The sequence below is a fragment of the Pseudomonas sp. TH08 genome (assembly GCF_016651275.1).
In the GTDB taxonomy this organism is placed as follows: Bacteria; Pseudomonadota; Gammaproteobacteria; order Pseudomonadales; family Pseudomonadaceae; genus Aquipseudomonas.
The window spans coordinates 238,187-353,529 of the sequence record NZ_JAEKEE010000003.1 but is presented as its reverse complement, the minus strand read 5'-3'; the positions used below and the strand labels follow the sequence as shown (position 1 = coordinate 353,529).

The window sequence follows — 115,343 nt, the reverse complement described above, 5'->3', positions numbered from 1 at the left end:
CTTCACCGGTCGCCGCATCCACCGCCACTTCAACGAAATGCGCACCGAAAGTCGACTGCTGATACTGCTTGGCGAGGTCGGCGAATTCGATGCTGTCCTCGGCCTCGACGGCGCCATTTTTTGCCGCATCACGCAGCGGCAGAGTCTTGCCGCCGGCGCGCACCTGACCCTCGGCGAATTCGACTTCACCGCCGGTCATGCCCAGTTTCGTTGCCACGGCCTCACGCAGTTTCATGCACGCGGCGTACACCCCGGCGGTCGAGCAGTTGGCGCCGAATTGGCCACCGGAACCGGAGGACACCGGGAAGCTCGAATCGCCCAGATGTACCGTCACATCCTTCAGTTCAACGCCCATCATCTCGGCGGCTGTCTGCGCGATGATCGTATAACTGCCGGTGCCGATATCGGTCATGTCGGTTTCCACCGTAACCTTGCCGTCGCGCTCCAGTCGCACCCGCGCGCCGGACTTGATCAGCAGGTTGTTGCGAATGGCCGCTGCCACGCCCATGCCGATCAACCAACGCCCTTCGCGGCGCATACCCGGTTGTGCATTGCGCTGGCTCCAGCCGAACTTGTCGGCACCGGTTTGCAGGCATTCAATCAAGCGTCGTTGGGAAAACGGCCGCTCGGTTTTTACCGGGTCGACCTGGGTGTCGTTGAGGATACGGAACTGAATCGGATCGAGTTTCAACTGCTCGGCCATTTCATCCATGGCGATCTCCAGCACCATCAACCCCGGGGTCTCGCCGGGTGCGCGCATGGAATTGCCTTCCGGCAGGTCGAGCGGTGCGAGGCGCATGCTGACCTGCCGATTCGCGGCGGCGTACAGCAATTGGCTGGGCTGCGCGGCGACCTCGACTTTGCCATCGGCGAGATTGCCCGACCAGCCCTCATGCGCGATTGCCGTGAGTTTGCCGTCCGCCGTCGCGCCCATACGGATGCGCTGAATGGTGGCGGGGCGATGCGTGGTGTTGTTGGCCATTTGTGGACGGGCGAGGGCGACCTTTACCGGTCTGCCGGCCATGCGTGCGCCCAGGGCGGCGAGAATGGCATCCGCGCGCACAAACAGTTTGCCGCCGAACCCCCCGCCGATGTAGGGCGAAATCAGCCGGACATTTTCCTTGGGTAAACCGAGGGTGGTGGCGATGTCGTCGACGCTCCAGGCGATCATCTGATTCGACGTCCACAGCGTCAGTTGATCGCCTTTCCACGCCGCCAGCGTGGCGTGCGGCTCCATCATCGCGTGGGACTGATCCGGCGTCGTGTAGGTCTGATCAAACTGCACTGGCGCGGCGGCGAAAGCCTTGGAGAAGTCGCCGTGACTGACGTCGGGCAGTTCTTCTTTCGGCTCGACGCCCTGGTCGCGCACGCTGGCCAGATCGAATTGACCTTTGGCGGCAATGTAATCGACCTTGACCATTTGCGCAGCGGCGCGGGCCTGTTCGAATGTCTCGGCAACTACCAGCGCGACAGCCTGGTGGTAATGCTGGATGTCTGGCCCGGCCAACAAATGCGCAGCGTTGTATTTGCCTTTGCCGAGCTTGCCAGCATTGGCCGCCGTGACGATGGCCAGCACACCGGGCGCGGCTTTGGCCTGCTCAACGTCAAGGTTGTTGATGCGGCCTTTGGCAATCGCTGAGCCGACCATGAAACCGTAAGCCTGATTGGCCAAGGCTTCGTGCTGTTCGTAAGCGTAGGGCGCCTGCCCGCTGGTCTTCAGCGGGCCTTCGATGCGGTCGGTGGGTTTGCCGATGACCTTCAATTGGTCGATCGGGTTGGTAGTGGCGGGCGTATCGAATTTCATGCCTGCTCCCTCGCTTGCGCCAACACCGAACCGAGCGTGCGCTCGACCAGGGTCAGTTTGAATTGGTTGTCGTGGGTGGGCGTAGCGCCATCGAGCAGACGTTCGCTGACGGCTTTCGCGCCGTCGGGCAGCAGCGCTTCAGCGGCTTCGACCCGCCACGGTTTTGGTGCGATGCCGCCGACGGCGACGCGGCCGGTGCCGTCCTTTTGCACAATCAAACCGACCGAGACCAGCGCGAACGCATAAGACGAGCGATCGCGCACCTTGTGATAAATGTGCGTGCCACCGAGCGGTGCGGGCAAGGTCACGGCGGTGATGAATTCGCCGGGGGTGAGGCTGGTTTCGACATTCGGCGTGGTGCCCGGCAATTGATGAAAATCGACCATGGCGATGCGGCGAGTGCTGCCGTCAGGTTTCACCGTTTCTATCTGTGCATCGAGCGCACGCATGGCGATGGCCATGTCGCTGGGGTGAGTGGCGATGCACGCGTCACTGACGCCGATGATTCCCAGTTGCCGGCTGACCCCGCCAATCGCTGCGCAACCGCTGCCGGGTTTGCGTTTGTTGCAGGCCTGGTTGACGTCATAAAAGTACGGGCAGCGTGTGCGTTGCAGCAGGTTGCCGGCGGTGCTCGCCATATTGCGCAACTGGCCGGAAGCGCCGGCCAGCAAGGCGCGCGAAAGCAGGGCGTAGTCTTTTCGGACGCGGCTGTCGGCGGCCAGATCGGTATTGCGCACCAACGCGCCGATGCGCAAGCCACCCTCGGCTGTGGCTTCGATCTGATCCAGCCCCAAGTGGTTGACGTCAATCAGTTGCAGCGGAGTTTCGATGTCGAGCTTCATCAAATCGAGCAGGTTAGTGCCGCCGGCAATGAACTTCGCACCGTCTATTTGAGCGGCTAGCGCGGCGGCTGCGGCAGGCGAGTCGGCGCGGTGGTAATTGAACGGTCTCATGCCGGCACCTCCGCGACTTCGCTGATGGCTTCGATGATGTTCGAGTAGGCACCGCACCGGCAGATATTGCCGCTCATGCGTTCCTGAAACTCAGCGGCGATCAGTTGTGGCGGCTCAGTCAGACTGGCGCTGACATGACTGGGAATGCCGTCGCGGATTTCCTTGATGACAGCGACCGCCGAACAGATCTGCCCGGGCGTGCAATAACCGCACTGATAGCCATCGTGTTTGATGAACGCGGCTTGCATCGGGTGCAAGCTGTCGGGCATGCCGAGGCCTTCGATGGTGGTGATCGCGCTGCCTTCGTGCATCACCGCCAGGGTCAGGCAGGCGTTGATCCGCCGACCGTCGGCGATCACCGTGCAAGCGCCGCACTGGCCGTGGTCACAGCCTTTTTTAGTGCCCGTCAGGTGCAGGTTTTCGCGCAAAGCGTCGAGCAGAGTGGTGCGATTGTCGACCTCTAACGCCCGTGGTTTACCGTTGACGTTGATGGTTACTTTGCTCATGGCCGGTTGCTCCAGATTGGCCGCATAGGCCTTGAGGCTGATGAACGGTGGCATCGCGAACGCCGTCGCGGTGACGGCGCCGAGGATCAAAAATTTGCGTCGGGAAATCGTCATGGTTCGATTCCTGTTCTCTCTTCATCAGGGCAGCAGGGTTGTGAATGGGCCGCTGAGGCACGCCGGCATGCTTGCCAGTCTCGTTCTACGAGTGACTGCTGGAGAAAGGAAAAGGTTTTTGCGGATTTTCGCTATAAAGTTATGCGCACAGCTCATCAATCAACTTGTCCTCTGTAGGAGTTGCCGAAGGCTGCGATCCTCTGATTGTAAAAAACAAGATCAAAAAATCGCAGCCTTCGGCAGCGCCTACGCGGGTTGGGGTCAGTGTCCGCCAACCACCATATGGGTGAACGGCGCCACATACGCCTGCAAGGTCACCAACCCGCCGACCAGTATTGCCAGCACAATCGAGTGGAAGAACACATAGCGCAAAATTTCGCCTTCATGCCCATACCAGCGGGTTGCGGTGGAGGCGACCACAATCGATTGCGCATCGACCATTTTGCCCATCACCCCGCCTGAACTGTTCGCCGCCGCCATGAGGATCGGGCTGATCCCGAGCTGCTCCGATGTCACTCGTTGCAAGCCGCCGAACAGCACGTTCGAGGCGGTATCCGAACCCGTCAACGCCACGCCCAGCCAACCGAGCAAGGTGCCGAACATCGGATAGAAAATCCCCGTCGCCGCAAACGCCAGACCCATGGTCGCGTCCAGCCCCGAGTAGCGCGTGAGGAACCCCAGCGCCAACATCGCCGCAATGGTGATCAGCGAAAAGCGCACCACCCACAGGGTGCGCAGGTATTGCTTGATCAGTTGCGGGATCGAATAGCCCATCAGCAATCCGCCGACAATCGCCGCCAGCAGAATTCCGCTGCCGGTGGCGGTGAACCAGGTGAATTTGTACACCGCTTCCTCGGCTTTCGGCGCGGGCACCACAGGCGGGACTTTCTCGACTTGCAGGTGCAGTGTGGTGAAGGTCACGGCCGGGGCGAAAATACGGTTGGCCTCGTTGAGCGGTTTGCCTTGCGGATCGAGTTTGGCCGAATGCGTGACCGGATCGATGGCCGGGCGCACGTCGAAAATATTCTTGAAGCCTTGGGTGCCCCAGGCAAACACAAACACGGTGAGGATGATCCACGGCATCCACGCACGCATCACTGCCGGACGCGCCTGATCGCTGAACGCAGCGCTGGCGGTGACTTTTGCTTCCTCGACTTTAGAGTTGTCGACGCGCCCCGACAGCGCCGCCGAGGTGTGAATCGTCGCCGGTTTCCACACCTTCAAAAACAGCGTCAGGCACGCCATGGAAATCAGCGCGGCAATCACATCCACCAGCATCGGCCCGTGGTAATTCGACACGAGGAATTGCGGCACGGCGAAGCTGACCCCGGCCACCAGAATCGCCGGCCATATCTCCAGCATCTTGCGCCACCCGGCGAAGGCCCAGATCAACCAGAACGGCACCAGCACGGAGAAGAACGGCAGTTGCCGACCGACCATCATCGACAGCTCCATTTCATCCAGACCGGTGACTTTGGCCAGGGTGATGATTGGCGTGCCGAGCGCACCGAAGGCCACCGGTGAGGTGTTGGCGATCAAGGCCAGGCCAGACGCGGCCAGCGGTGAGAATCCCAGGCCGATCAAAATCGCCCCGGTCACCGCCACAGGCGTGCCGAAGCCTGCCGCACCTTCGAAGAACGCCCCGAAGCAGAAGGCGATCAACAGCAACTGCAAGCGTCGATCGTCGGTGATCCGCGCCAGTGAATCCTGCAGCACTTTGAACGAGCCGTTTTCGGTGGTCAGGCGATGCAGGAAGATGATGTTGAGCACGATCCAGCCGATCGGCAACAAGCCGTTGGCCGCGCCGAACAGCGCCGCCGAACCGGCCATGCTCGCCGGCATGCCGAAGGCGAAAATTGAGATCAGCAGCGCCGAACCGAGGGCGAGCAGGGCGGCCAGATGCGCCTTGACGTGGAAGAACGCCAACGCCGCGAGCATCACCACCACTGGTACGGCGGCCATGAGCGTGGAGATCACCGGGTTGCCGAACGGGTCGTAGATTTGTTGCCAGACCATGTGCCACCTCTGCTTTTTATTCTTGAGGGCGCAGGTCCGTTGCGTGGGTGTCGTCAAGAAGCAGTATAGGTGGCATTACGCCGCTGTTCGGTCAGGCCGATTAAGGCGATAAACGGTCATCGATGGCCACTGAATCAAAGCGCTTTTGCCCGGTCGTATGGGCGGCTGCGCGCACCGCGTCCTGAAGGCGAGGGCAGCGCAGACCGATTCCGTCGTCAAGACCTTGGTTTTAGGGAAGTGTTGAATGAAGCGCGCTACAACGATGCTGCTGACCGTAACCGCCGCCGTATTGCTCGGTGGCTGTGTGGCGGATTTTGATGATGACCACCGTCATGGCCGGCACTACGATCGCGACCACGGACGCAATTACGACCATGACCGCCGTTGGGATGACCGCGATGACGACCGCCGCGACGGCCGTCGTTACCGTGATCGCGATGATGATTGATTGAACCGAAGAGGGCGCCCCGCAATGGGACGCCCGTTGTTGTTAAAAATGAGCGCTCGCCCGGACGCTGGATCGCGCAGGCACTGAGGCCTCGATGTCCAGCAAATGGGTGGCGAGTATGTCGCTCAGAAAGCGGAACTGATCGTTGATGCCGACCACTTCATTGTTGAAATGATTGCTGGCGGCGGGCATCAGCAAATCTTCGAAATCTTCGTTGAACACCAGTGCCTGGGTTTTGTGCGACACCGCGTGCTGGTCGTAAAAATTGTTGCCGAACACCGGGAAACTCACGGAGAGTGCGATGGTGTGAATCATGCTGTGAACTCCTCGTTGCGTTTCGGATGGGGCAATCGTGCCTTTGGAGGGCGGCGTGCGGAAGGCAATCGTCGCGATGGTGTATATCGACAGCATTGATGGTTGGGATGATGGCCTCTTCGCGAGCAGGCTCGCTCCCACAGGGAAGCGCATTTCAAATGTGGGAGCGAGCCTGCTCGCGAAAGCGTCATTCGGGCCGCAACCGGACAAACGGCCCATCACCGGCGCCTATACTCAAATCTGCCTATCTCCTGACTTGAAGGAAACCGCCACCGTGACCCTGCGTGCGCTGGCCCTTGCCGCATTGTTTCTGCTGGCCGGCTGCGCCTCTTCGGTGCGGGCCCCTGCGCCAGCGTCGGCAGTGGTGGTGTCGCCCGCAACCTGGCAGCAGATCGACCGCGAAATCGTCAGCGCCTCGCAGCAGTCCACCGAGCAGGTCAAGCTGTTCGCCCGTGGCTCGATGGAACATTGGCGCATTCGTGTCTATGAGCAAACTGAAGAAAATTTCATCCCGTGGTTCAGCAGCTACTGGACCCAGGAATGGCTGTCGATGAAGGTCAGTTGGTACACCATGAGCGCCAGCGGCGAACAGGACGCATCGGCCAAACGTCTGGCGGCGTATCTGCTTGAGCAATATCAGGAAAGGGTGCTGGCGCCGGTGGCGGTGGAGATCGATCCCGACGCCATCCTTGGCCAGGCCACAGCGTTTTATGCGCAACTGATGGCGCAGCAGATGCCGATCATCGCCCAGCGTCACAGCGTGCCGATTGCGCAGCTCAATGCCCGGTTGCAGAAGGTCCCGGCCATTTCCCTCGGTCCACCACCCGCGCGCGATGCATCGTTGTTTCAGGTCATCAGCACCGAACCGCTGAACACGCTGCCGGCGTATGCCGCGCTGATCGACAAGATCCACACCGACGGCGGCGCCAAGGGCATCGCCTCGACGGACGCCGGCATGGCACCTGTAGCGAAAAGAGCCAGCCAGCGAATGGAGGCGGAAATGGCCCCGCGCGGTGCTGCCAGCGCCGTTGCCGCCGCCGCAGGCAAGCTGGTCGGCGGGCTGATCTCGGTGGGCGTGGTGGGCATCCGCGCGATCCTCCAGGCCAATGACCGCCCCGACAGCGAGGCGCTGATTCGCAGCAGCCTGGGCAATACCTTCGACAAAGCCTGGCTGAAACTGGTGCAGAGCCCGACCACCGGGGTCATGGCTGGCACGCTGCACATGGCCGGGAAAGTAGAAAGCAGCCTTGGCGGGGGCGCAGAACCGTCGGTCGGACGGGGCGTGGAGAATGTCGAATGGCGCCCGCCGGATTCGACTACTCAGCAGATCGAACCCACCGTACAAGGAGAATAATCATGGCTTACATCGATATTTTTGTTGCACCGGTTCCGACCGCCAATCGTGAGCAGTACAAAAAACACTGTGAGATCGCCGCGAAACTGTTCAAGGAATACGGTGCAACGGATGTCGTTCAGTGCTGGGGCGATGACGTGCCGGAGGGCAAAGTCACGTCATTCCCGATGGCGGTAAAACTCAAGGACGGCGAGACGGTTTCGTCCGGCTGGCTGATCTGGCCAGACAAAGCCACCCGCGACGCCGGCATGGCGAAAATGATGGAAGACCCGCGCATGCAACCGGACGTCAACCCGATGGGGTTTGATGGCCAGCGCATGATCTTTGGCGGGTTCAAGAACATCCTTGAATCCTGAACCACGCACACATCCCTGTAGGAGTGAGCCTGCTCGCGATGGCGTCTGCAGGTTCAAAACCTCATAGTCAGACCCACCGCCATCGCGAGCAGGCTCACTCCTACAGGGAATGTTGTCACTCGGAGGAGGGGGTAACCCGGCAGCTCTTGCGGTTGCGGATTTCTTTGTCCGTCGGGCGTTCGCGGACGAATTCGAAGCGCGGCTCACCCTCGCTGTAATGCACCAGCCAGCCCCACTCCAACTCGGCTTCATTCTGCCCGGGGTTCGGCGGTCTGGCCCACCACGGCTCTTTGCTGAGGATCTCGCGCATGGCAGCCTCCGGTTGATGGCAATCCTTGAACTATAGCTTCCTGCCACGAGTCGTCAGATCAGGCTGTGTAGAATCGGGGCCGACGACGATGAGCGAAGGAGCAGGGCCATGATCGATGAAGCGCGCAGGGATGAACCGTGCAAACGGCTGTTTTTTGCGTTGGATTGCCCTCCGGCGCAACGCAAGGCAATTGCTCAGTGGCGTGCTGATCTGGGCTTGCGAACCGGTAAACCAGTGCCGGCGGACAATTTTCATCTGACACTGCTGTTTCTCGGTGCGGTGCCGTTGGCGCAAATCAATGAGGTCTGCGAGGCCGCCGGCCAAGTGCGTACACCGGGTCAGGCCTTACGGATTTCGCTGGATCGTTTGCAGGTCTGGCATCGCTCCGGGGTGCTGTCGTTGGCACCGGAGCAGGCACCACAAGCGTTGCTGCGGCTGGTTTATGCGCTGGAGCAAGCGATGTTGCCGTTCGGCTTTGAAGAGTCGGCACGTGAGTTTCGCCCGCATCTGACATTGGCTCGGGACTACCGAGCCCCGGAGCCGGAATCCGCTACACCCGCAGAGTTTTTCCTGCGCGCTGAACGGTTTGCCCTGTTCGAATCGCACAAGGGCCGCTACCGGGTTTTGCAGGATTGGCCGCTGGCTTGAGCCCACAAAAAAAGGCGCCCGAGGGCGCCTGAAGTTCACCTGAGCCGAGGGAGCCAGGTGAGGCCGTTCAGTTGCAGGATGCAGCGGTGGTAAGGCGCTGCGCGAACGGGAAATCATAAATTTTTTCAGACACAACACCGACCTGTTGTAGGAGTGAGCCTGCTCGCGATGAGGCCAGCACATTCAACATCACGAGCGCCTGACACACCGCTATCGCGAGCAGGCTCACTCCTGCATTTGGATCGGCAGTGAATTCATTTACCGAGTTTCACCCGGGTCCAGCCGCGCGTCATGATCCGCTGAGTGGCAATCGGCTGATCCGGCACTGCATACAGCGTCGCCATCACCGCTTGCGACGGGTACGAGCCCGGGTCGTTGCGGATCGCTTCATCCACCAATGGCGTCGCCGCCGAGTTGGCGTTGCTGTAGCCGTTGCTGTTGGTGATCTCGGCGATGATGTCCGGGCGCATCAGGAAATCCATGAACAGGTAAGCGTTGTCGACGTTGGCGGCATCGCGCGGGATGGCGACCATGTCGTAAAAGCTGCCGGCGCCTTCCTTGGGAATGCTGTAGTCGATCTTCACGTCGTTACCCGATTCCACAGCGCGGGCCTTGGCCTGCAGCACGTCGCCGGAGTAGCCGACCGCCACACAGATATTGCCGTTGGCGAGATCCGAGATGTACTTCGAGGAATGGAAGTACGCCACGTTCGGGCGGATTTTCATGAACAGCGCTTCGGCTTCCTTGATGTGCGCCGGGTCCTTGTCGCTCACCGGATAGCCCAGATAGTGCAGGGCGGCCGGGATCATTTCGGTCGGCGAATCGAGGAAACTGATGCCGCACGCTTTCAGCTTCTCGGCGTTTTCCGGTTTGAACAGCAAGTCCCAGGAATTGGTCGGGGCATTGGCGCCGAGCACTTCCTTGACCTTGGCCGGGTTAAAACCGATGCCGATCGAGCCCCACATGTACGGGAACGCGTGAGCGTTATCCGGATCACTGGCGGCGGCGTTTTTCAGCAGCACCGGGTTGAGATTCTTCCAGTTCGGCAGCTTCGATTTGTCCAGCGTCTGATAGACGCCGGCCTTGATCTGCTTGGCCAGGAAACTGTTCGACGGCACGACCAGGTCGTAGCCGGATTTGCCCGCCAGCAAACGCGCCTCAAGGGTTTCGTTGCTGTCGAAGACATCGTAGGTCACGCGGATGCCGGTCTCGTCTTCGAACTTCTTGACGGTGTCCGGGGCGATGTAATCGGACCAGTTATAAACACGCAGCACTTTGTCGTTGGCTTGGGCGCCCATGACCATTGCGCCCATTAAGGACAGTGTCAGCAGAGTCCTGCCAAACATTTTCATCGGTACAACTCCATTCTTCTTATTCAAAAACACAACACAAAAATCTTGCTATACACAGCACCATTGTGGCGAGGGAGCTTGCTCCCGCTGGGCTGCGCAGCGGCCCCAAAGATCTTGTGAGCGCTGCGCACTCAAGCGGGAGCAAGCTCCCTCGCCACAAAAGCGGTAACTCTCTATGCGGTGGCGGCACGCTGAGGCTGCCACGACTCGTTTGCCGTCTGATCCATCGCTTCCTGAATCGCACGTTTGCGGTTGGCTTCTGCCCGGCGGCCGAAGTACCAGACCAGGAAGGTCACCAGCGACACCGCCAGCAGAATCAGGCTCGCGACCGCGTTGATCTCAGGCTTCACGCCCAGACGCACCGCCGAGAACACTTCCATCGGCAAAGTCGTAGACCCCGGACCAGACACGAAGCTCGCCAACACCAGGTCATCCAGCGACAAGGCGAACGACATCATCCCGCCCGCCGCCAGCGACGGCGCGATCATCGGAATGGTGATCAGGAAAAACACCTTGAACGGCTTCGCACCGAGATCCATTGCCGCTTCTTCAATCGACAGGTCCAGCTCACGCAGGCGGGCGGAGACTACCACCGCCACATAGGCGGCACAAAACGTGGTGTGGGCGATCCAGATGGTGACAATGCCACGTTCCTGCGGCCAGCCGATCAGTTGCGCCATCGCCACGAACAGCAGCAACAGCGACAGACCGGTAATCACTTCCGGCATCACCAACGGCGCCGTCACCAAGCCACCAAACAGCGTGCGACCCTTGAAGCGTGTAACGCGGGTCAGCACGAATGCCGCCAGCGTACCCAGTGCCACCGCCGCAATTGCCGTGTAGCAGGCGATTTCCAGCGAGCGCACCACCGAGCCCATCAGTTGCGTGTTGTCGAGCAAACCGACGTACCACTTCACCGACCAGCCGCCCCACACCGTCACCAGTTTCGAGGCGTTGAACGAGTAGATCACCAGAATCAGCATCGGCAGATAAATGAACATCAAACCGAAGATCAGCATGAACTTGGAAAAACCGAAGCGTTTCATCCCCGTGCCTCCATCTCTTTGGCCTGGCTGCGGTTGAACAGCAGAATCGGCACAATCAGGATCAACAGCATCACTACCGCCAGCGCGGACGCTACCGGCCAGTCGCGGTTATTGAAGAACTCTTGCCACAGCACGCGACCGATCATCAGCGTTTCCGGGCCACCCAGCAGTTCCGGAATCACGAACTCACCCACCACCGGGATGAACACCAGCATGCAGCCGGCGATAATGCCGTTCTTGGCCAGCGGCACGGTGATTTTCCAGAAGTTGTTGAAGTTGCTCGAACCCAGATCCGACGCGGCTTCCAGCAGGCTGCCGTCGTGCTTCACGAGGTTGGCATAGAGCGGCAACACCATGAACGGCAGGTAGGCATACACCACACCGATATACACGGCGGTGTTGGTGTTGAGGATCTCGATCGGGTGATCGGTCAGCCCCGTCCACATCAGAAACGCGTTGAGCAGACCGTTGTTGCTGAGGATGCCCATCCACGCGTAAACGCGGATCAGGATCGCGGTCCAGGTTGGCATCATGATCAACAGCAGCAGGACGTTTTGCGTTTCCTTGCCGGTCTTGGTGATCGCGTAGGCCATCGGAAAACCGATCACCAGGCACATCAGCGTGCTCAGTGCAGCGACCTTCAGCGAACCGAGGTAGGCCGACAGGTACAACTCGTCTTCGCCCAGCATGGTGTAGTTGCCGATGTTCAGCAGCAGCTGGAATTTCTGTTCGGCGTAGGTGTAAATCTCCGTGTACGGCGGGATCGACAGCGCGGCTTCCGAGAAACTGATCTTCATCACCAGGAAAAACGGCAGCATGAAGAACAGGAACAGCCAGATGAACGGAATGCCGATCACCAGTTTTCGCCCGCTGGGCACCAAGCGCAGGAATTGCTGATTGAAAGTTTTCATGAGCGCAGTACCACGCCGCTGTCGTCTTCCCACCAGACGTAGACCTTGTCGTCCCAGGTCGGCCGTGCGCCACGGCGTTCGGCGTTGGCCATGAACGACTGGACGATCTTGCCGCCCGGCAATTCGACGTAGAACACCGAGTGGCCACCGAGGTAGGCGATGTCATGCACCTTGCCTTCGGACCAGTTGTAGCGGTGCTCGGGTTTAACTGTGCTGACGAGCATTTTTTCCGGACGAATCGCGTAGGTGATCGACTTGTCCTGCACCGAAGTGCTGACGCCGTGGCCGACGTAAATCTTCTGTTGCAAGTCCGGGCTGTGAATAATCGCGTGACCTTCGAGGTCCTCCACCACGGTGCCATCGAAGGCGTTCACGTTGCCGATGAACTCGCAGACCATGCGGCTGACGGGCGCTTCATAGATGTCGATCGGGCTGCCGATTTGCGCGATCCAGCCCAGGTGCATGATCGCAATGCGCTCGGCCATGGTCATGGCCTCTTCCTGGTCGTGGGTCACCATCACGCAGGTCACGCCGACGCGCTCGATGATTTGCACCAACTCCAGTTGCATCTGCGAACGCAGCTTTTTATCCAGGGCACCCATTGGCTCGTCGAGCAGCAACAGCTTCGGACGTTTGGCCAGCGAGCGGGCGAGGGCGACGCGCTGACGCTGGCCGCCAGAGAGTTGATGCGGCTTGCGTTTGGCGTATTGGGTCATGTGCACCAGACGCAGCATCTCATCGACACGGGCGTCGATTTCGCTGGCCGGCAAACGATCCTGTTTCAAGCCGAAGGCGATGTTCTGCGCGACGGTCATGTGTGGGAACAGCGCGTAGGACTGGAACATCATGTTGATCGGCCGCTCGTACGGCGGCATGTCGGTGATGTCCACGCCGTCGAGCAGAATCCGCCCTTCAGTCGGCCGTTCGAAACCGGCGAGCATGCGTAGCAGGGTCGATTTCCCCGACCCGGAGCCGCCGAGCAGGGCGAAGATTTCACCCTGATGGATCTCCAGGGACACATCGTCCACTGCCGTGGTTTCGTCGAACTTCTTGGTGACACGATCGACTTTCACCAACACCTTTTTCGGTTGCTGATGACCTTCAAGTGCCTTCCTGTAAGTGCTGGAGGCGTTTGCCATGTGAAACTCCCAACAGGTTTCAGTCGCGCGGCCAATGTGGCCGGGCTTAAGTGGATTGCAAGCCTGTAAACGCAATGTCAGTCGTTACACATCCCTCTGTAGGAGTGAGCCTGCTCGCGATGAGGCCGTCTCAGTCGACATCTTTGTTGACTGGTCTATTGCTATCGCGAGCAGGCTCACTCCTACAGGGGAATTGCGCATGCCTGACTGACCTTGCACTGCCGAGGGCTTGTTCGGCGCCGCCGTCCTGGCTGCCTGGGTCGTACTTGTTGTTATTACGGGTGTTGTTTTTCACGGATGACGGATGCGCAAAGGCACACCCGGCATTCGTGGGGGCAGTAAATCGTTACGTATTTCTGGGTTGGGTCAGCGCTGGTTGCGGCGCGCCGCCCGTTGCCGGCAAGCCTCGCCGAACGCCTGGAAAATCTTCAGGTAATTCGGGTTGTCGAGAACTTGCCATTCCGGGTGCCATTGCACGCCGAGGGCGAAGGTCGGGCTGTGCTCGACCGAGACCGCCTCGATCAAACCGTCCGGCGCCAGCGCTTCGGCGCGCAGGCCGGGAGCGAGGCGATCGATGCCCTGACTGTGGATCGAGTTGACCTGGAACTCGCCCGGCAATTCCAGCGCTTCGAACACACCGCCACCCAGCACGGTCACCGCATGGGCCGGTGCGTATTGCACGGCCACGTCCGGGCTGTCGGCTTCACGGTGATCGAGCATGCCCGGCAGCTCATGCACCTTTTGGTGCAGGCTGCCGCCGAACGCCACGTTCATTTCCTGGAAGCCACGGCAAATGCCGAGCACTGGAACGCCCGCCGCGATGGCTGCACGTAATAAAGGAAGGGTGGTGGCATCCCGCGCCGGATCGTGATCCGTGCCGGGGGCGCTGGCCGGGCCTTGATAGTGGAAGGGTTCCACGTTCGATGGCGAGCCGGTCAGCAACAGACCGTCGAGTTGACCGAGCAGGTCTTCGATTTCAGTCAGGTTGCCAAGGGAAGGAATGACCACTGGCAGCCCATTAGCGCCAACGCTGACAGCACGTAAGTACTTGTCGCCGCTGATGTGATAGGGGTGCAGGCCAATCTGTTTGACGCACGCAGTAACGCCGATCAATGGCTTGAATGCCATTTTTATTCACCTCGAAGTTTGACACTTGAACGAGCTTTTCCGGAGCTTAGCCTCGTTGATTTTAATTAACAACTGCCATGTAAAAAATTCTAAACGCCGTTCATCATATCTTCATGATTCTCGGGGCTCTGGCGCCTGTATTGGCACGCAAGTGTTAAAAAAAGCCCTAAAAATAAACCCTGAGCGGCCATCTGTTCGCTATTGACTTCACTTTGCCGTTCGGGTTGACTGGCTGCGTGAAAGGGCAGTGAACATAATAATTAACAGCTAAATAGGTGCATCATGTCGGTCCCTCTGCGTACCGTTCAACTCAACGAAGCAAACGCATTCCTTAAGAAATATCCTGAGGTTTTGTACGTCGACCTTCTGATTGCGGATATGAACGGTGTGGTGCGCGGCAAGCGCATCGAACGCACCAGTCTTCATAAGGTTTACGAGAAAGGCATCAACCTGCCGGCCTCGCTTTTCGCTCTCGACATCAACGGCTCCACGGTGGAAAGCACCGGCCTGGGTCTGGACATTGGCGACGCTGACCGAATCTGCTACCCAATCCCCGGCACCCTGAGCATCGAGCCGTGGCAAAAGCGCCCAACTGCACAACTGTTAATGACCATGCACGAGATCGAAGGCCAGCCGTTCTTCGCTGACCCGCGTGAAGTGTTGGCTAACGTTGTGCGCAAATTCGACGACCTCGGCCTGACCATTTGCGCCGCGTTCGAACTCGAGTTCTACCTGATCGACCAGGACAACGTTAATGGTCGTCCGCAGTCGCCGCGTTCGCCGGTTTCCGGCAAGCGTCCGGTGTCGACTCAGGTTTATTTGATCGACGATCTCGACGAATACGTCGATTGCCTGCAAGACATCCTCGAAGGTGCGAAAGAGCAGGGCATCCCGGCTGACGCCATCGTCAAGGAAAGCGCCCCGGCGCAGTTCGAAGTCAACCTGCATCACGTTTCCGACCCGATCAAGGCGTGCGACTACGCCGTCCTGCTCAAGCGTCTGGTGAAGAACATCGCCTACGACCACGAAATGGACACCACCTTCATGGCCAAGCCGTATCCGGGCCAGGCGGGCAACGGTCTGCACGTGCACATTTCGATTCTGGACAAAGAAGGCAACAACATCTTCGCCAGCGAGGATCCCGAGCAGAACGCCGCACTGCGTCACGCGATCGGCGGTGTGCTGGAGACCCTGCCTGCGCAAATGGCGTTCCTGTGCCCGAACGTCAACTCGTACCGCCGCTTCGGCGCGCAGTTCTACGTACCCAACTCGCCGAGCTGGGGCATCGACAACCGCACCGTGGCTGTTCGTGTACCGACCGGTTCGGCGGATGCCGTACGCATCGAGCATCGTGTCGCTGGTGCCGACGCCAACCCGTACTTGCTGATGGCTTCAGTACTGGCCGGTATTCACCACGGTCTGACCAATCAGATCGAACCGGGCGCCCCGGTGGAAGGCAACAGCTACGAGCAGAACGAACAGAGCCTGCCGAACAACCTGCGCGATGCATTGCGCGAGTTGGATGACAGCGAAGTCATGGCCCGCTACATCGATCCGATGTACATCGACGTGTTCGTCGCGTGCAAGGAAAGTGAGCTGGCCGAGTTCGAAAACTCGATCTCTGATCTTGAGTACAACTGGTATCTGCATACCGTCTAAAGACCACCGCAAACCCTGTAGGAGTGAGCCTGCTCGCGATAGCGTCATCACATTCAAACGTGATGATGACTGATTCACCGCGATCGCGAGCAGGCTCACTCCTACAGGGGATCGGGTTATCAGATTTTGATTGACGGGTATTCGCTCGTCATCCATTCCCCCTTGTCGAGCCACAACAATGACAACGACCCGCAACGACTGGGAACAACGCTTCCAGTCCCTGTCCATCGAAGCCCGCGCGTTCATTAACGGTGAATATCGCCCGGCTATCAGTGGCGACACTTTCGAATGCCTGAGCCCCGTCGACGGCCGTTTCCTCGCCTCCGTGGCCAGTACCGATGAAGCCGACGCCAACCTCGCCGTTGAAGTCGCGCGCCAGTCTTTCGAGTCCGGCATCTGGGCGAAAAAAGCCCCGGCCGAGCGCAAACGCATCCTGATTCGCTTCGCCGATCTGATCCTGCAGAACCAGGAAGAACTGGCGCTGCTGGAAACCCTCGACATGGGTAAACCAATCAGCGATTCGATGAGCATCGACATCCCGGCGACCGCCAACGCGATCCGCTGGAGCGCCGAAGCCATCGACAAGATTTACGATGAAGTCGCCGCGACCCCGCACGACCAACTCGGCCTGATCACTCGCGAACCCTCCGGCGTCGTAGCGGCCATCGTGCCGTGGAACTTCCCGCTGATCATGGCCAGCTGGAAATTCGCCCCGGCGCTGGCAGCGGGCAACTCGTTCATTCTCAAACCTTCGGAAAAATCGCCGCTGACCGCGATCCGCATCGCCCAATTGGCGCTGGATGCCGGCATTCCGAAAGGCGTGTTCAACGTGCTGCCAGGCTTCGGCCACACCGTTGGCAAAGCGTTGGCGTTGCACATGGACGTCGACGTGCTGGCCTTCACCGGTTCCACGGCGATTGCCAAGCAACTGATGATTTATGCCGGCCAAAGCAACATGAAACGCGTCTGGCTCGAAGCAGGGGGCAAGAGCCCGAACGTGGTGTTTGCCGACGCACCGGATTTGCGTGCGGCAGCACAAGCAGCGGCCGGCGCCATTGCGTTCAACCAGGGCGAAGTGTGCACCGCCGGTTCGCGTCTGCTGGTCGAGCGTTCGATCCGCGAGCAATTTATTCCGCTGCTGGTGGAAGCGCTGCAAGCGTGGAAACCCGGCCACTCGCTGGATCCGGCCACCACGGTCGGCGCCGTCGTCGATCAGCGTCAACTCGACAACGTGCTGCGCTACATCAGCATCGGTCGCGAGCAGGGCGCCGAATTGATTGCCGGTGGCCAACGCACCCTTGAAGAAACCGGGGGCCTGTACGTGCAGCCGGCGCTGTTCGACGGTGTGACCAACGCCATGACCATCGCCCAGGAAGAAATCTTCGGCCCGGTACTGTCGCTGATCACCTTCGACACGGCTGAAGAAGCGCTGCAAATCGCCAACGACAGCATCTTCGGCCTCGCCGCTGGTGTCTGGACCAGCAACCTCAGCAAGGCGCACACCTTCGCCCGTGGTCTGCGCGCCGGCAGCGTGTGGGTCAACCAGTACGACGGCGGCGACATGACTGCGCCGTTCGGTGGCTTCAAACAGTCGGGCAACGGTCGCGACAAATCGCTGCACGCGTTCGACAAGTACACCGAGTTGAAAGCGACCTGGATCAAGCTCTGATTTTCTACAGCGGTGGTCGCTTTTGATGAGCGACCTTCGGAGAACAATAAAATGAAACAGCAACACGTAAACAGCTACTACGCCGCCACCCGCAACGAAGTCATCGACTTCCCGGTGCTCGAAGAATCGGTCGAGTGCGACGTCTGCATCATCGGCGCCGGTTACACCGGCCTGTCCTCGGCACTGTTCCTGACTGAAGCCGGCTATAAAGTGACGGTGCTGGAAGCAGCGAAAGTCGGCTACGGCGCCAGCGGTCGCAACGGCGGTCAACTGGTCAACTCGTACAGCCGCGACGTCGATGTGATCGAAGAACGCTACGGCGACAAGACCGCAGAAATCCTCGGCAGCATGATCTTCGAAGGCGCTGACATCATCCGTTCGCGCATCAAGGAATACGACATCAAGTGCGACTATCGCCCGGGCGGCATTTTCGCTGCGATGAACAAGAAACAACTCAACGGCCTGGCCGAGCAGAAGCGCAGCTGGGAACGTTATGGCAACCGCAATCTGAAGATGCTCGACGCAGCCGACATTCGTCGCGAAGTCGGCTCCGATGCTTACGTGGGCGGCCTGCTCGACCTGCAGGGCGGCCACGTTCATCCGCTGAATCTGGCACTGGGTGAAGCAGCAGCCATCGTGCGTCTGGGCGGCAAGATCTACGAGCAATCCGCTGCGGTGGAAATCAAATACGGCGAGCCAAACGTCGTGCGCACGGCCAAAGGCCTGGTCCGTGCCAAGTACCTGCTGATCGCTGGCAACGCCTATCTGCCGCAAGGTCTGGACAACCGCGTGACCGCGAAAAGCATGCCGTGCGGCTCGCAAATCGTCGTCACCGAACCGTTGACCGAAAAGCAGGCACGCAGCCTGATCACCAACAACTACTGCGTCGAAGACTGCAATTACCTGCTGGATTACTACCGCCTGACCGCCGACAACCGTTTGCTCTACGGCGGCGGTGTGGTCTACGGCGCGCGGGAACCGGATGACATCGAACAACTGATCCGCCCGAAGATCCTCAAGACCTTCCCGCAGCTAAAGGACGTCAAAATCGACTACCGCTGGACCGGCAACTTCCTGCTGACCATGTCGCGCATGCCGCAATTCGGCCGCATCGAGAAAAACGCCTACTACATGCAAGGCTACAGCGGCCACGGCGTGACCTGCTCGCACCTCGCTGGCAAGTTGATCTCGGAAATGATCCGCGGCGACGCCGAGCGCTTCGACGCTTTCGCCACGCTGCCGCACATGCCAATGCTCGGCGGCCGCACCTTCTCCGCGCCGCTAACAGCCTTGGGCGCCGTGTACTACTCGCTACGCGACCGCTTCGGCATCTAAGTTACCTCCCCGGCGGCGGCCCCCAAGACCCCGCCGGTTTTTATTCTGATACACCAAAGATCAAAATGTAGGAGTGAGCCTGCTCGCGATGAGGCCAGCCTAGCCACCACCCCTCCCACAGAAACACCACAAACCCTGTGGGAGTCTGGCTTGCCAGCGATAGCGGTTCATCATTCAAAAATCATGTTGAATGTGCCACCGAATCGCGAGCAGGCTCGCTCCCACAATGACTGTATGACCAAGACAAGAAGGACTTTTGCCGCACCGTCCATCGAACCTGCTGAGCAACACCAGCAAACGTGATTTAATAGCCGCCTTTCACGGTTCCGGGACACGGGAGCAACGTGATCCGCGCCCTCGGCGCGTCACCCGCCACCCACCCCCATCGCCCTTAAGTCGTTCTTACATAAGGCTGTCATGGATACGGGTTCTCGACTCAAACTAGTACGCGAAAGCTACAAACTCTCCCAGCGCGAGCTGGCCCGACGTAGCGGCGTGACCAATGCCACCATCTCCCTGATCGAACAGAATCGCGTCAGCCCTTCCGTCAGCTCATTGAAAAAGCTGCTCGAAGGCATCCCGATGTCCCTGGCCGACTTCTTCACCTTCGACCAGCCCCCGCGCGAACACCAATACGTATTCCGCGCCAACGAACAGCCAGATCTTGGCCGCCATGGCCTGCGCCTGCTGCTGATCGGCGCCTCGGTGCCAAGCCGCCAGATGCGCTTGCTGCGCGAGCAATACGCGCCGGGCGCGAGTTCCGGGGAAGAGCCGATTGTGCATGCCGAGGGCGAGGAGTGTGGGCTTGTCACTCGCGGAACGGTTGAGTTGACCGTGGATGGCTCGGTGAGCGTGTTGAATGCGGGGGATGGGTATTACTTCCCGACGACGTTGCCGCACAAGTTCCGGAATATCGGGGCGGATGAGGCGGAGATTATCAGTGCGAATACGCCGGCGAATTTTTGATAAATGCAAGACAAACGTTGCGATAGCTGATGCTTCACTCGAAAAAAAACCGCAGAAATGCGGTTTTTTTGTTTGTTGGATTCGTAGCCACATTTTTAGGCTATGCCTTGGGTGATGCTTTTGTGCCATCATTCGGGCGCTCTGTCGCAGTGCCATAAATGAGCATTAAATAGATAAATGGCGGTATTTCTGCGAGTTTATACACAGCAGCGAAAATAGATGTGTAGCGTAATTTATTGAGTGGCGTGCCCCATAAGCGCCGTTAATATTCGATTTTTTCTACTGATGAATGATTTCTTGAGGAGCATATGAAAGCAAAATTTATCAAAGATTTTGTGCCTTTGGACATGGCAGTTTATTCAGAATCGAAAGATGCTGTTGAGGACTGGTTGGTTAATGAAATCGATTTTTGGAAGGAAATATTATCTTGCTCCTATCCTGAACGTATTTTCACGGAGTCTGAAGTCCCAGAAGAGGTGAAGTATCTGCGTGTTTTGGGAGAAATAAAAGATGGTGTTAAAAAAGCAATGGCAGTCTCAAGAGGTTTGGAGACCAAATTAAAGAAGCGAATGTGAGTCGAAGGCTTCCGTGCTTTGATGAGGCCTTGTCAGAAGACTTCAAGACTACGGTAGTGAGCGAGGAGTCGTTCCGCGTGGCTCTTTTTGTTTATAGATCTTCTGTTAGTGCATCTTCTACAGCTTTGGAGGGTTTTTATAAACATTGGCAAACTACTATGGCTGATGAGATTAAGTCTTTCAAAGATTCTACGTTTGCAGAGTTGAACAATTATCAAAGTTCTGTAATTGGTCGATCGGATGATTATTTAAAGGCTATTCAGGCTGATGGTAGTGCGAAGATAGATCTGATCCGTGTGGAGGCTGAAAAAGCGAAGGCTTTTGCTATTGAAGAAATCAATAACTTTGCAAGCAAAGTCACTGATAGCGTGATTTCAAATGAGCCAGTAAAATTCTGGGACGACAAAAGAAAGCATCATAGATTTCGAGCTTCGATGTTTTCGGTTTTTGCGATTTTGTTGATAGCTGCGGTAGTTTATACCTTGAGTGTGTTACTTCACATGACGTACTCGTCGGAAAAAGTTCAAAAGGTTGAGTTTTTGGATTTGACGGTGCCTGATCATTATCTAGTTGCGCTTGCCCTCCTTTTAGGATCTGTCGGTGTGTGGGTGTTGCGAGTGGTTCTTAAACTTATGATGACGAATTTGAACTTGGAAAGCGAGGCGCATGCGAAATTAACAGCGATCAAGACCTACGTTGTACTTAGTAAGTCTAAGTTAAGTGATGAGACTGTTAATGGGTTTCATAAGTCTCTACTGCAGTCAGGGGGGCTGACTTTTCGGTTGAAGGTACGTCTCCGGAACTCGTGAAGATCGTTGAGTTGATCCTACAAAAGCGTGAAAAGACGTAAAGAGCTAAATTTTCCATAGGCCAAATGGCAAGCATTTTGCCATAAAATATGAATGGCTTTTTGTCATGGCGATTTATATTGCTGTGAAAATTATGTAGTTCAAAAGGAACCCGCACACGTGCGGGTTCTTTATTTTCAAGTTCGTTAAGTGATTGCGGGTGTGTTAAACCCCCGCTGTTCAATTACCCGAAATACATCACTCACATCCTGCACGATGATTCTGGCGATGTTGGTCACGGTGTTGATGTCGTGTTCGGCGTAGTCGGGGAGGCTGGTGCAGGCCATGAGGTCGAGGTATTTGAGGACGGCGTTGAGGCGTTCGGCTAGGCAGGCGTGGAGGTCACGAATTGGGGAGTCGGCGTCGATCAGGAGGACAGGGTGGTCGGTGGCGGGGTGGGACATGTAGGCGTAGTGGTGGAGCGGTTTCTTTTCGGTCATTGCGATGTTCCTTTTCTCTGAAGATGAAGGGCCACCGCTCTGCTGCGAAACAAATGGGTGGCGGCTGTGAGCGGGTTCGCAGACCGGAGAAAAGAACCAAAAAGTCCGGCAGACCCGAAGATCTCCCGCGCACAGTCGCCATAAAACGTAATGCTGGTGAATACTGCCAGAATTGTCGTTTGACGGTGTTGGTTCGTTCTCTTCAGGGCTGCGAAACCCTCGCTGACTGCGGTCAGCGACAGTCACTCTAGGCCGCAATGTCGGCATCCACAATCGACCTGTAGGACGCAAACCCATCCTTGTGGCGAGGGGATTTATCCCCGCTCGGCGACGCAGTCGTCGCAATCCGTGGCGTGCGGCGTATCTGGAGAAATGAACTCGCCGGGATGGGGCCGCTTCGCAGCCCAGCGGGGATGAATCCCCTCGCCACAAGGGGTGTTTTCCTACGCGTTTTTCAGACTTCAAATTCGGTCGAATCTCAAATCATGGCTTTGCATGTTGGTACAGGGGCCACTGCGCAGCCCAGCGGGAGCAAGCTCCCTCGCCACAATGGATGTGTTGATGCACGAAAAAGGGACACCCAGCGGTGTCCCTTTTTATGTGCGCTAAACAGCCGTTACTTCGCCTTCCAATGCCCACCGCCACTTTCACAATCGATCTTCGCCTGCCCCAGATTCTCCGCGCCGTAGTAATACGTGGTCACTTGTGCCCCATCCGGGATGTTCAACGCTTTGGCGTTTTTATCCTTGCTGGTGGAGTGCGGGTTGGCCAGGGATTCCTGGGTAAGGGTGGCGAGGCAAGTGGCTTGATAGTGGTCGTCGCACTGCTGGACCTTTTTCTTGACGGCGTTGACCATGTCCTTGCTTTCGTTGCTGCACGACCAATCGATGGAATTGACGGGCATGCCCTCGTATTCGTAGCAACTGTGGCCGGAGACGGTGGGCACGGCGGCGCTGGAGGAGCGGGTCTCGACGTCGCAGCCCTCGGCCATGACACAGGTAGGGATGACGCAGAAGGTGGCGAGCAGAAGCAGGAATCGAATGTTCATCGGTATTTCCTCTTCAATGGCGCCGGTTCTGATCAATGATTGGGCGCTTATGGTTTCGAGAGGGCGCCGGGGAAGGAGGTTCCATCAGGTTTTTCATTTGCGCTGTTCGCGTAGACTGCGAAACAATCGGAAACATCTAGCGCCCAAGGATAGGAATTCGCCCATGATCGAAATCGGCAGCCGCAACAACGCCCCCACGCCGCAGCACAAAAGCCACGATGTCTATCTGTTCAGCATCGACCTGTCGCAACCCGCGACGCCGTTCTGTTTCGAGCAGTCGATTGGCGGTGGGCATGCCGAGCAGGGCGGGGCGCGCTGGCTGGCGCTGGATGAGCTGGACGCCTGGCCCGGCCAATGTCGGGAGCACCTGAAAAAAGCTGATTGTGCCTGGGTCGTCGAGTTGCTTGATGCCAATCCTGATATCGATCAGGCGACGCTGGTGTCGATGATTCTCAAGCGGCACGCCGAGCCGGGTACGTCCGGCGGGCGCTTGAAGGCGATTGGTGGCTGGCTCAAGCGCAATATTCACGTCGGCGGCCGCTACGGCCTTTAACCCTCGGAGACTCCCATGACTCAGACACTCGAACGCGCCATTGCCATCGCTGCCACGGCCCATGCGGGGCAGGTCGACAAGGGCGGCGCGCCGTACATTTTGCATCCGCTGAAAGTGATGATGCGCATGTCCTCGCTGGAGCAACGCATCGTCGCCGTGCTGCACGATGTGGTCGAGGACTGTGACATCAGCCTTGAGGATCTGCGCCAGGAAGGTTTCAGCGAGCAAGTGCTGACGGCGATTGCAGCCGTCACCAAAGTGCCTGGCGAATCCTATGAGGACTTCGTCGAACGTGCCGGCCAGGACCCGATCGGTCGGGTGGTGAAACTGGCGGATCTGGAAGAGAACAGCGACCTGTCGCGAATCGCCTCGCCGAGCTGGGAAGACCTCGAGCGGGTCGAAAAATACCGCCGCGCGATCGGACGGTTGCGCGGTTAGGCCAATTGAATAGCCAGGAAGGCGAATATGAAATCCATTCTGTGTCTGTTGATCGCCGCCGGGTTTGGCGCTGTGTTGCAATCCCTCGGTGTGCCGCATGGCTTGCTGTTGGGCTCGATCCTGGTCACCGCTTTGGTCGTCACCCGATCAGGTTTTGCCCCCGCGACACCTTATGGTTTGGGCTACATCCAGGTCACGCTGGGCATCGCCACCGGGCTGATGTTCGAAGCGTGGGACAGTGCAGTGGCATCGGCAATGTTGCCCAGCCTTGGCGTGTTGCTGCTGTGTTTGATCGTGCAGATTGCGCTCGCTGCTTGGTGGCTGACACGCGGGGCCGGGTGGAATCGCACCGATGCGTTGTTGGCGGTTTATCCGGGGGCGCTGGCGGCGGTGTTCGATTTGCTGGAGTCGGAAAAGGCCTCGAGCAAGGTCATCATCGTGCACTTGATGCGGCTGTTGCTGATCACGGTGCTAGTGAGTTTTTGATTCCGGGGCAGGCTTCCACCGCAGTGATTGAAGGCGATGCATTGACCACGGGTATGGCGCTGACCGTGCTTTCAGTGATCGGCTTGAGCGTGCTGCTCGGACGGTTACTGTTGGTGATCGGCGTGCCGGCGCCGTTCATGTTGACGGCGATCATCCTCACCGCCGTGTTCGTCAAATCGGGTTGGTTACACGGCTTTCACATGCCGGACTGGAGCCTGAATCTGGCAGCGCTGATTCTCGGCGTGCGAATCGGCTCGCGGTTTCAGGGTTTGGGCTTCAAGGAACTGGGACAGCATGGCCGTACCGCACTGGTGTCGGTCGGATTGATGATTGTGGTCGCGGCGGGATTTGCCGAAGTGGCGGCGCGATTCCTCGGGAGTGATCCGTTATCGTTATGGCTGGCGTACATGCCGGGGGCGATCGAGACGATTGCGATTGTCGCGTTCGCCGGTGGGCTGAACGTGGTGTTTATCCTGACTCATCACCTGGCGCGGATGGTGCTGCTGCACTTCGCGCCGGCGTTGCTGGTGCAGGTGCGGCGGGTGCGGGAGGAAAGCTGATTTTGCTGTGTGTCAGTTGTTTGTGGGTACCGCGAGGGTGGCGTCCCTTTGAACACTGAGTGCGGTTGTTGTGGCGAGGGAGCTTGCTCCCGCTGGGCTGCGCAGCAGCCCCAAACACGACGGCTGCGCCGCCGAGCGGGAGCAAGCTCCCTCGCCACAGGTCTACACGATGCTTTAAATAATGTGTGCGGCGAAACCTTCCTGCCCCGGGGCAATTGCATCCTTGAGCGTCAACGCCGGAATCTCGTAATCCCCCGCATTCTGTTGCCGATACGCAATCGGTCGCGTACTCCATAGCTCATCGAGACGCCCCCAGCTCTTCGCAGGTCGCGGCAAATTTCACCTCGTCCATGCGGCTAGTGCGATAGCTCACGAAGGGCGGCACCACATCGAATCCGGGGTAGTAAAGAATGCCGTGGTTGATCGGAAACAGCAGGTCATCAATCGGCCCATTGATCCCGCGCGGGCTATAGTGCGAATCCCAGCCGCCGGCCGTGACCATCAGCATCGCGCGTTTGCCTTTCATTTTCCCTTCGCCGTAGCGCTCACCCCAGCGGGAGTCGGAATGCTCGCCGACGCCGTAGGCAAACCCGCAGGCGTAGACGCGTTCGACCCAGCCCTTGAGGATCGCCGGCATCGAGAACCACCACAGTGGAAATTGCAGGATCAGTGCATCGGCCCACAGCAGTTTTTCCTGCTCGCGGGCGATGTCGGCGGCTTGCGTGCCTTGGGCGTAGGCAAGTTTCGAGTCACGGGAGGCATCGAACGGGCGACTGCGGTCACGTTCAGGGCTGTCGTCGGCGTCGAGGCTGGCTTTCCAGTTCATCGCGTAGAGGTCGGAGACCTGCACGGTGTGGCCGGCGGCTTGCAGGCGCTGGACGCTGAAGTCGCGCAGCGAGCCGTTGAGGGAAGTCGGTTCCGGGTGCGCGTAGACGAGTAGTACGTTCATGTTGAAGCTCCGTTGGCTGAGTAACAGCAGGATCGGCGTTCAACAGGTATATTGGAAATGAATGTCTGATATGTCTGGTATAGCCATGAATAATTTGAGACGGCTGGATATCAATCTGCTGATGACCCTGGACGTGTTGCTGGCAGAACACAATGTAACCCGCGCCGCAGAGCGGTTGAATCTGTCGCAGCCATCGGTGAGCGTGCACCTGGCGAAGTTGCGCGACATCTTTGCCGATCCGCTGTTGCTGCCCGGACCCCGTGGCATGCGCCCGACGGCTCGGGCCGATGAATTGCGGGAGCCTTTGCGCGAGGCACTCGAAGCGCTGGAGCGAGCGGTCGCGCCGGCCAGTGCGTTCGACCCGGCGCAGGCGACACACACCTGGAAAGTGGCGGCCACCGACTACGGGGAATCGACCATTCTCCTGCCGGCCCTGAGCGGATTGCGCGAACAAGCGCCGGGCACGCGCCTGGCGGTGATCGACCTGACACCGCCGCAACTGGTCAGGCAAGCGGAGCAGGGGGCATTCGATCTGGCATTGCATATCAGCGAGGACGCACCGCTGGAGTTGCACCGCCGCGCACTGTTCACCGAGCGCTATGTGTTGGCCGGGCGCGTCGGGCATCCGGGTTTGGTGGGCAAGCCAAGCCGCGAGCAGTTTTGTGCGCTGGAGCACGTCATGGTGTCGCGCGAAGGGGGAGGTTTTTTCGGAGTGACCGACAAGGCATTGGCCGACGTCGGCTTGTCGCGGAAAGTGGTGCTGTCGGTGCCGCACTTTCTGATGGTCATGTCGGTGCTGGCGAGCACCGATCTGGTGGCGATGCTGCCGTCACGGCTGGTGCGCGGTCACCCGGCACTGCAAGTGGTCGAGGCGCCGGTGGCGGTGCCGGGATACGAAATGGCGATGTTCTGGGGCGAACGCTCGCACCGCGATCCGGCCCATAAGTGGCTCCGCCAGCATCTGCCGGCGTCGGTCTGAAGCGTGTCAGGCGTGGCCGAGCGCAACGGCGAACGACACGACGATCATGCACGCAAACGCGAAATTGAGATTCATGAGGTGTTCATCCTGAGCCTTTTAGAAGTGGGGCCATTCTGAACAGGCGCGAAGCAAAGAAAAAATTCGCCTTGTTGATTCCAATGATCGAAACAATTGATAGCCGCCGGTTTGTGTTCGCTTGAGGGTTTCGCTAGTCTCGGCGAACCTGCAACTACAAGCATAAACAGGCAGAATCATGCACGATCATTCCGCTTCCGAACTCCCATCCCTACGCCGGCAAAAAATCCTCCTGATCCTCGAACGCGACGGCAAAGTCATGGCCTCCGAGCTGAGTCAGCACTTCGCCGTCTCTGAAGACACCATCCGCCGCGATCTCGCTGAACTGGACAACGCCGGCCTTGTGCAGCGTGTACATGGCGGTGCGCTGCCGCGTCCAAAAGATTCCGGGAAGGATTACTACACGCGGCTGGATGAAACGGATGAGGTGAAAATCCGTCTGGCGCAATTGGCGGCGCAGCAGGTTGAGGATGGACAGATTGTTTTGTTCGATTCCGGCTCGACGACGTTGCAGGTCGCGCGATCGTTGCGGGCGGATATCAGCATTACGGCGGTGACAGCGTCGCCGATGACGGCGATTGCGTTGTCGGAATTCGAGGGCGTGAAGGTGATTCTGGCGGGCGGGACATTGAATCCACGGACAATGTCGGCGGGTGGTCATGAGGCCTTGCGCTTGCTCGCAGGGATCAAGGCTGATCTGGCGATTACCGGCGTGTGCGCGATTCATCCGGAGGTGGGGATCACCTCGTTGCATTTCGATGAAGTGCCGGTGAAACAGGCGATGCTCGACGGCGCGACGCGGGTGATTGCGGTGACCACGGCGGACAAGCTCGGGGCGGTAGAGCCGTTTGTGGTGGCGGGGTGTGAGCGGTTGCACATGTTGATCACTGAACGGCATCTGGCGTCGGGCAGTGTTGAGGATTACCGGCGATTGGGGATCGAGGTGGAGCAGTTGCCGGACTGAGATTTTTGCTGATGCTGCCGGCCTCTTCGCGAGCAGGCTCGCTCCCACATTGGAATGCGTTTCAAATGTGGGAGCGAGCCTGCTCGCGAAAGGGCCAGTGCGATCAACGCAGTTTTTCAAGCATCTGGTAATACCACATCCCCGCCGCCAGCATCGGATTGCCCAGTAAATCCCCCATCGGCACGCGGATGTGTTGGCACTGTGCAAACGTATCGAACTGCTCCAGTTGCCCGGTGATTGCCCGGCTCATGATTTCGCCCATGATGTGCGTGGTGGCGATGCCGTGGCCGGAGTAGCCCTGGCAATACCAGACGTTGTCCGAGAGCTTGCCCAGTTGCGGAATGCGGTTGATGACGATGCCCATCGCGCAGCTCCACTGGTAGTCGATCTGCACACCTTTGAGCGCCGGGAAGGTCTGTTCGATGCACGGGCGCAGTTCGCCGGCGATATCGCGTGAGTCCTTGCCGCTGTAATTGGCGCCGCCGCCGAACAGCAGGCGGCCGTCGGCGGTGAGGCGGTAGTAATCGAGGACGAAACGGCAGTCGTACACCGCCAGATCTTCGGGGTTGATCTGCCGCGCCAGATCACCGAGCGGCGCGGTGGTGACGATGCCGCCCATGGCCGGAAAAATCTTGCCCTTGAGCTGGCCCGGTTCGAGCTTGTGGTAGACATCGCCGGCGAGCATCACTTGCTTGGCGTCGATCTGACCGTGAGCAGTCCTTACGCCTGGCGTATCGCCGTGAATGATCTCCAGAACTTCGCTGTTTTCGAAGATCAGTGCCCCCAGGCTTTCCGCCGCCCGCGCCTCGCCGATGCACAGGTTGAGCGGGTGCAGGTGCATGTTGCGGGTGTTCTTGATCGCGCCGTGGTAGAGCTCGCTTTGCAGCAGGTCACGGACCTGGCTGCGGTCGAGCATGCTGACTTCATCACCCAGTCCACGGCGCACGGCTTCTTCGTAATCGTTGCGCAAATCGGGCATGTGGCTCGGCTTGTAGGCCGCGTGCAAATGACCGTGTTTGAGGTCGCACTGAATGGCGTATTTCGCCACGCGTTGCTTGATGATTTCGTGCCCGCGCCAGCGCAGGTGCCAGATGAAATCGTCGACGTCATCGCCGAGTTTGCCGCGCATTTGTTTGCGCATCGCACCGTCGCCGGAAAGGCTGCCAGTGACTTGGCCGCCGTTGCGCCCGGTGGCACCCCAGCCGATTTTGTTGCTCTCGACGATGGCGACTTTCAGGCCTTTTTCGGCGAGTTCGACGGCAGTGGCGACGCCGGTGAAACCGCCGCCGATGACGACCACGTCAACCGAGTGCCGACCTTGCAGGGTCGGGTAGTCGGTGTCCTGGTTGAGGGTGGCGGTGTAGTAGGAATTGCAGCGTTCGGTCATGTCAGTGTCCACACAAATTTCGAATCGGTACGCGGTCCTTTGTAGGAGTGAGCCTGCTCGCGATAGCGGTGTGTCAATCAACCAAAATGTTGACTGACATGGCCTCATCGCGAGCAGGCTCACTCCTACAAAAGCGGTGGTTGTGCTTCAGGCTTCGGTCAGGTACCAACGCCAATCCTGCTCACCCACCTCGGCCATGAACTGCCGGTACTCGGCGCGTTTCACCGCCAGATATACCCCGAGAAATTCCTGGCCCAACGCATCACGTGCCCACGCGGAATTTTCCAGCGCTTGCAACGACGTCAGCCAGTCGGTCGGCAACAATTGCTTGGCTTGCGCGTAACCATTGCCCTCGACCGGCGCGCCCGGATCAAGATGTTCGCGAATGCCGCGATGGATCCCGGCCAGAATCGCTGCCGCCGCTAGATAAGGGTTGGCGTCGGCGCCGCAAATACGGTGTTCGATGTGCCGTGTGTTGGCCAGACCACCCGGTACGCGCAGGCTGACGGTGCGGTTGTCGACGCCCCAGGTCGGCGCCAGCGGTGCGTAGCTGTTGGCCTGGAACCGGCGGTAGGAGTTGGCGTTCGGGCAGAACAGCAACAGCGTATCGAGCAGCGAGGCGAGCATGCCGCCAATCGCCGTGCGCAGCAGCGGGGTGCCGGCGGGATCCTCGGAGGCAAACAGATTGCGACCCTCGCTGTCGGCGAGGCTGACATGCATGTGCATGCCGGTGCCGGCGAGATCATCGAACGGCTTGGCCATGAATGTCGCCTGCATGCCGTGTTTGTGTGCCACGGCTTTGACCAGACGCTTGTAGCGCACGGCCTGATCCATTGCCTCCAGCGCATCGCCGTGCTCGAGGGTGATTTCCACCTGGCCCGGTGCGTATTCCGAGATCGCCGTGCGCGCCGGAATACCGTGCAGCTTGCAGGCGCTGTAGAGGTCGGCGAGGAACGGTTCTATCTGTTCCAGCTCGCGCAAACCATAGACTTGCGTGTGTCGCGGTCGACCGCCGTCAGCGTCCAGCGCCGGTTGCGGGCGACCGTTGTGATCGCGTTTGGCGTCGAGCAGATAGAACTCCAGTTCGCACGCCATGATCGGGTAGTAGCCCTCGGCTTTCAGGCTATCGATGACCTTGATCAGCAGGTGGCGCGGGTCGGCAATACTGGCCGGCATGCCCTCGGTCGGGTGCATGCTGACCTGCACCGCAGCGGTTGGAATCTGCCGCCATGGCAAACGCACCAGACTGCCTTCCAGCGGATAGGCGCGGCAGTCGATGTCACCGACGTCCCAGACCAGGCCGGAGTTTTCGACGTCTTCGCCTTGTACGGTCAGGCCGAGGATGGTGCTCGGCAGCGGGCGCCCGCTTTGGTACACGGCGAGCAGTTCTTCGCGGTGCAACAGCTTGCCGCGTGGCACGCCGTTGGCGTCGAGAATGAACAGTTCGATCATGTCGATATCGGGGTTTTGTTCGAGGAACAGGCGTGCGTCTTCAATGGCTGCGAATTTCATGGCAAACACTCATGGGGGCGCCGCACAGGCGCGCAGATTCGGGCCGGACACGTTTAGGGTGTCCTGGCAGGGATATCAAAAGTGATCAGTCAGAAGTGACAACGAACCTGTGGCGAGGGAGTTCGCTCGCGCGCGACTGCACAGCAGTCCGATCTCTCAGGGCCGCTTGGTGCCCCGGCGGGAGCAAGCTCCCTCGCCACATTGCTTGTTTGCTGACTGAAAGAAATCAGCAGGCGATATCCGGCGGGCGTGCGGAGTGACGCAGCTTGGAACGGCGCAGGGCCATGGGGAGATTGACGATACGATTCATGCGCGGCCCCCGTAGCAGAGGGCGCACACAGCGGAGACGTTCAACGATTTTAATTGTTGTGGTGACGTGCTCATAACGCGTGTTTCCGTTGGCGGAAAACGTCGGTGGCGGGGCAGGCTCGCCGACCGGTGTGCCCCGGATAGTAAGGGGGAATCCGCGGGCGTGTAAACGGAAGTTTCGGTGGCCGGGTTTCAGCGCATCAAGTGAAAGCCCAGCCCGCCGAGGGCGCAAACGATCAACACGGCAATCACGCCGCGTTTGAAAACGAACAGGGCCAAGGCTGCTGCCACCGCCAATACGATCGAGAAAATATCCGCTGCCCCGGACAACCCGTTCGGCCAGAACACGTGATAGGCGAAGAAACACGCCAGGTTGAGAATCACCCCGACCACTGCTGCCGTGATTGCGGTCAATGGCGCGGTGAACTTCAATGCGTTGTGCGTCGATTCCACCAACGGCCCGCCGGCAAGGATCAACAGAAACGAGGGCAGGAAGGTAAACCACGTCACCAGCGTCGCCGCCAGTGCACCAGCGGCAAAGGCCTGTTCCGGAGCGAATATCGGTTGCACGTAGGCGCCAACGAAACCGACAAACGCCACCACCATGATCAGCGGTCCCGGCGTGGTTTCGCCCAGCGCCAGGCCATCGATCATCTGCGTCGGCGTCAGCCAGCCGTAATGCCCGACCGCGCCCTGATAGACATACGGTAGCACCGCGTAAGCGCCGCCAAAGGTCAGCAACGCGGCTTTGGTAAAGAACCAGGCCATTTGCGTGAAGGTGCCATCCCAGCCGAACAGGGCTGTCAGCAACGCCATGGGCAAACACCACAGTGCTGCGCCGATCAACAGCAGTCGCCACAGCTTTGGCAGGCTGAATCGAGCGTGTTCGGGTGTCGGCGTATCGTCATCGATCAGCGCCGGACCGAAAGATTTTTCACTGTTGCGCTGCGCACCCTTATCGAAACGCTGCGGGGCCATTCGCCCACCGAGATAACCGATCAACGCCGCGCCGAGCACGATTATCGGGAACGGCACATTGAACGCAAAGATCGCCACGAACGAAGCCCCGGCAATCGCCCATAACCAGGCATTTTTCAAGACTCGCGAGCCGATGCGATGCGCAGCGTGCAGCACAATGGCGGTGACCGCCGGTTTGATCCCGTAAAACACCCCGGCCACGGCCGGCACGTCACCGAAGGCCATATACAGCCACGACAGCGCAATCAGAATGAACAGCGAAGGCAACACAAACAGCGTTCCCGCGATCACACCGCCCCAAGTGCGATGCAGCAACCAGCCGATGTACGTCGCCAGTTGCTGGGCCTCGGGGCCGGGCAGCAACATGCAGTAGTTGAGGGCGTGGAGAAAACGTCGTTCGGAGATCCAGCGTCGGCGCTCGACCAGTTCCTGGTGCATGATCGCGATCTGCCCGGCCGGGCCGCCGAAGCCGATGCAGCCGAGCTTGAGCCAGAAGGGCCAGGCCTGGCGCAGGGTGACGGGTTCGGGGCGGGGCAGATCTTTGGGTGCTGTGCTCAAGTGCGGTTCCTGAGTCGGGTTCTGGCGGAGTCGCTATCTAATCAGGATTTTGTTCAAGAGTGGTGTCAGGCTTGCCCCTCACCCCAGCCCTGTGGGAGCTGGCTTGCCAGCGATGGCGGCCTGACATTCAACACCGCCTATTCGGCCAGCGCTTCGATCCCGAAGAGCTTGCGTGCTTCGGCGAAGCACTTTTCGGCAATCGCCGAGCGCGGTTCCGTCTTGCGCATCACCAGACCCAATGGCGCAAGCACGCTGGCGTCCGGCAAATTCATGAATGACAGATGTTCGATCGGCTCCTCCAGGCCGCTGTCCAGCGGCATGATCGAGCAGCAGAAGCCCTGGTGAATCGCCTGCAACAGCTGATAGGTCGAATCGCTCTCCATGATCGGCTGTGGACTCAGCCCGCGGCTGCGAAAACTCAAGTCGATGGATTTGCGGTAATGCATGCCGGTGGTGATCATGCCCAGCGGCAGTTCGGCGGCGTCTTCCCAGCTCATTTGCGTGCCTTCGAAATGGAAGTGACGGTTGTCATAGAGCAAACCGACGCGGGTTTCGCCAATCTCGAAAAACTCGAAATAGTTCGGGTTGACGTGATCGAGATAGCACACGCCCAAGTCCAGTTGGTTGTTGCCGAGACTGGCGATGATTTCATCGGAACTGAGTGACGACAGGCTGAATTTCAGCTCCGGATACGACCGCGACAAACCCTGAATGTAATTGACCGGGTTGAAGCTGCTCAGTGGCACCAACCCCAGACGCAAGCTACCGACCAATTGCCCGCGACACGCCGCTGCTTCGGCGAACAGGCCATCGTGCGCTGCCAGCAAGGTGCGGGCCCAGGCCAATACGCGTTCGCCTGCTTGCGTGAAGCCTTCAAAGCGCTGACCGCGGTTGACCAGCACCAGATCCAGCTCATCTTCCAGATTGCGCAAACGCATCGACAGGGTCGGCTGCGTGATGTGGCAGCGTGCGGCGGCCTGGCCGAAGTGGCGGGTTTCGTCCAGCGCGATCAGGAACTTGAGTTGTTTGATGTCCAAGACGGCACCTGCTCGAAGGGGGGTTGATTGAATTGACGCAGAGGCGCACAGCGCACAAAAAGCGCAGGGTGCGACGATCTCATTTCAGCGATTGTGCGTCCAATCGGATGTGTTTAAAGGCTGTCTATCAGTCCCTGCCTTGATGGCTTTCAGTGTGGCAAACCCGTCTGATAGAGGCGCTCGATAGTGTGGTTGGCGAGAGTGATTAGACACTCATAAGAAGAGGCACTTAGGCTTGTTGGCAATTGAATCGATTGTTGCCGGAGAATCCCCTTGAGCGTCAAATCGGATGCGCTGTTTGTCCCCCTGAACATTGCTGTGCTGACGGTCAGTGATACGCGCGATTACGCCAGCGATACCTCCGGCCAATTATTGGTCAGTCGTCTGCTGGAGGCGGGTCACACGCTGAGCGCGCGCAATTTGCTCAAGGACGATCTGTACAAGATCCGTGCTCAGGTGGCGAACTGGATTGCCGATGAAAGCGTTCAGGTCGTGCTGATTACCGGCGGCACCGGCTTCACCGGGCGCGACAGCACCCCCGAAGCGGTGGTCTGCCTGCTCGACAAACAGGTTGATGGTTTCGGTGAGTTATTCCGCGCGATCTCGATCCTCGACATCGGTACTTCCACCGTACAGAGCCGTGCATTGGCCGGGTTGTCCAACGGCACGCTGGTGTGCTGCCTGCCGGGCTCGACCGGCGCCTGCCGCACGGCGTGGGAAGGTATTCTGGCCGAGCAACTCGACAACCGTCACCGCCCGTGCAACTTCGTCCCACACCTTAAATCGGTACACGCCTGCGGCACCCGCGGATGAGCTGGGCAGCGTTGATGCCGGTTGAGGATGCGCTGGAGCAATTACTGGCCATGGCCAATGAGCAGTGTCTGGCGGACAGTGAAATCCTCGCGCTGGATGACGCGTGCGGGCGGGTGCTGGCGAGTGATCTGGTAGCGACACTCGATCTGCCGCCGTGGCCGAACAGCGCCATGGACGGATACGCCCTGAACCTTGCGGATCTGCATCGCCAGCCTTTGGCGGTGTCGCAACGCGTCTACGCGGGGCTCGCGCCGGATGCCTTGTTGCCGGGCAGTTGTGCACGGATCTTTACGGGAGCACCTGTGCCGCCCGGTGCCAATTGCGTGGAAATGCAGGAAAACGTCGAGGTACTGGAAGACGGTCGCGTGCGGTTTTTGCAGCCGCTGAAAATTGGCCAGAACATCCGCGCGCAAGGTCAGGAGAACCGTGCCGGTGACATTTTGCTGCGCGTCGGCAAGCGTCTCGGACCGTTCGAGCTGGCAGTGGCGGCAGGGCAGGGGTTGGCGCAACTGCACGTTGTGCGTCGGCCTCGGGTGGCGTTGTTGTCGACCGGTGACGAACTGGTCGAACCGGGCCTGCCGCTGCGTCCTGGCAGCATCTATAACAGTAACCGTGTGTTGCTCGCGCACTGGTTGCGTGAACTGGGTTGCGAGGTGATCGACGCTGGTATCTTGCCGGATCGCCCGGCGCAAACCCGGCTCAAGCTTGAGCAGTTGCAAGTCAGCGCTGACCTGATTCTGACCACGGGCGGGGTGTCCGCAGGCGATGCTGATTGCCTCGGTCAGGTACTGCGTGACAACGGTAAAGCGCTGTTGTGGAAATTGGCGATCAAGCCCGGCAAGCCGCTGACGGTTGGCCATATCGGCGCAGTGCCGGTGATCGGTCTGCCGGGTAATCCGACTGCCGCGCTCGTGACCTTTGGCTTGCTTGCCAGACCGTATCTGTTGAGGATTCAAGGTGTCGAAGACGTGATGCCGCTGAGCTTCACGGTGAAGGCCGGGTTTGCCTGGACGAAATCGGCCAGCCGCCGTGAATACCTGCGGGCGCGTCTGGAAGCGGGGGTTGCGGTGCTCTACCCGAATCAGAGTTCCGGCGTACTGCTCGGCGCGACCTGGGCCGATGGCCTGGTGGAAATCACCGAGAACAGCACGCACCAGGTCGGCGACCCGCTGCGCTTCATACCCTTCAACGAACTCTTCTAAAGCAAAGATCAAAAGATCGCAGCCTTCGGCAGCTCCTACACAGGAATGCGTTTACCTGTAGGAGCTGCCGAAGGCTGCGATCTTTTTGCGATACCCACAAAAATCCCACAGGGAGTCGGATGATTGGGGGAAGTGTTCAGCTCAGGACGTAATCCGCCGGCAGCAGCATCGGCGGAAGCTTTGTTTCGCCCAGTTCGCTGAGAATATCGCGCTCGATGGTGCGTACCAGTGCATCGGTCGGCAAATCGTTTTCATCGCGGCCAAACGGATCTTCCAGCTCATCGGCAATCGCATCCAGGCCAAAAAATGTGTAGCTGACAATGGCGGTGAACAGCGGCGTCAACCAGCCCAGCGGCTCGGCCATGGCGAACGGCAGCAGGATGCAAAACAGATAAATCGTGCGGTGCAGCAACAGGGTGTAGGGGAAGGGCAGCGGCGTGGTCTTGATCCGCTCGCACACTGCTTGTGCCTGGGTGAGGCTGGTCAGGTGGTTGGCCAACAGCATGTAGCGCCATTCGCTCAGATCGCCGCGTTCATGCAAATCGGAACATTGCTGGCCAACCTGCTGCAGGATCCGTGCGCTGTAATCCGGTGTTTGCGCATCCGGTATCGGCATGACCCAGGCGCTGCTGGCCTCGGCTTCGCTTTCTCTGCGCAAGCGTGCGTTGAGCGCGTGGGCGAATCCACACAGGTTGAGCAATAACGGTTTGCGCTGAACGGACTCGCGAATGACGTGGGTTTCGCGAATCACCGAGCGAATGTGCACGATCACTTCGCCCCAGGCTTTGCGCGCTTCGTACCAGCGGTCGTAGCAGGCGTTGTTGCGAAAGCTCATAAAGATCGACAACGACAAGCCCAGCAGCGTAAACGGCGTGGCATTGACCTTGGTGAAATTGCTCGGGTGGAGGATTTCGATCAGCACGATGGCCGAAGCCAGCAGCGTGACCATCAGCGTGCGCAGGGCGATGCGTTTGGCAATCGAACCCTTGAGGGTGAAGAGAATGGCGAACTGATTGACCTTGGGTCTGACGATCATGCTGTGCGATCCCGGTTAAGCATGGAGGGCGGATCAGCCGCCGGTCATGTTCATGAAGCGCACGACCTGGACATCGTCGTTCACCTCGAAATTGTGCCGATACGGCTTGAGTTTCATCGCTTCAATGATGGCTTTCTCCAGCCGTTGCGGCTGTCCCGGATGGGCGCGAAGTACCGCTTTCAAGTCCACCGAATGTTCGTTACCCAGACACAGTAGCAAACGCCCCTCGACGGTCAGCCGCACCCGATTGCAGGTGCCGCAAAAGTTGTGGCTGTGCGGCGAGATAAAGCCCAGGCGAATCCGCGGAGCTTCGGCCAGCCGCCAGTAACGCGACGGCCCCTGAGTCGATTCCGCCGAGTCGATCAGCGTATAGCGTTCGGCAATCTTCTCGCGCACTTGGGTGCTGGAGAAAAACGATTCTGCGCGGCTGTGCTCGCTGATGATGCCCAGCGGCATTTCCTCGATGAAGGAGATGTCGAGCTGACGGTCGATGGCGAAACGCACCAGATCATTGATCTCGTGATCGTTGCGGCCCTGCATCACCACGCAGTTGAGTTTAGTGCGGGTAAAACCGGCCTCGCGTGCAGCATCGATGCCGTTGATCGCTTGCGCCAGGTCGCCGGTGCGGGTCAGTTGTTTGAAGCGCTCGGGGTCGAGGCTGTCGAGGCTGATGTTCAGCCTCTTGACCCCGGCGTCGAACAACGGCGCGGCGAGTTTGCCGAGCTGCGAGCCGTTAGTGGTCAGGCACAGTTCACGCAGGCCGGGCAGGGCGGCGATCTGCTTGCAGAGCTTGACCACGCCGGGGCGAATCAACGGCTCGCCACCGGTCAGGCGGATCTTGCGCGTGCCAAGGGCGACGAAGCTCTGCGCCAGTTGATAGAGCTCTTCCAGCGTCAGCACCTGCTGGCGCGGCAGAAACTGCATGTCTTCCGCCATGCAATAGACGCAACGGAAGTCGCAGCGGTCGGTCACCGACCTGTCCGGACAGTCGACGCTGCGGTCGTAACCATCGCTGATGACGCGCTTTGACATGACAGCCTCGCAGGAGTGGAAACCACTGTGAAGGGTTTGGGTCAGCGCAGGTTATGGGCGACTTTTACTCGAGTCCAATCACTGTTAGTGACCGGATGATTGATGCCGTTGATGATCAACTGTTTTTCCTCGAAATTTACCGCGTTTGATTCGTAAGGCTCAGTAAATAAAGAGTTTTTAGGCGTGTTAGATGCTTTCGACAACGTGCTGATAAATGGTGATGTACGCGGCGGGGATGAGAACCCACTAAACCCCTTTGGGACAGGATGATGAGTATTGCACCGAACATTGTAGGAGTGAGCCTGCTCGCGATAGCGGTGGATCAGTCAATGGAGATGCTGACTGGACCGGCCTCATCGCGAGCAGGCTCACTCCTACAGGGTTTTGTGTTGAGCAGGGACAGTGGTGTCTTTGAGATTTATTGCGCGCCGAACATCGCCGTCCAGTAGATCCCCGCATCGCTTTTCGGGTCGGTGGCATAGGCTGCGCCGAGTTCCTTGTACTGCGGGTTCATCAGATTGGCGCAATGGCCGGGGCTGGCGATCCAGCCGTCGACCACCTTGCGAACGGTGTCCTGGCCGGCAGCGATGTTTTCGCCGACCAGTTGCCCGCTGTAACCGGCCAACTCGGCGCGGTCGCCCGGCGTGCGGCCGTCGCGATCCTTGTGATCAAAGTAGTTTTTGTTGGCCATGTCGCGGCTGTGATCCTGGGCTACGCCGCCCAGCATGGCGTTCCAGGCCAAGGGCGCTGCCGCTGCAAACGCTTGATCACCGCATTGCCGAGGCTGGCTGCGCGCGGCGTTGAGCTGTTCGAGCAGTTTTTGACCTTCGCCTTGCGCATCGCCGAGTTTGGCCGACAGCAGCGGTCGCGCCAGCACGATGCGCCAGTCGCGATCAGCGCGGCTGACGCCGACATCGACGAACTGCGGATCCAGCACCACCTGACAGAAACTCTCCTGAATGGCCGTCATCGCCGACGCCGCATCGCGCGGGCCGTTGAGCGTGATCGCCTGCACGTTGACCATCGGATAGCTGGCGCGCGCCATCGCTTGTTGCAGGTCGACGGCGCCACTGGCGGGCAGGATCAACCGTGGATCGGCGGACAGCGGCGGCAATTCGCTGGAGGCCTGCGTGCCGCAACGCTGCGGTTGGCTGCGGTAGCTGTTGATCGACTCGACCAGTTGCGATTCATCGGTGGCCATGGCCGAGGCGGCGCAAGCCAGGCCTGCGGACAGCGCGGCAACGCGCAAAATGGATGGCATGAAGCGCATGGAAATCTCCCTTGGGCTGAATGCGCCCATGATGCGCGAAACGCCCCCGGTGGGTGCAATGTCTTTTTCTTCATTCGGCGCTTTTTTCTGCGGAACGATGCGCCGGAATTTGCCGTCTACACTCTGCGAAGAGCCCGCAAACCGGGCGTCTCCCCCACGTAACACGTTGCCCGATTCGGGCCCTGCCGGAAGAACTGACATGGGTTTTAAATGGTTGGCTGGTTGTCTCGTATTAACCCTCTTGGCGGGTGCTGCACTGGCCACCGACCAAGCCCCGATCAAGGCCAAGGCCGAAGAGAAAGCCCAGGTGCTGGAAGAAAAAGCCGCCGACAAAGTCAGCGCGGCTCCGGCGCCAAAATCCGAAGCGATCACGCCGACCGAAGCGCAAGCGGTGGACCCGGCCGGCGCCGCGCCGCTGGATGATCCGCTCACGTGCCTGGCACGCAGTATCTATTGGGAAGCCAAGGGCAAGGACACTCCGGAAATGGAAGCGGTGGCCAATGTGGTGATGAACCGCCTCGGCCACGACGGGTTTCCCGGCACGGTCTGCGAGGTGGTCAAGCAGGGTTCGGAAACCAAAAGCTGCCAGTTCTCGTGGTGGTGCGATGGCAAGCCGGATCAGGTCAAGGAAGACGCCGAATATGCCTTGGCCAAGGAAATCGCCGGCAAGGCGCTGAATCGTCAGTTACCGGATCACACCCACGGCGCGCTGTATTTCCATGACCGCAACGTGCATCCGAGCTGGGCCAGGGAATACACCAAAACCGCTGAGACGAAAAAATTCCTCTTCTATAAACCTGCGGGTGGCGATGCGCGTTAGGCGCAGACCTGACGCAGACAATCGCGCAACCAGCGGTGCGCCGGGTCGGCATCCATGCGCGGGTGCCAGAGCATGGAGACGCTGATCGGCGGCATCTCGAATGGCAGCGCGAAACTGTGCAGCCCGGTGCGCAATTTACGCGTGTGGCGCTCCGGGACGGTGGCGATCAGGTCTGATTCGCGGACCAGCGTCAGCGCCGCCGAAAATCCGCCAAATGAGGTGACGATGTCCCGCGTCAGCCCCGACGCGAGCAACGCTTCGTCGACCGGACCGCTGCTGCGACCACGCCGAGAGATCAGGATGTGCTGGCCTGAAGCAAAGCGTTTGGCGCTGACCTTGCCCGAACTCAATGGATGCCCCTCGCGCACGACACCGATCCACTGATCCTGAAACAGCATTCGGCTGTGCAGCGTCGGATCGGTGCTGTCGTCGACCACGCCGGTCTCCAGATCCACTCGGCCTTCGCGCAACGGTGTGCTGTCCTTGTCGGCTTTCTGCACGAAACGCAGGCGCACGCCGGGCGCCTCCTCAGCGATGCGGGCGAGCAGGGCGGCGGCAAAGGTTTCGACAAAACCGTCGGTGTTGCGCAAGGTGAACGTGCGGCGCAACTGGCCGGGATCGAGTATCTCGGCAGGTCGCAAAACCGCTTCGGCTTCCTGCACCAGTTGACTGAGGCGTTCACGCAGTGCCAACGCGCGGGGCGTCGGCACCAGGCAGCGACCCGCCCGCACCAGCAGTGGATCGCCAGTGGTCTCGCGCAAGCGGGCGAGGGCGCGGCTCATGGCCGAAGGGCTCAGCCGCAGGCATTTGGCGGCGCGGGCGACGCTGCCTTCGCGTAGCAACACGTCGAGGGTGATCAGCAGGTTCAGATCCGGTGCAGACATGACATGGCGTTCCGTGCAGGTGTCGAGTGCAAAGCATGCGTCTTGCGCCTTGTATTGTCGAGGCTCAGGCTAGCGTGCCTGACCTTTGTACTGTGAGCGGCCCCATGCCCCGAGAACCCTTGAGCACTTCAGCCCGCTGGGCGCTGACCAGTCTGGCACTGTCGATGCTGATGCCGTCGCTGGACACCAGCATTGCCAACGCCGGGCTGCCGACGCTGGCAGCCGCGTTTGATGCGACGTTTCAGCAGGTGCAATGGATCGTTCTGGCTTACCTGCTGGCGATCACCACGTTGATTGTCAGCGTCGGGCGTCTGGGCGATGGTTTCGGTCGGCGGCGCTTGCTGTTGATCGGGATCGGCATTTTTACCGCGGCCTCGTTGTGCTGCGCGCTGGCTCCCGGACTTGGCTGGCTGATTGGCGCGCGCGCGGTGCAAGGACTCGGCGCGGCGATCATGTTCGCCTTGACGCTGGCGCTGGTGGCAGATGCGGTGCCGAAAACGCGGGCGGGCAGTGCGATGGGGCTGCTGGCAACGATGTCGGCGACGGGCACCTCCCTCGGGCCTTCGCTGGGCGGACTGTTGATGACGCATGTTGGCTGGCAGTCGATATTTCTGCTCAACGTGCCGTTGGGCTTACTCAATGCAGGGTTGGTGTATCGCTATCTACCGGCCGATCGAACCGCCAGCATGCGGGTTGCATTTGATTATTGGGGCACCGCGGTGCTGGTGTTGACGCTGGCGGCTTATGCGTTGGCGATGACGCTGCAAGGTCTGACACTGATCTTGCTGATGGTCAGCCTGTGCGGTGCGGGAGTGTTCGTGTTGGTCGAAACGAAAGCCAGGGCGCCGCTGATACGCTTGTCACTGTTCGCCGATCGGCGACTGAGCAGCAGTCTGCTGCTGACGTTGCTGGTGACGTCAGTGATGATGACCACGCTGGTGGTCGGGCCGTTTTACCTGAGCCGTGGCTTGGGCCTCAGCGGTGCGATGGTCGGCCTGGTGTTGTCGGTCGGGCCGTTGTTGGCCGCGCTTGGCGGTGTCCCGGCCGGACGTCTGGTAGATCGCTTCGGCGCACGACGGATGGTGCCGGGCGCGTTGTTCGGGATGGTCTGCGGTTGCAGCTTGTTGGCACTGTTGCCGATGAGTCTCGGGCTGCCTGCCTATGTGCTGCCAATGACGGTGATCGCAGCCAGTTACGCGTTGTTTCAGGCGGCCAACAATACCGGGTTGATGGCCGGTGTCGATCAGGATCAGCGTGGTGTGGCGTCTGCGTTACTTGGGCTGGCGCGCAATCTGGGTTTGATCACCGGCGCCGCGGCGATGGGGGCGGTGTTTGCCCTGGCCACCAGCAACCCGACCGAGGCGCCTGCGGCCATGATCGCCAGCGGCTTGCACAGCACTTTTGGCGTCGCCACCGGGCTGATGGGCATGGCACTGATCATCAGCCGAACACCGATTAAATGTAGGAGTGAGCCTGCTCGCGATAGCGTCCGCCCAGCCAAAACCTCAATTGACTGAGCCATTCTCTGTAGGCGCTGCGGCACGCTGCGATCTTTTGATTCTGTTTTTAAAGCCAGAATCAAAGGTCGCAGCCTCGTTTCACTCGACAGCTCCTACAGGGTATTGCTTCGGATGTCCGTTCCGGGCGGGGAAGAACAATTCGAAGCAGGTTTGGCCGTTGTTGCTGCTGACGCGGTAGCGACCGTGATGCAGTTGCATGATGGTCGCGACAATCGACAGTCCCAGTCCGTTGGATTGTGCCGAGCGTTCGCGGGACTGATCGACCCGGTAAAAACGCTCGAACAATCGCGACAAGTGTTCCGCCGGGATCGTCGTGCCCAGATTACGCACTCGCAGATAACTGCCGTCCGCTTCGGCAATCGCTTCAACCTGCACCGTCGAGTCCGCCGCACCGTACTTGATCGCGTTGGCACACAGGTTGGCCAGTGCCCGGCGCAGCAGCATCGGTTCGGCCCAGATCACGCCGCGACCACGGGCCTCGATGCAGATGCCGACGTCTGCTGCCAGGCCTTCGAAATAGTCGGCGATCCGTTGCATCTCATCGGCGGCATCCAGTTCCTGCCGTTGGCTCAAGGCACTGGCCGGGTCGGTGCGCGCCAGAAACAGCATGTTGTCGAGCATCCGCGTCAGCCGCTCCAGCTCTTCGACATTGGAGGCGAGCAGCTGTTGATAGGCGTCGATGCTGCGCGGCTGTTGCAGGGCGACCTGGGTTTCGCCGAGCAGGTTGTTGATCGGCGTGCGCAATTCGTGAGCCATGTCGGTGGAGACCTGACTCAACTGCGCAAAACCCCTGGCAAGGCGATCGAGCATGGCGTTGAACGCTTCGATCATCGGCCGCAACTCTCGCGGTGCGCCTGCACTGGCCAAGCGTTCATTGAGGTTGCCGACGCCGATCCCATGGGCGTGTTTTGCCAACCGGCGCAACGGTAGCAAACCGCGATAGACCAGCAAGCAACCGACCAGCGCAAGGACAATCGCAGCCAGTGATGCGAGGCCGTACACGCTGAGCCGATAGTTGGCGAGCATCGCCGTGCGTTCGCTCATCAGCTTGCCGATGAGCACTTGCAGGTTGCCCAGATCGCCGGAGTCGATGCTCGCCGCCACGGCCGAAAACGGCACGCCGTTGATGCTTGGCAGATGCTGCACGTCGTTGAGGGCCATCACATGGTCGACCGGCACGGCGGGCACGCTCGGCAGCGCCAGATTGCCGGGGTTGACCACCAGCAGCGGCGGATGGCCCGGCGCGCCAATCGTCAGCAGCGCTTCGCGGGTACCGAGCATGTTCTGAAACAGCGCCGGTTTGTTCTTGATCAACTCCAGCGTGTTGCTGTCATTGAGGATGGTGCGCAACTGATCGATGCGGCTGACCAGTTGAATGTCGTCACGACGGGTCAGTTGTTCTTCCAGTTCTTGGTAAAGCGCCACGCCAAGGCCAGCCAGCGAAACGAAGGCGAGCACGGCGAAGACCAGCGCCAGGCGCAATGTCAGCGAATAACTGCCGGCGATTTTCATGATTGCGTATCGAAGCGGTAGCCGATGCCGCGCACGCTGTGAATCAGCTTGAGCTGGAACGGATCATCGACTTTCGCCCGCAAGCGGCGTACGGCGACATCGACGACGTTGGTGTCGCTGTCGAAATTCATGTCCCACACCCGTGAGGCGATCAGCGAGCGCGACAGCACTTGCCCGGTGTGGCTGGCGAACAGTTGCAGCAAGGCGAACTCCTTGTTGGTCAGGGTGATCCGCACACCGGCGCGGGTTACGCGGCGCTTGAGCACGTCGATCTGCAGGTCAGCGACTTGCAGTTGTTCGTCTTCGTGGATCGGCCCGCGTCGGGTCAGGGTGCGCAGGCGCGCCACCAGTTCGGCGAATGAGAACGGCTTGATCAGATAGTCGTCGGCACCCAGTTCGAGGCCTTTGACGCGGTCGGCGATGTCATCGCGCGCGGTCAGGAACAGCACCGGCGTGTCGGCCTCCTTGCGCAGCCGGCGCAGGACTTCCCAGCCATCCATTTTCGGCATCATCACATCCAGCACGATCACGTCGAAGCTGTGCTCCAGCGCCAGGTGCAGACCATCGGCGCCGTCGCGGGCCAGACTCACGCTGTAGCCCAGTTCCTGCAGGCCGTTGAGCAAGTAATTGCCTGCCTTGGGTTCGTCTTCGATAACCAGAATATTCATCGGCGATCATTCTCAATGGTCATTGATGCAACCGCTGCCCTGTACCTGATAGTCCAGCACATGTTCACGGCCCTGATGGTCGAGGTAGTTGAGTTTCGCCGGGACCACACCGCACGCCTGGGAAATATCGGTGCTGGACAACACTTTGTCGACATCCAGATTGACGTAGAAGCCGTTTTTGTCATGGATGACTGCGGTGTCGGGCATCGAAGCGGCGAACAGCGAACCGCTGGCGAGGAGGGCGGAGAAGGCGAGGATCAGGGTTTTCATGATGAGTCACTCAGTGGTTGAAGTAGGTCGGCAGTGCGCCGGAACAACTTCAGGCTACCGAGCGATCCGCACGGCAAACCGACAACTGAATGACAAAACTGTAATGAAACGGTGGACGAAGATTCAGAGCTGAACGCAACTCTGTGGGAGCTGGCTTGCCAGCGAAAGCGGTGGGTCTGGCAATGCAGCAGTGTCTGATCTGGCCTCATCGCTGGCAAGCCAGCTCCCACAATGATTTTCGGTGCAGTTGATATTTTTAGCTGGCGTGGGTGTTGAGGATGCTCGCCACCTGTTGCGGCTGACAGTTGAGGTAGGGTGAGGATTTCAGCCAGTGCTGATCCGGGTACCACGAGAACATGTATTGACCATCCTTGAGCTTGTCGATCACCTGCTTGGCAATCTGCGGTCGCACTGCCGGGCAACCCTGGCTGCGGCCGATGCGCCCCTGTTTTTTGCTCCACAACGGGTTCACGTAGCTGGCGGCGTGGATGACGATGGCGCGATCACGGGCCATGTCGTTGAAACCAGGCTCCAGCCCATCCATGCGCAATGAATAACCGTGGGTGCCACTGTAACTTTCCTGCGTGCGGAACAGTCCAAGACTCGACTGGTAACTGCCTTCACGATTGGAAAACTGCGTAGCAAAGTTTTCCCCGGAGTTGGAGCCGTGCGCAACGAGGTCACGCAGTACCAGTTTTTTTCGGGTCAGGTCAAAAATCCACAAACGGCGAGCGGTGGACGGTTGCGAATAATCGATGATTGCCAGGTGGCGGGACGGTTTCGCACCGTTGTTGACCGCGCATTGCATGGCGCTCAATGCACCTTTCAGCGCCTGGGGATTGAGTTCTGGCGCGGCGTGCGCGAGGCTGGTGAAGAGAACCGGCGATGGCTTGCCGGCGGCAAAAGCTGGACTGGTCACAGCGACAAGGGTCGCGGTGGTCAGCAGAAGTCGGCGCAAAAACGTCAACATTTATAAAGTGTCCTCACTGGCTACTCATTTGGCACTTTGGCTCCTGACTCCCAGTCGACCCCGCCAAGCCCGAAGATCGAGCCTGACTGTTCAGCGCACCTGATGTAAGGTTGACCGTCATCAAGACGGCCATGGACTGGAGTAAAGCAGTTGTTCAAAAAGTACGCATGCTACTTGAGCATTTGTTTGCTCGCAGCGCCGTTTGTCGCTTGTGCCGAGGAGTCGCTGCCGCCGCTGCAAACACTGCCGACGCCACCGGCCGAATTACCGGTTGAGCCACAGAGTCCGTTGCAAGCCGTGTTGCTCAGTCTGCCACAGGCGTGTCCGGCCGTTGCCGCGCACCTCAACGGCCCGGCGCTGGTGCAGTTGCAGGCGTTCTATGAGCAGCAGGACTGGATGCCGGTGTGGGCGCGCGAGTCCGGGCGATTGCAGGCTTTGCAGGGGCAATTGCAACTGTTGGCCGACGATGGCCTAAATCCCAAGCGCTATGCGGTGGCGGCGGTGCCTCCGCAGGACGGCGAGTTATGCGCCGACATCGACATCAGCCACTACTACCTGCAAGCCCTGCAGGATCTGCATTACGGCCGCTTGCTGCAGTCGCATTTCGAGCCGCTGTGGCATGCCGACGACACCCCGCGTGACCGTCAGGCGGAATTGTTGGCGATCGCCGTGCCGGGCATGCAGGACATTCCTGCGGCGTTCGACCTCGCGCGTCCGCGTCTGGCCCAATATCAAAACCTGCGTCATCTCTACGCTGCGCAAAGGCTAAAGGCTTTGCCGCAATGGCAGTCGGTCGGCAACGGCCCGTTGCTGCGTCCCGAAATGGAAGACAAACGCGTGCCGGAACTGGCCCAGCGTTTGTACAGCGAAGGCTATCTGACCCATGCCGTCGGTACGCCCGGCAATGCCTACGATGGCGTGCTGGTGGAGGCGGTGAAGAGTTTCCAGGCCAATCATTCGTTGCAGGCTGACGGTGTGGTCGGGCCGGGGACGATTGCCGAACTGAACATCAGCCCGCTGACCCGCCGCGAACAGTTGCGCGTCAACCTCGAGCGCTTCCGCTGGATGGCCCAGGACATGGAGCCCAATGGTTTGCTGGTCAACGTCGCCGCTGCCGAATTGACCCTGTATCAGGGCGGCCAGCCGGTATGGCAAACCCGCACCCAGGTCGGCCGCGCCGAACGCCAGACGCCGTTGCTCAAATCCCGCGTGACGCGCCTGACCCTGAACCCGACATGGACGGTGCCGCCGACCATCTGGAAAGAAGACAAACTGCCGGCGATCCGCAAGGATCAAACCTTCCTCAGCCGACAGAACCTGCAAGTGCTCGACGCCAACGGCCAGCCTCTGGCGGCGGCTGACATCGACTGGGACAACCCGGGCAACATCCTTCTGCGTCAGGATGCCGGGCCGCGCAACCCCCTGGGGCAAATGGTCATACGCTTCCCCAATCCGTTCTCGGTGTACCTGCATGACACGCCGAGCAAGGCACTGTTCGACAAGGGCCCGCGAGCGTTCAGTTCAGGTTGTGTGCGCGTCGAGCACCCGATGCAACTGCGTGATCTGCTGCTGAGCCCGGCGGAAAAGGCCCGCACGGAAACGTTGTTGGCGACAGGTACCACGCATGAGTTCCGTCTCTCGGCACCCGTGCCGATCCTGATGACCTACTGGACGGCGCAAGTCGGCAACGATGGCCACGTGCGTTACGCGCCGGACATCTACAGCCGCGACAGCGCATTGCTCGCGGGCCTCGACCGGGCCCATTGAGCCTCAGCGGGCGCGGCGGTTCCAGAACCGTCGCGCCAGCCACGCATCAACGCTCAATTTGCCCGCCCCGGCGAACACCAGCGGCAGTAAGGCGGCCAGGTAAATCGCCGGCAGCTTGAAGTTGCCGAAGCCCTTGTTGGTGATGGCGTAACCCTGGGCCAGTTCGCTCAGCGACGACCAGTCGGCAGGCCAGTGCACGGCAGCGGTGGCGACCACGGTCACCACGATCAGCGACACTGCCGAGATCCGCGTGCCGAGGCCAACCAGAATCGCCAGTGCGCCGATCAATTCGGCCCACATCGACAGTTCCCAGTTCAACGTTGCCGGCAGGTGATCGAAGGGAAACGGGAACCGGCTCTGAATGTCCTCGAACCAGTTCTGGCCGGTGAACTTTTCCAGCCCTGACTCGAAAAACTCCCAGGCGATAAACAGACGCAAGGTCAGCGGTGCGAGCCAAGTGCCGGCGCGGTCGAGGTTCAGGTGCACGGCTTGGGTGGCGGTCGAAAGGTTGCTGGTCATGATGAGTCTCCGGACGATGGGGGAAGTGAATCGACCGGGCTATTTGAGCTTTGCGGTGTATCGGCGATGTGTCGCCGGGGCAGGGGTTTGTGTGATTGGTGTGTCTGCGGCCGGGGGATATACAGTGCGATACAGACGACCATGCTGGACGCACGCTCTCGGCGCCGTCAGCATGGCCAAAAAAACGGATCATCCCCCATGCGACGACTTCCCTCACTGGCCGCACTGCGCACTTTCGAATGCGCTGCCCGTCACGCGCACTTCGGCCGGGCCGCCGCTGAACTGTGCGTCACCGACAGTGCCGTCAGCCACCAGATCCGCCAGCTCGAAGAACAACTCGGCGTCTCGCTGTTCATCCGCGAAGGCCGGCAGATTCGCCCGACCATCGCCGCCGGGCGCTTGATGCAAAGCCTGCAGCAAGCCTTCGAACTGATTGGCGAGGCTTGCGATGAACTGCGCGATCCATCCTCGCTGGCAGTCCTCAGACTCGCCGTCACCGCCGAACTCGCACAAAAGTGGCTGATGAGTCGCCTCACCGATTTCTACGCGCGCTACCCGCACATCACCTTGCACCTCTACGAACAACCGATCGACGCCAGCGCCCCCGGCGAAGACATCGACCTGGCGATCACCTACGGCACCGGCCCGGCCGACAGCAGCGCTTATTTCGTCCGGCCCTTGCCGGCGCTGCAGTTCTTCCCGGTGTGCAGCCCCGGCCTGTTCAACCAGGGCACGTTGAAAACTCCGAAGGATCTGGCCCGTCACTGCCTGCTGCACGACGACCAGGACGGCAAGACCTGGACCGCCTGGCTGACAAGCCACGCTGGCGACCAGCGCCCGCAGCGTCAGTTGTATTTCGCCCATGCCGGTCTGGCGCTGGAAGCCGCGGCGCAAGGGCAGGGCGTGGCGATGGGCGACAACCTCACCGCGCAGGAGGACTTGCAGAGCGGTCGGTTGGTGCGGCCGTTCCCCTGGAGCATGACCGCGCTCGGCCAATACGCGCTGGTGTGTGAGCGCGTGCGGATCGAGCGCCCGGCCGTCGCACAGATGCTTGAATGGTTCAACGATCAGCTGGCGGATTGATGAGTTGAATTCAACTATTCCGCAATAATCATCGTTGGCGAGCAGGCGAGCCGCGACCTTACCTTGTGGTCATTCCCATCGCGAAGACGAGGTTTGACCATGGCACGTTTGCTCGACTCCACCCCTAAATACGACGGCTTCCGTCTGCCCGGCGAATTCGAAACCAAGTCCGGCTGCTGGCTCGGCTGGCCGGAGCGTACCGACGTCTGGCGCAACGGCGCCAAGCCGGCGCAGAAAGTCTGGGTGCAGATCGTCACCGCGATTTCCCACAGCGAACCGGTCACCGTCTGCGCCTCGGCCGCGCAATTTGCCACCGCTCGCCGACAGTTGCCACCGCAAGTGCGTGTCGTGGAAATGACCTGCAACGACACCTGGTTCCGCGACAGCGGCCCGTGCTTTGTGGTCAACGACCAGAGTGGCGAAGTGCGCGGCGTCGATTTCGAGTTCAACGCCTATGGCGGTCTTGACGGCGGTCTCTACTACCCGTGGGACAAGGACGACCAGATTGCCAGCAAGATCCTCGAAATCGAACGCTTTGACCGCTACCGTGCACCGTTGATTGCCGAGCTTGGCGGCATTCAGAGCGACGGTCAGGGCAGCATCCTCACCACCGAACAATGCCTGCTCAACCGCAACCGCAACCAGCACTTGGGCAAGGACGAAGTCACCCGCCGACTCACCGATTACCTCGGCGCCGAACAAGTCATCTGGCTGCCGCGCGGCTGCAAATTCGACGAAACCGATGGCCATGTCGATGACCTCGCCTGTTTCGTCCGTCCCGGCGAAGTGGTGCTGCAATGGACCGACAACCGCGACGATCCGCAGTGGGAAATCTATCAAGAGGCCTACGACATCTTGCGCAGCACCCGCGACAGCCGTGGCCGCGAGTTGACCGTGCACAAATTGCCGCAACCGGACGTGCTCGAATGGACCGCCGAGGAAGCCGAAGGCCTCGACCAGCAGGACAGCACCCACACGCGCCAGGCCGGAACGAAAATCTGCGCGTCGTACATCAACTATTACGCCGGCAACAGCTCGATCGTGGTGCCGCTGTTCGGTGATCGCAACGATAAAGTCGCGATGGCGACGCTGGCCGAACTGTTCCCGCAGCACAAGATCGTCGGCATCGAAAACTCCCGGGAAATCCTTCTCGGCGGCGGTAACGTCGCGTGCATCACCATGCCGCAATACGCCGGCACGCCTGTCCACAAGAAGGGAGCGTGACCATGCGCCTGCACAAACTGACTCAAGCCTTATTGCTGGTGCTTGCACCCTTGTGTGTGCAGGCTGCCGACACCGCCAAACCGGTGGTTAATCTGTACATCTGGGGCGAGTACCTGGCCCCGGACACCTTGAAGAATTTCGAGGCGAAAACCGGTATTCATGTGGTTGCCGATCATTTCGATTCGCTGGAAACCGTCGAGACCAAGCTGCTCACCGGGCGCAGTGGCTACGATCTGGTGCTGACCGCAGGCCAGCACCTGTCGCGAGCCATCGAAAGCGGTGCGATCCAGCCGCTGGACAAGGCGCGGGTGCCGCACTTTGCCGGCGTCGGTGAGGAGTTTCGTCAGCACATGGCGGTGTTCGATCCGGGCAATCGTTACGCCGGGATCTACGCGTGGGGCACCACGGGAGTGGGCTATCAGGAGGAGGCTGTCAAAAAGCGTTTGCCCGATGCGCCAAAGGACAGCTGGGCGATGCTGTTCGATCCGGCGGTGGTCTCGAAATTTGCTGACTGCGGGGTGAGCCTGCTCAATGATCCGAATGAGGTGTTCGCGGCGGTGATGAAGTACATGGGCCTGGACATCAACCGGCAAAACCTCGACGACCTGAAACTCGCCGAGCAGCAACTGGCGAAAATCCGTCCGTACATACGCTACTTCGACAATGACCTGAACATCAGCGATCTGGCCAACGGCAACACCTGCGTGGCGATGTCGTGGAACGGCAACGTGGCGATTGCGGCGGGGCAGGCGGAGGCGGCGAACAAGCCGTTCAAGCTCAGTTACCGGATTCCGAAAGAGGGCACTTTGATCTGGTTTGACGCGATGGTCATTCCCAAGGACGCCCCGCACCCGCAGGCCGGGCTGGCGCTGATGGATTACCTGATGACGCCGGAAGTCATGGCGCCCATCACCGACACCATTCACTACGCCAATGCGATCACGGCGGCGGATGATCTGGTCGATGCGGCCATTCGTAATGATCCGGGGACCTACCCCTCGGCCGACGTCAGGGCCACGCTGTATAGCAAAAACGACAACGGCAAAGCCTTCAATCGTGCGTTGATCCGGGCGTTCAGCCGGTTGAAGTCGGGTCTCTAACCCCACATTTCCCCTGTAGGAGCTGCCGCAGGCTGCGATCTTTTGATCTTGTTCTCAAAATCAAAAGATCGCAGCCTGCGGCAGCTCCTACATGTTCGGGGTAGCCAAAAACCTGTGGGAGCTGGCTTGCCAGCGATGAACGATAACGCGGTCTACACCTTGGCAACGCGCCACAGATACCAGGCGGCGACGGTTCTGAACGGGCTCCACTTCAACCCGATCTCGATCATCTGCTTGCGCGTCGGCTGCACCTCCAGCCCCTTCAACCGCCGATAACCCTCGCGCACACCAAAGTCATCGGCCGGCAGAATATCCATGCGCTCAAGGCTGTAAATCAGCAGCATCTCCACCGTCCAGCGGCCAACCCCGCGCAGGCTGATCAGGCGTTCGATCAACGCTTCATCGTCCATCGCCAACGCCGTGGCGTAATCCGGCACCACACCGTCGAGCGTTGCCTGGGCGATCCCTTGAATGGTCGCAATCTTGCCCGCCGAAAACCCGCAACTGCGCATTCGTTCAAAGTCGGTCGCGAGGATTTGTTCCGGCCGCGGAAATGATTGCGCAGGAAACAGCCCCACCAACCGCCCGACAATCGCGTCACCGGCCTTGGCATGCAGTTGCTGATAGGCAATCGCCCGCACCAGCGACTCGTAGGGATCGCGTGCCGGATGCGGCTGATGCAGGCAAGGGCCTACCGCCGCAATGTGTCGCTGCCAGTCGGGGTCGAGCGCGGCAAGGTATTCGCTGGCCGCTTGATAGGCGTCGGGCATGCTATTTCAGCAAGCCGTTGACTTCGCCGTAGGTGAAGGCCTTGAGGTCGTGGGTGTCGAGTTTGCCGCTGGCGAGAAAGCTTTTCACCAGCCCGCCCATCGCGCCATAGAGGAATTCGGCGATTCCGGAGCCGGCGCTCAAGCGGCGTACGCCCAACGCTTGCAACTCAGCAGGCGAGGGCAGGCAGGCGAAACCGAGGACGTTGACTGGCAGTGGCGTGCCTTTGCAGATCGCTTCGATTTCGTAAGCCGAGGTCACGCCCGCGGCGAACAGTCCATCAGCCCCCGCCGCCTGATACAGCGCGGCACGGCGCAGGGTTTCGGCGACGCGATCTTCAGCCGGCACCAGGCTTTTCAGATAGACATCGGTGCGCGCATTGATGAACAGCTTGACGCCGCGCTTGTCGGCGACTTGCCGCGCCACTTCGATCTTGCGCGCGAGCAACTCCGGTGCTTGCGCGCCGTCTTCAATATTGATGCCGACCGCGCCCGCCGCAACGACCGCGTCGAGCACTTCGGCGACCCGCCCGAGGTCATCGGAATAACCGGCCTCGACGTCCACGGTTAGCGGCACGCTGATGATCCGGGCGATGGATTCCACCGTCGCCACCAGACGTTCGAGCGGTAACGTGTTGCCGTCCGGATAACCATGGGCCCAAGCCACTGCTGCGCTGCTGGTGGCAACGGCTTTGCCGCCCAGATGCTCGACCAGCCGCGCGCCGGTGGCGTCGGCGACGTTGGTCAGAATCAACAGGCCGTGCTGGTGCAACTGGTGAAACTGCGTATCGAGCGTGCTCATTGAAATTCCTTCAGATTGATGGAACAAATACCTCAGAAAAGCCGTTGCTGCGAGAGCTGCACCGCAGCGTTTTCCAGTCTCAGCAGAAACGCCTTGCGCGGTTGTCCGCCACCATAACCGGTCAGCGAGCCGTCCGCGCCGATCACCCGATGACAAGGCACCACAATCGCCAGACGATTGTGTCCGTTGGCCAGGCCCACCGCGCGACTGGCGCCGGGCTTGCCCAAACCTGCCGCAATCGCGCCGTAGGTGCTGGTGTGCCCATAGGGGATTTGCCGCAATGCCGACCAGACTTGCCGGGCAAACTCACTGCCGGGCAAATGCAGCGGCACCGTGAACTCGCTCAGCTTGCCGGAGAAGTACGCCGCCAATTGCTGTTCGATCGCCTGCAAATGCGCGTTATGCCCCGGCGCGACCGCATAGCCGTAACGGTTCTGTAGCGCCTCGACTTCACGGGTCAGCGCCGGCCGATCAAGAAACTCCAGCAACACCAACCCTCGGCGTTCAGCCATGGCGATCATCGGCCCCAGCGGCGTGGTCAGCCGGGTGAACAGCAGCGGCTCGCTCTGTTCGGCGCGGCCCGGAGTGATGTGGAACGACTTCTGGAATGCGTCGCGAAAACCGCTGAGCGATTCATAACCGGAATCGAACGCCGCATGATCAATCGACGTGCCTTGCTTGATCCCGCCCAGCGCCATGCCCAGCCGCCGGGTACGCAGCCAGGCGTGGAAGGTCATGCCGAAATGCTGTTTGAACCAGCGCCGCAGTTTCAGCGGCTCGATGCCTTCGGCGAGCAATTGCGCATCGCTCCAACGCACTTCCGGGTCGGCGTCCACGGCTTTGAGCAGGCGCTGCACCCAATCCGGCGCAATAGCGGCGGCGTCCAGCGGTTTGCAGCGCAGGCAGGCACGATAACCGGCCGACAGGCACTCATCGGCCTGCGCGAAGAACTCGACATTCTCGGGTTTCGGCTTACGCGCGGTGCAACTGGGGCGGCAGAAGATCCCGGTGGTTTTCACGGCCGTGAAGAACACGCCTTCATAGGCAGTGTCGCGTTCGAGCATGGCGCGAACCATTTCGGCGTGGGGCGGCAGGACAGCGGTTTGTATGTTCATGGCATGAGGTTAAAACCAGATTCTCGATGGCTCCACCGAAAAATCGACAATGAATTTCGCAGGTCCTTGAGCGTGTAGGCGCAGCCTGCGGTAGCCCCTACAGGGAGCGACTTTTCACGGCTGCGGCGGCGCGTGAGGGGACGTTCAGTGTGCGTAGTAAAGAAGAAACGTGAATCCTCACCGTGAACGGTGAAATATCCAGTTCACGGGCGATCTCCTTGTTGGTCTTGCCTTGCGCGATCAGCCGTAACACCTCCTGCTGACGGGGCGTGAGCGCCGCGCCGGTCTCCAGCGGCAGCAAGCCTGACGGCGCAAACTTCACCAGCACTTCACCTTCGCGAATCGCCAGGATCGCCTGGCCGATTTCGTCCGGTGCGATGTTTTTGCCGATGAAGCCATCAATGCCCGCCGCCATGACGTCACCGATCAACGCCTCATCATCAACCATCGACACCACGATCAGCGTGGTGCGCGGCAAGCGGCGGCGCAGTTCGGCGAGCTGACTGACGCAGGTCAGGCCGGGAAAGCGCAGGTCCAGAATCAGGCTGTCCGGCTCGTCGCCACAGGGCAGCAGCGCCATTACGGCGTCGAGGTCGCCAGCCTCTTCAATGGTCGCCTCGGGCAATAAGCGCTGCACGGTGCGCAACATTGCCTCGCGAAACAACGGGTGATCGTCGGCTATGATAATTCGGCATGTCATGACGTGACCCTCCCTGGGCCGGGTGTTGCTGATGGCATGCACCTTAGCACCCGGTGCGGGCAATGCCTGTCGGTTCGTGCTGATTATGACGATTGCGGCACAAGGACGTTCACCATGAAATTCGAGAAAAACACCGAACTCGATCAGGCCAATCTGCGCATTATCATTGCCAGTATCGCGTTGGTTTACATCGGCGTGCTCGGCGTTTTACCGGCCCAGCGTTTCGATACGTATCTGCCGGTGGTCACCTATATCTGCCTGTTTTTGCTGGCTTCGATTGTATTGCGCCAGACGATTGTGCGCTGGCCGGGGCATTATCCGGCACGGCGGATTTTTGCCATGGTCCACGATTACACCGGCACCTGTTTCGGGCTGGTGGTCGGTGGCGAAGCGGCATTGCCGCTGTATGCGGTGATCATCTGGGTCAATCTCGGCAACGGCATGCGTTACGGCTCGCGCTATCTGGCAATTGCCACAGTGTTGGCACTGCTGGCGTTGCTCGCGGTGTATCGGCTGACGCCCGTGTGGCAGGCGCAACCGTTCATGGTGTTGATGCTGATGATCACCAGCACGGTGATTCCGTTTTATGCGCACTTGTTGCTTGAGCGCACGCGCAAGGCTTCCGAAGAAGCGGTTGCGGCCAATCTGGAGAAGTCGCGGTTTCTCGCCCAGGCCAGCCATGACTTGCGTCAGCCGATCCACTCCATCGGCCTGTTTACCGCGTGCCTGCGTGAGTCGCGATTGGGTGATGAGGAACGACACCTGGTCGACAACATTGATCGTTCGCTGCTCAACGTGTCGCAACTGTTCCGCTCGATTCTCGATCTGTACACCCTCGATAACGGGCGGATTCTGCCGAAGCTGCAAACCGTGAATCTGGGTGAATGGCTCGCGGAGCTGATGCGCCAGAACGCCGAAGCGGCGCGTTGGGCGGGTGTGGAATTGCGTTTGCGACCCTGTGAATACTGGGTGCGCACCGATCCGGCGTTACTGGCAACCATGGTCCAGAACGTGCTTTCCAACTGCTTCAAGTACGGCGCGCATCGACCGGTGCTGATTGGTGTGCGCAGGCGTGCAGCCGGGCTGGCTATCGTCATTTACGATCAGGGCAATGGCATCGCCGAGGAGCATCTGCCGAAGGTGTTCGAGGAGTTTTACCGGGTTCGCCAGGTACGCGACAAAGACGTCGAGGGGGTGGGGCTGGGTCTGTCGATCGTCAAGCGCCTGGGGCAATTGATCGGCGTGGAGGTCGCGCTGCGCTCGCGGCTGACGCGCGGAACGGCGGTGACTTTGTCCGGGCTGCCCATGGCGGCAGCGCCGCTGCAATCGGTGATTCGCGAAGATGCGCGACAGGTTGGTCTGCTGACCGGGCTGAAGGTGTGTCTGGTGGAGGATGATCGCAACGTGCTGATGGCCACGTCGGCATTGCTGGAGCGTTGGGGTTGTGTGGTGCAGGCCGAACTGACGGGGCGCGACTTGGTCACCGATTGCGACATCATCGTCGCCGACTACGATCTCGGTACTCATGCCACGGGCATCGAATGCATTGATGATGTGCGGCGCCAGCGCGGCTGGGCGGTGCCGGCGATGATCATCACCGGGCATGACATCGAAAAAATACAGGCGGCCTTGCACGACCGCCAAATTGCCATCCTGTCCAAACCGGTACGTCCGGCCGAGCTGCGCACGACCTTGCGAACCCTGCGCGACCAACCAACAACAACCGTCGCAGAAACCCTGTAGGAGCTGCGGCACGCTGCGATCTTTTGATCTTTGCCCTTTAAAAACAACATCAAAAGATCGCAGAGTGCCGCAGCTACAGAGGGCAGGTGTCAGCGTTTGCAGAGATAGTCTTGAGTGATGGTGGTTTGCAGGCAGTTGTACTGGCCCATGGTGCGGCAGATGTTTTTCTCCGAGCCGGTGACCTCGGCGTTTTTGTAGCCCCAGGTCTTGCAGCGTTGCGCGGCGACGGTCAGGCCTTGTTCGGCGCTGGTCTGGCCGCTTTCGAATTGACCCAGTTCATAGGAGACCTGGACGACGCCATCGTTTTTGCTGCCGCCGGTGGCTTCCCATTGTTTCGGAGTGGCGCAGCCGGTGAGGAACAGGGCAGCGAGGGTGAGTGTTGCGATCAGGATTTTCATGATGGAACGTAGTCCTTTACCGAGGATGGGGGATTATTGGAATGGAATCGGCGACGCGCCTTTGGGCAGGCAAGACAGCGGCGGTGTCATGATGCCCATGCTTGCGACCGCGACGATGGCGCCGCTGGGCAATTCGCAGTTGTATTCACCGGCCGGGGTGTAGGCGGTGTAGTAGGTGAGGGTGCTGTCGCTGCGGATGTTGTCGATTTTCGAGACCGGTTTGCCGATGACGGTCTGAGCGCGCTCTTTCATGCTGGCTTCGCTGGGCTTGGCGGTCTGGCAACCGGCGACGCCTGTCAGCAGGGCGCCGACAACGGCGACTTTGCAGAGGTGGAGATGCACTTTCATGGTGTTTCTTCCTTGGTGTTGTTCTGATTTCCAGGCACAACGATCCCGCACGCTGCGAAAGGGCAACGTTGGGGAACATCGGGGGTTGCAGGGGAATATAACGTCGGGTGGCGGGATGGTCGATTAGCACAAATGTGCTAGTGCGCTGGCGCAGCGGCGGCCCCGAAGGTGCCGCCCGCCAGAACGCAGATGTTATTGAGGGCTGTTGAACTGGTCGGAATAACTGCCGGTCATCAGGGCCGACGCGACCCGATCGGAGCCGACGCCGACACGCGAATATGCAACGCGATTGATGCCGGTTCGATCAGCACCGTCAGCCGCGAGTGCTCCGGCGCCGACATGATCGGCCCCGTCGGAAGCTACTGCACCAGCACCGACATGATCAGATCCGTCGGAAGCCACCGCACCAGCACCGACATGATCGGAACCGTCAGAGGCCACCGCACCAGCGCCGACATGATCAGATCCGTCAGACGCCACCGCACCAGCACCGACATGATCGGCCCCATCGGAAGCTACTGCACCAGCACCGACATGATCAGAACCGTCAGACGCCACCGCCCCAGCACCGACGTGATCAGAACCATCGGAAGCCACTGCGCCGCCACCTACATGATCAGATCCGTCGGAAGCTACCGCTCCGGCGCCGACGTGATCGGAAGCCACTGCGCCGCCACCTACATGATCAGATCCGTCGGAAGCCACCGCTCCGGCGCCGACATGATCAGAACCATCGGAAGCCACTGTACCAGCACCGACATGATCAGCCCCATCCGAAGCCAGCGCCTGTGGCTGCGCAGCCCAGACTCCCGGCATCACGACGGCAGCCGCCACTGCCAGAACCATGCCCGGCAAAAGCTTGTATTTCATGATTTTCTCCACGCCCCGGCAGCCACAAAGCGATAAACCGTCGTGCACTGCACAATCACTGGCGCTACGACGTATTGGCTAGGGGTTGATCTGGTTGGTGAAAGGCACGGGTGCACCGCCAGGCGCACAGGTGTCGACGTAGTCATTACTTGACTGAACCAGTATAGGTCGCTGCAGGACGGCGGCGCGGCGGGGGATCGACGGCTGTTAGGCGATTACTTTCCTTCACCCGATTGGCAAAGCTGAAATCAGTCTAAAAACCTTGCTACGTGTTCTCGACCTTTTGCTAGGCTCAAAGGTGTAGGCGAAGACGCAGACTGATGCGCAAGCGGATAGCAAGGGAGCGTGGGGCGCGCTCCGAAGGGTACACGGTTAGAAAGATCTCCGCGCTGAGATCCAGCCCTTACGCCGTGTGAAGCAGCTGAGGCCGCCAATTTTTTTCACGTTGGCCCAGTACTGTGGGAAGCCCGATAAACCTTGTAAGCCAGAGACCAGCACTGGCCGCCTACTCGAACAAACAAAGCCCGCTTATGGCGGGCTTTGTCGTTCTTGCAAACTTAGATTTTAGTCAGCGCATGCGCCAGGTCAGCGCGCAGGTCTTCAATGTCCTCAACGCCCACCGACAGACGTACCAGACCATCACCGATCCCCAGTTTTGCGCGGGTTTCAGGTGGAATGGTCGCGTGGGTCATGATCGCCGGATGCTCGATCAGACTTTCGACGCCGCCAAGGCTTTCCGCCAGTGCGAAGATCTTCACGTTCTCAAGGAAGCGCCGCGCGCCGGCCAGATCGCTGTTCAGATCCACGGAAATCATCCCGCCGAAACCCCGCATCTGGCGCTTGGCCAATTCATGTTGCGGGTGCGACTCGAGACCCGGGTAGTAGACGCGTTTTACCTGCGGCTGCTGCTCCAGCCACCGCGCCAGATCCAGTGCGTTGCTGCAATGACGCTCCATGCGCAGTGCCAGGGTTTTCACCCCGCGCAAGGTCAGAAACGCATCGAATGGCCCGGAAATCGCGCCCACGGCGTTTTGCAGGAAACCCAGTTTTTCCGCCAGTTCAGCGTTCTGCCCGACCACGGCAATACCGCCAATTACATCGGAGTGACCGTTCAGGTACTTGGTGGTCGAGTGCAGCACGATGTCGAAACCCAGTTCCAGCGGACGCTGGATATAGGGGCTGGCAAATGTGTTGTCAGCCACGCTGATGATCCCGCGTGCACGGCAGATACGGGCAATGGCCGCCAGATCGGACAGGCTCAGCAGCGGGTTGGTCGGCGACTCGACAATGACCAGACGCGTGTCGTCCTGCAACGCCGCTTCGAATGCCAACAGGTCAGTCAGATCGACGTAGCTGAAACGATGCCCGGCGCTGCGTTGGCGCACCTTGTCGAACAGGCGGAAGGTGCCGCCGTACAAGTCATTGCCGGAGATGACGTGCGAACCGGCGTCGATCAGTTCCAGCACCGTGGAAATCGTTGCCAGCCCGGAAGCGAATGCAAACGCCTGGGTGCCCCCTTCCAGATCCGCCACACAGCGTTCCAGCGCAAAACGCGTCGGATTGTGCGAGCGACCGTAGTCGAAACCCTTATGCACGCCTGGGCTGTCTTGCAGATAAGTGGAGTTGGCATAGATCGGCGGCATCAGTGCGCCGGTGGTCGGATCCGGCGCCTGACCGGCGTGAATCACCCGGGTCGCGAAGCCTTGGGATTTATCGTCGTGCTGACTCATGCGAGGGATCTCCGTAATTGGTTGAGCATATCGGTGCGGGTGATCAGGCCATGGAAGCCTGAAGCATCGGCGATGATGGCCACGAGGCCACGACTGAGCACCGCTTCCAACTCGGCGAGGGCGGCGCCGGGCGCAAGGGTTTGCAGTTTGTCGGTCATCACGCTGGAGACCGATTGGCTGAAGCGTGCCGCGTCTTCGTGCACCGGCAGCAGGATGTCCGATTCGTCGATCACGCCGACCAGTTGCTTGCCCTCAACCAGCACCGGCAGTTGCGAAACATCGGCCAGACGCATGCGCTGAAACGCGGTCAGCAACGTGTCGTCGGGACCGACGCTGATAACTCGGCCATCCTCGAAACGACGGGCGATCAGATCGCGCAAATCGCCATAGCGTTTGCGCTGCAAAAGCCCCTGATCAGTCATCCACTGGTCGTTGTAGACCTTCGACAGGTAGCGCGTGCCGGTGTCGCAGACGAAACTCACCACACGTTTCGGTTCGGTCTGTTCGCGGCAATAACGCAGTGCAGCAGCGAGCAAGGTGCCGGTCGACGAGCCGCCGAGAATACCTTCGGCACGCAGCAATTGCCGGGCGTGATCGAAGCTTTCTTCATCGCTGATCGAGTAGGCGTGGCGCACGCTGGTGAGGTCGGTGATCGACGGGATAAAGTCTTCGCCGATGCCTTCGACGGCCCACGAGCCGGGTGTGGTCATCTTGCCGCTGCGGCTGTATTCAGCCATCACCGAACCTACCGGATCGGCCAAAACCATTTCCAGATCCGGTTGCACGCGTTTGAAGAAGCGGCTCAGCCCGGTGAGCGTACCGGCCGAACCGACGCCGACCACGATGGCATCCAGGTCATGCTCGGTCTGCGCCCAGATCTCCGGCGCTGTAGAGCATTCGTGGGCGAGGGGGTTGGCGGGGTTGTTGAATTGATCGGCGAAGAAGGCGCCGGGAATGTCTTTGGCCAAACGTGCCGCGACGTCCTGGTAATACTCGGGGTGACCCTTGCCGACATCGGAGCGGGTGATGTGCACTTCAGCGCCCATGGCCTTCAGGTGCAGGACTTTCTCGGTGGACATTTTGTCCGGTACCACCAGCACGACGCGGTAGCCTTTGGCGCGGCCGACCAGCGCCAGGCCCAGGCCGGTGTTGCCGGCAGTGGCCTCGACAATGGTGCCGCCCGGTTGCAGGCGACCGTCACGCTCAGCCGCGTCGATCATCGCCAGGCCGACGCGATCCTTGATCGAGCCGCCGGGGTTCTGTGATTCAAGCTTGAGAAACAGTGTGCACGGCCCGGTATCAAAGCGAGTGACTTGAACCAGCGGAGTATTGCCGATCAGCCCAAGTACGGCAGGGCGTGATTCCTTAGACATTTCTTCACCTCTTTGTGGTGTTGATCGCGTTCCATTCGCGGGGGAAAAGCTCGCCTGCAACATAGGCGCAGACATCCTCTGTCGCAACCTTTAGTCCGCCGCAAATACAGCCATTTCGATCTAACGATAGAACGAAAACCATGAGGAGGAGGGAGGCATTTATCGGCTTTTACAGGAAGGCGTCATTGAGGTTTGAAAGGGCGTCCTCGCTATCAGGAAAGCCTTGATTAGCGAGTGATTCTGCTGCAGTGCGCAAAGGTTAGTGGTTGCTCATCAGACCGTGCAGTACGCCGAGGCGCAGGCCCGGTTCGGAGGGGGCCATTTGCGAGATGCCGAAGACTTTGAACGCTGCCAGCATCAACACCAGGCCACCGGGCAGGATGCTCTGGCGATGAGGTTGCAGGCCGGCGAGTTTCAGTTGCTGAACGTTGTTCACCTTCAGCAACAGCAATGACAAACGCAACAGCCCGGCATAGGTGATGCCACCCTTGCCGAAGTCATTGAGGTGATTGGCCTTGAGCACTTTGGCCAACATGCGCGCTGTGCCTGAGGAACCAATGGTCTGCTGCCAGCCCTGAGCCCGATAGCGCCGCGCGACTTGTTCAAATTGCAGGATGGCCACGCGTTCAGCTTCTTGCAGGGCGCCGGGAGAAATGTCGCCACCGCGGAAGAACCGCGTGCTCAAAGTGCCGCTGCCGATGGCGATGCTTTCGGTCAGCAACGGCTGCGAGCCCTGACCCAGAATCAGCTCGGTGGAACCGCCGCCGATATCGACGACCAGGCGCATATCCTCAGCGCCCGGCAAGGTCTGCGCGACGCCGGCATACACCAGTCGCGCCTCTTCTTGCCCGGATATGACGTCGATTCGAAAGCCCAGATGCCGCTCGGCACTGGCCAGAAACAGCTGCGCATTGTCGGCCTCACGCACGGCGCTGGTGGCGACTGCGCGAACCCGGCCCGCCTCGAAACCACGCAATTTCTTGCCGAAGCGCGCCAACGCCTGCCAGCCACGATCGAGTGCCAACGCGTCCAGTGCGCCGCCGTCAAACCCCTCGGCCAGCCGCACAGGCTCACGCAAGGTTTTCACTTCCTGGATCATGAAGCCCTTTCTGCTGCGCACCGATTGGCCGATCATCATGCGAAATGCATTCGAACCCAGGTCGATGGCGGCAAACAGCGAGGCGTCTTCTTTCATGGGAGTCCTTGCAAAACATCCGCCTCAAGGCTCAAGACGGTTTGCGAGGATTCTGCCGTTGTCTTGATGACATCCTGATGACGGGGCAGGGGCGGTTCAGTGAATTGTGGGCTGTCATGACACTGTCATTATTTGGCGTCTATGCTTGGGCCAATACATCGCGTGTTCTTAAAGTTTTCGGCTGCCAGTTTTGGCAGCTTTTTTTTTGCCTGAAATTTAGCCCCCGGATCTCTGGCCAAACAAAACCCCTGTAGGAGCTGCCGCAGGCTGCGATCTTTTGACCCTTTAAAAACAAGATCAAAAGATCGCAGCCTTCGGCAGCTCCTACAGGGGGAGTCGGGGATTAGACTCAGCTGGCTTGCGGGGTTTCGCCGCGGGCGAGGCGGGCGTTGATGTCGTCGATCACTTCAGGCAACTGGGCAATGGTGTCGATCAGGTAGTGCGGGCGCGAAGGGGCGAACATCTTGCCGATCCGTGCGCGCTCTTCGGCCAGTCGATCCGACGGCAACGCCTGATATTGCTCGTAGGTCAGGCCCAAGGCGTTACCGGAGCAGGTCAGTGCCACCGTCCACATGCCTGCGCTGCGACCTTCGAGAATCCCGGGCCAGGTGTCGTCGACCTTGACGCACGCGGCGACGTCACTGATGCCCAGGGCAATCACGTTGGCCAGCGACTGCGCCGGATAAGGGCGACCATTGGGCACTTCGTCGGTGGCCACAACATGATCGGCGACATAGCCGTTTTCCCGCGCCAGCTCGACAACCTTGGCCATCACCACCGCCGGATAACCGGAGCACGAACCGATCTTCAAACCCTTCTCGCGCAATGCGTCAATGGCATTGAGCGCACCGGGGATCAACGCGGAATGCAGGGCGATTTTCTCAATCTGCAGCGGCATGAAACGCTCGTAAATAGCGCTGACGTCCAAGTCAGTCGGCAAGCGGTCGAACGCGGCTCGGTAACGTTCGGCAATCTGCGGCAGGTTGCACAGGGTGCGGATGTGATCCCATTTGCCCATGCCCATCGGCCCGCGCGCTTCCTCCAGCGAAACGGCCACGCCGAACTCGGCAAAGGCTTCGACAAAAATCTGCGTTGGCGCAAACGAGCCGAAATCGACAACGGTGCCAGCCCAGTCGAGGATGGCGGCTTGCAGGTGAGTCGGTTGCTGATATTGCATGGTCAATCTCCGTTTTCGGGTAAGCGGGGGCCGTCCCTCGGCAATGAGGCAGGCCGTTTCAAGGGGCAGTGCTGATCAGGTCAGCGCTGGATTGGAATCAAACAGTTCGGCAATCAGCGGTCGGTTCCGGCGAATGCCGAGGCAGCACAGGTGGTATTCGATGAAAAACGGGTGATCGACAAAGGTGATCGGCACGGTGCCCGGGGTTTCGGCGTACTCGACGGCCGAGACAAATCCGATACCGATGCCTTTGACGATCGCGTGCACGATGGCCTCGCGGCTGTTCAGTTGCATGACGCAGTTGAGTGCCAGGTCGAGGCGTTTGCAGCTTTCTTCCACCAGTTGCCGGGTGCGCGCACTGGTTTCACGCAGTACCCATTTTTCGCCACTGATTTCGTTGATGTGGACCTGCGACTGAGCGGCCCATGGATGGTCGTCGCGCACCACCGCGATGATCGGGTAGCGGTGATACAGCCGCGTGTGGAAGCGCTCGTCGAATTCCGACAGCGCCAGAATCGCCACGTCGATGTCGAAATTGAACAGCCGCGCCAGGGTCTCCTTTTCTGAGGAAAACGATGTTTCCAGTTCGATGTCCGGGTGCCGTTGCATCAGCTCGTAAGTCAGGTTCATCGCAATCGGCGGCGACACCGCGCCGAGGCGCAACATGCCGTTTTTGCGCTGCTTGAAACTTTGCAGCAGTTGCACCGCTTCATCCTCCTGACCGAACAGGCCCTGAGTGATTGCGAACAGCTTGTGCCCGGCGGCACTCATCTCGATATAGCGACCACGGCGATGGAACAGCTCGACCGAGAAGGTTTTCTCCAGCGCGTTGACCTGCTCGCTGACCGTCGGCTGACCGACGCTGAGAAACTCGGCGGCGAGGGTGAAACTGCCGGTCTTGGCCACGGCATGAAAGGAACGCAACCACTTGTGGTACTGATACATGCAAGCCCCGTCAGCGTCGGATGAACAATGCCACCGCCGCACTGCACACGCAGGCACTGGTGACCACTATGAAGATGAGAGACGTATTTGCCGTGGAGTCAAGCAAGCGGCCAATCATTGGCTCGGCCAGCCCGGCGAACAGATAGGACGAGAAGTTCATGATCCCGGTCGCGGTGCCGGCACGTTTGGCGCCGACCAGATCCGGGCACAGCGCCCAGAAACTCGAGGCCGGGCCGTAGACGAAGAAGCCGCAAAGGAACAATGCCACCAGGCCGATTGCACTGTGCGGCGGCAGGCTCCACATCCACAGACTGGTCGCAGCGCCGAGGAGCATGTAGAGCATGATTGCCAGATAGCGCTTGGAACCGAACAGCTTGTCCGATACCCAGCCATTGCTCAGCGCGCCGACGGCCATGCCGACGGGGAGGGCAACGGTGATCCACTTCGGATCGACCATGCTGTCGCCGCTTTTCCAGTTGGCGCCGAGAAAATGCACCGGCACCCAGACGATCAAACCGTAGCGGGCGGCGTTCTGAAAGCCGAGTGATAGCGCGGCGATCAGCAGGCGAGGATTCTTCAGCACCGCTTTGTAGCGTTGTGCCGACGACTCGACCTGGCCATGGCTGGCTTCCTGATGTTTGTCATCAGCATTGGCCACGCCGGTGTCGGTCAATGGCTCGAAACCCAGATCCTGCGGCCGTTCGCGGGCCACCAGATAGAAAATGATCCCGCCAGCGAGCATCAGCAGCACCGGCAAACGGAAGATCCAGCGCCATTCCAGTTGCAGCACTTCCAGCACGACGATGGAGGTGACGTACGACAGAATCGACGCGCAACCGGCAGCAAACGTATAGAAACCGTAGACCTTGCCGCGCTCACCCGCCGCCCACCAGTTGGAAATCAACCGACTGCCCGGGGCCCAGCCCAACGCCTGAAAGTAGCCATTGACGCCCCACGGCAGAATCAGACTGGTGAAACCGCCGGCAAAACTGGTCACCCAGTTGGCGCCGCAGGACAACACCGCGCCGAGGGTCATGATGCGCCGGCCACCGAATTTGTCGGCGAGGTTGCCGTTGATCGCCTGGCCAATGGCGTAGGCCCAGAGCATCGCGGCAGACGCCCAGCCGAGGGTTTCCTTGCTCAGGCCGAACTCGGCCTGAATTCCCGGAATGGCAAAACCGAAAGTCTGTCGCCCGGTGTAGAAAAACAGGTAACAGAACATCGCCGCCAGCAGCATGCGCCACTGGGCGACCCGGAACGAGGCAGAGCGTACGGCTAGATCAGGCATGGTTTGGGCACGATTCATGATCTTTTCCTTATTGTTGTGGAATCCCGCCGGTTGTCGTCGGCGGGTGCACTCTTTTTCGGTGCGGCAGGAAATCACCGCAGCTTGACGCTGCAGGTGGTGCTTGGGTTGATCGGGTGTCGCCAGGCGTCAGGCGGCTTGGGAACCGATGAAGTTCTTGCCGCGTGCGCCCTGCATCGCAAGATGAATGATGTCTTCGGCATCCTTGGCGCAGACGCCGTAGTCGGCAAACTCGGTCTTCACTCCGAGCAGGTGGAGAAACTCGCGCAACTGCTGCTGGGCCTTGGCCAGGTCTGTGCCGAAGACGCGTTGCAACGTGCGATCACGGGTGGCGTCATGTCCCCAGGCCAGACCCAGCACCAACGGCAGAGTGAAGGAGCAGGCGATGCCGTGGGGCAAACCGTGGCGCAAGGTCATCTCGTAGGAAATCGAATGCGCCAGCGCGGTTTTGGTGTTGGAAAACGCCAGCCCGGCCTTGAGCGCAGCCAGCGCCATGCGCGTGCGCAGTTCCTGGCTGGACAAGTCCTGCTGCAGTGGCGGCAAGCATTCGAGAATGTCTTCGATCGCCGAGATCGCGAAGGTGTCGGAGACCGGGTTGGCGTTGACGTTCCAGATCGCTTCCAGGGCGTGCGACAGTGCATCGAGCCCGGTGGAAACGGTGACGCTGGCCGGTACGGTGAGCATCAGTTGCGGGTCGATGATCGCCACGCGCGGCCAGGTGCAATCCAGGTGCAGCGAGTATTTCTTCTGGCTGGCGCTGTCCCAAATGGTCGCCCATGGCGTGACTTCACTGCCGGTGCCGGCGGTGGTTGGCGCGGCGATCAGTTGCTTGCAGCGCGCCGGGGTAAACGACTTTCCGCTCGCCAGCAGAGCCAGCAGCTCATCGAAGTGCCCGGACTCGGTGCCGACGATCAACGCCTTGGCGGTGTCGATGGCGCTGCCACCACCGACGGCAAGCACCACGTCGCATTCGCCGGCGTGCTGCCAGAACTGCTCGTAAGTGCTGCGCAGATGGGCGACGTCAGGGTTCGGTTGAACCTCTTCGAAGATGTAGACCAGGCGATCACCGAGCAAGGCTTGCAGGCGATCCACCAGGCCCAGCCCGCGGGCTTCGGGGAAGGTGACGAGGGCGACGGTCTGCTGCTCGGTAATGGCGGCGAGTTCTTGCAGGCTGCCCCAGCCGAAACGGGTATCGACGGGGTTCTGGAAGCGGGCAGTCATGGTCATTCCTTCTTGTTGTTGTCGTTGGTGGCGCCATACTCGGCGCCCGTCGACAACGGCTCAAATCGATAATTCGCAGGTTTGAATCGGCTCAGCCGATAACGGCTCGGCGTCAGTGCGCCGAACCGCTCTGGATCGCCGCGCGCAGTCGGCTGGAGATTGCGTCGGCGACGATTACCATGAAGGTGATGACGATGATGCAGGTCGCGGTTTCCTGATATTTGAACAGCTTGAGACTGCTCACCAACTCGAATCCCAAGCCGCCGGCACCGACCATCCCAAGTACGGTGGCCGAGCGCAGGTTGACCTCGAAGCGGTACAGAATCACCGCAATCCACGCCGTGATCACCTGCGGCAGAACGCCAAATACGATCACTTGCAACGGTCGCGCCCCGGTCGCTTGCAGCGCTTCAATCGGGCCTTGATCGATCTCTTCGATGCTCTCGGCGAAGAACTTGCCGAGCATGCCCAGACCATGCAGCGCCAGCGCCAGCACACCGGGAAACGGACCGAGGCCGACGGCCGAGACGAAGATCAGGGCGAGGATCAGTTCGTTGATGCTGCGGGTGAAGTTCAGCGCCTGACGCGTGGTGTGAAACACCCAGCGATTGCGGCTCAAGTTGCGCGCCGCGAGAAACGACAGCGGAATCGCCAGCAACACGCCGAGCAGGGTGCCCCAAATGGCGATCTGCAGGGTTTCGATGGCCGGTGCCACCAGACGCGGCAGAATGCTCAGATCGGGTGGAAAGGTGCGCGAGAGAAAATCCCCAATCTGCGGCAATCCCGCCGCCAGTTCGCCGAGGCTCAGTTGCGCGCCCTGGGCACTCCAGTTCAGCGTCCACAGCACGATCAGGACGATGCCGGCGGTGGTCAGCCAACTGCGCGGGCCACGGGGACGGTCGCCGACCCACTGATAGTTTTGCGCTTGCATGCTCAGGCCCTCGAGGCGGTTCGATAGGTCAGGGTGGGCGTCGGCACGTCTGCGCAGGCTTGCGCTGATTGTCCCGGGTAGATTCGCGCCAGATCGGCTTCGGTCATGCTTGAGGCTTTGCCATCGAACACCAGACTGCCATGGGCGAGGCCGACCACGCGGTCGCCAAACTCGCGGGCGTATTCGACCTGATGCAGATTGCACAGTACGGTGATGCCTAGCTCGCGAGTGGCATCGCGCAGGTACTGCAAGACCAGTCGCGCGGTTTTCGGGTCGAGGCTGGCGATCGGTTCATCGGCCAGAATCACCTGCGGTCGTTGCGTCAAGGCGCGGGCAATGCCGACGCGCTGCTTCTGCCCGCCAGACAATGAATCGGTGCGCTCGCTGGCCTTGTGCGCCAGTTCGACGCGTTCCAGGCACTGCATTGCCAGCGCCACATCGTCACGCCGGAACAGTTGCAAAATCGAAGTGAGCGTACCGACGGAGCCGAGGCGACCGGTCAGCACATTCTTCAGCACGCTCAGGCGCGGCACGACGTTGTGGTGCTGAAAGATCATCGCCACTTCGCGACGCAAAACCGTGGTGTCAGGGCAGGCGAGTGCATCGATGCCCGCCACGTTGAGCGTGCCACTGTCGGCCCGGGCCAGACGATTGATGCAACGCAGCAAGGTCGATTTACCGGCGCCCGACTGCCCGAGCACAACGACGAATTCGCCGGCAGCGACTTCAAGGTCAATGCCACGTAATACCGGGTTGCTGCCGTAGTGTTTGGTCAGTTGGCGGATGCTGATCATTTCATGCTCCGCAAATCCAGATCGAGGACCTTGGCGGTTTCGCGCACCACGTCATAAGACGCGTCGGTGGTCGGCTGGAAGCCATTGAGCACGCCCTGATCGCCCCAGGGCACATCCTTGATCGAGGCGAGGGCCGCTGCGACTTTCTGCTTCAGTTCCGGATCGAGCGCCTTGCGCCAGACCATTGGCGACTCGGGAATCGGCTTCGAACTCCAGACCACCTCGAAGTCATCCTGCTTCACCACGTTCTTGGCCACGGCGCTGGCGAAGATGCGGTCGGCCACTGCGGCGGCATCGACCTTTTTATTCTCGACCGCGAGGATGCTGGCGTCGTGGGATCCGGAGAAAATCACCCGTTTGAACAGCGTGTCCGGGGCAAAACCGGCCTGCTCAAGACCGGCCTTGGGGAACAGATGTCCGGACGCCGAGCTTGGATCGACGAAGGCGAACGTGCGGCCCTTGAGGTCGGCAAGGGTGTGAATGCCGCTGTCCTTGCGCGCCAGAATCACGCTTTTGTAAGCACTCTGTCCGGTCTTCTTGGTGACTGCCACGGAGAACGCTTCGACATCCGCCACCGAGGTTGCCAACACATAGGAGAACGGCCCGAGATAGGCGACGTCGAGTTTGCCCGAGCGCAGCGCTTCGATGATGCCGTTGTAGTCGGTAGCCACGAACGGCACCACCGGCATGCCGATCTGGCTTTGCAGGGCGTCGAGCACTTGCTTGCTCGATTCGATCATCGCCTGGGAGTCTTCGGACGGAATCAGGCCAATGGTCAGTTTGTCTTTGGCCCAGACCTGGCTGGCGCTCAGGGCAAGAGCGGTGAGGCTGGCGGCACGCAGAAACTGTTTGATTGTTTTCATGGCATTCCACGGTGTGGTTGGGAGTTGCCACAGGCTAGGGCTGTCACGTGACAGTCATTCAATCAATTCAATATGCGAAACAGCAGCTAACTATTGATGGAGTCTATGGATGTCCAGCGCCAAACTTCGCGCCTTTCTCGCCGTCGCTCGCCATGGCAGTTTCAGCGCCGGTGCCAGAGCCACGGGCTTGAGCCAGCCGACCTTGACCACCCAGGTGCAAAGCCTGGAGCGCCAACACAATGTCGAACTGTTCCATCGGCGCGGGCGGCGCATTGAACTGTCCGACGTCGGACGGCAGTTGCTGCCGATCGCCCAGCGTATCGCCTTGCTGGAACTGGAGGCGCACAACTTGCTGCGTGATTCCGGACGACTCGACAGCGGCCAGCTCAAGGTCGGCGCGGTGGGGCCGTTTCATGTAATCGAAATGGTCGACAGTTACCTGCAACAGCATCCGAACATCGACGTGTCGATTCGCGTCGGCAACTCGGCGCAGGTGTTGTCGGACCTGGAAAACTACGTGACCGACATCGCCGTGCTGGCCGGGCGTCAGGATGATCCGGCGCTGTGTGCGGTAAGTTATGCGCGGCACGCGATCATTCTGTTCGCGCATCATGAGCATCCGCTGGCCAATCGTGGCAGCGTGCGGATCGAAGAGCTGGAAGGGCAACGGCTGCTGCAACGCGAGCCCGGTTCGACCACGCGGCTGGTGCTGGAGCAGGCGCTGAATGCGGCGCAGGTCAAACCGCGCATCGCCATGGAGATCGGCAGCCGCGAGGCCTTGCGTGAAGCGGTGGTGCGCGGGCTGGGATTGGGCGTGGTCTCGGAGGCGGAGTTCATTGCCGACCCGAACATCCGCACGATCCGCATTGAGGGCGAAGAACTTTTTACCGAGACCTATTTGTACTGTCTGGCCGAGCGGCGCTCCAGTCGGCTCATCTCGTCGTTTTTCGATGCGGCGCTTGCCTGAGGATTTGCAATTTTCCACAGGGCTTGGCTAATATACGATCCATATACACTTCGTATCGGATTTGAATATGGGCATCGTAAAGATTTCAGAGGACATGCACGAGAACCTGCGTATCTCCAGCAACGCCCTCAGCCGCTCGATCAACGCGCAGGCCGAGCACTGGATGCGCATCGGCATGCTCGCCGAGCTGCACCCCAACCTCGACCACAGCGCCATTTGCCGCTTGCTGATCCGCGCCGAACAGAACGGCGGGCTGGATCTGCAACAACTGACTCAGGAAGCCGTCAGCGCATGAGAAACCAGATCAAGATCAACACCCCGGCCGACATCGCCCAATCGCGCGCTGCCGGTAAACTCGCCGCCGAAGTGCTGGCGATGCTGGTGCCGCACGTCAAGGCTGGCGTCACCACCGATGAGCTGGATCGGCTGTGCAACGACTACATCGTCAATGTGCAGAAAGCCGTGCCGGCCAACGTCGGTTATCACGGTTTTCCGAAAACCGTCTGCGCGTCGGTCAATGATGTGGTCTGTCACGGCATCCCGTCGGGCACGCCGTTGAAGGATGGCGATATCGTCAACCTCGACATCGCCGTGATCAAGGACGGCTGGTTCGGCGACACCAGTCGCATGTACGTGGTCGGTGAGGCAACGCCTGAGGCGCAGCACCTGATCAAGACCACTTACGAGGCCATGTGCGCGGGTATCCGCGTGGTCAAACCGGGCGCCACCTTGGGCGATATCGGTCACGCGATCCAGACGCTGGCGGAGAAGGAAGGCTTCAGCGTGGTGCGCGAGTACTGCGGCCACGGGATCGGCAAGGTCTACCACGATGAACCGCAGATTCTGCATTACGGCTTCCCGAATCAGGGCATGAAGCTCAAGGCCGGGATGATTTTTACCGTGGAGCCGATGCTCAATGCCGGCAAGCGTCATGTGAAGAACATGCCGGATGGCTGGACCGTACTGACCAAGGATGGCTCGTTGTCGGCGCAGTGGGAGCATATGGTCGCGGTGACTGAAACGGGCTTCGAAATCCTCACGGCGTGGCCGGATGAGATCGAGGGTTTTACCCCGATCACCTGAAAAAAGAGCCACCGCAGCCCGACGCTGGAGTGACTCGAGGGGGACACACGGTCCAATTGTAGGAGTGAGCCTGCTCGCGATAACGGTCTATCAGTCACATCGTTGTCGTCTGACACACCGTCATCGCGAGCAGGCTCACTCCTACAGGGATTTTGTGATGCCAGGGAAGTTTTAGTGAGAACCGGCAGCCTTGTTGAGGTCGCTCTCGGTCCATTCGGTGTAGACGCAGGCGTCTGCAGTGGCCCAGCGCACTTGCACCGGATCTCCGGCCTTGAGCGGCATGCCCGCCGCCGACAGTGCCTTCACCGTCATCGAAGTCCCGCCCGAAGTCACCACGCTGCACGTTTGACTCTCGCCGAGGAACAGTACTTCCACCACCTTCGCCGACACCTCATTCCAACCCGCCGCCAACGGCTCATTGAGCGCCTGCTGTGCGCTCAACGCCTGCGCTTTTTCCGGCCGCACCATCAACAGCACATCCTGATCCGTGTGCAACCCAGCCGTCAGCCTTATCGACAACGACTGCCCCTCAAAACTCGCCGCCGCATTGCCCTGCGCCTTGAGTTTGAGGAAATTCGAATTGCCCAGAAACGACGCCACAAACGCATTCGGCGGATTCTGATAAAGGTCGTAACCGCTGCCCAAACCGACAATCTTGCCGTGACTGAAAATCGCAATGCGTTGCGACAAACGCATGGCTTCTTCCTGGTCGTGGGTCACGTAAACAATGGTGATGCCCAAGCGGCGATGCAGTTGGCGCAGTTCATCCTGCAGATCTTCGCGCAGCTTTTTATCCAGCGCACCGAGCGGTTCGTCCATCAACAGAATGCGTGGCTCGTAGACCAGCGCCCGGGCAATGGCGACCCGCTGCTGCTGACCACCAGACAGTTGCGAAGGACGGCGATGGGCGAACTGGTCAAGCTGGACCAGTTTCAGCATGGCGTCGACACGCTTGTCGCGTTCGGCAGCGGCGAGTTTGCGGATTGCCAATGGGAAGGCAATGTTGTCGCGCACCGACAGATGCGGGAACAGCGAATAACGCTGGAACACCATGCCGATGTCGCGCTTGTGCGGCGGCACGTTCACCAACGATTGGCCGTTGACCAGAATCTCGCCACTGCTCGGTGTTTCGAAACCAGCGAGCATCGACAGCGTGGTGCTTTTGCCCGAGCCGCTGGAGCCGAGGAAGGTCAGGAACTCGCCGTCCTTGATGTCCAGCGAGATGTTGTCGACGGCAGCAAAATCGCCGTAGTGCTTGTTCAGATTGCGCAGGCTGACCAGGGGTTTGTCGTTCTGCTGGGAAGCGTCTTTGATCACGGCACTCATGTCGTACTCCTGGGCGCTCAGGCGCTGATTTCGTTGCGCCGGCGCAGTGCGGCGGCGATGACCATGACCAACACAGACAAGCCGATCAGCAGCGTCGAGGCGACGGCGATCACTGGCGTCAGGTCCTGGCGCAAGGTGGTCCACATTTTCACGGGAAGGGTTTGCAGGGTCGGGCTGGCCATCATCACGCTGAGCACCACTTCGTCCCACGAAACCAGAAAGGCGAAGAGGGCGCCGGCGACCATGCCCGGACGAATCGCCGGGAACGTCACCTTGAACACCGCTTGCAGGCGCGAGGCACCGCAGATCACCGCCGCGTCTTCAATCGACTGGTCGAACAGCTTCAGCGAATTGATGATCGAGATGATGGTGAACGGCAGCGCGACGATCACATGGCTGACGACAAAGGCAAACATCGTTCCGGTGTAACCGAGCTTGAGAAACAGCGCGTAAACCGCCACGGCGATGATCACCAGTGGCACGATCATCGGCAGGGTGAACAGACCGTAAAGCATTTCCCGGCCAGGAAAGCGCCCGCGCACCAGCGCAAACGCAGTCGGCAAACCAAGGGCCACGGCGCAGATTGTCGTCAGTACGGCAACCTTGAGGCTGGCGGCTGCGGCGTTCATCCAGTCGGGATTGGAGAAGAACTGGCCGTACCATTTCAGCGTCCAGCCAGGTGGCGGAAACACCAGCCACTGTGATGAACCGAACGACAGCAGCACGATGAAAACGATCGGCAACAGCAGGAACAAACCGATCAGCCCGGTGGTGGCGTAGAGGCCGAAGCGCATGCGCCGGCTCATCGCGTTGGGAGTCAGGAGCATGTCGGCTTACCTCGCGTTACTGGCGCCAACCGGGGATTCCGGCTGAAGCTTCAGGTAGAAGTAGAACAGCACCAAAGTGATCGCGATCAGCAACGCGGCGCCGGCACTCGCCAGGCCCCAGTTGAGGAACGATTGCACCTGCTGAATGATGAACTCGGGAAGCATCATGTTCTGCGCCCCGCCGAGCAGCGCCGGGGTGACGTAGTAACCGAGCGACATCACGAACACCATCAACCCGCCGGACGCCAGGCCTGGCCGGCACAGCGGCAGGAACACCCGGAAGAAGTTGGTCCACGGACTGGCGCCACAGATCGAGCCGGCTTGCAGAATCATCGGGTCGATGGCCTGCATGGTCGCCTGCAACGGCAGCACGATGAACGGGATCATGATGTAGCTCATGCCGATCACCACGCCGGTCAGGTTGTGCACCATTTCCAGCGGCTGATCGATGATGCCCATCGCCATCAAGGCCTTGTTGATCACGCCCGACGCTTGCAGCAGCACCAGCCATGAATAGGTGCGGGCGAGCAGGCTGGTCCACATCGACAGCAGCACGATGTTGAGGATCCAGCGACCCCAGCCGCGCGGCACCAATGTGATCGCCCAGGCCAGCGGAAAGCCCAGCAGCAGGCTGAACAGCGTCACCAGGCCGGCCACCGAAAAGGTGTTGAGCAGCACGCGGGCATACGCCGAGTTGGCGAACAGTTGTTCATAGTTGCCAAGGCCAGGCGTCGGTTCGAGCACGCCGCGCAACAGCAGGCCAATCAACGGCGCGAGAAAGAACAGGCCGATGAACAACAGCGCCGGGACGAGGTTGCCGGCGCCGCGCCAGCGTTGTCTGAGGGACGGGGCTTGCTGCATCGCAACCGCCTGTGTTCCGTGGGCCGAACCGGCAGCGCAGGTCGCGCTCCCGGTGGCAGTGGAGGGACGGGACGCGGTGGCCGCCATTTTCATTTGACCAGCCATTCGTTCCACCGTGTCGCGATGGCCTGGCCATTTTTGGCCCAGTACGCGAAATCAAGAGTGATCTGATCCTTAGCGTAGGCAGTCGGCAGGTTCGGGGCCAGCACCGAGTCCAGGCGCGCGACACTGTCGACGTTGACCGGGGCGTAGGCGGTCAGGTTGGAGAAGTCGGCCTGGCCTTTGGCGCTGCTGGCATTGGCCAGGAACTTCATCGCCGCGTCCTTGTTTTTCGAGCCCTTTGGAATCACCAGAATGTCGGCCATGACCAGGTTCTGCTTCCAGCTCACGCCAACCGGGGCGCCGTCTTCTTGCAGGGCGTGAATGCGACCGTTCCAGAACTGGCCCATGCTCGCTTCACCGGACGCCAGCAACTGCTGCGACTGCGCGCCGCCGCCCCACCAGACGATGTCTTTCTTGATGGTGTCGAGTTTCTTGAAGGCACGATCCAGATCCAGCGGGTAGAGCTTGTCGGCCGCTACGCCGTCGGCCAGCAGCGCCAGTTCGAGCACGCCAGGGCTTGGCCATTTGTACAGGGCGCGTTTGCCGGGGTAGGTTTTGGTGTCGAACAGGGCGCTCCAGTCCTGCGGCTTGTTGGCGCCGAGTTTGCCCTCGTTGTAGCCAAGGACGAAGGAGAAGAAGAACGAGCCGACGCCGTAGTCGCTGACGAAACGCGGGTCGATCTTGTCGCGCGGGATGACTTTGAAATCCAGGGGTTCGAGCAGGCCTTCAGCCGCGGCGCGCAGGGCGAAGTCGGCTTCGACATCGACCACGTCCCACTGCACGTTACCGCTCTCGACCATGGCTTTGAGTTTGCCGTAGTCGGTCGGGCCGTCCTGCACGACGGTGATGCCGCTGGCCTTGCTGAACGGATCGGCCCAAGCCTGTTTCTGCGCATCCTGGGTGCTACCGCCCCAGCTGACGAAGTTCACGCTTTCGGCAGCCATTGCAGCCTGGCCGGTGACGCTGAGCAGTCCCGCAAAAAAGATCGCGGTTGCAGCTTTGTTCAACACCATTTTTACGCCCTCATTGTTGTGTTTTTGAGCGGGCTTGCGTTGTTGCCCGCCTGACGGGAGCAGTAGCTGGACGTTCGTTGGAGCGTCCGGTCTATGGAATATCATATTATGGTATTCCAAGCTTTGTGCAAGCACTTTGCCTTACCGGTTATCTGGCAGACGCGTTTTTTGGCTTTCATCGAAAATGTGCAGTGGATGAAACTGTGGCGAGGGGATTTATCCCCGTTGGGCGGCGGAGCAGCCCTGAAAGCAGAAAAGGCGATATTCCAGACGGATCGCTTTCGCAGGATTAGGGGCCAGCTACGCTGGCCAACGGGGATAAATCCCCTCGCCACAGGGGATTACTCGTAACGGTTATTCGGTGAAGGGGATGCTTTCGACCACTTCCAGGTCATACCCGGTCAGGCCGGCGTATTTCAGCGGTGGGCCGAGATGGCGGAGTTTGCCAACGCCGAGGTTCTGCAGAATCTGCGCCCCAGTCCCCACCTCCGAATAAATCCGCGACTGCGAGCGGCTGAACTGTCGTGGCGGCTGGGTCAGTTGCGGCACTCGCTCCAGCAATGCCTGCGATGACTCATGATTGGCCAGCACCACCACAACCCCATGCCCTTCAGCGGCCACCCGTTGCAGCGCCGCCCACAGCGTCCAGTTCGTCGGCCCGCTGTACTCGGCGCCGACCAGATCACGCAGCGGGTCGATCACATGCACGCGCACCAGCGTCGGCTCTTCACGGCGCAGATCGCCCATGACCATCGCCATGTGCACGCCGCCCTCGATGCGATCCTCAAACGTGATCAAGCGGAACGTGCCGTGCACCGTCGGCAGCTCGCGTTCGCCAATCCGCTCGATGGTGTGTTCGGTGCTCAGGCGATAGTGAATCAGGTCGGCAATGGTGCCGATCTTGATCCCGTGCTTGCGCGCGAACACTTCCAGGTCTGGGCGACGGGCCATGGTGCCGTCGTCATTCATCACTTCGACGATGACCGAGGCGGGGGTGAAACCGGCCAAACGGGCCAGATCGCAACCCGCTTCGGTATGGCCGGCACGAGTCAGCACGCCACCTTCCTTGGCACGCAACGGAAAGATATGGCCCGGCTGCACCAGGTCTTCAGCGCGCGCATCTTTTGCTACGGCGGCCGCAACCGTACAGGCGCGGTCGGCAGCGGAAATACCGGTGGTTACGCCAACCGCTGCTTCAATCGACACAGTAAACGCGGTGCTGAACACGCTGCCATTGGCCGGCACCATTTGCTCCAGGCCCAAACGCTGGCAATGGTCGTCGGTCAGGGTCAGGCAAATCAGCCCGCGCGCTTCACGGGCCATGAAGCTGATTGCCTCGGGCGTGCAACGGTCGGCGGCCAGCAACAGGTCGCCCTCGTTTTCGCGGTCTTCGTCATCGACGAGCAAGACCATTTTGCCGAGACGATAATCTTCGATGATTTCTTCGATGCTGTTGAAGGCCATGCTGGACTCTCAGGGTTCGTTGGAAATATATTGGTATACCATAATACAAAATCAACAAAGAGGTCACTATGAAGGCGTACTGGATTGCTCATGTGGATATAGCCGATGCCGATCACTACAGCCAATACACCCAGCGCGCGCCGGCGGCGTTCGCCGAGTTCGGCGCGAAGTTTCTGGCCAGAGGCGGGCGCAGCGAAGCGATGGAAGGGCGCGAGACGCCGCAACGCAGCGTGGTGATCGAGTTCGAGAGCTACGAAAAAGCCGTGGCGTGCTACCACTCGGCGGCGTACCAGGAAGCGAAAAGCTACCGCGAGGAATGGGCAAAGGCAGAAATCATCATCGTCGAAGGCATCGCCCCTATCTAAGCAACACCACTACAACCCTGTGGGAGCGAGCCTGCTCGCGAAAGCGGTCGTTCATTCAACATTTGTATCGACTGACCCGACGTCTTCGCGAGCAGGCTCGCTCCCACCGGGGAATAGGCAGTCCTCAGCGGATAAAGTGGATCTTGCCGCTGTCATCATTGCCCATGTAGATCCCGTAAACCCCAGCCTGGCGCTCTTCGATATAGCGCTCGAGAATCTGCCGGATCGCCGGGTAATAGATCTGCTCCCACGGGATGTCTTCGGGGGCGAAGAATTTGTAATCCAGGGTCTCGGGCCCGTACTGCCCGGTGATCTCCAGCGCGATGGCGCGGAAGATGATGTAGACCTCGCTGATCTTCGGCACGCTGAAGATCGAATACGGCGAAACGATTTCCGCGCGCACGCCGCTTTCTTCCCAGACTTCACGGATGGCCGCTTGCTCGGTGGTTTCGCCGCTTTCCATGAAACCGGCCGGCAACGTCCAGGTGCCCGGGCGCGGTGGGATCGCCCGTTGGCAAAGCAGATATTTGCCGTCCTGCTCGATGATGCAGCCGGCAATGATCTTCGGATTGATGTAGTGGATGTAGCCGCAGCCGCGGCACATCAGGCGCTCGTGCGTATCGCCCGCCGGTATCTGCTGACCGAGGTCAGGGCCACCGCATTTCGGGCAATAGCTCGGGCTGAACATATCAGTGACCTATACGGGGTTCTTTCAAGGCGATCGGCAGGGTGATCGGCGGGGTAGCCCCGGTCTCTTCCTGCTTGCGCTTGAGGTAATCGAGAGCAACGGCAGCCGCCGCGCGAACGTGATCAACACAGGCCTGATGCGCCGCCAGCGGATCACCGCTCTTGATCGCCGCGACCATTTTTTCCATTTCCTGATTACTGGCGCCGCGACGGTTTTCCTGGGAAACCGAAGTCGCGCGCAAGTAGCTGATGCGCGCCTGCAACTGACGCAGCTGAGTCGCCGCGACATGGTTGCCCGAACCTTCCAGCAGTACGTCGTAGAAGCCCTGCACCGAGTCGATCACCTGTTGCAGTTCGCCGTCCTTGAGTGCCTTGCGGTTCTCGTCGAGGGCCTTCTCCAGGGCTTTGATGTCCTTGGCTTTGGCGCGCAGGGTGAACAGCTGAACGATCAGGCCTTCAAGCACACAACGCAGTTCGTAGATGTCGACGGCGTCGGCGAGGGTGATGATCGCCACGCGCGGGCCCTTGGCGTCGGCGAATTCCACCAGGCCTTCGGATTCGAGGTGACGCAAGGCTTCGCGCACCGAAGTACGGCTGACGCCCAGGCGATCGCACAGATCGCGCTCGACCAGACGATCTCCTGGCATAAGCTGGAAATTCATGATCGCGCTACGCAGTTTATCCAGCACGATTTCGCGCAGGGTAACGGGGTTGCGATTGACCTTGAAGCTGTCGTCGAGTGGCTGGCGTTTCATGGGGTCCGCTCTTTACTGTGGCTGTCCATGCCAGACGGGCATCAAAACAGCCGAGGGGTTAACTGGAGGCCTCGGCGTCGGCTTCGGCGAAGGCTTCACGGGCGAGCCGGAAACTGTCCACGGCCGCCGGGACGCCGCAATAAATGCCGACCTGAAGCAGAATTTCGCGTATTTGCTCACGACTCAGGCCGTTACGCAAGGCGCCGCGCACATGCAGCTTGAGTTCGTGCGGACGGTTGAGCGCCGAGATCATCGCCAGGTTGATCATGCTGCGCTCCTTGAGCGACAAGCCTTCACGACCCCAGACATGGCCCCAGCAGTATTCGGTGACCATCTCCTGCAGGGGGCGGGTGAAGTCGTCGGCGTTCTCGATCGAGCGTTGCACATATGCTTCGCCCAATACCTGAGTGCGGATCTTCAGGCCTTTCTCATACTTCTCGTTACTCATCATTCCTCCTCACAACGCATATCCACCTGTTGGAATGAAACCTGTGGTGAGGGGATTTATCCCCGACGGGGTGCGAAGCAGCCCCAACACCTGCAACCGCGATTTACCAGACATTCCGCGTGCAATGGTTTTACGACTGCTTCGCAGCCGGTCGGGGATAAATCCCCTCACCACAATGGGCAGTTCCACAGTGGGATCTGTGTGGCAATCAGGCCAGGGTCGGCAGGGGGCCGAGCTTGCCTTTGTGGTAGATCATCGGCGTCACCGGTTGCTCGGGCAGGATCAGATTCTTCACCGCGCCAACAATGATCGCGTGATCACCACCATCGTATTCACGCCACAACTCGCATTCGATGATCGCCGTCGCCTTGGCCAGGATCGGGTTACCGAGTTCGCTCAAATGCCACTCGATGCTCTTGGCCTTGTCCTTGCCTTTACTCGCGAAGGCATAGGCTTCGGCGGTCTGGTCGGCGGACAGTAAATGGATCGCGAATTTCTTGCTGTCGCGCAGTACCGGGTACGTGTCGGAGGCGTAGTTGGGGCAGAACAGCACCAGCGCCGGGTCAATCGACAGCGCGCTGAAGGCACTGGCGGTAATGCCGACGATGCCGCCGTCCGGGTCAAGCGTCGTAACCACCGTGACGCCGGACGGGAACGAGCTCATGACGTCTTTGTAAATGCCGGGTTCGATCATTTCGCAGGACTCCTAGCGCATCACAAACGGATCAGGCATGGGTGCCTGAGAAAGGTTGATCCACACCGTTTTCAGTTCGGTGTAGGCCAGCACCGAGTCGATGCCGCTTTCGCGTCCATAGCCACTGTTCTTGAAGCCGCCGATCGGCGCCATTGCCGACACCGCACGGTAGGTGTTGACCCAGATGATCCCCGAACGCACGTCGCGTGCGAGGCGATGGGCGCGACCAAGGTCGCGGGTCCAGATGCCGGCGGCGAGGCCGAACTGCGAGTCGTTGGCGATCGCCAGGGCTTCGGCTTCATCTTTGAAACGGATGACCGAAGCCACCGGGCCGAAGACTTCTTCCTGCATGATCTTCATCGAATTACGGTCGCATTCGAACAGCGTCGGCTCGTAGAACCAGCCTTCGCCGAGACCCGTCGGGCGCTTGCCGCCAGTACGCAAACGCGCGCCCTCGGCAATGGCATCAGCGACAAGACCTTCGACCACCGCCAGTTGTTGCGCGGTGGCCATCGGGCCCATTTCGCTGGCGTCTTCCTGCGGGTTGCCGATGCGAATGCGCTGGGCGCGCTCGACCAGCCGATTGACGAATTCGTCGTAGATTTCGTCCTGCACCAACAGGCGCGAACCCGACACACAGCTTTGACCTGAGGCCGCGTAGATCCCGGCAATCGCGCCGTTGATCGCACTGTCCAGATCGGCATCGGCGAAGATGATGTTCGGCGACTTGCCGCCCAGTTCCAGCGACAGTTTGGCGAAGTTTTCGGCGCTGCTGCGCACCACATGCCGCGCGGTCGCTGCACCGCCAGTGAAGGCGATCTTGCGGATCAGCGGGTGGCGGGTGAGGGCGGCGCCAGTACTCGGGCCATAACCGGTGACGACGTTGACCACGCCCGGCGGAATCCCCGCTTCGAGGGCCAGACGCGCCAGCTCAAGAATGGTCGCCGAGGCGTGCTCGGACGGTTTGATCACAATCGTGTTGCCGGCGGCGAGGGCCGGGGCGAGTTTGATCGCGGTCAGGTACAGCGGGCTGTTCCACGGAATGATCGCGGCGACCACGCCCATCGCTTCGTGCACGGTGTAGGCGAACAGGTCGGGCTTATCCAGCGGCAGCGTGCCGCCTTCGAGCTTGTCGGCGAGACCTGCGGTGTAGTGAAAGAATTCCGGCAGATAGCTGACCTGACCACGGGTCTCGCGGATCAGCTTGCCATTGTCGCGGCTTTCCAGCTGCGCCAGGTGTTCCTTGTTCTCGGCAATCAGATCACCGAGACGGCGCAGCAGTTTGCCGCGCGCGGTGGCGGTCAAGCCGCGCCATGCCGGGCTGTCGAAAGCGCTTTGTGCCGATTGCACGGCGCGTTCGACGTCGGCTTCATCGGCGTCGGGCAATTCGGCCCATGCCTGAGCGGACGCCGGGTTGAGGCTTTCGAAGGTCTTGCCGGAGAGGGCGTCGACCCATTCTCCGCCGATGCACATCTGGAAGCGTGCGAGTGTCATGCAACGATCCCCTTTATATGGTTTTGTCGGGAGTGTGCGAATTGGAGAAATTCCAGCAACGTCTGATTGACCAGGCGCGGCGACTCTACGGGCATCATATGCCGTTGCTCGGGTAGCACGGCAACCTTCGCTCCGGGGATGCGCCGGGCCAGTTGCTCGGCCATTTCCGGGGTCGAACCGGGGTCGAGTTCGCCGGTAGCGATCAGCGTCGGCGCCTGAATGCTGCCCAGGTCGTCGGCGCGGTACATGTCTTGGGTGGCGAACAGTTCGTAGGTGGTCAGATAGCCTTGCGGATCATTGCCGGCCAGGGTCTGGCGGATCGCAGCGATCTGCGCTGGATTGGCAGCTTGATATTCGCGACTGAACCAGCGCGACAACGCCGCTTCGGCATTGGCGTCGGGGCCGTGTTCGGCGGCCTGCGCCGTACGCGCGATGACGCCGGCACGCTGTTCTTCGCTTCGGTTGAAAACACTGTTCAACACCACCAGGCTTTGCAGGCGCTCCGGGTAATGCAAGGCGAATGCCCGCGCTACCAGCCCGCCCATGGAGAAGCCGATCACTGCGGCCTGCGGCAGATTGAGATGATCGAGCAGCTCCAGCAACTGATCGGCATAACCGAGCAGGTCGGTGCCGCTGGCCGGTCGCGGACTGGCACCGTGGCCCAGCATGTCGTAGGCGATCACCTGGTATTGCGTGGCGAGGCCGACGATTTGGCCGCCCCACATTTCTTTGTTCAGGCCCACGCCGTGGATCAAAACCACGGGCTGGCCTTGGCCGGTCGCCAGGTAACTGGTGCCAGCCGGGGTGAGTTCAGCGGTGAGCCGAATCATGGAGCGCTCCTGCAATGCCTTTTATTGTGATTACTGGGCTTTTTCGGCAGCCAGTTCTTCCAGATCGATGTAGCGGTTACCGATGCGCGGGTGCAAACGACCACCGTCGGCGCAACCCAGCACGACGACGATTTCGTCAGCACGCGGCGCGTCTTCGATCTGCATTTCCAGAGTGATGTAGTGCGAACGCAGGCCTTCGTCGTCCTTGTGCATCATCGGGATCTGAATCGAGGTGCCCGGGCCACCGCGCTTGTTGGTGAAGCTCAGGTAGCTCTTGGCTTTTACCGCTTCGCGATAGTGGTTGCCGAAGCGCAGGGTGTGAATCACGGCGGAGGCGTGCTCGATCTCGCCGTCAGCGCCGACCACCGCCGCTTTGCCGTAAGCCTCGATCTTTTGCGCACCGCCAATGATGCCGACCAGACGCTCAACCATCATCGCGCCGAGGTCGGAGCAGTTGGCGCGGATCTGCGGCTTTAGGTCTTCAACGAAACCGTTGCCCACCCAAGGATTTTTCATCACCACGGCGAGGCCGACCATGGTCACCGGCTTGTCAGTGGCTTTGCCGCCTTCAATGAAAGTCTCTTCTACATAGCTGACGATCTTGCGAATTTCGAAACTCATGAGCTGCTCCGTTGAGGGATTGAGAGTGTCTGTGCGTCTGATGGTATACCATAATACCGATCGTGCAAGTCCCTCTCACGAGTTTTGTCGCATCCATCCGGCGAATGGCGATGCATTCAAATCCCAAAGCCCGCCGATCCCCTGTAGGAGTGAGCCTGCTCGCGATAGCGGTGTATCAGGTAAGAATTCATTGACTGACACACCGCTATCGCGAGCAGGCTCACTCCTACAGGGGGAAACTCATCGGCAAGGTGGTTAACAAAAGATAACGTGGCGCCGATTGTCAGACGTTTCTAAAGCCCGATAGGATGAGCCAGCTTCCGAAGGGGCTCTGGATTGCGGGTTTCAGGACTATGCTTCTGACCAGCCGCTAGCGGAGCACCCTTGCGGCGCCCTTGAAGGCCAAATGGCCTAACAATAATAAATAGGGGAAGGTCTATGAGTCGTTGCCGCCCGCCGGCGTTACGCAACACCGCGTTGCTGGCCACAGCACTCTCGCTGCTGGGCTTTGCCACATTGTCGGCACCTGTGATTGCCGCCGAGGCACCGGCCGACGTGGTGTATGCCACCGAGTCAGCCAAAGCCGCGAAAAGCCTGATGCTCGATGTCGTCCACGCCGGAGCGCGATTGGTAGCGGTCGGGGATCGTGGGCACATTCTCTATTCCGATGACCAGGGCCAGACCTGGACCCAGGCCAAGGTGCCGAGCCGGCAACTGCTGACGGCGGTGTATTTTGTCGACGACAAGCACGGCTGGGCGGTTGGCCACGACGCGCAGATCCTCGCCAGCGAGGACGGCGGCCTGACCTGGAACAAACAGTTCGAAGACCTCAAACGTGAATCGCCGCTGCTCGACGTCTGGTTCAAGGACATCAACAGCGGCCTCGCCGTGGGGGCTTACGGCGCACTGCTGGAGACCACCGATGGCGGCAAACACTGGGAAGACGTCAGCGACCGCCTCGACAACCAGGACCAGTTCCACCTCAATGCCATTGCGGCCGTCAAAGACGCCGGACTGTTCATCGTCGGCGAACAGGGCAGCATGTTCCGCTCCGCCGACTGGGGCCAGACCTGGGAGAAAGTCCAGGGCCCCTATGAAGGTTCGCTGTTTGGCGTGATCGGTACCGCCCAGCCACAGACGCTGCTGGCCTACGGTTTGCGCGGCAACCTTTATCGCTCCAGCGATTTCGGCAGCACCTGGACCCAGATCAACGTCAAGGCTGCACGCGGTTCGCTGGAATTCGGTCTGTCCGGCGCGACCTTGCTCAAGGACGGTTCCATCGTGATCGTCGGCAACGGCGGGTCGGTGATCAGCAGCAGCGACAACGGCGAAACCTTCAGTGTGTTCAACCGTGCGGATCGTATTTCCCTGTCGTCGGTCACCGCCGCGGGTGACGGTAACCTGATTCTGACCGGGCAGGGCGGCGTCCATACCACGCTGCCCAATGGTGCCGATGTCAATAATAAGAAGGCGCAGCTATGACTTCCTTGAGCTCTCATCATCAGGACAAGGCGACATTTCTTGAGCGCCTGATTTTCAACAACCGCCCGGCAGTGATCCTGATCTGCCTGGTGGTGAGCGTTTTCCTGTTCTGGCAAGCCACGCTGATCCGGCCGTCCACCAGTTTCGAAAAAATGATTCCGCTCAAGCATCCCTTCATCGAAAAGATGATGGAGCACCGCAACGATCTGGCGAACCTGGGCAACACCGTGCGTATTTCGGTGGAGGCCAAAGATGGCGACATCTTCTCCAAGGAGTACATGGAGACCCTGCGCCAGATCAACGACGAAGTGTTCTACATCTCTGGCGTTGACCGCTCCGGCCTGAAGTCGCTGTGGAGCCCGAGCGTTCGCTGGACCGAAGTGACCGAAGAGGGTTTTGCCGGCGGTGAAGTGATCCCGCAAAGCTACGACGGCTCGCCGGACAGCCTCGACATGCTGCGCAACAACGTGCTCAAGTCCGGTCAGGTCGGGCGTCTGGTGGCCAACGACTTCAAGTCGAGCATCGTCGACATTCCGCTGCTGGAGTCCTACCCGGACCCGCAGGATCAGGGCAAGTTGCTGGCGCTGGACTATCGCCAGTTCTCCCATGAACTGGAAGACAAGATCCGCAACAAGTTCGAAGCGCAGAACCCCAACGTCAAGATTCACATCGTCGGTTTCGCCAAGAAGGTCGGTGACCTGATTGATGGCCTGGTGATGGTGGTGATGTTCTTCGGCATCGCCTTCGTCATCACCCTGATCCTGCTGCTGTGGTTCACCAACTGCCTGCGCAGCACCATCGCGGTGTTGAGTACCACGCTGGTGGCAGTGGTCTGGCAACTGGGCCTGATGCACTTTTTCGGCTTCGGACTTGATCCGTATTCGATGCTGGTGCCGTTCCTGATCTTCGCCATCGGTATTTCCCATGGCGTGCAGAAGATCAACGGGATCGCCCTGCAATCCAGCGAGGCCGACAACGCGTTGACCGCGGCACGACGCACGTTCCGGCAACTGTTCCTGCCGGGGATGATCGCGATTCTCGCCGATGCGGTGGGTTTCATCACGCTGCTGATCATCGACATCGGCGTGATCCGTGAACTGGCCATCGGCGCGTCCATCGGCGTGGCGGTGATCGTGTTCACCAACCTGATTCTGTTGCCGGTAGCCATTTCGTACGTCGGCATCAGCAAGCGTGCGATTGCCAAGAGTAAAAAAGACGCGAACCGCGAACATCCGTTCTGGCGCTTGCTGTCGAACTTCGCCAGCCCGAAAGTTGCCCCGATCTCCATCGCACTGGCGCTGATCGCCTTCGGTGGCGGCCTCTGGTACAGCCAGAACCTGAAAATCGGTGATCTCGACCAGGGCGCGCCGGAACTGCGTCCTGATTCGCGCTACAACAAGGACAACAACTTCATCATCAACAACTACTCGACCAGTTCCGATGTGTTGGTGGTCATGGTCAAGACCAAGGACGAAGGCTGCTCACGCTACGAAGCCATGGCGCCCATTGATGAGCTGATGTGGAAGATGCAGAACACCGAGGGCGTGCAGTCGGCGATCTCGCTGGTGACCGTGTCCAAGCAGATGATCAAGGGCATGAACGAGGGCAACCTGAAATGGGAAACCCTGTCGCGTAACCCCGATGTACTGAACAACTCGATTGCCAGGGCGGACGGCTTGTACAACAACAGTTGCTCGCTGGCGCCGGTGCTGGTGTTCCTCAACGATCACAAGGCCGAAACCCTTGATCGTGCGGTGCATGCGGTGCAGGAATTCGCCAAGGACAACAACAAGGAAGGTCTGGAATTCATCCTCGCCGCCGGTAACGCCGGGATCGAAGCGGCTACCAACGAAGTCATCAAACAGGCTGAGTTGACCATCCTGATCCTGGTGTACATCTGCGTGGCGGTGATGTGCATGATCACCTTCCGTTCATGGGCAGCGACCCTGTGCATCGTCTTGCCGCTGGTGCTGACTTCGGTGCTGGGTAACGCACTGATGGCGTTCATGGGCATTGGCGTGAAGGTCGCGACTTTGCCGGTGGTGGCACTGGGTGTGGGGATTGGCGTCGACTACGGCATCTACATTTACAGCCGCCTGGAAAGTTTCCTGCGCGCCGGTTTGCCGTTGCAGGAAGCCTATTACCAGACGCTGAAATCCACCGGTAAAGCGGTGCTGTTCACCGGCCTCTGCCTGGCAATCGGCGTGTGCACCTGGATCTTCTCGGCAATCAAGTTCCAGGCCGACATGGGCCTGATGCTGACCTTCATGCTGCTGTGGAACATGTTCGGTGCGCTGTGGCTGCTGCCGGCACTGGCCAAGTTCCTGATCAAACCGGAGAAACTGGCGGGGCAGAAGGGCAATTCGCTGTTTGCTCACTGACTTGAAAGGCTGAAACGACAAAGCCGCAACCTTAGGGTTGCGGCTTTTTTTATCCCACGAATTTCACACAATCCCCATGTAGGAGTGAGCCTGCTCGCGATAGCGGTATATCAGGTAAAGAATCGCTGACTGACACACCGCTATCGCGAGCAGGCTCACTCCTACATGGGGAATTGGGGTGTGTCAGGAGAGATCTGCGCCAAGCACGACGCTCAGCGCACTGCGCGCATCATCCAGCTGCACCAACGTCGCATGCCGAGCACCCAGCGCATCACGATTCTCGATAGCGGTAAGAATCGCCTTATGCCTCGGCAACGCCAGTTCATGCAGATTCGGCCGCTGATTCGAATGCTTCAAAGCCTCGGCAATCGCCACCGACAACATGTTGCAAAGATTAGCCAGCAGGTCGTTGTGGGTCGCGTCGGCAATTCGGCTGTGAAAATCCAGGTCCGGTTGCAGCAAGGCTTCCGGTGTCGGCGCCGCTTCCATGCGTTGGTAAGCCTCACCAATGGCCGCGATGTCAGCCTCGGTCGCATGCTGGGCGGCGAGGGCGGCAGCGGCGGGTTCGATGATGCTGCGCACACTGGTCAGCACATTGAAGAATTCATTCTGCGGGCTGCTTTGCATCAGCCAGTGCAGCACGTCCGGATCGAGCATGTGCCATTCGCGGCGCGCCTTGACCACCGTGCCGACGCGCGGTTTGGAATACACCAGCCCCTTGGCCACCAGCACCCGCGTGGCTTCACGCAACACCGGCCGGCTGACCGCGTACTCCTCGCAGAGCAGGGCTTCGGCGGGCAGCTTGTCATCGGGTTTGAAGCGTCCGGAAACGATCTGCATGCCCAGTTCCTGGACGATGCGCGAATGCATGCTTTTGCGGTCGGAGGGTTTGCGGTAATCCATGGGGAACGACGCGATCCTGAGCGATGGAGATGCCGCGCATCATAGCAGGCACGACACAATCATGAGGCAGATACACAAGCCAAATGTGGGAGCGAGCCTGCTCGCGAAAGCGGTGGGTCAGGCAACTGTATATTGACTGACACTCCCTCTTCGCGAGCAGGCTCGCTCCCACAGGGGAATGCATTCCAATGTAGGAGCTGCCGCAGGCTGCGATCTTTTGATCTTAATGGGAATGGCGCGGGACTTCCGCACCACGGCAGCCGACCAAAAAGTCAAAGTCGCAACCCTGATCCGCCTGCAGCACGTGGTCGATGTACAACTGACGATAGCCGCCCACCAGCAATTGCTGCGGTGGCTGCAGATCCGCCATCCGCGCGGCCAACTCTGCATCCGGAATATCCAGATGCAGACGCCCGGTCGCGCAATCCAGCTCGATCCAGTCGCCTTCTTTTACCGTCGCCAAAGGCCCGCCGGCTGCGGCTTCCGGGGCAACGTGCAAAACCACCGTGCCGTACGCCGTGCCGCTCATCCGCGCGTCAGAGATGCGCACCATGTCCGTCACACCCTGGGCCAACAGCTTGGCTGGCAACCCCATGTTGCCCACTTCAGCCATGCCCGGATAACCCTTCGGTCCACAGTTCTTCATCACCAGAATCGAATCCTTGTCGACGTCCAGTTCCGGATCGTTGATCCGCGCCTTGTACATGTCGAAGTTCTCGAACACCACCGCACGGCCGCGATGCTGCATCAGTTCCGGGGTCGCGGCGGAGGGTTTGAGCACAGCGCCGAGTGGCGCCAGGTTGCCGCGCAATACGCAGATGCCGCCGTCGGCGCGGATCGGATTGTCGAGCGTGCGGATCACCTCGTCTTCGCCATAGATCGGCGCGTCCTTGGTGTTCTCGCCGAGCGTCTTGCCGTTGACCGTCAGCGCATTCGGGTGGGGAATCAGATTGGCTTCACCGAGACGGCGCAGCACCGCTGGCAAACCACCGGCGTAATAAAACTCCTCCATCAGGAAACGCCCGGACGGTTGCAGGTCGACGATGGTCGGCATACCGCGCCCGATGCGCGTCCAGTCGTCGAGGTCCAGCTCGACGCCAATGCGCCCGGCGATGGCTTTCAAGTGAATCACCGCGTTGGTCGAACCGCCGATGGCAGCGTTCACGCGGATGGCGTTTTCGAAGGCTTCTTTAGTCAGAATCTTCGACAGTTTCAGATCTTCGCGCACCATCTCCACGGCACGCATGCCGGACATGTGGGCCAACACATAACGTCGCGCGTCCACTGCCGGAATCGCTGCGTTGTGCGGCAGCGAAGTGCCGAGTGCTTCAGCCATGCAGGCCATGGTCGATGCGGTGCCCATGGTGTTGCAGGTGCCCGCCGAACGCGACATGCCGCCCTCGGCCGCAAGGAAATCGTCGATGGTGATGGTGCCGGCCTTGACCTGTTCGCTGAGCTGCCAGACCACGGTGCCGGAACCGATGTCCTTGCCCTTGTGCTTGCCGTTCAACATCGGCCCGCCAGTGACAACAATCGCCGGCACATCGCAACTGGCCGCGCCCATCAACAGTGCCGGAGTGGTTTTGTCGCACCCGGTCAGCAGCACCACGCCGTCAATCGGGTTGCCGCGAATCGCTTCCTCAACATCCATGCTCGCCAGGTTGCGGGTGAGCATGGCGGTCGGGCGCAGGTTCGATTCGCCATTGGAGAACACCGGGAATTCCACTGGAAAGCCACCGGCCTCGATCACCCCGCGTTTGACGTGCTCCGCAATCTGGCGGAAGTGCGCGTTGCACGGGGTCAATTCCGACCAGGTATTGCAGATGCCGATGATCGGCTTGCCATGAAACTGGTGGTCGGCGATGCCCTGATTCTTCATCCAGCTGCGGTACATGAAGCCGTTCTTGTCGGCGGTGCCAAACCATTGGGCGGAGCGCAGGGTGGGTTTCTTATCAGACATGATCGATTCTCTTATTGTATGACTATAGTGTTCCAGCAATGGCCTAACATAAGCGCAAAAACCGCGCTTTGGAAGTGGTTGTTGGGTAATTAGTATTACTATATAGTCGTTTTCGACGGAGGGATGGCCCTGACGGTTTTCCGTGAGAGGCGTCCCCCGAGGTTCTATAAAAACAATAATCGGAGACCGATCTCATGAGCCAGGAACTGCGGCTAATCCGGCGCATCACGCTGAAACTGATTCCCTTCCTGATCCTGCTGTACCTGATCGCCTATGTGGATCGCTCCGCCGTCGGTTTCGCCAAGCTGCACATGGGCGCCGACATCGGCATCGGCGATGCGGCCTACGGTCTTGGTGCCGGGCTGTTCTTCATTGGTTACTTCCTTCTCGAAATTCCCAGCAACCTGATGCTCGAACGCTTTGGCGCGCGGCGCTGGTTCGCGCGGATCATGATCACCTGGGGCGCGATCACCATCGGCATGGCCTTCGTCCAGGGCCCGCACAGTTTCTACGTGATGCGCTTTCTGCTCGGCGCGGCCGAGGCGGGGTTCTTCCCCGGCGTTCTCTACTACATCACCCAATGGTTCCCGGTGCGCCATCGCGGCAAGATCCTCGGGCTGTTTATCCTCTCCCAACCGATCGCGATGATGATCACTGGCCCAGTGTCCGGCGGTTTGCTCGGCATGGACGGCGTCCTCGGTCTGCACGGCTGGCAATGGCTGTTCATCGTCATCGGTACTCCGGCGATTCTGCTGACCTGGCCGGTATTGCGCTGGCTGCCGGATGGCCCGCAGCAAGTGAAGTGGATGGATCAGGCAGAAAAAGACTGGCTGACCGGCGAGCTGAAAAAGGATCTGCAGGCATACGGTCAGACCCGTCACGGCAATCCATTGCACGCGCTGAAAGACAAACGTGTGTTGCTGCTGGCGCTGTTTTATCTGCCGGTGACGTTGAGCATTTATGGCCTCGGTCTGTGGTTGCCGACGCTGATCAAACAGTTTGGCGGCAGCGATCTGGTGACAGGTTTCGTGTCGTCGGTGCCGTACATCTTCGGGATCATCGGTTTGCTGATCGTGCCGCGCAGTTCCGACCGTTTGAATGATCGTTACGGCCATCTCGCCGTTCTTTACGTGCTGGGCGCGATTGGCCTGTTTCTCAGTGCCTGGTTGTCGTTGCCGGTCGCGCAATTGGCGGCCCTGTGTCTGGTGGCGTTTGCGCTGTTTTCCTGCACGGCGGTGTTCTGGACCTTGCCGGGGCGCTTCTTTGCCGGCTCGAGTGCGGCGGCGGGGATTGCGTTGATCAATTCGGTGGGGAATCTGGGGGGGTACATCGGGCCCTTCGTGATTGGTGCGTTGAAGGAGTACACCGGCAACTTGGCTTCAGGCCTGTATTTCCTTTCCGGGGTGATGGTATTCGGCTTGATCCTGACCGGCATCGTCTACCGCGTGCTGGAACGTAAACACGTGCTGCCAGTCGAGCAATTCGCCGCCAGCGCCCGAGGCGCCACCCGTACCTGACAGCCCAACGCTGGCCCCATGTGGGAGCGAGCCTGCTCGCGAAGAGGCCGGCCCATTCAACATTTGTGAACTGATGCACCGCTTTCGCGAGCAGGCTCGCTCCCACAGGGATCAGCGGTGTTTTCGAAGGAATAGGAGAAGAATATGCATCTGGTTCAATTCGAGTTAAGCAACGGCGAGCGCCGCGTTGGCGTGGTCGATAACGGTCTGGTGCGCGAAGTGCAGGACGCGCGCAGCGTGCGCGATCTGGCGCTGGCCGCCATCGAGGCTGGCCACACGCTGGAGCAGCAAGTGCAAACCCTCGGCCTCGGCTTCAGCCATGAATACGCCGAACTGCTCGCGCAACTGCGCATCCTGCCGCCGCTGGATCACCCGGATCCGGCGCACATGCTGGTCAGCGGTACCGGTCTGACGCACCTGGGCAGCGCCTCGGCGCGGGACAAAATGCACCAGCAGGCTGGCGACGAAGCGACGATGACCGACACCATGCGCATCTTCAAATGGGGCGTGGAGGGCGGTAAACCGGCGGCGGGGCAGGCCGGCGTACAACCGGAATGGTTTTACAAGGGCGATGGCAGCATCGTCGTGCGTCCGGGCCAGCCGTTCCCGGTGCCGCCGTTCGCCGAAGACGCCGGCGAGGAGCCGGAAATGGCCGGCCTTTACGTCATCGGTCATGACGGCAAACCCTATCGCCTCGGGTTCGCCGTGGGCAACGAGTTCTCCGATCACGTCATGGAACGCAAGAATTACCTGTACCTGGCGCACTCGAAATTGCGCAGTTGCAGCTATGGCCCGGAACTTCGTACCGGTGAATTGCCTCAACACCTTGCGGGCACCAGCCGCATCCTGCGTGATGGCGAAGTACTCTGGCAGAACGAATTTCTCAGTGGCGAGGCGAACATGTGCCACAGCCTGGCGAACCTCGAGTACCACCACTTCAAATACCGGCAGTTTTTGCGTCCCGGTGACGTGCACATACATTTCTTCGGCACCGCGACCCTGTCCTTCGCCGACGGCATTCGGACCCAACCGGGTGACGTGTTCGAAATCAGCCAGGGCGAATTCGGCGCACCGCTGGTCAACGGCATTGTGCCGATTGCAGCGACTTTTGAACCGGACAGCATCGGCACCCTTTAAGGAGATCCCATGACTCAGATTCTCGGTCACAACTACATCGGCGGTCAGCGCAGCGCTGCTGGCGACGTCAAACTGCACAGCGTTGACGCCAGCACCGGCGAGCAACTGCCACACGATTTCATTCAGGCCACGATGGAAGAGGTCGACGCCGCCGCCAAAGCCGCCGCAGCTGCCTACCCGGCTTATCGCAGCCTCAGCGCGGAACGCCGCGCGCAGTTTCTCGATGCGATTGCCGATGAACTCGACGCCCTTGGCGATGATTTCGTTGCGGTGGTCTGCCGCGAAACTGCGTTGCCGGCCGGGCGCATTCAGGGCGAACGCGGTCGCACCAGCGGGCAAATGCGGTTGTTCGCCAAAGTCCTGCGCCGTGGCGATTTCTACGGCGCGCGAATTGATCTGCCGCTGCCGGATCGCCAGCCATTACCACGCCCGGATCTGCGCCAATACCGCATCGGCCTCGGCCCTGTCGCGGTATTCGGTGCGAGCAACTTTCCGCTGGCGTTCTCCACTGCGGGTGGCGATACCGCGTCGGCACTGGCCGCCGGTTGCCCAGTGGTGTTCAAGGCCCACAGCGGTCACATGGCGACAGCAGAACTGGTCGCCGATGCACTGATCCGCGCGGCGGAAAAAACCGCGATGCCGGCCGGCGTGTTCAACATGATCTACGGCGGTGGCGTCGGTGAATGGCTGGTCAAGCACCCGGCGATTCAGGCAGTCGGTTTCACCGGTTCGCTCAAGGGCGGTCGGGCACTGTGCGATATGGCCGCTGCACGCCCGCAGCCGATCCCGGTGTTTGCCGAGATGTCGAGCATCAACCCGGTGATCATCCTGCCGCAGGCACTCGCCGAGCGTTCGGAAACCGTCGCCCGCGACCTCACCGCTTCGGTGGTGCAGGGCTGTGGTCAGTTCTGTACCAACCCGGGATTGGTCATCGGTATTCGCTCGCCGCAGTTCAGCGCGTTTGTGCAGCAGGTCGCCGGGTTGATGGGCGATCAGCCGGCGCAAACCATGCTCAACGCCGGCACCCTCGGCAGCTATGGCAAAGGCTTGCAGAAGCTGCTGGCGCATCCCGGCATCGAACATCTGGCCGGCCATCCGCAGCAGGGCAATCAAGCGCAGCCGCAGCTGTTCAAGGCTGATGTCAGTCTGTTGATCGATGGCGATGAAGTGCTGCAAGAAGAAGTGTTCGGCCCGACCACGGTGGTCGTCGAAGTGGCGGACAAGGCGCAACTCAGCGCCGCGTTGCAGGGGCTGCACGGGCAACTTACCGCGACGATTATCGGCGAGCTGGCCGACTTCGAACGCTTCCCTGAGCTGACGCCGTTGCTTGAGCAGAAGGTCGGACGGATTCTGCTCAACGGCTATCCGACCGGTGTTGAAGTGTGCGATTCGATGGTGCACGGCGGGCCGTACCCGGCGACGTCCGATGCGCGCGGCACTTCGGTCGGTACGTTGGCGATCGACCGTTTCCTGCGCCCGGTGTGCTACCAAAACTACCCGGACAGCATGCTGCCGGAGCCTTTGAAAAACGCCAACCCGTTGCGCATCCAGCGCCTCGTGGACGGCAAGCCCAGCCGCGAAGCCCTCTGACACCACACCATTCTCTGTAGGAGTGAGCCTGCTCGCGATAGCGGTTTCACATTTAATCCATCTGCTCAATGACACACCGCCATCGCGAGCAGGCTCACTCCTACAGGGGCCGGGTGTGACAATGAGCTATCATTGCCGGTTTCCCCCTGAAAGACTTGATTGCCATGACTGCCCAAACCCTTCTCAACGCCCTCGAACACTGCGGTATGGTCGAAATCGACGGCCTGCATGCCTTCGAATTCGCCCTCGACGAAGACGACAACCTGCACATCGAATGCATCGATGGTCGAGCGGCCAAGCATTGGGAGTTCACCCCCGCGCAGGTTGAAGCGGCCACGTTTGATGAAGATCTGCAGAGCTGGCTGGTCATGGGTTATGCCAGCGACACCAAAACCACCGGCGAACACCGCCTGGTCTGCCTCGGCGATGTAGTCAGCAGCAGCGATGATGAGGATGAAACTGATGAAAATGCGTAAATTCTGGCCACTGCTGATGGCTGGCAGCGTCGGCGCGATGGGCATTTCCAGCGCCAGTGCCGAAAATTTCCAGTTGCTGGTCGGCTCCTACACCGCCGGCAGCAGCCAGGGCATCTATCGAATGAACTTCGATAGCACCACTGGCCAGATCGATGCGAAACCGCTGCAAGTGGTCAAGAGCGAAAACCCGTCCTGGCTGACCCTCTCAAAAGACCAGCATCGCCTGTTTGTGGTCAATGAAAACGGCCCGGGCCAGAAAGATCCGGTCGGCCGCGTCAGCAGCTATGCGATCGATCCGAAAACCCACGCGCTGAGCCTGATCAATCAGGTGCAGAGCCTGGGCAACGAGCCGACGCATTCGAGCCTCAGCGGTGACGCCAGCCACCTGTTCGTCAGCAACTATTCGGTGGTCGAAGATCCGGGCGGAACCCTCGCGGTCTTGCCGGTGGGGGCTGATGGCAAACTCAAACCCGTGGTGCAGATGAGTGCGCACCCGGCGAGTCGGGTCAATCCCGAACGCCAGGCGTCGAATCACGTGCATTCGACGGTCTCTTCGCCGGACGGACGCTATGTGTTCTCCAATGACCTCGGTGCGGACAAAGTTTTCATCTACCAATTCGACCCGAAAGCCAACCCGGATCTGCCGCTGACCCCGGCGAAAACGCCTTCTGTTGCGTTGCCAGCGGGCAGCGGCCCGCGTCACCTGTTGTTCAGCGCTGACGGCAAACACGCCTGGCTGACCATGGAAATGAGTGCGCAAGTCGCGGTGTTCGACTACCACGACGGTGTGCTGACCCAGACGCAACTGGTCGATCTGGCTGCCGGTCAGCCAACTTCGGACAAGGCCGGCGCAGCGCTGCATGCCTCGGCGGATGGCAAGTTCCTCTACGTCAGTAACCGTGGCACTGCCAATCAGTTGCTGGTGTTCAGCATTGATCCGGCGACCGCTCAGCTCAAAGAGCTGCAAAAGCGTTCGGTGGAAGGCGATCACCCGCGCGAATTCAGCCTCGATCCGAGTGGCAAATTCCTGCTGATCGCCAACCAGAAGAGCAACCAGATTGTCGTCGTCGAGCGCGATGGCAAGACCGGTCTGCTCGGCAAAACTGTGCAGAAACTGCCGATGGACGCGCCGAGCGACCTCAAGTTTCTGGTGCGACAATAAGCCACAGGCCCCGGTTTACGGGGCCTGTCTCTATGTATTAATCGCGCTGATATCCGGTAATGCTACAAAGCATTTCAAGCAAGTAACCGTCGAGCGTTAAGTTTGCTTCACAGCCCAACCGGGCAAGCAAGCCAACCGAACACGAGGGTTACCGCCATGAACTTTAATCTCTTCTCCGTTATTGCCGCTTCCGCCATCTCTGCCACCGTGGTTCTGCCAGCCAGCGCCAACGTTGAAATCAGCAGCAAAAAATCCCACACCCAGAGCTACACCCAGAAATACCTGCAACAGAGCGCCAACTTCTACGCCGCCCTGGATCACAAAGCCCAACACTGAAAGTCTGCACAAAACTCCCCTGTAGGAGCTGCCGAAGGCTGCGATCTTTTGATCTTCAACGTCAAAAGATCGCAGCCTTCGGCAGCTGCTACACGTGTGCGTGAAGCACAGTCATAGGTTTTCTCAACCGCGCAAATAGACCGGCTAAATAATCAACGAAGCTGATGTTCACTATGGCAAACCCTGAGTGGTTGCCTCAGCTGTTTTGATCGATTCTGTGGCCATCGAAACATGCCCACGGAGAACACCATGGCCAGCGCAATCATTCATTCAGCCAAACTTGGCGCCTACCTGGCCATCGGTCTTTACCTGGCCGTGGTGCTGGTCGTCAGCATCGCCTCGCAAATGGAACACCGCTTCAGCGCACCGATTGAAGTCGCTCACCCCGGCATCCAGTTTGAAGTCCGCTCGCAGAGCGTGATGGTCGACCGGGCTGAACTCGCGGGAGTTGGCGGCGCATGAAAGGCTACAGACTTTGGGTCATCGCCAGTCTGGCGGTCATGACCAACGGCGCTTCATTGCTGGGAATCGGCCAAGGCTCGGTCGGCGGGCTGGCGCGGGCCATAGAGGCCAATCACACCATTGCGCATAACATCGAACGGGCGAATACGTTGGGGCTGATGGCGGGGAATCCACCGGTGAAGGCCGCCGCCAATTTCCTCGGCCCCTTCGAAGTGGATTGCATGGCGCTCGGGATGTGCGATGCACTGGCGTAGACAACGCGATCCATTGTGGCGAGGGAGCTTGCTCCCGCTGGGTTGCGAAGCAGCCCCAAATCCAGCAAATACAGTATTGCTGATATACCGAATCCAATGGTTTTGCGACTGCTGCGCAGCCGAGCGGGAGCAAGCTCCCTCGCCACAGGTGCTGTGTGATGCCGGGTTTAGAGCTATTTCTTCATGATCGAGGTGAAGAGGTCGGACTCGAGGAAATTGTGCAACCAAGCCTGCAGACGCGGGTAAGGCGCCTGCGCAAACCACTCGCGATCTACGTGCGCAAACTGCCGAACGAACGGCAGCAGGGCGATATCCGCCAGACTCGGATGATCAGTCAGCAAATAATCGCGATCCGTCAGCAACTCATCCAGCTTCTGCAAAAACAACGCGCCCTCAGCCCGATAAACCTCCATCCGCTGTTCGGGATAGCGCTCGGCGTATTTGTAGCGATTCAGGTGCACCTTGAACACTTGATCGTTGCCCTGAATCAGCTTGTCCATCCATAACGCCCCGAACGAGTCCCCGTCGAGTAGCCAGTTGTCCGGATCATTCTGCGCCAACGCCCAGCGCATGATCTCCAGGCTCTCATCAATCACCCGCCCACCGGCATCCAGCACCGGCACCGTACCTTTGGGCGAGATCGCCAGCATCTCGGCCGGTTTCGCCTTGAGGCTGACCTCAACGATGTCCACCGGTACACCCGAGTAACGTAACGCCATCCGCGCACGCATGGCGTACGGGCAGCGGCGGAAGGAATACAGCGTGTTCATTTCACCTCCAATGTGCTCAAACCATTGCCTTGACGTTGCACCTGAATCTGCACCGGAATCCGTTCGTGCATTTCCTGCACGTGGGAAATCACCGCGACTTTGCGGCCCTGCGCCTGCAAGCCATCGAGCGCGTCCATCGCCAGTTGCAGCGACTCCGGATCGAGGCTGCCAAAGCCTTCATCGATAAACAGCGATTCGATTTTCAGCGTACTCGACGCCATCGATGCCAGACCCAACGCCAACGCCAGCGACACCAGGAACGTCTCGCCACCGGACAACGAATGCACGGAGCGCAGTTCGTCGCCCATTTCTGTGTCCATCACCAGCAGGCCGAGCATGCTGCCGCCGCGTTTCAGGCGATAGCGTTTGACCAGTTGGCGCAGTTGCACGTTGGCGTGATGCACCAGCAAGTCGAGGTTGTAGGCCTGGGCGATCTTGCGGAAGGTGTCGCCGGTAGCGGAGCCGATCAAGGCACTCAGTCGCGCCCAGCGCTGAAACTCGGCGTAGGCATCAGCGATCTGTTGCGCCAGCGCCTGATTGGCGTTCTGCCGGCGTTGATCCTCGACCTGTTCAGCGCGCAATTCGGCGCAGTGCTGCTCGCTGACGGTGAATTGGTTTTGCAGTTCTGTCAGTGCGCTGGCGAGTTGCTCGGCGTCGAGGTTGCCGTTGTGCTGGGCCTGATGATCCAGCAGGCGCTGATCGCGCTCCTGCAACAACACCTTGGCCTGCTCGACGGCTTTTTCGTTTTGCTGCAAGCGTTGGCGCAGATCAGCGAATTGCGCATCGTCGACTCGTAACAGGTCTTCGAGGCCACCGTCATCCAGTTCCGGGTGACGGGCGCGCCAGTCGGCAATCTTGCCGGCCAGATCCTGATCTTCGTTTTCCAGCGCGTGTAAACGTTGTTGCTGTGCCTTCAGTTCGGCAGCGATCTGCACGAGCTGTGTGCGGACGTTTTGCAGATCCTGCGCCGTCGTGGTTTCGGCGTTGCGCGCCTGTTCTACAGCCTGTTCCAACTGCTGTTGCCAGTGCTCGGCGCTGCTGTGCTGGCCGAGCAATTGCGCGAGTTTTTCCTGGCAGATTTGCTGTTGTCCGGCCAGCGCGTTGAACTGCTGCTCAGCCGTTTGCGCATGCTGCACGCGGGTTTGCTGACGATCCTGTTCTTTGTCCAGCGTCTGCTGGCGTTGCTGTTGCTCGGCCAGTTCTTCTTTCTGTTGATCGACTTGCGCCAGGCGCTCAGCGATCTGCCGGTCGAGCTGCATGAACGTCGCCGCCGGCTCCAGGCGCAAGGCTTCAAGAGTCTCGGCGGGCAGCAGATTGCCGAACGCCGTCAGCTCTTCGTCGAGGCGCTGACGGTCACTGCTCAGTTCGCGTTGCTGATTACTCAGGTGTTGCGCCGCTTGCTGGTGCGCGGTTTCCGCCTGACGCAATTGTTGCGTCAGGCGCGCGGCATCCTGTTGCAGGGTGAGCAGGGCGTTCTGGCGTTGTTCGTCCTGAGTGATGCTCTGGTTCAACTGTTCGTTCTGGCGCAGCAGCCAAGCGTCGCGCTTGTCGGCGTGCTGATTCAGCAACTGCGCGGACAACGGATGCGCGTCGAGGCTCGGCGCGAGGGCCTGTTGCTGACTCGCCAATTGTTCCTGCTGTTGCAGCAACTCTTTTTGCTGAGCAATGACAGCCCCCACGTCGGCGCGCAGTTCGCTGAGCTTTTCCTTGAGTTGATCGACGACTTGCTGCGCATTGGCTTGCTCGCTTTCGTCGTGGCGACCGAGGCTTTGCAGCAATGCTTCCGGCTGATGGTAGGGGTGCTCGTTGCTGCCGCACACCGGGCATGGCTGGTCATCCTGCAACTGCTCACGCAACTCTTCGACACTGGCACTGCGCGCCAGGCGTTGGCGCTCAAGCAGTTCGCGGGTGACGTTGAGGGTTTGCTCGGCGATGGTCAGTTCGGCTTTGCTTTTCACGCCGTCCTGGGTCAGGCGCTCACGTTGCTGCTGAGCGCTGAGCTGGCGTTGTTGCAGTTCGGCGCCGCGCTTGTCCAACTCCTGCTGAGTGGCCCACAGGCGCGACAGGTCTTCGAAGGCGCGCAATTGTTTGCGGTTGTCTTGCAACAGCGTGCCAAGGATGCCGATCTGTTCAGCAACGGCGTCGGGTTCGGCGCCGGCCTCGTTGAACAGCACTTCAAGTTGCTGCTTCTGCGCGGTCAACTCCTCGGCGCTGCGAGTGGCGTTTTGTTCGAGGTTCGCCAGTTCGGCCTGCCCCTTGTTCAGCCGATTGCCGATCAACATCAATTGCTGGAGACGATCGCGATAGGCATTCCAGGCGTCGCTTAGCGGCGCCAGATGGGCGCTTTGTTCCAGCTCGGTGGCGATGCGTTGCAAGCGTTCGGCGACCTGGCCCTGCTTTTCCTGCAAAGTTTGAATGGCGCTCTGGCCATCGGTACAGGCCTGCTGCGCATTGGCTCTGGCTTCAGCACAAGCGGCGACGTCCCTGGCCAGGCGGGCGAGGGTGCTTTGCTCTTCAAAGGCCTGACGCAGCAGCGGTGCGTTTTCGTTTTGTCTTTGTTGCGCGTCGGTCAGTGCGACTTTCGCGGCATCGAGAGTCTGCTCAAGCTGCGTCTGGCGTTCAGTCAATTCGGCGTGCTGCCGGGTGTGCTCGGCAATCTGTGCCGCCAACGGCGCCAGCAACGCATCGAGTTCGGTTTTGCGTGCGAACTGATGCCGCTGTGGGCCGAGTTGCTCCAGACGCGTCAGCTTCACGCGTTCTCCGGCCAGACCTTGCCATTGCTGCTGTGCGCTGTGCAATTGTTCGGTGGCAGCTTGCTGCGCGTCCTGCAAAAGCCGCAGATCCCTGAGCCAACTGTGCTGTTGTTCAAGCTGCTTGAGCTGCGCCTGCTGCAACTTCATCTGCTGCTGCGCGGCGTTGAAACGCTCGTCCAGCTCAGCGCGCGCTTCGGGCGCCAGCGGCGTGACCCCGGTGGCCTGATCCTGCAACAGCTTGTGCGCTTCGCGGGCCTCTTTGGTTTTATCGAAGGCGCGACGGCCGAGACGGGTGTACAGCGCGGTGTCGGTGAGTTTTTCCAGCAGCTCGCTGCGGTCGTTATCGTCAGCCTTTAGGAATGCGCTGAACTCGCTCTGGGCCAGCAGCACGGCGCGGGTGAACTGCTCGAAGTTGAGGCCCAGCGCGGCTTCCAGTTGCGTCTTGTACTCGCCTTTCTGGCTGGCGAGCAGTTGATCCTGATCGATATCGCGCAGGCTCTGACGACTGGCCTGCAACTTGCCGCCGGCCTTCTCGCGGGCGCGATTGGCCTCCCAGCGCGCTCGATAACGGCGGCCATCGACACCGACGAAATCCACTTCGGCATAACCTTCGCCGGTACCGCGACGCAGCAGGGTCCGCGGGTCGCCAGTGGCGATTTCGCCGTCGGCATCCGGGACTTTGGCGTCGCGGCCGGTGTTGTTCAGTCGCGGCACGGCGCCGAACAGCGCCAGGCACAAGGCGTCGAGCAGGGTGCTTTTACCGGCGCCGGTCGGGCCGGTGATCGCGAACAAACCAGCGCTGGCCAACGGTTCAGCGGTGAAATCAATCTCGAACGGCCCGGCCAGCGAGGCGAGGTTCTTCAAGCGAATGGCGAGAATCTTCATGGCTGCTCGCCCTCCAGTTGCACGTCTTGCAGCAGTTCGGCGAAGTCCTTCAGCGTCTGCTCATCGACCTCGTTACCGTAGTTGTCGAGCCAGGCGCGGCTGAACAGTTCCTGCGGAGTGAGTTGGTCGAGTTCGATCAGCGTGGTGCCGTCCTCCTCGCCGTCAGCGCCTCGGTTGCCGGCGTATTCAGCGGCGATGCGCACCAGCCGCACGGCTTTGCCTTGCAGGGCGTTTTCCACTTGATGGCGCAGGTCCGGTTGCGGCTCGTCGAGGGTTACGCGCACCTCCAGCCATGGCTGGCGCTGGGTTTCGGCGAGCAGGTCGATGTTTGGCAAGTCCGCCAGTTGCAGCAGGATCTCGGCCAGCGGCGCCGGGCCGATGCGTTGTAGCTGAACCGATCTCGGAATGTGTTTCGACTCGACGCTGATCAGGGTTTCCCCCTCAAGCAGGACGTCGAGAATCTGATGCTCATATTTGATCTCGGAGAACGACAACGGAATCGGCGAACCGCTGTAGCGAATGCGCTCCTCACCGTTGACCTTCTGCGGCTTGTGCAAATGGCCGAGGGCGACGTAACTGATGCTCGGCCCGAACAGGCTGGCGGGCAGGGCTTCGGCGTTGCCAATGATCAGGCTGCGCTCGGAGTCTTCCGACACCGAACCGCCGGCCATGTGCGCGTGACTGATCGCAATCAGCGCCTGACCCGGTTGGCGCTTGGCGTTGGCCGCTGCGATCAGCCATTCATGCACCTGACCGATGCCACGCAGATAGTTGTCGCCCAAGTGCGCGCCGGTCACCTCCGCCGGGCGCAGGAACGGTAGCGCCAGGCACCACGCGGCGATTTCGCCGGTTTTATCCGGCAATGGCAGCAGCAGGCGTTCGGCATCCAATTGCCCGTCATCCAGCCACAACACCCGACCCAACGCATGCGTGCGCAAACGGCGCATCAGCGGCGCGGGTAACTCGATCCGCGATCCGGAATCGTGGTTGCCGGCAATCATCACGATGGTCAGCAACGGCTGCTGTTCATGGGCGCTGACGATGAAATCGTAAAGGCGTTCCTGGGCTTTGACCGGCGGATTGACCGTGTCGAAGATGTCACCGGCAATCAACAGCACATCCGGCTGCGCCAGTTTCAATTGGCCCAGCAGCCATTCGAGAAAGCACGCATGCTCGAAATCGCGCTCCTGGCCGTGCAGGTTTTGCCCAAGGTGCCAGTCGGAGGTGTGAAACAGACGCAAGGTGGACTCCGCAACAATTAAAGAGGTGATGGCCGCGAGGAAGTGAAGGGCGGCGAAAGAGGGGAGAGTTTACAGATTATTGCTGCGGCAGGGCTGGTTGTGGATCCGCGGGGCTGCTGACGGATCGCTGAATTTCACCTTGGCCATTCGTCGGCAATGCATGGGCGATGCATCCATTAATTGACGCCAAAATAGTGGCCATCTAATATCGCGCTGCTTATTTGATATCAGTGCGCCACTATCTTCCTCGTAACGACTATTTCTTCTGATCGGCGCCAAAGCGTGTGCCTGTCGGCGGGAGTGCCGCGCCTCTCTTCAATTCCGATTCCCTGCTCGCTGTAAAGAGATTTTAAACATGGACGTTCGCCAATACGCCTTTCTTGCTGGTCAGCCTGCTGCTGCCGAAAAAACCGCGAGCACTTTCTGGGCATGCCCAAGCGCGGGTTGGCGTTTCTCTTGGCGAACGTCATGTTCTGGCAACCGATGTGGGCGCAGGCCGACGGCATCGTGGTGGCCAACCCGAACACCTCGCTGGATCGCGCCGGCAATGGCGTGCCGATCATCAACATCGCCACGCCCAATGGCAGCGGGCTGTCGCATAACCAGTTTCATGATTACAACGTCGGCGCGCAGGGGCTGATCCTCAACAACGGCTCCAGCCAGAATAATCTCACGCAGCTGGGCGGGCACATCATCGACAACCCGAACCTGAAAAACAGCGGTTCGGCGCAGACGATTCTCAACGAAGTCATCAGCGGCAACCCGAGCCAGCTACGTGGCTACACCGAGGTGGCGGGGCAGTCGGCACGCGTGATCGTCGCCAACCCTTATGGCATCACTTGTAATGGTTGTGGCTTCATCAACGCGCCAAGGGTGACGTTGAGCACCGGTAAACCGGTGCTCGACAACGGTCGACTGGATCGCTTCCAGGTTGATCAGGGTTCTGTCGCCATCGAGGGCGCGGGACTCAACGCGAGCAACGTTGATCGCTTCGAAATCATCACCCGCAGCGCAAAGATCAACGCACAGCTTCAGGCGCAGAATCTGACGATCGTCGCCGGGCGCAACGACGTCAACGCGCAGACTTTGAACGCCACCGCCCGCGCCGATGACGGCAGCGCCAAACCGCAACTGGCCATCGACTCCTCGGCGCTGGGTGGCATGTACGCCGGGGCGATCAAGCTGGTCGGCACCGAGGCCGGGGTCGGGGTGAAGCTCGACGGCAAACTGATTGCCAGCGGCGGCGACATTCAGCTCGATGCCAATGGTCAACTGAGCCTCGCCGATACCTCGGCCACCGGCGCAGTCAACGTCAAAGCCGCCAGCCTCGAAACGCGCGGCCCGGTCTACGCCGGCACCGCACTGAACGTGCAGACCCAGGGCAACCTGACCAACCGCCAGACCCTCGCCGCCCGTGACAGTATCAATCTCAGTGCCGGCGGCCAGTTGACCAATGCTGGTGCTATCGACGCAGGCGTCAATGCCGACGGCGGCCGTAACGCCAGCGGTGATCTGAGCCTGAGCGCGCAGAGCCTCGACAACAGCGGAAAAACCTGACCGCCAGCCGCAATCTGACGGTCAATACCGCGCAAACCCTGAACAACCAGAGCGGCGAAATTTCCAGCGGCGGCATGACTCATGTGACTGCCGGTACGGTGAATAACCGTGGCGGGCAGATCCTCGGCGATCTGGGGCTGAGCATCGACCTTCGTGGTGCCCTCGATAACCGTAACGGTGTGCTCGGTTCCGGCCAATCAGTCACTTTCAAAGGGGCCAGCCTGGATAACCGCGAGAGCGGTGTAGTGGTCAGCGATGGCGGTATGACTTTGCGCGTCAGCGGTTTGCTCGACAATCGCGACAAAGGTGAAATCACCGCCAAGGGTGCCATCGACGGGCAAATTGGCAGCCTCGACAATCGTGCGGGAAAAGTCATCGGCAAAAGCACTTTGGCACTGCGCGGCGATACCGCGGATAACCGGGGCGGCGTGATTCAGGCTGACCAGCAACTGGCGGTAAACGTCGACCGTGTGGACAACCGCGACAAAGGCGTGGTCAGCGGCAAGGCCGGTATCGCCTATACAGGCACGCGTCTGGACAACCGCGGCGGTCTGGTCAGCGCAGTTGGCCCGGTCAGCTTGAACGCCAGTGAGGTACAAAACGCCGCGGGCCGAATCTCCAGTCAGAGTGACCTCAGCGCAACCATCGGCGTGTTGCAGCAGCAGGGTGGTGCACTGGTCGCGCAGGGCAACCTGAACCTCAGCGGCAAGGCCCTCGATAACCGCAACGGCGGCATGGTGGGCGCTAAAAAAGCGCTGACTTTGAATGTCGAGGAAATCGACAATCGCAGCGGCGAAATCTCCAGCAGCCTGTTGCTGAACATTACGGGCCAGCGTCTGGATAACAGTGCGGCAGGCAAAGTTCTCGCCGAGACTGACCTCGCTCTTAACGTTGCCAAATTGATCAACCAGAGCAAAGGCCTGATCAACGCCAAAGGCGTAGCGACTCTCACCGGTAGCTCTCTGGACAATAGCGCGGGTCGTTTCGACAGCCTCAAAGGGCTGGTCATTACCCTCGACGATGCCTTGATCAACACGCAAGGCGTCATCAGCAGCGAAGGCACGCTGACGGCCAATGTCGGACGCATCGACAATAGCGCCGGCAGCCTGAGCAGCGCCGGCATTCTGAAGATCACCAGCCGTGGCGCCGTGATCAACCAGGCCGGTTCGATCAGCACCGACAGCACTTTGACCTTCAGCAGCGGTCGTCTGGACAACAGCCAGAAAGGCCTGCTGGTCGGCAAAGGCAACAGCCGGATCGATACCGCCGACCTCGACAACAGTCAGGGCGGGAAGATCACCAGTGAAGCTTCTCTGCAGCTCAAAGCCGCTCAGGTCAATAACGCCGCTGGCCGAATCGCCAGCCAGCAAGCGCTGGACGTGTCGGTCACCGGCCTCGATCAGCAAGGCGGCGAACTGTTCAGCAAGAGCAACCTGATTCTTGATCTGAACAACGGCCAGTTGAACAACCAGAAGGGGTTGATCAACGCTCCCGGCACGCTGTTGCTGAAAAACCTCAATGGCGTAAACAACCAGGGCGGTGAAATTTCCAGTCAGAAAGCGTTCGAGATTGCGGCTCATGACCTGGACAACAGCAACGGCAAACTGATCAGTCAGCAGGGGCTGACGCTGCGTATTGCGCAGGCGTTGAACAACCTCAAAGGCAGTCTTTCCGGCACATCGCTGGACATCCATAGCGACAGCCTCGACAACCACGAAGGCCTGATCAGCAGTCGTGGCGATTTGCTGCTGACGACCGACAAGACCTTGGATAACCAACTCGGTACAGTCATCGCCGACGCAAAACTCACGCTCACGGCAGACACGCTGGATAACCGTAGCGGCAGCATCGCCGGCAAGTCCGATGCCACGGTCAAGGCCGGAAAACTCGATAACCAGAAAGGTAAACTGCTCGCCACTGGCGCACTCCAGGTCGACGCCAATGTGCTCGATAACCGTCAGGCGGGTTTGCTCGGTGCGAGCAAAGACCTGACCTTGACGGTCGATGATCTTGACAACCGTGGCGGCGAAATCAGCACCAACGGCAATCTGCTGGTGACGGGTAAAAAGCTCGATAACAGCGACGCAGGCAAGATCTTCAGCGGCAGCGCGTTGACCCTGACCGTCAATGAACTGATCAACCGCAACAAAGGCCTGATCAGCGCCAGCACGCTACTGACTCTGCAAGGGCAGTCGTTGAACAACAGCGGCGGCGAATTGCTCAGCCAGCAAAACCTGCAACTGACCCTCAGCGGCGCATTCGATAACACCCAAGGCAAAGTCAGCAGTGAGGGCAAATTGGGCGTCAAGACAGCCCAACTGACCAACACTCAGGGCAGTCTTTCCAGTGCCGAGGATCTGACCCTCGACAGCGCCGGCAGCGTCAATAACCAGGGCGGAAAAATCGTCACCGACGGTGCGCTCGTGCTCACCAGCGGCAGCCTCGATAACCGCCAGAAAGGCACGCTCAGTGGTAAAGGTGCGGTCACCGTCGTTACCGGTGCTTTCGATAACAGCACCGGCTCGCTGAGCAGCGCCAACACCCTCAGTCTCGTCGCCGGTCAGGTCACCAACAACGATGCCGGCAGTATTGGCAGTCAGGCTGCGCTGATCGCATCGGTCGCGGGCCTCGATCAACAGGGCGGCAAGCTGTTCAGCAACTCCAGCCTGAGCCTCGATCTGAGCAATGGCCAGTTGAACAACCAGAACGGTCTGATCAACTCGCCGGGTGCGCTGCTGCTCAAGCAACTCAACGGCGTCAACAACCAGGGCGGCATCATTTCCAGCGGTGAAGCGTTCACCCTGGCCGCGCAATATCTGGACAACAGCAACGGCAAACTCTTGAGCAATCAGGGCCTGACCTTGCGCATCGCCAAGGCGCTGGACAACGTCAAAGGTTTGATCGGCGCTGAGTCGATCGATGTGCGGTCCGCGAGTCTGAATAACAGCGAGGGCAAACTGGTCAGCCGAGGTGATTTTGACCTGACCGTTGATGGCTTGCTGCGCAACGATGGCAAAGGCCTGATCAGCGCAGTGCAGTCGCTGCGCATGGACAGCGCCGAGCTCAACAACCGCGACGGTGGTTTGATCAACAGCCATGGCGACCTGACGCTGACTGCCACGCACCTCGATTCCAGCAACGCTGGCGAAGTCTCCGCCAGCGGTGACATCGATCTGAAATTGACCTCGCTGACCCAGAATGGCGGGCGCCTGATGGGCGACAAATCCGTGACTGTAGATCTGGCCAATGGCGACCTCGACAATCAAAACGGTTTGCTCACCGCCAAAGGTCCACTGACCCTCAAGCGCCTGCGTGACCTCAACAACCAGAGCGGTGAAGTCTCCAGCAATCTCGGTTTTGACCTGATCGCCCAAGCGTTCAACAACACCTCCGGCAAAATCATCAGCGGTGAAAAACTGTTGGTGCGCGGCACCGGTCTGATTAACCAGAAAGGCCTGATCTCCGGCTGGCAAGGTCTGACGGTCAACGGGAATAGCCTGGACAACCGCGACGGCGGCACATTGTCCAGCAAGTCCTCTGACATAACGGTCGACCTTAAAGACGCGCTGCTCAATAGCGGCGCCGGTGCTGTAGTCGCTCAAGGCAATTTGAACATCAAGGCAGGCAGCCTCGACAACAGCAACAAAGGCAATCTCAGCAGTGGCGCGGGACAGACCCTGACCCTGAGTGGCACACTCAATAACAACCAAAACGGCCTGATTGCCAGTGGTGCGGCGCTGGATATCGTCAGCACGGCGTTCACCAATGCCGGCGGTGCTGTTAACGCCCAACAGGCAATCAATGTCACGGCTTCGCGCCTGGACAACGGCGCTGGTCAGATTGCCGCTAACGGCGCGATCACCCTCGACCTGAGCGGCGACCTGAACAACAACGCGGGCAAACTGGCCGGTACTGGTGCGCTGCTGATCAAGGGCGTGACCGATCTCCACAACCAGAATGGCCAGCTCGCCAGCCAGAGCACTCTGGACGTGCGCACCGGCTCGCTGGATAACAGCAACAAGGGCACTCTCGCCGCCAATGACCAGTTGCAAATCACCGCGACTGGCACCGTCAAAAACAATGCTGACGGCTTGATCTACAGCAAGAACGCCGATGTTCAGCTGAACGCGGCCAGCCTGCTCAACGGCAAAGGTTCGATCCAGAGCGAAAAGGCACTGACGCTTGAAGTCACCGGCGACTTCGATAACCAGAGCGGCAAAGTCATCGCGCAAAACGGCAACGTCTTCATCAAGGCTACCAACATCGACAACCGCGGCGGTACGCTCTCCAGCATCAAAGGTGCATTGGAAGCGCGCACGGTTGGCGTTCTGCGCAACGGTTTTGACCTGAACAACAACCGTCAGGGCGGCATCATTCAGGCTCAGAGCCTGACGCTGTCGGCATTGGCGGGCATGAGCAACAACGGCGGACGGATCTCCGCGCAAGCAGGCGACAGCAGCATTACCACTGCGGCGCTGGATAACGCCAATGGTGTGCTTTATGCGAAAGGACTGTTGGGCGTCATCGGCGCAAGTCTGGATAACACCAACGGACAAATCGCCGCCAACCGCATCGACTTCGGCCTCAGTGGTGCGTTGAGCAACGGCGCGGGCGTGATCGAAAGCGATAGCCAACTGACCGTCAAAGCGGCCAGCGTCGATAACCAGAATGGACGGCTGCGTTCGCTGGGCAATACCGGCAAGACCCTGTTCCAGATCGGCGGTTTGCTCGACAACCGCAACGGCGTGCTGGAAACCGCCAATACCGACATGACCATTGCCGTTGGCGGTTTCCTCAACGCCGGCGGGCAACTCAACCACGTCGGACGCGGCAAGTTCGACATCTCCACCGCCAATGTCATCGGCGCTGGCGGCAGCATCGTCACGGGTGGGCTGCTGGAGCTCAACGCCGACAGCTGGAGCAACTCCAGCGTCATTCAGGCCGGTCGCCTGAACGTCAACGTCGGCCAGTTCACCCAGACGTCCAACGGCAAATTGCTGGCTTCCGACTACCTGCAGATCCGTGGCGGCAACTGGACAAACGATGGCTTGATCGCCAGTGATGGCTTCCTCGATATGCAGATCGGCGGAACCTATGCCGGCAGCGGCCGCTTGACCAGTCAGCGCGGCGCTTACCTTTCCGCCGCGCAGATGAACGTCGCGGCGGGCGGCAGTTTCGCGGTGGGCGCCGCGTCGACCGTCAATGTCGGCGGGCAGCTCACCAACGCCGGGCGCATGACCTCCAGCGAAGACCTGACGATCAACGCGGGCGGTGTTGCCAACTACGGCACTTTGGGCGCGGCGCAGAACCTCATCATCAATACGCCTTCGCTGCTCAATGATCGCGGGCTGATTTTCAGCGGCAACAACATGACCCTTGGCGTCAGCACGCTGACCAACCAGCACGGTGATTTCTACGGTCTGGGCGATGTGGTGATCGGCGGGTATGGCGGCGCGGCGCGAGCAGCGGGGGTGTACAACATTTCCGGCTCGATGGAGAGCGGGGGCGGGTTTACGCTCAGTGCCGATGTGTTTGAGAACCGCACTGAAGGGCCGACGGCGTCGGTTGAGCGCAAGCTCATTTCCGGGTTGATTGCAGCCAGCTGTGGCGACTGTGTTGGCGGTACCTTCAACAACTTCCTCGCCACTCGTGAGACTTACCAATTCTTCGATACCGATACCAGCGCCTCGGCGATGTTCAATGTCGGCAAGGATTTTACGTTCACCGGCGGCACGTTCCTCAACAGCAAAAGCACGGTAGCGGCGGGTGGCAACATCACCATCACCGCCGACAGCTTGAAGAACATTGGCGCCAAGAGCGGGACCGTCGAAGTCACGCGCCAGTACAACTTCGAGATGGGCACGGGCACCACGGCGCAATTCATGGCCAACGTGATCTTGCCGTACAACCAGCGCAACAACCCTGATTTCCCGTTTGTGTACTACGTCATCGCGCCGGAAGGCCTGATCCGTAAAGCGATCGCCAAAACCGTGGGCAATGGCATCGTCATCGTCGACGCCGAGACCGGCGAAAACGTCGGTAGTCGCAAATATGGCCGGGCCATGTCTGGATATACCGCTGGCTTTGAAACCTCAACGCCATCGAAGTATGACCCCAATAATCTGATGGCAATACCGAGTGAACTGGCCCCCTACGCGAAAGGCGTCGCCCTCGAAACCCCGGTTAACAGCACCGGTGCAACTGATACCAACAACTCACGCAACGCAGTGATTCAGGCAGGCGGCAACGTCTCGATCAACGCAGCCAGGGAAGTAGTAAACAGCGTCGTCCGCGGGGACTACGCCCCAAGTGGCGGTACCAATAAAGTTGCTGATACCAAAGTCGGAAACACCGGCACCACAGTCGTTCACATCAACAGCCAACTGCCGCCTGACCTCGCTCAGCAACAAGTCAACCCGCTGAGCTTGCCCGGTTTTTCTCTGCCAACCGGTGAAAACGGTTTGTTCCGTTTGAGCGGCCAAGGCACCAGCAACGCTACATCGTCTGGCAACTCTGGTCCTGCGCCAACCTGGACTGTCGGCACTGAAGCGGTCAATGCTCAGGACCACATGGTCGTTGGCACCAGCGGCGGGCCGCGCAACTTGTTTATCGATTCTCCGGCTCAGGTATCCGACAGCACTCGCGCAGTGGATACGTTCCACCGGGACCCGAGTGTGGTCAAGGCTGTCGCCAGCACTGTCGACGTCAATGTGCCGGTGAGTTCCGCTGGCCCTGGGATGAAAGACCGAGGCAACGACGCCAAAGAGTCGATCGACAACCGCCCGGTCACGCGTGTCACTGGCCTGCCAGACACCACCGCGCCATCGAACCCGCACAAATACCTGATCGAAACCAACCCGGTACTCACCGACCTCAAGTCGTTCATGAGCTCCGACTACCTGCTGGAAAAACTCGGCTACAACCCCGACCAGAGCGCCAAGCGTCTGGGCGACGGTCTCTACGAACAGCGCCTGATCCAGCAAGCCGTGACCGCCCGCACCGGGCAGGCCTTCCTCGATGGCCAGACCTCCAACGAGGCCATGTTCAAGTACCTGATGAACAACGCCGTCGCCAGCAAGGACGCGCTCAACCTGTCGGTTGGCGTCGGCCTCACGTCGCAGCAAGTCGCCGCGCTGACCCACGACATCGTCTGGCTCGAAGAGCACGAAGTGAACGGCGAAAAAGTGCTGGTGCCAGTGGTGTATCTGGCGCAGGCCAACGGCCGTCTCGGCCCGACCGGCGCGTTGATCGCCGGTAACGATGTGACGCTGATTGCCGGGGAAAACCTCGAGAACGTCGGGACTCTGAAAGCGACCAATAACCTGTCCGCCACAGCGGGCAAGGATCTGGTCAACAGCGGTTCGATCGAGGCGGGCAACCGTCTGGATCTGCTGGCGACCAACAGCATCGTCAACAAGGCCGGCGGCATCATTGCCGGCAAGGACGTCAGCCTGACCACGCGTACCGGCGATGTGATCAACGAGCGGACCATCACCTCGATGGACGACCAGTACGGCTCCGTCACCCGGCATCAGGATTTTGCCGACAACGCAGCGCGGATCGAGGCGGCCAACGACCTGACCGTCAAAGCGGCCAACGACATCAACATCGTCGGCGGCGTGATGAAAAGTGGTCAGGACATGGTGTTGAACGCGGGGCGCGACGTAAATGTGTCGTCTGTGCAGGTTAACGACAGCGTTTCGTTGGGCTCAAGATCGAGCAAAAGCGACATCACCCAACTGGCGGCTGATATCGAGGCCGGGCGTGATTTCAAGGCTGAGGCCAAGCGCGATATCAATGTGATTGCCAGTGAGATCGATGCCAAGCGTGATGTGTCGATGACGGCAACTGAGAACATGCTTATCAGTTCGGCGGCGGATGAAGAACACTCCAAATCCAGGAACAAAAAAGAGAAGCGCCAAGAGGATCATGTCAGTCAGGTCATGTCGGGAATCACGGCGGGCGGCGACGTGTCGCTGGCCGCTGGGCAAAATCTCGCCGTGGTGTCCAGTCGCGTCACTGCTGGCGATGAAGCCTATCTGGTAGCAGGTGATCGTCTCGATGTCCTTGCTGCTCAAGATATGGACTACTCGCTATATGACATGAAGAAGAAGGGCAGTTTCGGCAGCAAGAAAACCAAGCATGACGAAGTCACTGATGTGAAAAACATCAGCAGCGAAATCACCTCCGGCGGCAGCATGCTGCTCGCCAGTGGCGGCGATCAGCATTACCAGGCGGCCAAGCTCTCTAGTGGCAACGACCTGATTATCAGCAGTGGTGGGGCCGTTACGTTCGAGGGCGTGAAGGACCTGCATCAAGAGAGCCATACAAAAAGTAATACCAGCCTGTCCTGGAACTCGATGTCGGGCAAAGGCAAAACCGACGAGATCCTGCGCCAAAGCGAGCTGGTTGCTCAGGGGCAATTGGTCATCAAGGCGGTTGATGGCCTGAACATCGACATCAAACAGATCAACCAGAAATCGATCAGCCAGACCATTGATGCAATGGTCAAGGCAGATCCGCAACTGGCTTGGCTCAAAGAAGCCGAAAAGCGCGGTGACGTGGACTGGCGCCTAATCAAGGAAACTCACGAATCGTTCAAATACAGCAGTTCGAGCCTGGGTCAGGGCGCGATGCTGGCGATCATTATTATTGTCACAGTATTGACGGCCGGTGCTGCCAGTACGTTGGTGGCCTCCGCTAGTACGGCGATGGGCGCCAGTGCGGGCGGCACTATGGCAGCGGCTTCGGTAGCGACTGCGGCAACGGCAACGAGTGCCGGCACCGCTGCCGCTGCGGCAGGGCTGGGTAATGTGATTGCGACGAGCGTGCTGACAACCATGGCCAGCACCGCGGCTGTTAGCACAATCAATAACAAGGGCAATCTAGGTGCCGTAGTCAAGGAAACCTTCAGTAAGGACAGCCTGAAAAATGCAGCGATTGCTGGTGTAACAGCTGGCGTTACAAAGGGTGTAATTGATCCACAACTCGGCGGCCACACGGTGCCGTTCAACAATATTACAAAAGGATTTGACCTAAATACTCTTCAAGGTATTGGTGGATTCGCCGTTCATGCGGGTGCACAGGGCCTTGCAGGCGGGGCCATAAAAACCGTGATCAGCGGCGGCAGCTACAGCGAGAACCTGAAGGAAGGGCTGATTTCCCAGGCAGGCAATGTGGCTGCCGCCACCGCGTTCAACTTTGTCGGGGGCTACGCCCAGGATCACTGGCAAGCAGCACACGATGTGGGTGATACGACGGGTATGGCGATGTGGGCCGAGGGCGGCGTTGGCCGCACCGCGTTGCACGCGTTGATGGGCGGCGCGATATCCAGCGCAACCGGTGGAGATTTCAAAACCGGCGCGGTGGCCGCAGGCGCCAGTCAGGCCATGGCTGGAGCACTCAACTCTACTTTCGACACGCTGCCCAAGTTGCGCGAGGCGTTTTCCCAGATTGTCGGTTTGACAGCCGCTGGATTGGCCGGCGGAGACGTCAACAAGGCATCGTGGGTCGCTTTGATGGCTGACCAGTACAACCGCCAGCTCCATCAAAAAGAAGTCTTGGCGCTGGAAAAGCTGCAAAAAGAAAATCCCGAAAAAGCGTATCAACTCAAAGCGGCAGCTTGCGCCCTGGTTCATTGCAGTGCTTCGGTTCACCCGGATGACAAAGCCAATTATGAGGCGCTGACAGCACTGGAGGCCGATGGCAGAGGCTTCAAGGATGCACAAGATGCGCTTTTCGCCACCAGAGCCTTCGACGAATATTCGAAATGGGACCAGGTCAACGATGGCTTGGTGCGCAATGAAGAAAGCGTTCAACGCTCTGGTAATGCCGTCCAGGCAATAGTCGCCGGGGCGGGCGCTGTATTGGGTTATAGCGGGGCGGTATTGACAAGCCCTGCTTGCGTCACTTTCGTTGGTTGCACTCTGCCGGCACTGTCCGGAGCAGGGGGTGCCGCTTCCTTCCTGGAAAGCTGGGAAGCTACCGGGCGACTGTTTGCACCTTACGAATACACCCAAGGCGACAGGGTACTTGCGTCCTTCAGCAGTGAAACATACCCCGGTGATGTGAATCCGCTTCGTGACTACGGGACGGAAGCAGCAAAAGCCGCACTTGAATTAATACTGCTCAAAGGTGCAGGGAAATACCTCGAAGGGACTGGGGCGTTGGTTTTGGCCCCCAAGAAGACTGGAACTGCCACAGGCGCCACATCTGAAGTCTCTAGAGTTGAATTCAACGCCTCTCGCGATGCAGAAGGTTTTGGACTGTCTGGACAGCGTGACTTTGCTCCGGGGAGAGAGCATCGTGCGGAGAATATCAACGCTGGACAGGTCACTGATCGTGATGGTCTGCCGCGTGTGGATGATCAGAAAACGGCGAATGATGCGCTATTGACTGAGCAGGCGGGTGGTGTGAAACCTCCTTACTGGGCAACACAACGTCCAGCTTGGAAAGAGGGGACAATCGTCACCGATAAGGTATTGGATCAGCCGCGAACGATGACGATGGTAATCGATCAGACGCAATACGAAGCCATAAAGGGTAGTGACTTAAAGAAAAAAATCCTGCATCTTTCTTAGGTGGATGGGCAACAGACTCTCCAGTGAACACAATGGAAGACGTCAGAAGTAAATTGGCTATTTCTACAGAATTTAAATCAGGAAATTTGTACAAGGTTGAATTTACCGTGAAACCGGGTGTAGGCGTACGTGAAGGCACCGCGGGTGATATGTGGGATGCCGAGCAAGAGATGCGTCTCCCGGGCGGAGGACACCAGATCAATTTTATGGATAAAACCCCTCGTACAAATCCTGAGTTTTATCACGTTGATGTTGATAGTTTGAGGGCGTTGAAGTGATTGATTTAGTTGCGTGTATAAAAAATAAGGTAGTGCATGCTGATGGATCGGTGTTTGAGAGCTTCTACGATTGGCAGGGGCATAGAACTGATTTTGAAGTTGAAATGGCGCAGGTTAAGTACAGGCGTGTGAGCGAGGCTGTAGAGCTGAGAACATATATAGTTTCTGATAAAGGCTCAGAAATTATATTTTCTGCTGCTGGTATCCCATGCATACTGCCAGATAGGACGGGAGTGCTGGTGGTGTTTGATGAAGAATCATCCGAGCTAGACTCTCCTTACGCACCATGGTTCTTTGTATACCCTCACAATGCTGCGATCTATAATACTGATGGCACGTTGCGTTTTCAGTTACATAATCCTCATGGCAAAGGAAGTTACATAGGCGCT

General features: G+C 59.9%; 101 protein-coding genes and 2 pseudogenes (2 of these 103 running past the window's edge). 43 read left to right on the top strand and 60 right to left on the bottom strand.

Annotated elements, in window-relative coordinates; genetic code table 11:
• The 4 genes from paoC to JFT91_RS14880 all read right to left on the bottom strand — a co-directional run.
• A protein-coding gene (gene paoC / locus JFT91_RS14895; protein ID WP_201232858.1) for an aldehyde oxidoreductase molybdenum-binding subunit PaoC crosses the window boundary here: on the bottom strand, positions 1–1,804 show its 5' portion. 395 nt of this gene lie to the left of the window's left edge; 1,804 of the gene's 2,199 nt are visible here — the first part of the coding sequence; it begins with the start codon at positions 1,802–1,804; the stop codon falls past the left edge of the window.
• Positions 1,801–2,757, bottom strand: a complete 957-nt coding sequence (locus JFT91_RS14890; protein WP_201232857.1) for an FAD binding domain-containing protein — start codon at positions 2,755–2,757, stop codon at positions 1,801–1,803. The genes paoC and JFT91_RS14890 overlap by 4 nt, the downstream gene beginning before the upstream one ends.
• Complete coding sequence (gene paoA, locus JFT91_RS14885; RefSeq protein WP_201226989.1) at positions 2,754–3,377, bottom strand: aldehyde dehydrogenase iron-sulfur subunit PaoA; 624 nt, start codon at positions 3,375–3,377, stop codon at positions 2,754–2,756. Before paoA ends, JFT91_RS14890 begins: the two co-directional genes overlap by 4 nt.
• A gap of 261 nt (positions 3,378–3,638) precedes the next feature.
• Positions 3,639–5,393 (bottom strand): L-lactate permease, encoded by a 1,755-nt coding sequence (locus JFT91_RS14880; RefSeq protein ID WP_201232856.1) that lies wholly within the window; start codon positions 5,391–5,393, stop codon positions 3,639–3,641.
• A 244-nt stretch (positions 5,394–5,637) separates the two neighbouring features.
• Between JFT91_RS14880 and JFT91_RS14875 the strand changes: the two genes are divergently transcribed.
• Positions 5,638–5,841 carry a hypothetical protein gene (locus JFT91_RS14875; RefSeq protein ID WP_201202566.1) on the top strand — a complete coding sequence of 68 codons (204 nt, stop codon included), beginning with the start codon at positions 5,638–5,640 and terminating at the stop codon, positions 5,839–5,841.
• Between the two features lie 42 nt (positions 5,842–5,883).
• On the opposite strand, the gene JFT91_RS14870 is transcribed toward JFT91_RS14875, so the two are convergent.
• On the bottom strand, positions 5,884–6,156 hold the full coding sequence (locus tag JFT91_RS14870; protein WP_201233226.1) for a hypothetical protein: 273 nt from the start codon (positions 6,154–6,156) through the stop codon (positions 5,884–5,886).
• A 274-nt stretch (positions 6,157–6,430) separates the two neighbouring features.
• Between JFT91_RS14870 and JFT91_RS14865 the strand changes: the two genes are divergently transcribed.
• Positions 6,431–7,510 (top strand): hypothetical protein, encoded by a 1,080-nt coding sequence (locus JFT91_RS14865; protein ID WP_201232855.1) that lies wholly within the window; start codon positions 6,431–6,433, stop codon positions 7,508–7,510.
• Positions 7,511–7,512: 2 nt separating this feature from the next.
• Positions 7,513–7,866, top strand: coding sequence for a DUF1428 domain-containing protein (locus JFT91_RS14860; protein ID WP_201226986.1), 354 nt, complete (start codon positions 7,513–7,515; stop codon positions 7,864–7,866).
• Between the two features lie 115 nt (positions 7,867–7,981).
• On the opposite strand, the gene JFT91_RS14855 is transcribed toward JFT91_RS14860, so the two are convergent.
• A complete protein-coding gene (locus tag JFT91_RS14855) occupies positions 7,982–8,176 on the bottom strand; it encodes a hypothetical protein (RefSeq protein ID WP_201202572.1) in 195 nt (64 codons plus the stop codon).
• Between the two features lie 108 nt (positions 8,177–8,284).
• Between JFT91_RS14855 and thpR the strand changes: the two genes are divergently transcribed.
• Complete coding sequence (gene thpR / locus JFT91_RS14850; protein WP_201202574.1) at positions 8,285–8,824, top strand: RNA 2',3'-cyclic phosphodiesterase; 540 nt, start codon at positions 8,285–8,287, stop codon at positions 8,822–8,824.
• 254 nt (positions 8,825–9,078) lie between these two features.
• Here the strand turns inward: thpR and JFT91_RS14845 are convergent, their stop codons facing one another.
• The 5 genes from JFT91_RS14845 to JFT91_RS14825 form a co-directional block, all read right to left on the bottom strand.
• On the bottom strand, positions 9,079–10,176 hold the full coding sequence (locus JFT91_RS14845) for a polyamine ABC transporter substrate-binding protein (RefSeq protein WP_201232854.1): 1,098 nt from the start codon (positions 10,174–10,176) through the stop codon (positions 9,079–9,081).
• Positions 10,177–10,349: 173 nt separating this feature from the next.
• Positions 10,350–11,222, bottom strand: coding sequence for an ABC transporter permease subunit (locus JFT91_RS14840; RefSeq protein WP_201232853.1), 873 nt, complete (start codon positions 11,220–11,222; stop codon positions 10,350–10,352).
• On the bottom strand, positions 11,219–12,100 hold the full coding sequence (locus JFT91_RS14835) for an ABC transporter permease subunit (RefSeq protein ID WP_201227122.1): 882 nt from the start codon (positions 12,098–12,100) through the stop codon (positions 11,219–11,221). Before JFT91_RS14835 ends, JFT91_RS14840 begins: the two co-directional genes overlap by 4 nt.
• 29 nt (positions 12,101–12,129) lie before the next feature.
• Entirely contained in the window at positions 12,130–13,272 is a 1,143-nt protein-coding gene (locus tag JFT91_RS14830; RefSeq protein WP_201226982.1) for an ABC transporter ATP-binding protein, read from the bottom strand.
• A gap of 366 nt (positions 13,273–13,638) precedes the next feature.
• A complete protein-coding gene (locus JFT91_RS14825) occupies positions 13,639–14,400 on the bottom strand; it encodes a gamma-glutamyl-gamma-aminobutyrate hydrolase family protein (RefSeq protein ID WP_201232852.1) in 762 nt (253 codons plus the stop codon).
• Positions 14,401–14,682: 282 nt separating this feature from the next.
• On the opposite strand from JFT91_RS14825, the gene JFT91_RS14820 reads away from it, so the two are divergent.
• From JFT91_RS14820 to JFT91_RS14795, 6 genes are all read left to right on the top strand, one after another.
• On the top strand, positions 14,683–16,059 hold the full coding sequence (locus JFT91_RS14820; protein WP_007918694.1) for a glutamine synthetase family protein: 1,377 nt from the start codon (positions 14,683–14,685) through the stop codon (positions 16,057–16,059).
• Between the two features lie 178 nt (positions 16,060–16,237).
• The gene (locus JFT91_RS14815; protein WP_201226980.1) at positions 16,238–17,728 is read left to right on the top strand and encodes an aldehyde dehydrogenase; all 1,491 of its coding nucleotides are present in this window, start codon (positions 16,238–16,240) and stop codon (positions 17,726–17,728) included.
• Positions 17,729–17,779: 51 nt separating this feature from the next.
• Complete coding sequence (locus JFT91_RS14810) at positions 17,780–19,063, top strand: NAD(P)/FAD-dependent oxidoreductase (RefSeq protein WP_201232851.1); 1,284 nt, start codon at positions 17,780–17,782, stop codon at positions 19,061–19,063.
• Between the two features lie 417 nt (positions 19,064–19,480).
• A complete protein-coding gene (gene relB / locus JFT91_RS14805; protein WP_007950154.1) occupies positions 19,481–20,029 on the top strand; it encodes a type II toxin-antitoxin system RelB family anti-toxin in 549 nt (182 codons plus the stop codon).
• A 308-nt stretch (positions 20,030–20,337) separates the two neighbouring features.
• Positions 20,338–20,604, top strand: coding sequence for a hypothetical protein (locus tag JFT91_RS14800; protein WP_201232850.1), 267 nt, complete (start codon positions 20,338–20,340; stop codon positions 20,602–20,604).
• A 77-nt stretch (positions 20,605–20,681) separates the two neighbouring features.
• Entirely contained in the window at positions 20,682–21,413 is a 732-nt protein-coding gene (locus JFT91_RS14795) for a DUF6161 domain-containing protein (RefSeq protein ID WP_201232849.1), read from the top strand.
• 185 nt (positions 21,414–21,598) lie between these two features.
• On the opposite strand, the gene JFT91_RS14790 is transcribed toward JFT91_RS14795, so the two are convergent.
• Both JFT91_RS14790 and JFT91_RS14785 read right to left on the bottom strand, forming a co-directional pair.
• Positions 21,599–21,892: a fructose-bisphosphate aldolase gene (locus JFT91_RS14790; protein ID WP_201232848.1), complete on the bottom strand. Its 294-nt coding sequence runs from the start codon at positions 21,890–21,892 to the stop codon at positions 21,599–21,601.
• A gap of 616 nt (positions 21,893–22,508) precedes the next feature.
• The gene (locus JFT91_RS14785) at positions 22,509–22,940 is read right to left on the bottom strand and encodes a hypothetical protein (protein ID WP_201232847.1); all 432 of its coding nucleotides are present in this window, start codon (positions 22,938–22,940) and stop codon (positions 22,509–22,511) included.
• A 163-nt stretch (positions 22,941–23,103) separates the two neighbouring features.
• Here JFT91_RS14785 and JFT91_RS14780 point away from each other — a divergent pair, with 163 nt between their 5' ends.
• The 3 genes and pseudogenes from JFT91_RS14780 (at position 23,104) to JFT91_RS29975 (ending at position 24,977) form a co-directional block, all read left to right on the top strand.
• Positions 23,104–23,493, top strand: coding sequence for a hypothetical protein (locus tag JFT91_RS14780; RefSeq protein WP_201232846.1), 390 nt, complete (start codon positions 23,104–23,106; stop codon positions 23,491–23,493).
• 15 nt (positions 23,494–23,508) lie between these two features.
• Positions 23,509–23,931, top strand: coding sequence for an HD domain-containing protein (locus tag JFT91_RS14775; protein WP_201232845.1), 423 nt, complete (start codon positions 23,509–23,511; stop codon positions 23,929–23,931).
• Positions 23,932–23,958: 27 nt separating this feature from the next.
• Positions 23,959–24,977, top strand: a pseudogene (locus JFT91_RS29975) (AbrB family protein).
• A 174-nt stretch (positions 24,978–25,151) separates the two neighbouring features.
• On the opposite strand, the pseudogene JFT91_RS14765 reads toward JFT91_RS29975, so the two are convergent.
• Positions 25,152–25,926: pseudogene (locus JFT91_RS14765) on the bottom strand (NAD(P)H-dependent oxidoreductase).
• Between the two features lie 85 nt (positions 25,927–26,011).
• Here JFT91_RS14765 and JFT91_RS14760 point away from each other — a divergent pair.
• Complete coding sequence (locus tag JFT91_RS14760; RefSeq protein ID WP_201232844.1) at positions 26,012–26,905, top strand: LysR family transcriptional regulator; 894 nt, start codon at positions 26,012–26,014, stop codon at positions 26,903–26,905.
• Positions 26,906–27,158: 253 nt separating this feature from the next.
• Positions 27,159–27,944 (top strand): DeoR/GlpR family DNA-binding transcription regulator, encoded by a 786-nt coding sequence (locus JFT91_RS14755; RefSeq protein ID WP_201226971.1) that lies wholly within the window; start codon positions 27,159–27,161, stop codon positions 27,942–27,944.
• A gap of 103 nt (positions 27,945–28,047) precedes the next feature.
• Here the strand turns inward: JFT91_RS14755 and JFT91_RS14750 are convergent, their stop codons facing one another.
• The 4 genes from JFT91_RS14750 to JFT91_RS14735 all read right to left on the bottom strand — a co-directional run bounded on the left by JFT91_RS14750 (position 28,048) and on the right by JFT91_RS14735 (position 33,725).
• The gene (locus JFT91_RS14750) at positions 28,048–29,331 is read right to left on the bottom strand and encodes an NAD(P)/FAD-dependent oxidoreductase (protein WP_201232843.1); all 1,284 of its coding nucleotides are present in this window, start codon (positions 29,329–29,331) and stop codon (positions 28,048–28,050) included.
• A gap of 147 nt (positions 29,332–29,478) precedes the next feature.
• A complete protein-coding gene (locus tag JFT91_RS14745) occupies positions 29,479–30,843 on the bottom strand; it encodes a glutamine synthetase family protein (protein ID WP_201232842.1) in 1,365 nt (454 codons plus the stop codon).
• A 501-nt stretch (positions 30,844–31,344) separates the two neighbouring features.
• Complete coding sequence (gene chrA, locus JFT91_RS14740; protein WP_201232841.1) at positions 31,345–32,688, bottom strand: chromate efflux transporter; 1,344 nt, start codon at positions 32,686–32,688, stop codon at positions 31,345–31,347.
• A 137-nt stretch (positions 32,689–32,825) separates the two neighbouring features.
• On the bottom strand, positions 32,826–33,725 hold the full coding sequence (locus JFT91_RS14735) for a LysR family transcriptional regulator (protein WP_201232840.1): 900 nt from the start codon (positions 33,723–33,725) through the stop codon (positions 32,826–32,828).
• 273 nt (positions 33,726–33,998) lie between these two features.
• Between JFT91_RS14735 and moaB the strand changes: the two genes are divergently transcribed.
• Positions 33,999–34,538: a molybdenum cofactor biosynthesis protein B gene (gene moaB / locus JFT91_RS14730; protein WP_201202596.1), complete on the top strand. Its 540-nt coding sequence runs from the start codon at positions 33,999–34,001 to the stop codon at positions 34,536–34,538.
• Positions 34,535–35,740 carry a molybdopterin molybdotransferase MoeA gene (locus JFT91_RS14725; RefSeq protein ID WP_201202598.1) on the top strand — a complete coding sequence of 402 codons (1,206 nt, stop codon included), beginning with the start codon at positions 34,535–34,537 and terminating at the stop codon, positions 35,738–35,740. Before moaB ends, JFT91_RS14725 begins: the two co-directional genes overlap by 4 nt.
• A 136-nt stretch (positions 35,741–35,876) precedes the next feature.
• Here the strand turns inward: JFT91_RS14725 and JFT91_RS14720 are convergent, their stop codons facing one another.
• From JFT91_RS14720 to JFT91_RS14710, 3 genes are all read right to left on the bottom strand, one after another.
• Positions 35,877–36,776, bottom strand: a complete 900-nt coding sequence (locus JFT91_RS14720; protein WP_201232839.1) for a bestrophin family protein — start codon at positions 36,774–36,776, stop codon at positions 35,877–35,879.
• A 33-nt stretch (positions 36,777–36,809) separates the two neighbouring features.
• Complete coding sequence (gene moaA, locus JFT91_RS14715) at positions 36,810–37,808, bottom strand: GTP 3',8-cyclase MoaA (protein ID WP_201232838.1); 999 nt, start codon at positions 37,806–37,808, stop codon at positions 36,810–36,812.
• A 418-nt stretch (positions 37,809–38,226) separates the two neighbouring features.
• Positions 38,227–39,078: a CAP domain-containing protein gene (locus JFT91_RS14710; protein ID WP_201232837.1), complete on the bottom strand. Its 852-nt coding sequence runs from the start codon at positions 39,076–39,078 to the stop codon at positions 38,227–38,229.
• Between the two features lie 199 nt (positions 39,079–39,277).
• Between JFT91_RS14710 and JFT91_RS14705 the strand changes: the two genes are divergently transcribed.
• Positions 39,278–39,898 (top strand): cell wall hydrolase, encoded by a 621-nt coding sequence (locus JFT91_RS14705; protein WP_201202832.1) that lies wholly within the window; start codon positions 39,278–39,280, stop codon positions 39,896–39,898.
• Here the strand turns inward: JFT91_RS14705 and JFT91_RS14700 are convergent.
• Complete coding sequence (locus JFT91_RS14700; RefSeq protein ID WP_201202834.1) at positions 39,895–40,782, bottom strand: LysR family transcriptional regulator; 888 nt, start codon at positions 40,780–40,782, stop codon at positions 39,895–39,897. The genes JFT91_RS14705 and JFT91_RS14700 overlap by 4 nt on opposite strands.
• A gap of 104 nt (positions 40,783–40,886) precedes the next feature.
• Here JFT91_RS14700 and JFT91_RS14695 point away from each other — a divergent pair, with 104 nt between their 5' ends.
• Positions 40,887–42,299, top strand: coding sequence for an MFS transporter (locus tag JFT91_RS14695; protein WP_201232836.1), 1,413 nt, complete (start codon positions 40,887–40,889; stop codon positions 42,297–42,299).
• An 81-nt stretch (positions 42,300–42,380) separates the two neighbouring features.
• Here JFT91_RS14695 and JFT91_RS14690 read toward each other — a convergent pair whose 3' ends face one another.
• The 4 genes from JFT91_RS14690 to JFT91_RS14675 form a co-directional block, all read right to left on the bottom strand.
• The gene (locus tag JFT91_RS14690) at positions 42,381–43,814 is read right to left on the bottom strand and encodes a heavy metal sensor histidine kinase (protein ID WP_201232835.1); all 1,434 of its coding nucleotides are present in this window, start codon (positions 43,812–43,814) and stop codon (positions 42,381–42,383) included.
• Complete coding sequence (locus tag JFT91_RS14685) at positions 43,811–44,482, bottom strand: heavy metal response regulator transcription factor (protein WP_201232834.1); 672 nt, start codon at positions 44,480–44,482, stop codon at positions 43,811–43,813. Before JFT91_RS14685 ends, JFT91_RS14690 begins: the two co-directional genes overlap by 4 nt.
• A gap of 12 nt (positions 44,483–44,494) precedes the next feature.
• Positions 44,495–44,752 (bottom strand): DUF2790 domain-containing protein, encoded by a 258-nt coding sequence (locus tag JFT91_RS14680; RefSeq protein WP_166217154.1) that lies wholly within the window; start codon positions 44,750–44,752, stop codon positions 44,495–44,497.
• 256 nt (positions 44,753–45,008) lie between these two features.
• The gene (locus JFT91_RS14675) at positions 45,009–45,722 is read right to left on the bottom strand and encodes a murein L,D-transpeptidase catalytic domain family protein (RefSeq protein ID WP_201232833.1); all 714 of its coding nucleotides are present in this window, start codon (positions 45,720–45,722) and stop codon (positions 45,009–45,011) included.
• 150 nt (positions 45,723–45,872) lie between these two features.
• Between JFT91_RS14675 and JFT91_RS14670 the strand changes: the two genes are divergently transcribed.
• A complete protein-coding gene (locus JFT91_RS14670; RefSeq protein WP_201202839.1) occupies positions 45,873–47,489 on the top strand; it encodes a L,D-transpeptidase family protein in 1,617 nt (538 codons plus the stop codon).
• 3 nt (positions 47,490–47,492) lie between these two features.
• On the opposite strand, the gene JFT91_RS14665 is transcribed toward JFT91_RS14670, so the two are convergent.
• On the bottom strand, positions 47,493–48,008 hold the full coding sequence (locus tag JFT91_RS14665) for an HvfX family Cu-binding RiPP maturation protein (protein WP_201232832.1): 516 nt from the start codon (positions 48,006–48,008) through the stop codon (positions 47,493–47,495).
• Positions 48,009–48,206: 198 nt separating this feature from the next.
• Between JFT91_RS14665 and JFT91_RS14660 the strand changes: the two genes are divergently transcribed.
• The 3 genes from JFT91_RS14660 (at position 48,207) to JFT91_RS14650 (ending at position 51,415) form a co-directional block, all read left to right on the top strand.
• Positions 48,207–49,091 (top strand): LysR substrate-binding domain-containing protein, encoded by an 885-nt coding sequence (locus JFT91_RS14660; protein WP_201232831.1) that lies wholly within the window; start codon positions 48,207–48,209, stop codon positions 49,089–49,091.
• Positions 49,092–49,190: 99 nt separating this feature from the next.
• A complete protein-coding gene (aguA, locus tag JFT91_RS14655) occupies positions 49,191–50,315 on the top strand; it encodes an agmatine deiminase (protein ID WP_201232830.1) in 1,125 nt (374 codons plus the stop codon).
• Between the two features lie 2 nt (positions 50,316–50,317).
• Complete coding sequence (locus JFT91_RS14650) at positions 50,318–51,415, top strand: extracellular solute-binding protein (RefSeq protein WP_201226958.1); 1,098 nt, start codon at positions 50,318–50,320, stop codon at positions 51,413–51,415.
• Positions 51,416–51,567: 152 nt separating this feature from the next.
• Here JFT91_RS14650 and JFT91_RS14645 read toward each other — a convergent pair whose 3' ends face one another.
• The 4 genes from JFT91_RS14645 to JFT91_RS14630 all read right to left on the bottom strand — a co-directional run bounded on the left by JFT91_RS14645 (position 51,568) and on the right by JFT91_RS14630 (position 54,799).
• A complete protein-coding gene (locus JFT91_RS14645) occupies positions 51,568–52,185 on the bottom strand; it encodes a DNA-3-methyladenine glycosylase family protein (protein WP_201232829.1) in 618 nt (205 codons plus the stop codon).
• Between the two features lies 1 nt (position 52,186).
• Positions 52,187–52,984, bottom strand: a complete 798-nt coding sequence (locus JFT91_RS14640; RefSeq protein WP_201232828.1) for an isocitrate lyase/PEP mutase family protein — start codon at positions 52,982–52,984, stop codon at positions 52,187–52,189.
• 32 nt (positions 52,985–53,016) lie between these two features.
• Positions 53,017–54,099, bottom strand: coding sequence for a bifunctional transcriptional activator/DNA repair enzyme AdaA (locus tag JFT91_RS14635; protein WP_201232827.1), 1,083 nt, complete (start codon positions 54,097–54,099; stop codon positions 53,017–53,019).
• Positions 54,100–54,196: 97 nt separating this feature from the next.
• A complete protein-coding gene (locus tag JFT91_RS14630) occupies positions 54,197–54,799 on the bottom strand; it encodes a LuxR C-terminal-related transcriptional regulator (protein ID WP_201232826.1) in 603 nt (200 codons plus the stop codon).
• Between the two features lie 114 nt (positions 54,800–54,913).
• On the opposite strand from JFT91_RS14630, the gene JFT91_RS14625 reads away from it, so the two are divergent.
• Positions 54,914–56,542 (top strand): ATP-binding response regulator, encoded by a 1,629-nt coding sequence (locus JFT91_RS14625; RefSeq protein WP_201232825.1) that lies wholly within the window; start codon positions 54,914–54,916, stop codon positions 56,540–56,542.
• 89 nt (positions 56,543–56,631) lie between these two features.
• Here JFT91_RS14625 and yecR read toward each other — a convergent pair whose 3' ends face one another.
• Together yecR and JFT91_RS14615 are read right to left on the bottom strand one after the other, a co-directional pair.
• Positions 56,632–56,940, bottom strand: a complete 309-nt coding sequence (yecR, locus tag JFT91_RS14620; protein ID WP_201232824.1) for a YecR family lipoprotein — start codon at positions 56,938–56,940, stop codon at positions 56,632–56,634.
• A 33-nt stretch (positions 56,941–56,973) separates the two neighbouring features.
• Positions 56,974–57,288: a hypothetical protein gene (locus tag JFT91_RS14615; protein ID WP_201232823.1), complete on the bottom strand. Its 315-nt coding sequence runs from the start codon at positions 57,286–57,288 to the stop codon at positions 56,974–56,976.
• Between the two features lie 189 nt (positions 57,289–57,477).
• Between JFT91_RS14615 and JFT91_RS14610 the strand changes: the two genes are divergently transcribed.
• Positions 57,478–58,194, top strand: a complete 717-nt coding sequence (locus JFT91_RS14610) for a hypothetical protein (protein WP_201232822.1) — start codon at positions 57,478–57,480, stop codon at positions 58,192–58,194.
• A gap of 521 nt (positions 58,195–58,715) precedes the next feature.
• Here the strand turns inward: JFT91_RS14610 and JFT91_RS14605 are convergent.
• The 10 genes from JFT91_RS14605 to phnD form a co-directional block, all read right to left on the bottom strand.
• On the bottom strand, positions 58,716–59,888 hold the full coding sequence (locus JFT91_RS14605) for a cystathionine gamma-synthase (protein WP_201232821.1): 1,173 nt from the start codon (positions 59,886–59,888) through the stop codon (positions 58,716–58,718).
• A complete protein-coding gene (locus tag JFT91_RS14600; protein ID WP_201226740.1) occupies positions 59,885–61,261 on the bottom strand; it encodes a pyridoxal-phosphate dependent enzyme in 1,377 nt (458 codons plus the stop codon). Before JFT91_RS14600 ends, JFT91_RS14605 begins: the two co-directional genes overlap by 4 nt.
• Before the next feature lie 259 nt (positions 61,262–61,520).
• Positions 61,521–62,456, bottom strand: coding sequence for a Ppx/GppA family phosphatase (locus JFT91_RS14595; RefSeq protein WP_201203002.1), 936 nt, complete (start codon positions 62,454–62,456; stop codon positions 61,521–61,523).
• 349 nt (positions 62,457–62,805) lie between these two features.
• Complete coding sequence (gene phnX / locus JFT91_RS14590) at positions 62,806–63,633, bottom strand: phosphonoacetaldehyde hydrolase (RefSeq protein ID WP_201232820.1); 828 nt, start codon at positions 63,631–63,633, stop codon at positions 62,806–62,808.
• 75 nt (positions 63,634–63,708) lie between these two features.
• Positions 63,709–64,578, bottom strand: coding sequence for a LysR substrate-binding domain-containing protein (locus JFT91_RS14585; RefSeq protein WP_201232819.1), 870 nt, complete (start codon positions 64,576–64,578; stop codon positions 63,709–63,711).
• Between the two features lie 10 nt (positions 64,579–64,588).
• A complete protein-coding gene (locus JFT91_RS14580; protein ID WP_201232818.1) occupies positions 64,589–65,884 on the bottom strand; it encodes an MFS transporter in 1,296 nt (431 codons plus the stop codon).
• 129 nt (positions 65,885–66,013) lie between these two features.
• Positions 66,014–67,105, bottom strand: coding sequence for an iron-containing alcohol dehydrogenase PsrA (psrA, locus tag JFT91_RS14575; RefSeq protein ID WP_201232817.1), 1,092 nt, complete (start codon positions 67,103–67,105; stop codon positions 66,014–66,016).
• Positions 67,106–67,217: 112 nt separating this feature from the next.
• The gene (gene phnE, locus JFT91_RS14570) at positions 67,218–68,036 is read right to left on the bottom strand and encodes a phosphonate ABC transporter, permease protein PhnE (RefSeq protein ID WP_201232816.1); all 819 of its coding nucleotides are present in this window, start codon (positions 68,034–68,036) and stop codon (positions 67,218–67,220) included.
• 2 nt (positions 68,037–68,038) lie between these two features.
• Complete coding sequence (gene phnC / locus JFT91_RS14565) at positions 68,039–68,830, bottom strand: phosphonate ABC transporter ATP-binding protein (RefSeq protein WP_201232815.1); 792 nt, start codon at positions 68,828–68,830, stop codon at positions 68,039–68,041.
• Positions 68,827–69,693 (bottom strand): phosphonate ABC transporter substrate-binding protein, encoded by an 867-nt coding sequence (phnD, locus tag JFT91_RS14560; RefSeq protein ID WP_201232814.1) that lies wholly within the window; start codon positions 69,691–69,693, stop codon positions 68,827–68,829. The genes phnC and phnD overlap by 4 nt, the downstream gene beginning before the upstream one ends.
• Positions 69,694–69,802: 109 nt before the next feature.
• On the opposite strand from phnD, the gene JFT91_RS14555 reads away from it, so the two are divergent.
• From JFT91_RS14555 to map, 3 genes are all read left to right on the top strand, one after another.
• A complete protein-coding gene (locus JFT91_RS14555; RefSeq protein WP_201232813.1) occupies positions 69,803–70,660 on the top strand; it encodes a LysR substrate-binding domain-containing protein in 858 nt (285 codons plus the stop codon).
• A gap of 67 nt (positions 70,661–70,727) precedes the next feature.
• Positions 70,728–70,955 (top strand): ParD-like family protein, encoded by a 228-nt coding sequence (locus tag JFT91_RS14550; RefSeq protein WP_007918027.1) that lies wholly within the window; start codon positions 70,728–70,730, stop codon positions 70,953–70,955.
• A complete protein-coding gene (map, locus tag JFT91_RS14545) occupies positions 70,952–71,743 on the top strand; it encodes a type I methionyl aminopeptidase (RefSeq protein WP_201232812.1) in 792 nt (263 codons plus the stop codon). Before JFT91_RS14550 ends, map begins: the two co-directional genes overlap by 4 nt.
• Before the next feature lie 171 nt (positions 71,744–71,914).
• Here the strand turns inward: map and JFT91_RS14540 are convergent, their stop codons facing one another.
• The 5 genes from JFT91_RS14540 to ribBA form a co-directional block, all read right to left on the bottom strand.
• A complete protein-coding gene (locus JFT91_RS14540; protein ID WP_201232811.1) occupies positions 71,915–73,069 on the bottom strand; it encodes an ABC transporter ATP-binding protein in 1,155 nt (384 codons plus the stop codon).
• 17 nt (positions 73,070–73,086) lie between these two features.
• Positions 73,087–73,896 (bottom strand): ABC transporter permease, encoded by an 810-nt coding sequence (locus JFT91_RS14535; RefSeq protein WP_007918021.1) that lies wholly within the window; start codon positions 73,894–73,896, stop codon positions 73,087–73,089.
• A gap of 6 nt (positions 73,897–73,902) precedes the next feature.
• Positions 73,903–74,850 carry an ABC transporter permease gene (locus JFT91_RS14530; RefSeq protein ID WP_201233224.1) on the bottom strand — a complete coding sequence of 316 codons (948 nt, stop codon included), beginning with the start codon at positions 74,848–74,850 and terminating at the stop codon, positions 73,903–73,905.
• Complete coding sequence (locus JFT91_RS14525; RefSeq protein WP_201226734.1) at positions 74,847–75,872, bottom strand: ABC transporter substrate-binding protein; 1,026 nt, start codon at positions 75,870–75,872, stop codon at positions 74,847–74,849. Before JFT91_RS14525 ends, JFT91_RS14530 begins: the two co-directional genes overlap by 4 nt.
• Before the next feature lie 354 nt (positions 75,873–76,226).
• A complete protein-coding gene (ribBA, locus tag JFT91_RS14520; protein ID WP_201226733.1) occupies positions 76,227–77,336 on the bottom strand; it encodes a bifunctional 3,4-dihydroxy-2-butanone-4-phosphate synthase/GTP cyclohydrolase II in 1,110 nt (369 codons plus the stop codon).
• A gap of 68 nt (positions 77,337–77,404) precedes the next feature.
• Between ribBA and JFT91_RS14515 the strand changes: the two genes are divergently transcribed.
• Entirely contained in the window at positions 77,405–77,701 is a 297-nt protein-coding gene (locus JFT91_RS14515) for a DUF1330 domain-containing protein (protein ID WP_201232810.1), read from the top strand.
• Between the two features lie 124 nt (positions 77,702–77,825).
• Here JFT91_RS14515 and JFT91_RS14510 read toward each other — a convergent pair whose 3' ends face one another.
• The 7 genes from JFT91_RS14510 to JFT91_RS14480 all read right to left on the bottom strand — a co-directional run bounded on the left by JFT91_RS14510 (position 77,826) and on the right by JFT91_RS14480 (position 83,230).
• On the bottom strand, positions 77,826–78,389 hold the full coding sequence (locus tag JFT91_RS14510; RefSeq protein ID WP_201232809.1) for an NUDIX hydrolase: 564 nt from the start codon (positions 78,387–78,389) through the stop codon (positions 77,826–77,828).
• Between the two features lies 1 nt (position 78,390).
• Positions 78,391–79,143: a GntR family transcriptional regulator gene (locus JFT91_RS14505; protein WP_103305749.1), complete on the bottom strand. Its 753-nt coding sequence runs from the start codon at positions 79,141–79,143 to the stop codon at positions 78,391–78,393.
• 58 nt (positions 79,144–79,201) lie between these two features.
• Positions 79,202–79,591 (bottom strand): carboxymuconolactone decarboxylase family protein, encoded by a 390-nt coding sequence (locus JFT91_RS14500; RefSeq protein WP_007968634.1) that lies wholly within the window; start codon positions 79,589–79,591, stop codon positions 79,202–79,204.
• 208 nt (positions 79,592–79,799) lie between these two features.
• Positions 79,800–80,285, bottom strand: coding sequence for a flavin reductase family protein (locus JFT91_RS14495; protein ID WP_201232808.1), 486 nt, complete (start codon positions 80,283–80,285; stop codon positions 79,800–79,802).
• Positions 80,286–80,297: 12 nt separating this feature from the next.
• Complete coding sequence (locus JFT91_RS14490) at positions 80,298–81,779, bottom strand: aldehyde dehydrogenase (protein WP_201226729.1); 1,482 nt, start codon at positions 81,777–81,779, stop codon at positions 80,298–80,300.
• A complete protein-coding gene (locus JFT91_RS14485) occupies positions 81,776–82,609 on the bottom strand; it encodes an alpha/beta fold hydrolase (RefSeq protein WP_201232807.1) in 834 nt (277 codons plus the stop codon). Before JFT91_RS14485 ends, JFT91_RS14490 begins: the two co-directional genes overlap by 4 nt.
• 30 nt (positions 82,610–82,639) lie before the next feature.
• Positions 82,640–83,230, bottom strand: a complete 591-nt coding sequence (locus JFT91_RS14480) for an amino acid synthesis family protein (RefSeq protein ID WP_201226727.1) — start codon at positions 83,228–83,230, stop codon at positions 82,640–82,642.
• A 438-nt stretch (positions 83,231–83,668) separates the two neighbouring features.
• Here JFT91_RS14480 and JFT91_RS14475 point away from each other — a divergent pair, with 438 nt between their 5' ends.
• Entirely contained in the window at positions 83,669–84,712 is a 1,044-nt protein-coding gene (locus JFT91_RS14475) for a WD40/YVTN/BNR-like repeat-containing protein (protein ID WP_201232806.1), read from the top strand.
• Positions 84,709–87,093: an efflux RND transporter permease subunit gene (locus tag JFT91_RS14470; protein ID WP_201232805.1), complete on the top strand. Its 2,385-nt coding sequence runs from the start codon at positions 84,709–84,711 to the stop codon at positions 87,091–87,093. The genes JFT91_RS14475 and JFT91_RS14470 overlap by 4 nt, the downstream gene beginning before the upstream one ends.
• A gap of 183 nt (positions 87,094–87,276) precedes the next feature.
• Here JFT91_RS14470 and JFT91_RS14465 read toward each other — a convergent pair whose 3' ends face one another.
• Entirely contained in the window at positions 87,277–87,996 is a 720-nt protein-coding gene (locus tag JFT91_RS14465; RefSeq protein WP_201232804.1) for a FadR/GntR family transcriptional regulator, read from the bottom strand.
• Between the two features lie 223 nt (positions 87,997–88,219).
• Entirely contained in the window at positions 88,220–89,956 is a 1,737-nt protein-coding gene (locus JFT91_RS14460; RefSeq protein ID WP_201232803.1) for an IlvD/Edd family dehydratase, read from the bottom strand.
• A 194-nt stretch (positions 89,957–90,150) separates the two neighbouring features.
• On the opposite strand from JFT91_RS14460, the gene JFT91_RS14455 reads away from it, so the two are divergent.
• The 8 genes from JFT91_RS14455 to JFT91_RS14420 all read left to right on the top strand — a co-directional run bounded on the left by JFT91_RS14455 (position 90,151) and on the right by JFT91_RS14420 (position 96,890).
• Positions 90,151–91,473, top strand: coding sequence for an MFS transporter (locus JFT91_RS14455; protein ID WP_201232802.1), 1,323 nt, complete (start codon positions 90,151–90,153; stop codon positions 91,471–91,473).
• Positions 91,474–91,617: 144 nt separating this feature from the next.
• On the top strand, positions 91,618–92,610 hold the full coding sequence (gene araD1, locus JFT91_RS14450) for an AraD1 family protein (RefSeq protein ID WP_201232801.1): 993 nt from the start codon (positions 91,618–91,620) through the stop codon (positions 92,608–92,610).
• Positions 92,611–92,619: 9 nt separating this feature from the next.
• Positions 92,620–94,200: an aldehyde dehydrogenase (NADP(+)) gene (locus JFT91_RS14445; RefSeq protein ID WP_201232800.1), complete on the top strand. Its 1,581-nt coding sequence runs from the start codon at positions 92,620–92,622 to the stop codon at positions 94,198–94,200.
• 164 nt (positions 94,201–94,364) lie between these two features.
• A complete protein-coding gene (locus JFT91_RS14440; RefSeq protein ID WP_201203034.1) occupies positions 94,365–94,676 on the top strand; it encodes a DUF5629 family protein in 312 nt (103 codons plus the stop codon).
• Positions 94,663–95,838, top strand: coding sequence for a lactonase family protein (locus tag JFT91_RS14435; RefSeq protein WP_201226720.1), 1,176 nt, complete (start codon positions 94,663–94,665; stop codon positions 95,836–95,838). Before JFT91_RS14440 ends, JFT91_RS14435 begins: the two co-directional genes overlap by 14 nt.
• 156 nt (positions 95,839–95,994) lie before the next feature.
• Positions 95,995–96,174: a hypothetical protein gene (locus JFT91_RS14430; RefSeq protein ID WP_201148133.1), complete on the top strand. Its 180-nt coding sequence runs from the start codon at positions 95,995–95,997 to the stop codon at positions 96,172–96,174.
• A gap of 249 nt (positions 96,175–96,423) precedes the next feature.
• Complete coding sequence (locus JFT91_RS14425) at positions 96,424–96,636, top strand: hypothetical protein (RefSeq protein ID WP_201226719.1); 213 nt, start codon at positions 96,424–96,426, stop codon at positions 96,634–96,636.
• Positions 96,633–96,890, top strand: a complete 258-nt coding sequence (locus JFT91_RS14420; RefSeq protein WP_201232799.1) for a hypothetical protein — start codon at positions 96,633–96,635, stop codon at positions 96,888–96,890. Before JFT91_RS14425 ends, JFT91_RS14420 begins: the two co-directional genes overlap by 4 nt.
• Positions 96,891–97,063: 173 nt before the next feature.
• Here the strand turns inward: JFT91_RS14420 and JFT91_RS14415 are convergent, their stop codons facing one another.
• Genes JFT91_RS14415 through JFT91_RS14405 form a run of 3 tightly spaced genes read right to left on the bottom strand, consistent with a single transcriptional unit; the run spans position 97,064 to position 102,539 of the window.
• Positions 97,064–97,660, bottom strand: coding sequence for a glutathione S-transferase (locus JFT91_RS14415; protein WP_201232798.1), 597 nt, complete (start codon positions 97,658–97,660; stop codon positions 97,064–97,066).
• Positions 97,657–101,298 (bottom strand): SbcC/MukB-like Walker B domain-containing protein, encoded by a 3,642-nt coding sequence (locus JFT91_RS14410; RefSeq protein WP_201232797.1) that lies wholly within the window; start codon positions 101,296–101,298, stop codon positions 97,657–97,659. The genes JFT91_RS14415 and JFT91_RS14410 overlap by 4 nt, the downstream gene beginning before the upstream one ends.
• Complete coding sequence (locus JFT91_RS14405) at positions 101,295–102,539, bottom strand: exonuclease SbcCD subunit D C-terminal domain-containing protein (RefSeq protein WP_201226716.1); 1,245 nt, start codon at positions 102,537–102,539, stop codon at positions 101,295–101,297. Before JFT91_RS14405 ends, JFT91_RS14410 begins: the two co-directional genes overlap by 4 nt.
• A 429-nt stretch (positions 102,540–102,968) precedes the next feature.
• Here JFT91_RS14405 and JFT91_RS30250 point away from each other — a divergent pair, with 429 nt between their 5' ends.
• The 4 genes in view from JFT91_RS30250 to JFT91_RS14385 are tightly spaced (at most 32 nt apart) and all read left to right on the top strand, a layout consistent with a single transcriptional unit that may run on beyond the window.
• On the top strand, positions 102,969–104,096 hold the full coding sequence (locus JFT91_RS30250) for a filamentous hemagglutinin N-terminal domain-containing protein (RefSeq protein WP_518524871.1): 1,128 nt from the start codon (positions 102,969–102,971) through the stop codon (positions 104,094–104,096).
• On the top strand, positions 104,093–114,676 hold the full coding sequence (locus tag JFT91_RS14395) for a hemagglutinin repeat-containing protein (RefSeq protein ID WP_518524876.1): 10,584 nt from the start codon (positions 104,093–104,095) through the stop codon (positions 114,674–114,676). The genes JFT91_RS30250 and JFT91_RS14395 overlap by 4 nt, the downstream gene beginning before the upstream one ends.
• A 32-nt stretch (positions 114,677–114,708) precedes the next feature.
• The gene (locus JFT91_RS14390; protein ID WP_201232796.1) at positions 114,709–114,954 is read left to right on the top strand and encodes a hypothetical protein; all 246 of its coding nucleotides are present in this window, start codon (positions 114,709–114,711) and stop codon (positions 114,952–114,954) included.
• A protein-coding gene (locus tag JFT91_RS14385) for a hypothetical protein (protein ID WP_201232795.1) crosses the window boundary here: on the top strand, positions 114,951–115,343 show its 5' portion. Its footprint extends 141 nt past the window's final position; only the first 393 of its 534 coding nucleotides appear in the window; the start codon lies at positions 114,951–114,953; the stop codon falls past the right edge of the window. The genes JFT91_RS14390 and JFT91_RS14385 overlap by 4 nt, the downstream gene beginning before the upstream one ends.

What these genes read in the sequence shown, in the direction of transcription:
- JFT91_RS14855 (WP_201202572.1), bottom strand. Translation starts at nt 8,176, where the DNA reads ATGCGCGAGATCCTCAGCAAAGAGCCGTGGTGGGCCAGACCGCCGAAC.
- relB (WP_007950154.1), top strand. Translation starts at nt 19,481, where the DNA reads ATGGATACGGGTTCTCGACTCAAACTAGTACGCGAAAGCTACAAACTC.
- JFT91_RS14425 (WP_201226719.1), top strand. Translation starts at nt 96,424, where the DNA reads ATGGCCAGCGCAATCATTCATTCAGCCAAACTTGGCGCCTACCTGGCC.
- JFT91_RS14800 (WP_201232850.1), top strand. Translation starts at nt 20,338, where the DNA reads ATGAAAGCAAAATTTATCAAAGATTTTGTGCCTTTGGACATGGCAGTT.
- JFT91_RS14680 (WP_166217154.1), bottom strand. Translation starts at nt 44,752, where the DNA reads ATGAAAACCCTGATCCTCGCCTTCTCCGCCCTCCTCGCCAGCGGTTCG.
- JFT91_RS14540 (WP_201232811.1), bottom strand. Translation starts at nt 73,069, where the DNA reads ATGAGTGCCGTGATCAAAGACGCTTCCCAGCAGAACGACAAACCCCTG.
- phnE (WP_201232816.1), bottom strand. Translation starts at nt 68,036, where the DNA reads ATGCAAGCGCAAAACTATCAGTGGGTCGGCGACCGTCCCCGTGGCCCG.
- JFT91_RS14825 (WP_201232852.1), bottom strand. Translation starts at nt 14,400, where the DNA reads ATGGCATTCAAGCCATTGATCGGCGTTACTGCGTGCGTCAAACAGATT.
- JFT91_RS14675 (WP_201232833.1), bottom strand. Translation starts at nt 45,722, where the DNA reads ATGTTGACGTTTTTGCGCCGACTTCTGCTGACCACCGCGACCCTTGTC.
- JFT91_RS14625 (WP_201232825.1), top strand. Translation starts at nt 54,914, where the DNA reads ATGAAATTCGAGAAAAACACCGAACTCGATCAGGCCAATCTGCGCATT.
- JFT91_RS14415 (WP_201232798.1), bottom strand. Translation starts at nt 97,660, where the DNA reads ATGAACACGCTGTATTCCTTCCGCCGCTGCCCGTACGCCATGCGTGCG.
- JFT91_RS14495 (WP_201232808.1), bottom strand. Translation starts at nt 80,285, where the DNA reads ATGATCGAACCCGGCATTTACAAAGACGTCATGAGCTCGTTCCCGTCC.
- JFT91_RS14810 (WP_201232851.1), top strand. Translation starts at nt 17,780, where the DNA reads ATGAAACAGCAACACGTAAACAGCTACTACGCCGCCACCCGCAACGAA.
- JFT91_RS14610 (WP_201232822.1), top strand. Translation starts at nt 57,478, where the DNA reads ATGTTATTGAGGGCTGTTGAACTGGTCGGAATAACTGCCGGTCATCAG.
- JFT91_RS14690 (WP_201232835.1), bottom strand. Translation starts at nt 43,814, where the DNA reads ATGAAAATCGCCGGCAGTTATTCGCTGACATTGCGCCTGGCGCTGGTC.
- JFT91_RS14555 (WP_201232813.1), top strand. Translation starts at nt 69,803, where the DNA reads ATGTCCAGCGCCAAACTTCGCGCCTTTCTCGCCGTCGCTCGCCATGGC.
- JFT91_RS14485 (WP_201232807.1), bottom strand. Translation starts at nt 82,609, where the DNA reads ATGATTCGGCTCACCGCTGAACTCACCCCGGCTGGCACCAGTTACCTG.
- JFT91_RS14860 (WP_201226986.1), top strand. Translation starts at nt 7,513, where the DNA reads ATGGCTTACATCGATATTTTTGTTGCACCGGTTCCGACCGCCAATCGT.
- JFT91_RS14650 (WP_201226958.1), top strand. Translation starts at nt 50,318, where the DNA reads ATGCGCCTGCACAAACTGACTCAAGCCTTATTGCTGGTGCTTGCACCC.
- phnD (WP_201232814.1), bottom strand. Translation starts at nt 69,693, where the DNA reads ATGAAAACAATCAAACAGTTTCTGCGTGCCGCCAGCCTCACCGCTCTT.
- JFT91_RS14510 (WP_201232809.1), bottom strand. Translation starts at nt 78,389, where the DNA reads ATGTTCAGCCCGAGCTATTGCCCGAAATGCGGTGGCCCTGACCTCGGT.
- map (WP_201232812.1), top strand. Translation starts at nt 70,952, where the DNA reads ATGAGAAACCAGATCAAGATCAACACCCCGGCCGACATCGCCCAATCG.
- JFT91_RS14600 (WP_201226740.1), bottom strand. Translation starts at nt 61,261, where the DNA reads ATGTCTAAGGAATCACGCCCTGCCGTACTTGGGCTGATCGGCAATACT.
- JFT91_RS14465 (WP_201232804.1), bottom strand. Translation starts at nt 87,996, where the DNA reads ATGGATTACCGCAAACCCTCCGACCGCAAAAGCATGCATTCGCGCATC.
- JFT91_RS14580 (WP_201232818.1), bottom strand. Translation starts at nt 65,884, where the DNA reads ATGAATCGTGCCCAAACCATGCCTGATCTAGCCGTACGCTCTGCCTCG.
- JFT91_RS14630 (WP_201232826.1), bottom strand. Translation starts at nt 54,799, where the DNA reads ATGACATGCCGAATTATCATAGCCGACGATCACCCGTTGTTTCGCGAG.
- phnC (WP_201232815.1), bottom strand. Translation starts at nt 68,830, where the DNA reads ATGATCAGCATCCGCCAACTGACCAAACACTACGGCAGCAACCCGGTA.
- JFT91_RS14460 (WP_201232803.1), bottom strand. Translation starts at nt 89,956, where the DNA reads ATGTCTGATAAGAAACCCACCCTGCGCTCCGCCCAATGGTTTGGCACC.
- JFT91_RS14720 (WP_201232839.1), bottom strand. Translation starts at nt 36,776, where the DNA reads ATGATCGTCAGACCCAAGGTCAATCAGTTCGCCATTCTCTTCACCCTC.
- psrA (WP_201232817.1), bottom strand. Translation starts at nt 67,105, where the DNA reads ATGACTGCCCGCTTCCAGAACCCCGTCGATACCCGTTTCGGCTGGGGC.
- JFT91_RS14760 (WP_201232844.1), top strand. Translation starts at nt 26,012, where the DNA reads ATGAATAATTTGAGACGGCTGGATATCAATCTGCTGATGACCCTGGAC.
- JFT91_RS14435 (WP_201226720.1), top strand. Translation starts at nt 94,663, where the DNA reads ATGAAAATGCGTAAATTCTGGCCACTGCTGATGGCTGGCAGCGTCGGC.
- JFT91_RS14775 (WP_201232845.1), top strand. Translation starts at nt 23,509, where the DNA reads ATGACTCAGACACTCGAACGCGCCATTGCCATCGCTGCCACGGCCCAT.
- paoA (WP_201226989.1), bottom strand. Translation starts at nt 3,377, where the DNA reads ATGACGATTTCCCGACGCAAATTTTTGATCCTCGGCGCCGTCACCGCG.
- JFT91_RS14745 (WP_201232842.1), bottom strand. Translation starts at nt 30,843, where the DNA reads ATGAAATTCGCAGCCATTGAAGACGCACGCCTGTTCCTCGAACAAAAC.
- JFT91_RS14410 (WP_201232797.1), bottom strand. Translation starts at nt 101,298, where the DNA reads ATGAAGATTCTCGCCATTCGCTTGAAGAACCTCGCCTCGCTGGCCGGG.
- JFT91_RS14875 (WP_201202566.1), top strand. Translation starts at nt 5,638, where the DNA reads ATGAAGCGCGCTACAACGATGCTGCTGACCGTAACCGCCGCCGTATTG.
- JFT91_RS14475 (WP_201232806.1), top strand. Translation starts at nt 83,669, where the DNA reads ATGAGTCGTTGCCGCCCGCCGGCGTTACGCAACACCGCGTTGCTGGCC.
- moaA (WP_201232838.1), bottom strand. Translation starts at nt 37,808, where the DNA reads ATGTCAAAGCGCGTCATCAGCGATGGTTACGACCGCAGCGTCGACTGT.
- JFT91_RS14645 (WP_201232829.1), bottom strand. Translation starts at nt 52,185, where the DNA reads ATGCCCGACGCCTATCAAGCGGCCAGCGAATACCTTGCCGCGCTCGAC.
- JFT91_RS14845 (WP_201232854.1), bottom strand. Translation starts at nt 10,176, where the DNA reads ATGAAAATGTTTGGCAGGACTCTGCTGACACTGTCCTTAATGGGCGCA.
- JFT91_RS14525 (WP_201226734.1), bottom strand. Translation starts at nt 75,872, where the DNA reads ATGGTGTTGAACAAAGCTGCAACCGCGATCTTTTTTGCGGGACTGCTC.
- JFT91_RS14640 (WP_201232828.1), bottom strand. Translation starts at nt 52,984, where the DNA reads ATGAGCACGCTCGATACGCAGTTTCACCAGTTGCACCAGCACGGCCTG.
- JFT91_RS14660 (WP_201232831.1), top strand. Translation starts at nt 48,207, where the DNA reads ATGCGACGACTTCCCTCACTGGCCGCACTGCGCACTTTCGAATGCGCT.
- JFT91_RS14430 (WP_201148133.1), top strand. Translation starts at nt 95,995, where the DNA reads ATGAACTTTAATCTCTTCTCCGTTATTGCCGCTTCCGCCATCTCTGCC.
- JFT91_RS14635 (WP_201232827.1), bottom strand. Translation starts at nt 54,099, where the DNA reads ATGAACATACAAACCGCTGTCCTGCCGCCCCACGCCGAAATGGTTCGC.
- JFT91_RS14700 (WP_201202834.1), bottom strand. Translation starts at nt 40,782, where the DNA reads ATGTCTGCACCGGATCTGAACCTGCTGATCACCCTCGACGTGTTGCTA.
- JFT91_RS14515 (WP_201232810.1), top strand. Translation starts at nt 77,405, where the DNA reads ATGAAGGCGTACTGGATTGCTCATGTGGATATAGCCGATGCCGATCAC.
- JFT91_RS14755 (WP_201226971.1), top strand. Translation starts at nt 27,159, where the DNA reads ATGCACGATCATTCCGCTTCCGAACTCCCATCCCTACGCCGGCAAAAA.
- JFT91_RS14815 (WP_201226980.1), top strand. Translation starts at nt 16,238, where the DNA reads ATGACAACGACCCGCAACGACTGGGAACAACGCTTCCAGTCCCTGTCC.
- araD1 (WP_201232801.1), top strand. Translation starts at nt 91,618, where the DNA reads ATGCATCTGGTTCAATTCGAGTTAAGCAACGGCGAGCGCCGCGTTGGC.
- JFT91_RS14820 (WP_007918694.1), top strand. Translation starts at nt 14,683, where the DNA reads ATGTCGGTCCCTCTGCGTACCGTTCAACTCAACGAAGCAAACGCATTC.
- JFT91_RS14440 (WP_201203034.1), top strand. Translation starts at nt 94,365, where the DNA reads ATGACTGCCCAAACCCTTCTCAACGCCCTCGAACACTGCGGTATGGTC.
- JFT91_RS14665 (WP_201232832.1), bottom strand. Translation starts at nt 48,008, where the DNA reads ATGACCAGCAACCTTTCGACCGCCACCCAAGCCGTGCACCTGAACCTC.
- JFT91_RS14790 (WP_201232848.1), bottom strand. Translation starts at nt 21,892, where the DNA reads ATGACCGAAAAGAAACCGCTCCACCACTACGCCTACATGTCCCACCCC.
- JFT91_RS14505 (WP_103305749.1), bottom strand. Translation starts at nt 79,143, where the DNA reads ATGAAACGCCAGCCACTCGACGACAGCTTCAAGGTCAATCGCAACCCC.
- JFT91_RS14785 (WP_201232847.1), bottom strand. Translation starts at nt 22,940, where the DNA reads ATGAACATTCGATTCCTGCTTCTGCTCGCCACCTTCTGCGTCATCCCT.
- JFT91_RS14705 (WP_201202832.1), top strand. Translation starts at nt 39,278, where the DNA reads ATGGGTTTTAAATGGTTGGCTGGTTGTCTCGTATTAACCCTCTTGGCG.
- JFT91_RS14830 (WP_201226982.1), bottom strand. Translation starts at nt 13,272, where the DNA reads ATGGCAAACGCCTCCAGCACTTACAGGAAGGCACTTGAAGGTCATCAG.
- aguA (WP_201232830.1), top strand. Translation starts at nt 49,191, where the DNA reads ATGGCACGTTTGCTCGACTCCACCCCTAAATACGACGGCTTCCGTCTG.
- phnX (WP_201232820.1), bottom strand. Translation starts at nt 63,633, where the DNA reads ATGCAATATCAGCAACCGACTCACCTGCAAGCCGCCATCCTCGACTGG.
- JFT91_RS14455 (WP_201232802.1), top strand. Translation starts at nt 90,151, where the DNA reads ATGAGCCAGGAACTGCGGCTAATCCGGCGCATCACGCTGAAACTGATT.
- JFT91_RS14605 (WP_201232821.1), bottom strand. Translation starts at nt 59,888, where the DNA reads ATGAGTCAGCACGACGATAAATCCCAAGGCTTCGCGACCCGGGTGATT.
- JFT91_RS14890 (WP_201232857.1), bottom strand. Translation starts at nt 2,757, where the DNA reads ATGAGACCGTTCAATTACCACCGCGCCGACTCGCCTGCCGCAGCCGCC.
- JFT91_RS14870 (WP_201233226.1), bottom strand. Translation starts at nt 6,156, where the DNA reads ATGATTCACACCATCGCACTCTCCGTGAGTTTCCCGGTGTTCGGCAAC.
- JFT91_RS14530 (WP_201233224.1), bottom strand. Translation starts at nt 74,850, where the DNA reads ATGAAAATGGCGGCCACCGCGTCCCGTCCCTCCACTGCCACCGGGAGC.
- JFT91_RS14750 (WP_201232843.1), bottom strand. Translation starts at nt 29,331, where the DNA reads ATGACCGAACGCTGCAATTCCTACTACACCGCCACCCTCAACCAGGAC.
- JFT91_RS14500 (WP_007968634.1), bottom strand. Translation starts at nt 79,591, where the DNA reads ATGAGTAACGAGAAGTATGAGAAAGGCCTGAAGATCCGCACTCAGGTA.
- JFT91_RS14685 (WP_201232834.1), bottom strand. Translation starts at nt 44,482, where the DNA reads ATGAATATTCTGGTTATCGAAGACGAACCCAAGGCAGGCAATTACTTG.
- yecR (WP_201232824.1), bottom strand. Translation starts at nt 56,940, where the DNA reads ATGAAAATCCTGATCGCAACACTCACCCTCGCTGCCCTGTTCCTCACC.
- JFT91_RS14695 (WP_201232836.1), top strand. Translation starts at nt 40,887, where the DNA reads ATGCCCCGAGAACCCTTGAGCACTTCAGCCCGCTGGGCGCTGACCAGT.
- JFT91_RS14535 (WP_007918021.1), bottom strand. Translation starts at nt 73,896, where the DNA reads ATGCTCCTGACTCCCAACGCGATGAGCCGGCGCATGCGCTTCGGCCTC.
- JFT91_RS30250 (WP_518524871.1), top strand. Translation starts at nt 102,969, where the DNA reads ATGCCCAAGCGCGGGTTGGCGTTTCTCTTGGCGAACGTCATGTTCTGG.
- JFT91_RS14710 (WP_201232837.1), bottom strand. Translation starts at nt 39,078, where the DNA reads ATGCGCTTCATGCCATCCATTTTGCGCGTTGCCGCGCTGTCCGCAGGC.
- JFT91_RS14420 (WP_201232799.1), top strand. Translation starts at nt 96,633, where the DNA reads ATGAAAGGCTACAGACTTTGGGTCATCGCCAGTCTGGCGGTCATGACC.
- JFT91_RS14615 (WP_201232823.1), bottom strand. Translation starts at nt 57,288, where the DNA reads ATGAAAGTGCATCTCCACCTCTGCAAAGTCGCCGTTGTCGGCGCCCTG.
- JFT91_RS14880 (WP_201232856.1), bottom strand. Translation starts at nt 5,393, where the DNA reads ATGGTCTGGCAACAAATCTACGACCCGTTCGGCAACCCGGTGATCTCC.
- JFT91_RS14725 (WP_201202598.1), top strand. Translation starts at nt 34,535, where the DNA reads ATGAGCTGGGCAGCGTTGATGCCGGTTGAGGATGCGCTGGAGCAATTA.
- JFT91_RS14490 (WP_201226729.1), bottom strand. Translation starts at nt 81,779, where the DNA reads ATGACACTCGCACGCTTCCAGATGTGCATCGGCGGAGAATGGGTCGAC.
- JFT91_RS14595 (WP_201203002.1), bottom strand. Translation starts at nt 62,456, where the DNA reads ATGAAAGAAGACGCCTCGCTGTTTGCCGCCATCGACCTGGGTTCGAAT.
- JFT91_RS14840 (WP_201232853.1), bottom strand. Translation starts at nt 11,222, where the DNA reads ATGAAACGCTTCGGTTTTTCCAAGTTCATGCTGATCTTCGGTTTGATG.
- JFT91_RS14470 (WP_201232805.1), top strand. Translation starts at nt 84,709, where the DNA reads ATGACTTCCTTGAGCTCTCATCATCAGGACAAGGCGACATTTCTTGAG.
- JFT91_RS14550 (WP_007918027.1), top strand. Translation starts at nt 70,728, where the DNA reads ATGGGCATCGTAAAGATTTCAGAGGACATGCACGAGAACCTGCGTATC.
- JFT91_RS14390 (WP_201232796.1), top strand. Translation starts at nt 114,709, where the DNA reads ATGGAAGACGTCAGAAGTAAATTGGCTATTTCTACAGAATTTAAATCA.
- JFT91_RS14480 (WP_201226727.1), bottom strand. Translation starts at nt 83,230, where the DNA reads ATGAGTTTCGAAATTCGCAAGATCGTCAGCTATGTAGAAGAGACTTTC.
- JFT91_RS14445 (WP_201232800.1), top strand. Translation starts at nt 92,620, where the DNA reads ATGACTCAGATTCTCGGTCACAACTACATCGGCGGTCAGCGCAGCGCT.
- JFT91_RS14780 (WP_201232846.1), top strand. Translation starts at nt 23,104, where the DNA reads ATGATCGAAATCGGCAGCCGCAACAACGCCCCCACGCCGCAGCACAAA.
- thpR (WP_201202574.1), top strand. Translation starts at nt 8,285, where the DNA reads ATGATCGATGAAGCGCGCAGGGATGAACCGTGCAAACGGCTGTTTTTT.
- ribBA (WP_201226733.1), bottom strand. Translation starts at nt 77,336, where the DNA reads ATGGCCTTCAACAGCATCGAAGAAATCATCGAAGATTATCGTCTCGGC.
- JFT91_RS14585 (WP_201232819.1), bottom strand. Translation starts at nt 64,578, where the DNA reads ATGTATCAGTACCACAAGTGGTTGCGTTCCTTTCATGCCGTGGCCAAG.